This window comes from Nocardia vinacea (assembly GCF_035920345.1).
Classification (GTDB): Bacteria; Actinomycetota; Actinomycetes; order Mycobacteriales; family Mycobacteriaceae; genus Nocardia; species Nocardia vinacea_A.
On record NZ_CP109149.1, the window covers coordinates 6,939,804 to 7,055,146 of the forward strand.

Below are 115,343 nucleotides of genomic sequence, written 5' to 3' on the forward strand. Positions count from 1 at the left end.
TCGCTCGTCAGCCTGCTCGACGATGTTGGTGTATTCGACGCTCTTCCCGCCAAACTTCGCCGAGATTTCCTGCAGACGGACCGCCAGCACCTCAGCGGTAGCCGCCTTCACGCGGGTCTTGTACAGCTCGGCGGACTCGTCGAGCACCCGGTGGATTTGCCTGGTGACCTCAGCCAGTGCTTCCTGGCGCACGCTGTCAGTCGACAGTGAGAGCGCGAGAGAAGCAAGGCGTTTAACGGGTGACGTGCCGCGCTGGGGAATCGTCATTGACGGCAGGTTGTCCCATACATTCCAGACGATCTCTGGGATTACCTTGTTCGGCGTCATGACGCACTCTTCGAGGATCACCTTCCGAGTCGTCGGGTCGGGCACGCCGTCGATCTGGGCGGTCAGCAGCTTGACGACATCACCAGCGGTCTTGCGGTCGAAAAATGGCAGCAGGCAGTCGACCGAGTTGAGCTCGTCGTCACCCGGGACTCGCCGCGCAAGTGGCGTGCGCACCATTCGGCCGAGCAGTTGCTGGATGTGGTCGTGATCCTTCGCGGGCCGGAACGACACCAACACCTCGGCACGCGGGCAGTCCCATCCAGTCGAGATCGCGTCCTTGGCGATAATCACCCGAACGTGCGTGCGATCCTCGACCACTTGTGGCTCGATCCAGCCAACCTGGTGAGGCCCGAACGTCTGCATCGAGTGTTCGCCAAGTACGTGCCGGACGGAGTCAGACCCCAGCTCGGGCATCACCTCGAAGATGACGCCAAGCGCCTCGCCTAGCTTGTCGTGGTCTGGGGTGTTAGGTGCTTGCAGGATCAGCAGCGGCTTGACCACGTCTGGCAACCCCTGCGACTCGCAGTACGTCTGCCACCGCTCGGACGAGTGCTTCAACTTCTTGGCGGCCCGACGAACCAGGACCATATCGATCGCCTGCGCCTCGGCCGGGATGTCGACCTTCACGACGTCCTTGACTAGTCCCGACTCCTGCACCTGGAAGCCATCGACCTGGACAGGCGGCAGATAGCGCCGGTCACCCGACACGTGTGCGTCATCCATCGCTTCCTTGAAGTCGCCGATGGTCGCGGAGATGCCCCAAACGATCGGCACGGGCGGATAGCCGGCGTGTCCGTTGATGAGGCGCTGAACGATCGTCGACTTGTCGCGGGTCGTCTTCGTGCCGAACCCGCGGTGCGCCTCGTCGACGATCAAATAGAGCGTGAGATCAGGATCGCCGATCGTATTGGCGATCGTCTGCCAGATCGTGTATCCCTGCAGGTCGGGCTGGACGGAAGCGTGCATCCCGTCCAGAACTTCCTCCTCGGCAAAGACCTCGTGGCCACGCGTCAGCAACGACGACTTCGACAGTTTCTGCGTGTTGAGGAAGTACACCTTGCCTGGTTCAAGCTTCGGCTTCGAGAACGGCGGCTCGATCGTGACAAGGTCCGTCGACACGACCTTGTCGGACGCCTCCATGATGCGGAATCGCGTCTGCTCGTTCAGGTTCGGATCGTCGGAGAACCAGATGACTACGGCGCCGTCGTCCGGCTCGAAATCAAAGTCGTCATTGCCGTAGAACAGCGACTCGATCACGGCTGACGCGATGACAGTCTTGCCAGCGCCCGTGGTGGCGGACAACGAGACTGAAGTGGGGGTAGTCTCGCGCTCTTGGATCGTCTTGGCTCGGTCGAGCGTAGCAAGCATGTCCTCGAGCGCGGCGCGCTGGTACGGCTTGAGGGTGAACTTCATCGTGCGGCCCTCCCGGCCTCGATCTCGAAGTTGCGCAGGTAGGACGAGTACAGGCGAACCGGTTCGATGTGGTCGGGCAACTGCCGAACCATGGCCTCGAACAGGCGATCTTCGTCCGTGACGACGAACGCGTGGGTGAGACCGTCCTGAGCCTCGACCGCCTTAATGAATGCTTCGCTCAAGTCCAAATTCGCGATCACGCCGTACACCTCACCCACATCCCAACCGGACACGATGTCGTCGATACGTCGTCCCCTGGATCCTGCTCGAAGCCATAGGAACGGGGCGATCTTCGCGAACTCACGGTTGGACGACACACGCATCGCAGACTCGTAGGTGAGTGTAAAGAACTCGACGTTCTCGTTGAAACCGTCCGACATCGGGAACTCGTCGGTGAACTTGTAGTCGCCCATGATTGGGGTTCCGTCAGGTGTCGTGCCGCTGATCGCTGCGGTGATCCTGGGCTTGGTGATGTAGTCACAAATACCCTGCGTTTCCCAGCCCACATCGCCCGGCCGGAGACCACGCTTTCGGAGGGTCTTCTGCTCTTCGGCGCTAACCTCGTTGTTAGTGATCGAGATGGAACGACGATTGCCTCCGTCCTGCTTGTTCAATCGCACCACCGCATGCGCCGTGGTGCCGGAGCCAGCGAAGAAGTCCAGCACAACGGCATCAGGCTTTGATTTGAGCACGTGCGACAAAGAATCTTCTACCGCGAACAGCGATTTCGGGAATGGAAACCTCCGTCCGGGGATCAGCTCGCGGAGCACCTGCGTACCGCCACGCTGGGCATCGTGTGCAGCGTGGTTCCAATGAGTTGTCGGCATGACGACTCGTCCGGTGACGTACTCTGCAACGACCGAACCGTCTTCTGCTCGTGCGGTCACACGGGCCGCGCCAGTGCCAATGTCGGAGATGATGCCAGCAGTCAAGTACGAAATGACAAACTGCTGCGGCTCCGTGGGTTTCGGGCGACCGACCCGGATGTATCCTTCAGCAAGTCGCTTACGTGCGGCATCGGGAGTGAGACCCCAGTTCATCTCTGTACCGTCAGGCCGGATTGGGAAAACAGATACACAGCCAGGAACAAGGGGGGAAGTTTCCCGGTCCACTCCGTGAGCGAGCGGCTCTCCAATTTCCCGGATTCGACGGCTCTCCGTATCAACATAAATCGGGTAGAATTGTGCGGTTCCGCCTTTAGCGGTACCGCGTCGCGAAGCAAAGTCACTGCGGCGAAGTGTGTCCCAAACCACCCCCTTAGCCTCTTCTTCTCGTTGCTGCGGCAAGATTGCACACACGCCAAAGCGTGCATAGAAGATGTACTCGTCGGTTCGGCTGAACTCAGTTGATCGACCTGCGCCTGCGGGATTGATGACTGACGAAATCATCTGTATGGAGGCTTCCGGAAACGTCTGTTCCAGCAGCAGCCCCAGCCGCAGGTACTCCTTCTCATCAATGGTGACGATGAGCACCGAGTCGTCGGGGTTCAGCAACTCCTTCGCAAGCAACAGACGGCGCTCCATGAACGCTAGCCACTTCGAGTGGCGATAGTGGTCGTCGGACTCGACGTAGTCGTTGTTGTACTTCCAGTCCTTCGCCCCGGTGTTGTAGGGCGGGTCGATGTAGATGCAGTCGACTCTCCCACGATGGGTAAACAGCAGCGCTTGGAGCGCGTGGTAGTTCTCGGAGTTGATGACGGTGTGGAACGGCTTGTCACCCCCGCGTTCGACCCTGCCGGTGGAGACTAGGCCCGGGTAGATGGGATCACGGAACTCGGCGACGACGACGAGGTCGTTCGCGAGCACGGACGACACCTCGTCGGGGTCGTCCACCGCCACAACGTCAGCCCACCGCTCGCCGTCTTCGGTGTAGATCTTCGCGACCCGGTAGAGACGTTCGTTCTCCTTTTTCGGCATTTCGCCGCAGTCCGGGAGGATACGTACCTTGTCGTTCTTGCGTACGGGCCTACCCGGCAGCTCGACTGCCTCGGGGACGTGCCGCTCGAAGTTCAGTCCGAACGCGCGGCGGTCTGCGAGCGCGTTGGTTTCGCGCTGCAGATCTTTCGCCAACTGGGGGTCAGTGTTGGCGACTTGGCGGAGGAGGTCGTTGAGGCGTGACACGTGTCGATTCTTCCTTACGAATCCGGTGAGACTGTGACGGTCCCCCGCGCAAACGAGGCAAGGATGCGCTGGTGGGTCTGGCGTGGTAGATGGCGATTGCCCGGCTCGCCGAACGGGGTGCCCGGTCGAGCAGGAGCCTCCTGAAGCAGCTTGTCGAGGCCGGGGCGCGACACCATCAGCAACCCGTGGGTGGCGCGCGTGCACGTGACTGCGAGGCGGCCGAATGCCGAATTGAACTCATCCAGCTCGGACGCGCCGGTGAGTGGGTGGATGGCGATCGTGATGCCGTTCGTCTGCCCCTGCCATGAGTCGACCGTGGAGGCGATCAGGTCGGACGCGATCAGGTTATGTTTAGCGCTGAGGCGGGCGACGGCGTCGGCGGCGTCGTCAACCGCTTGGTTGCGGGTGGCGAGAATGGCGATGAGGGTGTTGGCTGGGGCAGAGCCAGGGCGGTCCACATTGGTCTTGCCGCTCGGTGTTCCGTCGTCGTTGTAGACCTGCTCGAAGAGGGCAAACCCGGCTGCGAACAGGCCGTCGAGAAGAGTCTCGACGAACTCGATGAGCGGCAGGTCGACATCGGCGGCTTCGGCGTCGGGCAGCCCGTCGACTTCAAGGAGCGTAGGGACTCCCGTGGCGACGGACTCCCACACGGCCTTCGCCGGGCCGGACAGGTGGCCCAGCTCGATTGCACGGTCGCCAGGTGCGGCAACGCAGTTGAGCGACTCGAACTCGGGGTAGAACGCGCGCCACAAGCCCAGTTGCTCGCCGGTCGGACGCCAGACCGCGGGCAGTTCGGTCGTCCACGTCTTGGTGTCGTCCCCGTCGTAGGAGGTCGGCCAGGCGCGGTAAGGGTTGAAGCCGGGGTCGCCACGCCACGGGTTTTCCGCGATCTCCAGTGGCGGCAGCTGGCCGACGTCGCCGACACCGACATGGATGGGTGCGGTGTAGGTGATCCTGTCGAACAGGTGATGCGGCAGTTGCCATGCCTCGTCGACGAACAGGACGTCGAAGCGGTGGTCGCCATGGAAGGCGGACCCGAAGTGGTTCGAAACGTACTGGCGAGTCATTCCGAACATGTGGGTCGTAGTCAGCACCACGGGCACGTCCTGGGGAATCGCCTTCACGGAGTCGACGACCATAGCCGACGCCTTGACCCAGTCCGGCACGTCATTGAGGACGCGCGTGGACGCCCAGAGCCACACGCGGTCCTTGCCGACTTCGTCCCCGAGGGACGCGGCGAGTGGCCAAAGCTGCCGGTTCTGGAAGGCAGTCACGGCGACGCGCAGGCACTGGGGCTGAGCGATAACATCGCGGACGAGACCGCGCAACAGGAACGACTTGCCCGCACCGGCGGCGGCTTTCAGCAGGATGCGCTGGACGTCGGAGCTGCCGTTAAGCGCGTCGAGGAGCTGTCCCTTGGCGAACTTGGCCGCGGCCTCGTTCTGGGCCGCGGCGCGCGAGTGGTGACAGGCGTCAGTAGCGACGAGCAACGGTGATTTGAACGTGACGGTCATTGGCTACTCCACGTCGTCCATCGTCAGGTCCTCGGGCGGTTGCTCGGCCGGCCGGTCGGCCGGGTTGGGCAGGCTCTCGTCAGCGGCGTTGACATCGAACGCGTCCGAGTCGATCACCGGCGGCCACACCTGCGGGTTGAGCTCACCGCGAGCGCGGCGGCCTGCAAGAATGTCAGACCACTCGGCCTCCGACGTCTCGTGAGGCTTGCAGCACCACTGGTGGTTTGCGGGGGCGTCGATAAACGAGTCGGGTGTGCATGTCTGCTTCGGCGCGGACGACGAGTCGACGCTCGGCTTCTCCACATTCAGCCACACGTCGCCCTTGTTGGTGGAGAACCACGAGAAGTCTGCGACGATCAACTCGTCGCCGACGGCGAACCCAGGGTCGTGGTGGGGTGCCCATGTGTAATGGCGAAGCGGTGCCCCGGTGGCCGCGAGCTCGCCGATGGGCATATGGGAGACCTTGAAGCTGCCCTTCTGGGCCTGGAGGGTCACGTCCTCGGCCTCTACTAGGGCGTAGCCGTTCAAGTGGAGCGCCACGATGCGCGACTCGTCGCCAATGCGACGGGAGTCGACTTCGAGGGTAAGCGGGTCGTCGATAACGACGCGAGCCAGTGCGAGTTGTCTGGTGCCCGCGTCCTGGGCAGCGTCGTAGGCGGCGAGCGGGTTCGTCAGGACGGTCACTTGTGCGTCGAACTTGTCGTCCGCTTCGAGCAGCGGCACCGCGTCGTTGCGCCACCAGCGGGTGGTGCGACCGAACCGGACGAGGTCGAACGCATGCAAGTTGAGGCGTCGACGCCAGACGCGCTGGGCGTCGGCCTCCACGATGCGCACAGCCGGCTGCATCTTCGACAGCTTGAACTCAGCCTGGAGGATCGAGAACGCCTTGTCGAACACGTCGATCTTGTAGGCGAGTTCGGCGCGGATCAGGTCATTGTAAACGCCCGGCTTCGCCGGCCGCGGAAGCCCGGGCTTGTCGCCTGTAAACGCCTCGTGAATCGCGTTGGACTGGAGGGGTGTCAGTTGCGCACCGACCGCGTGGTCCGACTTCTCGACCAACTCTTCGAGAGCGCGGTGGTCGATCAGAAGTTCGCTCGGGTCAGCCCACGGCGCGAGGTAGTCGAGACGAAGCGAGTTGACGGTCGGGCCGCCGGCCGTCACGAGCGACGCGAGCGCCGCCCGTAAGTCGACGATCGTTGAGCGAACCTTCATGGTCCGCGTTCGGTCCTGCTCCAACAGGAACGAGACGGCCACCCGGTCTTTCTCCGGAAGGCGGGATGGGACGACGGCCGGCTCGCCGTTGTAGGTAAGCGCTGGGCGACCCTGCTGCTTGTCGCGCTCCCAGCGCACCCGGGAGAGTTCTTTGCCAGCCACGCTGTCGGCGATCGACACTAGGATGTCGGCGGTCGTCGAGTCGGGGACGACGAGATGGATAGGAGCAGGATCCTCGGCGTTTGCCTTGAGTTGCTCCGTGATGGACTTGTTGAGCTCCCTGCCGAGGAGCTTCACGATCGATCGCCGGGTTGCATCGCCGTCTGGGTCATCGCAAACCTCTACGTGCCAGGGTTCGACAGCGTCCTTCGTGACGCGCTGGACGGCGATGCCGTAGACACCGAGGGCCGCGCCGTCCGACTTGGCCAGCACCACGTTGACCGTGCCGGGCTGCCCGATGGGGTCGAGGCGCCGCTGACCGGACAGCATGCCGGTTCCCGTGAGCGTCGCCTGGATCTGCTGGCGGACTGAGTTCGCGACCATGCCGACGGGCGTGACGCCGTCGACCAGACCGACGGCCTGTGCCCGGACTTCCGGCTTGACCCCGAGTTCAATCAGCAGGTCGGTCGGGTCGGTCGACTTCTGCAGCTCGGCACGGCAGTACATGAACATGTCGCAGCTAGGGCAATTGTCCGGGGAGTAAGTTGCCTGTAGGTGGGCCAGATGAGCTGGCAGGTTGGCGCCGATGTCCGTCGGGAACCTGGCCACTTCTGAAGCGCGTTCTTGGACGCGCATGCGGACCTCTTCGCGGTGGTCGGTCAAGTTCTCGATCACTGCCGTCGGAGACAGTGAGGCGTTGCGCGGCACGGCGAGCATGCCGAATCTATGAACATCCATTTTGGCGGGTATCCTCGTCCACGCTGCGGCGGACTCAGCACCAAGGGCGACCTGCAGGAAGCCTTTGAGGAGACGGCCGTCGTCGATCTCGGAGCGAACCCGCTGGTAGTCCTTGGCGTCGCCGACGATCAGCCAAGACCCGTCAACCTCGCCCCTCTTGTCCGGAACCTTGGGTGCGACCACCGCGAAGTCAGGGCGGGTGTCGGTGGCGTTCTCGCCTTCGAGCCCGAGGAACGGGACGGCCAACTGGTGGATCAGTGTGGCGTTTCCGTACGCGATGGCAGCGTTGTGCGCCTGTTCCAGGATGGATGCTGTCTTGGCTGCGTCGATGTGCGCGTCGGCCACGACGACCGCCTTCGGCCGTTTCAAGCCAAGGGCGCCGACGGAGACGGTGACCACCTCGGACGCAAATCGCTTGTCGCGGATGAGCCGCTCGAACGCCATCGCGCGCATCCAACGCAGCAACGGGATGGTGCTCTGAGGTCCTTTGGAGTGGCCGACCTGTTCGGCGAGTTTGCGTCGCGTGACGCCAGTGATCAGAGGGTCGGTGCCGCGGAACCGCGCGCACGCTGCGTGTGACGATGCGGCGACGGCGCTGCTTGCGCCGCCAGTTACTTTCGACGACAAGCGCCCCTCCTGATGCGACCCACGCAAACCGCTGCAGACGCCGCAGCCAACATCACGACGATGTCAGTGGTCGAACACACGGCTGCACTCCTCGGGTTCGCTACATGGGCCGCCATCGTGGAGCCCAACCATCTGACACACTATCGACGGCGTCCGACAGAATCCGGAGAACCTCGCGTGGTGTGATCGATTGGGTCACCATCAGTGGACCACAACCCCTGCACGGTTGCATTCGTCGACGCATACCGCCGCGCCGCGGAATATCCGTGGCCGCTGAGCTTTTCGATTTGACCGGATTGTCGGCCTATCGAGCCGATCTGATGGGGCGACTGGGTAGCAGGGGTGAACCGGCTGCGGGCCATGCTCGCGTCGATCTTCCCGACGCTGGAGGCAGCCGTTCAACTATTCGGCGCGGTCACCGCTGATTCTGATGTCGGGGTTGTGCACCCCCGCCGAGATCCGAGAAGCCGGAATCAATGGTGTGGCAGCGTTTCTCGCCGAGAACAAGGCGTGGACGAACGGGATCGAGAGGATCGCCGCAGCTGCGGTGTCTGCGGCCGGCGAGCAGAACGTCACGGTTCCCGCCGAAGCGGCGCCCGCGGCTTTGACCAAGCGGTCGGCAACCAAGCTTCTCGATCTCGATCGCGAGATCAAAGACCTCGACAAGCAGATCGCTGCTGTCTTCCGTCGTGCATCCGCACGCATCGATCATCGAGTCGATGCCGGGCATGCGCTCTCATCTGGGCTCGGAATTCCTGGTGGCCATAGGCGGTGACCTGGCAGCGTTCTCGACGTCGGGTCGCTCGGCGTCCTATGCCGCTCTGGTTCCGGTGCCTCGTGATTCCGGCCGTGTCTCCGGCAACCTGCACAGGCCCAAGCGGTTCAATCGGCGGCTACGACGGGTGTTCTATTTGACCGCCCTGTCCGCGATCCGCGCCGAAGACCCGTCGCGAACCTTCTACCAGCGCAAGCGAGCCGATCGACAAGTCCGCTGCGTGGGGCGATGCTGACTGGCCGTGCCGAGTGCCGGGTCGTCTGATGAGCGGGATTGGTTGGTAGAGCAACGTTTTCGTGCTGTGCTGGAGGTGTTGGATGGGTCCGCGGTCAGTGAGGTGGCCGTGCGGTACAGGGTGTCACGGCAGTCGGGTTACAACTGGAAAGGCCAAGTACCAGACGGGCAGGATCGAGGCGCTGCGCGAGGTGTCGAGCCGGCCGGACGAGTCCGACCCGGGTTTCGGCGGAGGTCGAAGCGCTGGTGTGTGAGATGCGGCGAGTGCATCCACGCTGGGTGCTCGCCGAATTGCGTTCGAGCTGGCGCGATCTGGGGTGGCTGGGGCGCCGTCGCGGGCGACGGTTCATCGTGTTCTGGTTCGCAATGGCCTGGTTCGCCGCCAGGAGCAGCAACATCGACGCAAGTACAAGCGGTGGCAGCGTGAGGCACCTATGCATTTGTGGCAGCTGGACCTGGTTGGCGGGCTGTTCCTCAAGGACGGTCGTGAGTGCAAGATGCTGACTGGGATCGATGATCATTCTCGGTTCGTTGTAGTTGCTGCGGTACTCGCGGTGCCGTCCGGGCAGGCGGTCGCCGAGGCGTTCCTGAAGGCGATGCGGATCTACGGGGTGCCCGCGGAAGTGCTGACCGACAACGGAAAACAATTCACCGGCCGCTTCCCCAAACCCCGTCCGGCCGAGGTGCTTTTCGAGCGGGTCTGCCGCGAGAACGGCATCACGGCGCGGCTGACCAACCCGTTCTCGCCGACAGCCACAGGCAAGATCGAGCGTTGGCATCAGACACTGCGCCGCGAGCTGCTCGACCCATCGGAGCCGTTCGCGGATCTGCCGACAGCGCAAGCGGCGATCAGCGCGTGGGTTCACAACCATTCGCGCCCGCACCAGCCACTAGACATGGCGACACCCGCCATCCTGTTCCGCCCCAACGCGCAACCCGAGCCACTCGCGGTCAGCGGCCGCATGGATCCGTTACCACACGAACATCGCGCCGAACCAACCTCATCTCACCGCGAATAGCCCTCCGCAGCAGAGGGATCCGGCTTGATCGTGCTGTCGTCGGCAGGAGCCGTCGAGTTCGACACCGTTATCGCGCCCAGCGGGCAGATCGCCGTGCTCTCTCCGATGCAGCGTGCAAAGGTCAGCGCGAGCCTCGCGGGCCGGATCGCACACGTGTGCGCCGACGAGCACAGCATCCACATCCTCATCGACGGCAAGCTGGTCAGAACCGTTCCGCCGAACCTCGGCGCCGAAGAGCTGCAGGAGCTTCGGATGCGCGGAGCCAGACCCGCAGGACCGCCATCAGCGGCGGCTTCGGCTGCACGAATCGAAACACTCCCCGGGTGCCGTGGTTGAGGTCGACCGAGTCGTCGACGAGAACGGCAGGGTCGGCCTGGTCAAATACGACCTGAAGGTCGGCGCCGAACTGTCCCGCAGGAAGATCACCGTGAGACTGAACGGGCACCTCGCCCACATCGTCAGCGACGGTATCCTCGCCAAAACTCTGCCCTCACCGATCCCTGCCGACGATCGCCGAAAGCTGTGTGGCGCCCCTCTGGCCACGGCTCCGATTCCGCCACCGGCCACCTGGACCGATCAGCGTCTAACGCAAAATCTCAACCGACGGGGTTGTCATGGTGGCCCGCCAGTCCCTGCGAATCGGACGCAGCCACGCGGGCCGGATCGTCACCATCCACGTCGAGGACACACACTTCCGGGTCACCTGCGACGGTGCCGAACTCGGCCTGCACCCACGCACCAGCGATCACCCAATCCGCCTATGGAAAGCCAAGATCCACGCCCCAAATCTGACCGCCACATTCAATACGTCCTGAGACCTTCAAGCAGGTCCTGAGCGTCTCGCATCAACCAGGTCCTGAGACCTCACCGATTTCGACATGCGCATCCGCGACACGTACAAGGTCTTGCTGACCCGAGGGATGCAAGGGGTGGTCCTCTACGCGGTCGACCCAGAAATCCAGGAGTTCACCTTCGGTCTGGCCGATTCCCTCGTATAACCGACCACCGCTCGAAGCCTGACCGCATCCACTGCTGGAGCAACCAGGCACTACCTCGAAACGAGCTCAATGTCCGACCGGTCACCCCGCCGGCGCCAGCAATCCACTCACCCACTGACCCGCACTGGTGTCCAACCCACCACCGATCTTCAGGGGGTTGTGGCGCGTCAGATTTGTGCTGACCCACCTGTCGGTACGTCAAACTGCCTGCTCGATATCGGGATTCAGCACTCGGATCACCGAGATTCTACTCGGCTCCATCATGGCTTTCGGCGAGCGCCACCAGCCACTTGGTACTCTCCGAGCATGGGCACGGTCGCCATTGAGGCCCTCCGAGCTGCACTGGAACAGTCGTGGTCAGTGGATACGAGTGCAGCCTCGGGCTGGACGGAAGCCAACCGCGCAAAGGGACAGTGCGCTGTCACTGCGTGTGTGGTCCAGGACTACCTCGGTGGCGAGATTCTCAATACGACTGCCACCCTGCCCAGCGGTGAAACAGTCTCGCATTATTTTAACCTCGTCGATGGCGGCATCGTCGACCTCACCCGGCAGCAGTTTCCGGATACAACACGGTTTTCTAAGCCAGAACCGAAAAGGAAAGGCTTCGCATCAACCCGCGAGTACTGCCTGTCGTACGAGAGCACGAGACAAAGATATGCACTGCTGACTAGACGAGTTGCCAGATATCTTCGCGAGAGAGATTAGCGGTATCAGCGGGCCGTCCACATACCAAGGAAGCCCCCAGCCTCAGGTACCGATGAATACGGTCGCAGATTATCAGCGATCTCGTGAAGTGTTCTTTGAAGGCGGGTCGACGCAACCTTAGCGATGTCCTCAAAGTTGTCGGTCAACACGACACATCCCTCGGCAACGTCCCCGGCCCGAATGAAGTTCTGCGCCAAACGGATCTGCCAAGCAGTACGTTCACGAGGATATACCGCCGTGCCGCCTATGGCCGCCTGCAGATAGGTCGTTGCTGACTGATGATTGCCGAGGCGCATGAAGGCCAGCCCGGTCAAACCACTGAGCTGCGCTTCAGGCAAATGCGCCAGATAGGCGGGATCCTGCCCCCTGGTCGAGTCGTACGCGCGGTGCGCCCGACTCACTGCTGCCTCCATAGCGGCACGATCGCCAATCGCGCTGTGCGCTTCGGCCTCGCGGATGGCTGCCAGCGCCCGCAGCTTCGGGCCACCCTGCCTCCTAGCCGCAAGCTGCGCGGCTTCAGCCAACTGGACCCCTTCTCTGGGCCGCGAACCCTCGCGATATGACAACAGGCAGGCATTGATCCACGCGTGAGCAGCAGCGGTACCTTCACCCGCAGCCGTAGCGGCCTGAACGGCATCGGCGTAATAGCGTCTCGCGTCGCCCCAGCGGCCGGCGTCGTAGTGGACCCATCCTGCAGCAGTCATCATCTCGGCACCGGTGCCGGTCAGGGCCTTACCGACCTCGTCGCTGTAGCTACCCAGATCCAGCAGCTGTTCGACATACCGCACTTCGTTGGCGGCGACCTCGCACAACCGATCACCACCAGCTATCAGCTGAAGCTCGTGGATCTGATTGACGCTCTTGGTGATTCGCTCGACGTCCGTTTGGCCAAGCCTGACTCCTGCGGAAACCGGCGGAGGGATCTGTCGTCTATCTGCCGCCATAGCAGTACCAACTCCGACCGCCCCTGATTTGAAAAATTGGCGTCGGTTCACCTCCGCCTCCTCATCCGACTCCACCACCAATATTGCGAGCGGCACCTGCAGAGCTTTCGCCACCCGGCGGAGAACGCGCACATCATAAACGGCCGGGCCATCATGCTCCAGCTGCGAGACAGCGGGCTGCGTGAAGTGCAGGAGTGCGCCGAGTTCCGCCTGTGTCATACCGATGGATTTGCGTATCCGTCGGATCGTCTCACCGGTCGTCATGTGCATCGTCGGGCTCCCCGCTACATCATGTTGCGTTCATGGTTATGGCGGATCGGCATTGACTATCAAGCGTTTTCACGCCCATACGGACTTTATACCGATTTCCGTATGTTTTAAAACGACTCCCCATTTGAGCGGGAAATAACCGGTTTTGCGGCCCTACGGTCAGCCCTGGTACCCGGCACCGGGCCGACGCCGTACCCCTTGTCCGGCGCACCGGCCCGCCAGAGTGGCAGGCCGGTGGCGAAAGCCCCCGGTGCCGGGCACCTCCGATCGAGCCCGCCGACCAGGAGATGCCAAAGACGATGGCCACCGCCAATTCCCTTGCCATGTACCAACTCATCGCGCTGTGCGACGCTGCGGCGCACGCCGCACCGATGGTGCCGTTCACTCCCGCCCAAGCCCACGAAGTCGTTCAGATCCATCTCGCCTGCCGGGCCAAGAACTGCCCGCGGAAAGCGTCCGCGCTCGACACGCTGGTCGAAGCCGGCCAGATGGTGCTGTCCACGAGTAAGCCGCGGTGATCGGCCGTGACCAGCATGCATGAGAACGACGCACGGCAGGAGTGTCCCCCGAACGCCACGGACGACACTCCAAGTGAGACGACCCCGACATGGGCACCAGTGACGGCATTGCCGTCGAGTGAGGTATTGCTGGCGGCCTTCGCCGGGCTACGGCCGCTGCAGGGCAGTGACATCGTCGACGCGGCAGTCGATCTGGTGGCCTGCCAGCGACAATATCGACACGCACTACTGTCTCTCGCAGACGAACAGACCGGCCATCGCAAACTTAAACAGGCTGCCTCGCAGCTGGTTTCGGCGCGCGAGGCTATCGAGACCCTGATCGCCGTCATCGACGATGCGGTCGACCACCGCCAAAAGCGACCGGTAATCGCACCACCCTCGCCCCCTCCACCAGTCCCGATCACCGGCGTGCCGGAAGGCACTCCGGTCATGGTCGTGCAGACCGAAAGCATCGGGGCGCTGGTTGCTCGGATGGCCGACCTCTGGGGGTTGGTACTCGCCGCCGTTGCGACCGACGAGGAGCCGCCCGAGGCAACCCGGTTGGCACAGTTGTGTCAGGGCTACGACTGCCTGGTGGCCGCGATCGAATCCGGCCAGCAACTCGTGCTCGGGCGGTGATCGGTGATGGCACGGCTTCGGCCCGTCCGAGCACCACGTCCACCGCGTCGCATCCCGCCACATTCACATCGAATCCGGTGCGCTGAAACTGGATTTCACTGCCTCGGCCGAGCAAGCCGCCGAACTGGCCCAAGGCTTTCCAGAGTTCACCGTCACGGTCGACAACCACGTAGCTGCCGACCTACCACCGCTGCCATGTGCAGCGCTGTGGGACTGACGTCCCTCACTCAGCGGGCGCAACCACCGCGCGGACCATCCACAGTCGAAATCTGAAGGGCCACTCCCTCATGCCACTGGACCGCCAGCCGACAGGCCACGTCGCGCTCGGCACCTCCCCGAGCACGCCAGCCTCCTTTTCACCGCCACCCGTCGAGACCCAACCCGATCAGCCGCTACCCGATGCCGGACCCTTCCTGCGGATCTTCGCCGGAACAGAAGAACCGACGACGGTGATGCTGCGCTGCGCCCAGCAGTACATCGGCATCCTGCGCATGATCTACGAACACCGCCGGGATATTCCCGATGTCGTCCACGAACAACTGTCCATCCTGACCTTCCTGATCGACCACGAAGCCGAAGGACACACGAAGAAGATCGCGGTCCAGCCCAGCGCTCCGCTCGCTCCCTCGTCGTACGCCGAAATGGTGCATTGGCTGGCCTGGAAATACCTGCTCTACACCCTGCGCCGAAACGATCCCGAGCACGGCGAACGTGATGCGTACATGCTGTCCTGCCACATCGAGGCATTCGACCAGCTGGTCACCGATGTCAGGGCTGGAGGAGTTCGTCTGCCAGACAAAGCCACCGATGATGCTCTGCCGCCCCGGACGGTGCGACCGGATGGCACCGAAGATGTGCACGGGCAACCCCCTACCGCGGCTAGCGGCAGTGACACCGCCGCCAGCTACACAGAGCAGTGACGATGCCAGATCCGCCCCAGCGCAAGGAGTTCGTCGCGGCGGACGGCACGTTGGCCGAGCGCTGGTGTCATGTCCATCTCATGGAGCTGACCGTCGCGCGGGCAGTGCAGCTGCAACGTATCCACGCAACGCACCGGCCCGACGACTGCTTCGTACACCTGCAGGTCGCGGTGTTCCTGATGAAAGCAAGCGACGCCTGATGTTCGCCCCGGAAATTGATTCCACGCCAACAACATTCGGGCATGGACTGCGTCAAGATATGTCCTGGACGGAGCAACGTATGACTTCCGACGACAGATTGTGGATCAAATATGCACAGCGCCAACGACTTACAGATTTGCGTCTCGGTTATCGCCCGCGTCTCCGGACTTGCCGGGCGAGGCGGTCATGAGGACGCCGCTGCCTTCCAAAGACATGGTTCTGCAAGCATGCGCCGGGACTGTAGCTATCGAGCATCCGGTCCTGCGCGCCGCCTACGAGCTGGCCAGCCTGCACGAAGCCCGGTCGGAAGGGAACGCTAATGTCGGCGCGATCGACGGCGAACGCGCTCGACTGGTGGGCCGGATCGATGATTGGGTGACATCGGCCAAGCGCCCGGTCTATGACGCCGCGTACCTGCACACCGAGACCGTCGGCATGGTGATCGATCGCCTCGCCGAGTTCTCGGTCGATGCCCGTGCCGCATCCGAGCCGAGTATTCCCTCGCTGCAGTTGCGTTATGCCCAGCGTCGCCTCACCGAGCTTTCCGTCGCCTACAGCGATTTGTGCTTCGAGATCTCGGCGGGAACCCGCCGACTGCCGAACTTCTCATTCCCTGCGACGGAAGGAGATTCGACTGAACCACCGGATGGGCGAGCTGACCTGTAATCATGTGATCGGGCGCGGTGCGGCGGCGCAGTTCAGGCGATGGTTGCCCCGCAGCGAGCGCTTCGCCGGGATCGCAGTGCATATCAAGCATCGGGTGCCACGCAGCTGTTACCCTCGCACAGCGAGGACAGGGACTTGGGGGTTGAGTGACCATGGTTGATGTCGACTACGGCCGAGCTGAGATAGCGGCATTCAACACCGCTGCGGGTGCCGGGGCTATCAGATTCGACCCAGCAGCTGTCGCTCAGGCTGTCGGCCTGTATGAGCAGATGATCAGCGGACTGTTCACCATTCGCGACCGACTACAAGGAGCAGCTCAGGCCAGCGGCTTCGGGGGCTTCGAGTCGGGGCGGCAGCTGCAGCGCGGCTTCTCGAACAAAGCTGCAGAGGGGATCAACGTAATCAATCAGTTGATCGAGGGTGCGATGAAGCTACAAGAGGCATATCTGCGAGCGGCCGGGCAGATCAGCGATGCCGACCAGCGAAACGCAGACACATTACGTTTCGCCGCGCAGAACGCAGGATTGGACGGTGCTGCATCGTGATCGCCTCTCGGGCAGCGCTACACTTGAGTGTTATCACGGTAATGGTATCCGCGTGCGGAAGCAATTCGCCAGACAACAATTCGGTCGATAATACGGCCACATCAACTCAACCAAGCCTTTCCATCTCGGTCTCGCCTGCGCCTAGCCAGGTAAACAAAGGACGTGGCACCGTCGAGTACGACCCCTGTCGACAGCTAGATGACAAGACCATTTCCAATATCGGATTTGATCCGAATACTCGACAGCGCGCCGATCAAATACATGACACATACTCATTTATTGGATGCAAGTTCGCGCACAAGGAGCAAGTCCGCGGACAGAACGTCACGACGAGCTTTCTCACGATATCGGCAACAAATCTGGCGTTGGACGAATTCAGAAGTCGCGAAGCCAGCAATGCGAAAGATATTAAGGTCAACGGGCGCGACGCAATTACATATAGCAAAACAAATGCTGAGGCATGCTATGTGACGATGACATCCTCGTGGGGCACGATCGATGTTGGTAAAACCGTCAACGGAGCCTCTACCAGCGAGCGCCCCTGTGATCGAATCAACGAGATCGCTGAGTCCATCGAGTCAGCGATCGGTGACCGCTGAGTCAGGCATCAGTCCATCGGCTTCGATGGGATCGTGTGTCCTTGACGATCAGCGTGTGGGGGTTGGTATCGGTGTGGTCGGATCCGGCATCTTCTGGACGAACGGGTCCGGCTTGAACGGCTCACACACCGACGATCTGACCTCGTTGGTCATCTTCAAATCAACTCCGTTGTTCACCCACAGCCACCGCGGACCGGCTGCGACTGATCCGTCGGCGGCAGCACGGTCTGTCCACTGCACCCGCGTGCGCCGAAGCACGTAAGGATACGGGGTGTCCATCGGTCCGCCGATGTGCCCATCTTTATACAGCGTGTATTGGCCGGGGCTGTTGTAGATGCATATCGACACCTCGACCGTTTGGTCAACCTGGTCCTGCGCACCGACGACTCGGAGTGTCTGCCCGCCCGTGTCGTTTACGAAGTCAGGCGACTGAAATGGTTCAAAGTATTCGTAGGCTTCGGGTGCTGCTTTGCTGAGAAAGGTTGGCCGGATGCTGTCGGCGACCCTGGGATCGAGTAAGCGGAGATCGTCGGCCTCCATCGTTAGCGCGAATTCGGCCGCAGAGTGCAGTGGTGCTTCCAATGGCACCGCTATCTCGGTGTAGAACTTCAGTGGAGGATACGGAAAAGGCAAAGCGGTGGTAGTTGGCGTAGTGGCGGGATCGTTGGACGCAGGATTTCCGCACGCCATGGCCACCACTGCTGTGAGAAGAACAATGGTGGTGGTCTTTACCGTCGAACGAGTCACGATCCCCCTTGTTGGCCGAGGTCGATCGCGTAGGACTGACCGTAGTCGGTGACGTACTGATGCAGCCCATGCGATGAAAGAAATTGAGTGAAGCTTCGGTTCAAGGTGCCGTCTCCGTGAACAGTGTCGATGTCAATCGGCCCGCCATTAGTCTGCAACTCTGGTGGCAGCTGCCCGGCCTCGTACGCGGCGTTCAGGATCGCCTGATGCGCACTATTGGTGGCCTCCGCTTTCAGGACCGCTTCGCTCGGACGTTCCATGTACTCGTACTCGGGCTTGCCGAGCCATTCCTGCACCTTGTCTTCGACCGTGTCGCCGACCTCGATTCCGGTAAGTCCGGCGGCGGTCTCGGCGCCGGGGATCTTGCCGACCCCTTCGTCGGCGAGTTGACCCGCGATCGACGCGCCCAACATTTTGGCCTTGTACAACGCGTCCTGTGGATTCTCCGCTTCGTCGCCCTTCTTTTGGTCTTGGTCGGTCAGGGCGTCCCACATCGCGTTGTCCACGCGTCCCGATAGCGTTCCAGCATCATTGCCAGCAAGCGCATTGGGCACATTGCCCGAATCGCCTCCCAGCGCCCGTGTGAGTTCCTCGATGCGATGCTGCTCGACCGCAGTGGTGAGGTTGACCCGACCTTCTTCGGAGTACGAACCCAACTGAAGCAGCCGATTGGCCTCCTCCGCATTCAAGGTCACTCGCCCGTCCAGGACCTCACTTTGGGTGAAACCGTTCGCCTGTCCGTACGTGCTCACCGCGTCGAGGTTCGCCCCCATCGCCTTGCTCACCGATGTCGCGAGTTCCGGGTTGTTGGCGAAGCTCTCCTTCGACTGGTCCCAAACCTTGTCGTCGTCCTCGGGAGCGAGCATCGTCCCCAGCTCGGCCAGCGACTGCCGCCCCCGGATACCGCGTAGATCATCGGCTGGAAGCTGCGATTCCTCAGTGATCCGGTCGATAAGAGTCGCCGCACCACGCCCGTTATCGGACTCGGACCAGTCGTAGCCGGTCAGCGAGCGCACCGTCTCCTTCGCGTCATAGCCCTCGTGCATGCCCTCACCGGACCAAATCTTGTAGGCGGCATCGTCATTGCGTCCGGCGAATTCGGCAAAGCCGGCCGCTGTCCCGTCGTATTGGCTCTCGCTGATGCTGGTGAGACCCCGGCCTCCGTCGGAGTACGACACCATGTCCGAGGCCTTCTCGTAGAGCTGAGTGCCCAGCTCGGTGCCAGGCTGATATCCGGGATTGGTTTCGCCGAAGAGGTCCGCCAATTGTGACGCCTGCTCGTGATGCCTCTGCTTTGCCCAGGCCGGGCCGTGTTCCTCCGTGCCTGGCCAGGTGTCATCCGATCGGCGGGCTTCGATGAGCTCGCGAATGTCGGCGGGCACCTGCTGATAGCTACCAGCGTCTGTGAGCTTGCCGTCCGCGTTGCGACCGGTGCCGATGTCCTCATTGCTGATGACCGCGAGCCCATTGGCCAACGAATCACGTTGCGCCGCAGCGACGGTGCTGCCTGCTTCTTCCTGCTCTTTGAGATGTTCGCTCAGTGCGAGGACGCCGTCTTTGCCTGCGGATTGGTAGAACTCGCGGTAATAGTTCTGCACTTCCTCTGGCAGCGAGTCGACCTCACCACCATTAGCAAGTGTCTGCAGTTCGGCTTCGGTGAGTGGCTGCGCCGGGAGCTTGCTCGCAATCTCGTCGAGGACAGCGGGATTGCGTTGGGACTCAGGGGTATTGGTCCAGTCGGCGAGGGCCTTGCCGTCCTGTTGCCCGAGTCTGCCGGTCTCGTCCTCGGCGGCGCTGACATCCAGACCCGAGCCAAGCAGATCACCCGCCGAACGAATGATGTCGGCCTGTTCGGTGATCTGACGGACCACCTCGGAAACCGCGTTGTCCAGCGCGAAATAGGCGGTGTTGATAAGGCCCTGATGGGAATTGACGTCTTCCTCAGAAGTACCGGAAACCCGCCAACTGTTGTCGACAGTCAAAGCGGCATGCTCCGCATCGGCCACCTTGCCGAGCAACGCATTGCGATAAGACTCGAGTGTGGTGACAGCTTGGGGCAACACCGTCGCCAGATCACCGACCTCGACGGTTAGTTTACGGCCCTGCTCGTGGTCCTCGAGAACCCTGTTGTAGGCAGCGTCATACGCCGCACCCGACCAGTCACCATGAACATCGGAGAAGTAAGTTTTGGTCTTGTCAAGGTAGGACAGGCAGTCGCTGTTCTTGGTGGTCAACAACATCGCCCAGGTACGGAGCGCGCCGAGGTTCCACTGCTTCACCTGATCGCGGGTGGGCATCAGCGCCTCCCCACGGACGTGACGTCAACCTCGTCCATCCGACGAGCGAACTCCGTGTCGGTCATGTTCAGGTTCTTGGCGCAATCCCTGGTGAGCACCGCGACCTGGCGCATACGTCCGGCCACACGAAGGTAGGCGCCCTCCACGAATTCAGCTGCCTGCGCACACGCCTGCGGAATCACGCACCCGGGTAGCGCATCGGCGAGATATCCAGCCGCCGTCCGCACTTCGAGGTTGTCTATATCATTCCCGACACCGTCGAGTACCGACGCGAGCGTATTCAACTGATCGATATCGGCCTTCAGCATTTGCCCCCCTACCTATTTCGTCGAAGTATCCACTGCGGCAAGGATCGTAACCCGCATCGCGATCCCGCGCTGTCGCCGGCAGCAGCACACTCCCGCAGCGGGATCACAGCCGAAAGTTGCAGTGGGACAACCGATGACCAGTCGAACAACGCCCGAAATGCTCGTCCACGTTGGTGCTCGAACTGCCCGCACGACAGCCGATCCGATAGGCCGTGACGTGCTAGTCTGCCGTGCGAAGGGACTATGTTTGCGATACAAGGGGGCGCGACGTGGGCGGGGAAAACGAACCAGCGGCGAACCCGATGCCCTTACCCGGGATAGTCGTACCCATCCAATTGCCGATCTCCGGCACCATCGACCCCGCGGCCCTGCAGCAAACCGTGAACGCACAACAGAAGGCGGGACAAGCCCAAACCCGAGTCGGCCAAGGCGACGCCGAACTCGATGACCTCGGCTTCGGCACCGACCCCGACTTCGTCAGCACGACAGAGCATTTCGAGGGCATGACCCACCAGGCCATGTACCAAGCCGTGCACGGGGCAGCGAACGGGCTGGGCGGTCTGGATGCGGCCGGCCTGCGCACTCTGCAACGAATCTGGTTCGACAACCACTCCGACCTGGTCAACCTGTCCACCTTCAATCTGATGGGCATGAACAGAATCTTCGGCAACGGCCTATGGCAGGGCGCCAGCGGCGAAGCGGCACAAGCAGCGTCGCAACGGTTCTCGCAAGCGGCCAACCAGATCGGCCGGGTCTTCGATTCGGTCAGCAGTCGCCTGGATTCGCTCGCATGGTCGGCCGAAGCCGTACGCACCGCAGTCCAGCCGCCACCGACATCGACGGCAGCCCCGAACCCCGACAACCCCGCCGAGTCGATCCTGCCCGGACTGATCAACCCCGAGTACGACGAACAAACCCGCACCGCTCAGGAACAGGCGCGCCAAGCGGCGATCCGCGCACTCAATACCGCCTACACGCCCACCTTTCCACCCGCGGGAACCGGGGTACCGGCATACACGACCGTGCCACAAATCGCAGGTGAAGACGGCCCGACCACCGGCACCGGACCCGCGAGCAGTGCCAGCGGGAACGCCCCGGACGATAACACTCAAACGCCGACACAAAGCCCCACCCAGACGGGCACAGGCAACGAATCCGAAACGTCAACCAACCCATCAGGCTTCGGACTGCCCGAAGGCCTGCTCCCGGACACCAACAACACGGCCACCACTCCGACCAGCACTACGCCCGCCGCAGTGAACCCCAACGCGGCCGCCACTACCGCAAGCCCGAGCACCGGACCCGGTCCGAACAGCCTGGGCTCCAATGGGCCGGGTGGCTCGAGTTCCGAGCCTGGTGGCCCTGGTTCTACTCGACCAGGCGTACCAGGAACGAGTCCTGTTGGGGCTGCGGCGTCGAGTTCGGGTGCACGTGGCGCAACCAGTGCCTCCGCAGGCCGGATGGGTCCAATGACACCGGGAGCAGGAGCCCGCAAGAAAGACGAAACCGAAGCCGAACACTATGCACCCGACTACCTACGGCGAGTGCACTCCGACTGGACGGAAGATCTCACCAGCCCGGTCGGTGACATCGGTGCCGACCTAGCCCCCGCGCACGATGCCGGTTTCGGTCAAGACTGGGGCTTTGACGACGCCCCGCGACCCAATCCGCCTGCCAGAGCGGACTACACAAGTCCCGAACCGGCCGTACCCGTGGAACCGGCACCGGCACCGCCAGTCACGTTCACGGGAGCCGGACCCATGGACAGCAGTCCTGCTCCCGTCGCCCCCGTGGAATCGGCACCAGCGCCGCCTGTCACCTTTACCGGAGTCGGGCCTATGGACAGCGGTCCCGACTCGGCCGCTCCAGTCGAACCAGCACCAGTCCCGCCAACCACGTTCACCGGAGTCGGACCCATGGACACCAGTCCCGAGCCGACCGCCCCGGTCGAATCGACACCAGCACAACCAGTCACCTTCACCGGAGTCGGACCCTTGGATAGCAACGCGGACGAACCCACCGGCGGCACTCGCAGGTGAATACCCGTACAGTCTGGGACTTCACGCCCGACGAATTCGCATGGGTGTGGGCCGAAACGGGACTCGACGAGTACCCGGATCCGATCAGCATCATCGAATCAGCCTCGACGACTGAGGAATACGCACAATTGGTCGGCGAAATCAGCGCACGCTACCCACACCACAACGATGCCGATCTCACCGGACCCCTTCGAGTACTCGCCAACCCCGACCTACGGATCGTGTGCACCGGCCGATCACTCACTTCCCACAAGCGAGTCAGATCAGTCGGTGCGGCCATCGCAGATCTCGGCGTGATCCTCTTCCAAAAGTCCGGTACGACAGCCGATTTCGGCGGCGACATCAAACTCGTCGTCACCCAACGACAAAACCTCGGCAAGCACCTGGCCGCCACCCTGCCGACAGCCCCTGCCGGAGCCGCAGGCCAGATGACCGGATACACCCGACGAGTACGCGGACAAGAACAACCGAGTTCCTACCGACGCTCCGACAACGGCCAGCTTCCCATCGAAGAACGCATCCGAACCCTGCTCCGCGCGCCACGCAACGCCGAAGGCAACCTACGCATCGACCGCTACCTACACGACCGGCGACCCCACCCCGCCAACTACCTGAGCTGGATCGACATCCGCAACGGACACCCCGCTGCCGGCCGATACCTCTTCGATGTCAACGACAACGACACCACCGTGACCCCAGCCACCGCCGACACCATCGCCAACGAGCTACACCGCAGAGCCGAACTCGACCACATATAAGGCCCCGAGATCGGTTGGCGCCCCCCACCAAACCAAGCCCCCTCGCAGCATACTCATGGCTCGCTGGCCGCCACCCGGTCCAGAAACGCTTGCAACCCCGGGATGGAACTACATGAGGATGCCGGTGCGTCACGCACCGAGTGCAAATGCAGCGCACCGAGGCGAGAGCCAGCAAACAACACCGACTCCCCCACCAAATCCAACGCATCATCCGCGCCACCACCAACACTGGGATGCAAGGACTCGTGGCCGAAGCCGTTGCCGCACTCGAACGGCTGCGAGGGCTTCTCGGCCAACGGACAGCTTGATCAAGACAGCGCACCAGCTATCGATAGTTTCACGGAATCATCCCACGTCATTCCGGTCAGTTGGTTCGCGCTCGGATTCACAAGTAACCCTTCAGCTTTCGGTCAACCAACCGCTTCTCGGGGACTAGCCTCGCGCTGTGGGCATTCGACAGGAGTTCGGCCAGCCCGGACTCGGCGAACATCTCGTTGTGGTCCTACCAGCAATACTCGGAAGCATACTTCTGGATTCCAAAGGGGGCAGCCGTGTCTGGCCGCCTCCGCTGCGTGAGACAGTACGGAAGTGTGATCGCTCGTACCTACGGCAGGTCTTGTCGAGTGCTTCTCGTGCCGTCTCGGTAGAGTAGATTCGTGCCGAGTACGTCGTTCCACGGAAGCTTCGAAACCGGTAATCCGGAAATTGTCGAGCAGATATTGAGATCGTGGCTTTCGACCGACGATCTACGTGTGCGGCCTCGCCGAGGATGGGAAACGCATTACGAAACAGCCGATTTCGAACTGCTCTGCTATGAGGCATCACCGCAGAATCCCCCGAATTATTTCCTCCTCGAAGGCCATATCGATGGCGCCGTCGAGGACGCCGTTGCCCGGTTACATGAACTTGCCGAACAGTGCCGAAGCGCGAAACTCGAATTCAGTATCGACTATGAGGAAGTCGATGCGGCCGGTAACCCGTTGAGCGAGGAACGCGCCATCAACTGATCCAGTGGCCTCGAGATAGATCCGTATGCGCTGGGGGCTATTGCTGCTGAAGCGCGTCTCTGCGCCAGCGCTAATGCATGGCCATGACCGTGACATCGATCGGGTTGGCGATGATCGGATCTCCGGTCTTCACTAGTGCCAGCTGCCCGATCCGGCGATATGAATAAGGTGAATCCATGGTGGTATGGCGTGCGCTGACCGATGACGAGATAGTCGAATTGGCTACCGGATTGCCGTCATTGGACTGGTCGTGGCAGCTGCAAGAGGTGCCCGCGATAGCCGCAAGGTTCGACTGGAAGGTATTGATGACCCGAAAGGATTGGGTCATGCTCGACTGCGGTTTCGGGCTGAGCAGCGGTGCGGTAACAGGCCGCGACGGGGTGGCCGAGTCCATCGAGTTGATGGTGACAGGCTCCGCGAGCGAGGACGCGACCGGCCGAGCAATGGTGCGTGACGCATTCGTCAGGATGTCCGGCGCTATAACCGGCGCTCTCGGCGAGCCAACCGCCCGCATGCCGGGGGAAGCCGCAGAAATCCGTTGGGCTTTTTCGGAAACAACACTGCGCCTGAAGAATCTGAGTCTCGCACATACTGTCCAGCTGACGTATCAAACGAACGCCTCGCTGGCCGCTCTCGATAGATCCATCGAATTCGAACAGCAGCAGGGCCTGACATGACGGAATGGGCGGAATTCGCCGAGCGACTGGCCGAGCAGTTAGCGGTACTGCCCGCAGGCGCGATTGTGAAGATCATCGAAGCGGGACTTCCCCCAGGCCACCAGCGGTTCGCGCAGTTCGCGCAGACCGACAGCGAGCTACTTGCCGAATTGGTGGGCGATGAGTTCCTCGAACCCACCGCACGGCCGGACAAAACGGGATACCGCCTGATCACCGAGTCAGGCTGGCAGGAACCCGATGACGACCATGGCCCCTACTGGTGGATCGAGCTGCCTTGGCCGGTCAATTCAGCCATATACCGCCAGTTGGCGGCAATGGTGGTGACCGGACTCCGTGACGCGTTCCGAATCAGCGACCCAGAGTCGTTGACCTACGCCGCGTGGAACAAGAACGCGGACGAACGCGACCTCAACCTGCCACTGCTCGGGCTGGCACGCCAGGATTGATCGGTTGTCATCCGAGCTTTGGGGACACGGAGACCATGCCACTCAACGGACCGGGTTCAGTTCGCCTCCCGTCTCGGCCCGGACACCGTCGACATCATCGGCTTCGACGGCGACGCGGTACGCATCGAAGTCACCGTCAGCACCCAGGCAGCTGATACACCCGACGGCCGCGATGACACAGTGGCGGCGCATGCCCGGATGGCGGACGTACTGACCAGATCCCTCGGCGAACCAACCGCTCGCCTCGACGACAGGGGTCCCGAAATCCGCTGGGCCGGTCCAGAAACAACCCTGCGGCTGATCGACTTCCACCACACCGTCCGGCTACAGCTGGTAACCAACGACTGGCTCAACGCCCTCGACCAAGAGGATTGACAACACCCGTCGACCAGCGAGCCGAAATTGACGGATCAGGCCAGGGCGCGTGAACGTGACAGTGTGGGCAGGCGCGGAATGGCCGTGTTCGAGAATAACGATAGAGCGGGGTTATGACGGGTTGGCGGACGCTGGACGACACCGAGATTATCGAGCTGGCGCTTCGATTGCGGTCGCTGGATTGGTCGTGGCGGTTGGCTGACGTGCCGGAACTGGCCGCGGAATTCGGTTGGCATGTCGAGCGGATCGGCCCACATTCGGTAAGCGTTGACGTTGGATTCGGGCTGGATAGCGGTGGAGTCGACGGCTGGGACGGGCAAGCCCACCACATCATGCAGTCGGTGACCGACATCGACTCCGATGAGGCCGACAACGTGTGGGACGCGTTCGTGCACATGACGCGTGCGCTTACTGAGGCGCTCGGTGCACCAACCATGCGGATCCCGGGTGAATACCCCCAGGTGCGGTGGGCCGGACCACAGCAGACTCTCGCGCTGAAAGCCTTTCCTAGCGTGGTGAACCTGGAGCTGGTGCCCAACGAGCAGTTGGCTCTCGACGACGAAGGCGACGCACTCGCCGAGGCAGAACGGTCATGACCAGCTGGGCCGAATTCACGGATCGATTGGCCGCCCAGTTGGGGTCGCTGCCTGCCGGCGCGGTTGTGTCTATCAGGGAGGCTGTACCGAACCTGGACCGACGCCGGTATGCGCAGTTCTATCAGACCGATACCGAGCTGTGCGCCGAACTACCTGGCCCCGGCATGCTGGACCCCGAGGTGCGAGCCGATGCCGCAGGCCTTCAGCACATCGCTGACCTGGGCTGGCAGCCGCCCGTCGGGCGCGACAGCTACAACTGGTCCTACAACGTGGCGTGGCCCGCGCTACGGGCCGAATACCGCAGGCTGGCCGCAATGATCACCTCCGGTTTACGGGACGCGTTCGGGATCGCTACCCCGGCGCAGTTGACGTATACGGCGTGGAACGAGAACAAGGGCAACACCGATCTCGCCCTTCCCCTGCTGGGGCTGGAACCAACCCCCAACGAGGCGGCATCGGCGACAGATCGGGAACACCCGGCCAGAGCGAAACGCCGGTTGCTGCTGATCCTTTCGGGGGAACTCGACCACAGTCGACTGGAACAGTTGCGTGACACACTCGGCCTGAGCCGCCGCGGCCGTCTCGATGACCCCGATGACATGCAATTCGGTGCACGTGAGCTCGGCGCCGGCGGGGATGCCTCGGTGCTGGCCAAGCTGTGGCGCGACGGTGAAAACCGGTGGTCCCTCAGCGTCGAAGTCATGCCCGATGCCCTGATAGACAGCACCGACGTAGACCAGTGGCAGGAAATGTTCGACACCGCCGCCCGGTCCGTCGGCTTCGACGTTGTCGAAGTCCGCGAATTTCCATGACCTTTTGCGCCTGCTGACGGTCACACCGTCGCACGGGCAAGGGCTGTCAGGGGTTTCGGGTGTGGCTGGGTGGAGTTTGTGCCGCCCGCATGCGCAATGATGGTGTCCCGTGGGTGATTACACGCTGGTCTTCGACCGAGTCCGAGGCTCACTGCTGGGCGGGGCGATTGGTGATGCGCTCGGGTGGCCTATCGAATTCTTGCAACTAGCGCAGATTCGCCAACGGTACGGAGCCGAGGGCGTGCAGGGCTTTCTGCCGCAGCACGACGCGGGTGCGCCGCAGCAGATTACCGATGACACCCAGATGACGCTGTTCACCGCGGAGGGCCTGTTGCGGTCCGTTCCGGGTGTCGACCCGGTGCCGGCGCTGCGGAAGGCGTATCTGCGCTGGTTGCAGACCCAGAGACAGGATGCTCCCGCACCAGACAGTGATGGCTGGCTGGCGAGTCAACCGTTTCTGTATGCAGCGCGGGCACCAGGCAATGCCTGCATGTCCGGGCTGAACAAGCAGGCACTGGGGTATCTCGCCCCAGGCATGCTCGACGAACCCGGTCCGGTGAATCCGGGCTCGAAAGGTTGCGGCACAGTAATGCGGTCGGCACCGTTCGGACTGGCCGGAGCGGGCGGTGATCTCGCATTCACCACGGCCGCTCGGAGCGCGCAACTGACCCACGGGCATCCCACGGGATACCTCGCCGCGGGCGCGTTCGCGGCACTAATCGATCGTGCTGTCAGCGGTATCGAACTGCCGATTGCCGTGCAGCAAACCATTACTCAACTCGCGGCATTCCGCGCAGGTGCGGAAACCATCGCGGCACTGACCCGAGCTGTCGAGCTGTCCGAGGGCGTGGCGACCGCGGAAAAGGTCGAGCAGGTCGGCGCGGGGTGGATCGCAGAAGAGTGCCTGGCCATCGCGGTGTACTGCGCCCTGTACGCGGTCCGGACCGGCGATGCGCGCGCAGCACTGCTGTTGTCGGTGAACCATTCCGGTGACTCCGATTCCACCGGTGCGGTCGCCGGCAACCTGATCGGCGCCACCCAGGGTGTGTCCGGACTGCCGATGGAGTGGGCATCCGCAGTCGAGGGTCGCGATGTGCTGGTCCAAGTCGCTGACGACCTCGTCCTGAACTACTTTGTCGGCGACCGATCCGCGTTACACGACCGGTACCCGTTCGACGAGGGACTGTAAGGGGTCAGTCGTTGGTTCGCGTGACTGGTCTGCTGGATCTCGGAGATCGCGGCGGCGGTCCAACGCGATCGGCCGCTGACCGTGGATGACAACATTGGGTAGAGCGGCACGAGTACGGCAAACTGGGTACCGCCCTGTTGCGGGAGTTGCGCGATACACGCGCGGCACAGCAGCTAAACAAACACTTGAACAGACTCCCTGCAGTCGGCCTATTCGAGGAGTTCCTGCGTTTCACGCAGGAGCCAGACGAATTCCGACTCGGACGGCAAGACGACCTGTTCGACGACAGGGGGTCGTCGCTGATGATCACCGCTTCGTCGATTGCCGTCTAGTGGTGAGAGGCGTTCGCTGAGCCTATGACCGCCGAGGTCGCCGTAGCCGCGACTTTGGCGTGCAGAGTGGACGACGACCAGATCTCTACACCGCGGTCGAGGAACTCTCGCAAGGCGTCGGGAAGAGGTGGTGCGCGCGGAGGGGTCGCCGGTCATGTCGACCAGGTTGTTGTCACCGGCATGAAAGAGATGCGTTCTGACTCCGCCCGCAGCGATTCGACGTGCGACCGCTCAGAATCAGTGCGCCGCTCCGTCTACAGTCACATGAAACTCACCGTGCAAACGTTCCTGACCCTCGACGGCGTGATGCAGGCCCCCGGCGGACCCGAGGAAGATCCCAGCGACGCCTTCACCCACGGCGGCTGGCAGGCCCCCTTCCCGGACCAAACCGTCGGCGAGTTCGTCACCGAACTCAACAGCCACGCCAGCGCGTTCCTATTCGGTCACAGAACATTCGACATCTTCCGCAGCTACTGGCCCGATCAAACCGACCCCGGCAACCCCATCGCCACCGCGATCAACTCACTACCCAAATACGTCGTATCCAACTCACTCAGCGAAGCCGATACCACCTGGCGCGGCGAACACCCCGACACCGCTCACCTCCTGACCGGCGACATCGTCGCAGCGGTACAGGCGCTCAAGAACGAACCCGGCGACGAACTGCAGATCTGGGGAAGCGGCAAACTGCTCCAGACACTGTTGCAGCACGAACTCGTCGACCGCTTCCGCCTGATGACGTTTCCGCTGGTACTCGGCTCCGGTCGCCGCTTGTTCAACAACGGCATCCTCCCGGCGACGATGCGCCCAGTCGAGCTCACCGTGACCGATCTCGGCATCGTCCTCGGCACCTACGAACCAGCAGGCCCGCGCAACACCGCTGGCCATCACCGTGGCGATCACGGCGACGCGCACCGGTCTGATGTCGTCCTGATTCCAACCTCGGTCAGCCGGTTCATCGACAACCCCGAGACCCCGTCCTCGATCGACACCATTCGCGCTGTATCCAAGCCTTGAAGCCCGATGTGCGCGATGTCGCGCACGGGTCCTGAATCGCGCTCGAACTCGACGAGGCGCACACCCCCGCCAACCGGAAGCAGCTCTCCTGGGCGCGAGCAACGCAAACACGTCACCGAACTCATCCGCGCACTTGCAGCGACGAACCGACATCCACAGCCGCCGTTGAAGATTCAGACACACATTCGCCATCCGCGTAGATCGTCTTCCCCTTGGCTATCATCGGACGCAATGCATGTCGAGTTGATGCTTGATTCTTTGGATGGACTGTCCGTGGGGGACGCTTTGGGGCAGCAGTTCCCGATCATGCGCCGATCCATCGCAGATCTTCGGGCAGGTAATCTTCCTGCCGGTCCGTGGGGGTGGACCGACGACACCGAGATGGCCTGCTCTGTGGTTACCGAGCTGTGCAGTCGCGGCGAGATCGACCAGGATCGGCTTGCTACCGCTTTCGCGCGACGCTTCGACCCGGCCCGTGACTACGGCTTCGCCACGGTCGGCACCTTGCGTCGAGTCCGCGATGGCGTGCATTGGCGCAAGGCGGCCGCAGCCGCATTCGGTGACGAAGGTTCCTGCGGCAACGGTGCGGCCATGCGGGTTGCCCCGTTGGGTGCCTTTTATGCTGGCGATCCGGAAAAGGTTGTCGCCGAAGCGGTCCGGTCGGCGCAGGTGACCCATCTACATCCCGAAGGCATCACCGGCGCCGTCGCGGTCGCACTCGCCGCAGCCCACGCCGCGCATGCCCGCCTGAACGGAACACGGCCCACACCAACCGAATTCATTACCGGCGTCCTGGACCGCCTCGACCACGGTGACACCACCCGGCTGATCCGCCGCGCCCGCACCCTGCTCGGAGCCCCCGCCGCCGAGGCAGCGAAAGAACTCGGCAACGGATCTCTGGTCACCGCGCAGAATACGGTGCCGTTCACGATGTGGGTCGCGGCCACATATCTGGACGACTACCCGGCCGCAGTCACCACATGTATTGCGGCAGACGGAGATATCGACACCACCAGCGCCATCGTCGGCGGAATCGTCGCCGCCTACACCGGCAACCGCACGGGTCCGATCGTTGGGATACCCCAGACATGGCTTGCCGCGCGAGAGGCGTTGCCCCGCTGGTGCAACCCGATCGATCGAACACGCGGGCGCAAGAATTCTGTATTCGACCGCGCTCGACGATGGCTGTCCGGCGCATCGTCGAGATGACCACGCGGCCGGCATCCGCCGGCCTGTCATCGCATTCGTGCCCAAGCGCCCCGGGATCGGACTCGGCATGCGCGGCCCAGAAACCCTTCAGCCAACGCTCTACTGTGACTGGTCTCCATGACAGTCTTTCGCGAACACTCCGCCAGTTCGCGCAAGTTGCTGGTTGCCCGGCAATCACGACACCAGGTGTCGAGCCGGTCGGTGAGGTGAGCCAGGGGCACCCCGTCTGCTGCCATGCGAGCTCCGCCTCCACCGCGGCGAACGCTTCGAGAAGGTGAGCCACCTCATCCGAAGCCGCCCAGTAGGGCACCGAAAGACCGCTGCGGCGCAACGTGTTATCCGTCGCCGACAGCCGTTCACCATACTCGAGAATTCGACCGAGCAGGGTCCGCGCCGCCCGATGCGCGGCGCCCCGATCGCGCAGTGTCGCGGTCTTCAGCACCGGCATCGGCCACGCGGCATCGAGCCGACCCAGTAGGCGGCGGCAGGTCTCAGTTTCCAGGAACACCAGATGCTCGACCCGGGTCGGTATCCGACCGTCTACCCGAACATGTTCGAACAGCGACTCTTGGCTAACATGCGGATAACCCATGTTAAGAGCCGATATGCGGACCCTTCCCTACGTTGCAGTATGAGACTTTTGCCTGCGCTTGAGCTGCGCTTCGGCTCCCTGCCGCACAATCTGACTGTCCGAATCGCCCAGCCGGACTGAGGCTGCTTCTGCTTCCAGCCCGGGTGTGCCACCAAGCGCCCAGATCGCTTTCGTTGCGAGGGCCCTGTTGTCGTCGTAGTCGAGATAATCTGGAATCCAGACCGCAGCTCGATACAACGCATCGACCGCGGTCGGTGTCCGTAGCTGCCCGAGCAGCGATACCACAGCTTCGTGCATGTAGTGCCAATCTGCTGAACTCAACTGCAACAGCGTGTCGAGATAATCCATTGTGAGCCCGAACTCGGAGCTCACAATCAGAGCTAGTTCGACACCGTCGGCATCACGACTTTCGATCGCTTCTTTCAGCAGTTTCAATCCGAGTTCCCGACCATCGCTTGCCCCGAAGTGCCGCAGCACTTCTTCGGGCGAACCGACCCGAGTCGGATTTGCTGGGCTGTATACCAACCCTAGTATGACCTTCTCATCCTCTGGAGTCATCGTACTATCTCCCTCCACTTGACTGTCGCATCGTTGAATATCTGCAATGCAGGAACTCGACCCAACCCAATATTGACGTGCCCCAGACCTTCACCCCCGAAGTGCGCCGCAAACTCCGGCCAACCCTTTGATACCACCGGCATATCCGGATACAGATCTTGGACGGCCTTCGCGTTGCTTCTGACACCGATTTCCGCTAGTTCGTCGATTGTTCTCGGACGGAGCTCGAATTCTAAAAGGTCGGCGGCATAGGAATCCGAAAATCCCTGAGTGGGCGAGATGAATGTTTCCCTCGTCAGGGCAATCGTGCGGTATTTGCAATGTTTTAAAGTCACACTCGCTCGCGCAAGGTCTGGACCGCGCCGAGCGGTCCGACATCCCCTCCAGCGCTGCTCACACATCGACGTGTCGCGCCGTCCGTCACTCGCAGTCCGCCGCCGAAAGTGCCGAGTGTTCAACCTTGCCGATTATCAGAAACGATATACTGCCATTTCGCTTCAAGTTGATCCATTGGAACGATCGGCGTGCAATACTGGTCCAGTAGCGCCGCCAGTTCCCCGGTTTCGGAAAGCGAGATCCCGCAAGCTTCTCTCAGTATGCTCATCAGTTCGATCTTGTGACCTCTAAAATACCCCGTCGATTTCAGATAAGACAGTAGATCGCTCAGGGAAGTTCCACTTTTCACCAGCCGACGCACCTCAGGATAGATCACGCTCCGCTTATGGTCAGCAGCTTTGAATTGCTCGGTGAATTTGTGGCTGATAACCCAGTAGTCATATTCCTCTCGAGAAGTGGCGCAGAGTTGCTTACCGTCGAGCGACATTGCGATGAACTCGGGAGAGTTCGTAATCGCAATAATTCGGGAGGGAAGCCTTTCCCCTACCGTGTCTTGGACACATAACCAGCCGGCATGACTACTGCCTGGTCCCGGAAGTATGAGCAGGAACTTACCTGCATTTGCGTAGAGGGACACGGCGTTGGCTTCGGCATGCCACAGCCTGTCCAGCTCGCCGAGCGCGTCGTCTGAGCGGTAGGGGACTGTGTATTTCGGCTCCACTTCGCCGCCGTTTACGGCCTGCATTGCTTGCGATGGCGAGGGAACGCCTTCTGTGCTGTCGGAGCAAATGGCGAGGCCGATCGATGTCAGTGACTGGCGCAGCTCTTCAGATAGGATCGCCGGAGTACTCATTCGCAGGCTCCTTCGTCTGGGCGGCTACTGATGCGGTCACTTCTTTCAGTAGAAGAAGTGGTGGTCGCCGTGCGGCCCATCAATGCTCCCGTATCGCTGGAATGTTTCATTGTATCGACTCCCTCCGGGAGGTCCTGGAGAGTTGTCCCATCCGAAGTTGACCCCAGTTTGCGTTGACTCACCTTTGGGCTGTCCGGCGTGAAAGTGCGTTCCGGCCGGATCATCGGTGTGTTCCACGATCACCCGTGACCCTTGCTCCATCTCGAATTGCCTGAAATTCCCCCAGTGCGTCGGATCGGGCGAGTAGAAATGGCCAGGAACATGGGCGTATCGGACGTCTCCCATTACTGTCCACTCGGCATCGGGAGTCCTTCCGTAGGGGACACCTGCTGCTTCGAAAGCTGCGCGCTCCGCATCGTCTCGTGTTTCGAACCTTTTGCCACATTCCTCGGGGATCAGGCCGAGTGGATCGCTCCAGCTGAGTGGGTTGTGTGGATAGGTGTTCGGGTTGGGCGCAGGCGCGAGACCGAGGGGGTCTTGGGTGAGGTAACGGCCCGTGGCTGGGTCGTACACGCGTTGGTAGTTGTAGTTGAGACCGGTTTCCGCGTCGTGAATTTGGCCAGGGAAGCGGAGGGGGCTGGCGGCGGTGCCGTGCCAGGTGGTCCGTCCCCAGAGGTCGGTCGTGGAGGTGGCGGTGCTGTGGCCGTTGCTGGGGTCGATGAGTTCGATAGGGGTACCGACGAGGTCGGTGACGATAGCGAAGAATTCTCGGTCGACCGCAGCCTGATCAGTCTCTTGTGTGATGGGTGTGTAGCTGCCGGGCTGGTATTGCCAGCGTGTAGTTGCACTGGGCGTGGATTGTTCGATGAGGTGGGTGGCGTCCCAGGTGTAGTCCGTTTGCTCGACGACAGTGCCGTCGGTGGTGAGTTGCTGTTTGGTGGTGCGGCGGCCGAGCGCGTCATAGGTGTATCGCCACCACTGATGATCGGGGGTCCATACGTCGGTGAGCTGGTCGAACCCGTTGTAGCGGTAGTGCCAAACGTCGGGTTTGTGAGACAGGCGAGTAGTGGTCTTGCGGATGAGTCGACCTGCCCGGTCGTAGTGGTAGCGGGTGCGTCCGTCGCGGATGAGGAGGTTGTTGCGGTATTCACGCAGGTTGTCGGCACCCGTGTCTTCGCCACGGGTGATACCCGATGCACCGGGCGGCCGAACGAGGTCGGAGTCGGGGTCGGCGGCAAGCAGTGTGCTTGTGACGTTGCCCAGGGCGTCGTAGCTGTACTGTTCGGCAAGCGCACCGTGTGAGGAGATACGGGTGACGCGGCCGACCGCATCCAGGACAAAATCACGCTGACCGGTCACCACACCATCGGAACCGGTAGCGATATGGCCGGTGAGGTATCCGTCGGGACGATAGATGTACTCGTCGGATCGCACCTGCCGCGGGCTGGGGCGCACGGAGGGCCCGAGATCAAGCGCCAGCGAAGTGCCCGGATAGGCAGTGACTTCTTGATGAGTGACGTAGCCAATGCTGGTCAGGATGCGGTCGATTGCAATTTCGTCCACACGCCAGCCGATGGGACGGCCGATCGAGTCATGGGTGAAGGTGATGTCGTGGTCGTTAGTTTTGAGGGCTCGGACGCGTCCGGTGAAGTCGTAATGCCAGTCAGTAGTGGCGCCGGAGGGAGTGGTTCGGCGCGTGCGGCGGCTCTGTCGGTCGTGTTCGAAGGTCGTGACGGAGTGACCGTCGAGCTTCTGAGAAGCGACGCGCCCCGTCACGGTGTAGATGAATTCGAGAGTGTGAGTGGGGGTTTCGCTAGTTCCGGTGTCGGCGGTTAGGACGCGACCGGCGGGGTCGCGAGTGTAGCGGATCCATTCGCCTGTGTCGGCGACGATCTGGGTGAGCCGGCCGAGGACATCGTGAGTGTGGTGGCGGCTGACTCCCGTTGCCGGGGTGACGGTGGCGATGCGTCCGGCCTGGTCGTGGGCGTAGCTGGTGGTGGCGCCGGTGTAGTCGATCTCGGAGATCAACCGGCCAGCGGGATCGTATGTGTAGCTCCAGGGTTGGCCGAGGGGGTTGGTGACCGCGGTGAGTCGGCGTTGGGTGTCCCAGGTGTAGCGAGTGGTCGAGCCGTCGGGCTCTGTGCGTGTTTGCAGCAGGTCGAAGGCGCCGTAGTCGAAGGTGGTGACAGTGTCGGCGCGGGTGGTGTGGGTTAGGACATTTCCTTCGCTGTCATATGTCCAGGATTCTGTGTAGCCGTCAGGGTCGGTGCGGCGCAGCAGTTTTCCATCGGGTCGCCATTCGTAGCGAGTCACGGCGCTGAGTGGGTCGATTACCTCGTAGGGGCGGCCGAAGCTATCACGTTCGATGGTGGTGACCGCCCCCAGCGGGTCGACCATTCGGACCGGGAGTCCGGCTGTGTTCACCTCGACGGCGGTGCGTGCACCGCCTGCGTCGGTCACCTCGGCAACGGCACCGTTGGGGTGATAGGAGTAGGTGGTCCTGGCTCCGGCAGCGTCCACGGTCGCAGCGAGGTCGCCGTTCTTGTTCCACTCCTGGTGCCGAACTGCGCCGTCAGCGTCGGTGAATCGCGTGGGACGGTTGCGCCACATGTACTCGATCTCGACGGAATTGCCGTCGGGGCGCAGGATTTCACTGACGTCACCGTCGCTCGTGTAACGGTATCGGGTCACCGTGCCGTCGGGTGCGATCACTTTCAGGGGTCGACGGTCGGCGTTGTAGTCGATGTGGGTGCGGCCACCGGAGGGATCGACCAGGTCGCGCAGCCGCAGATCTCGGTCGAAGCCGTGGGTGGTTGTCGCGCCAAGGGAGTCGGTGAGAGTAGTGAGACTGCCGGTGCCGTCGGGGAATTCGAGGTATTCATAGTCGGTGTCGAGGACTCCGGCGGTGCCGCGCTGGTAGATGACGCGCCCGGACTCATCGTAGGTGTTGACCATGCGGTTGCCGTTGGAGTCGGTCCAGGACGTCATCCGGTGTTCGACGTCGTAGGTGTAGCTGGTGGTAGCGCCGACGGCATTGATCACTGCCGACAGCTCGCCAGCGTCGTATGTGAATTGCCTTACCGGGGTGCTGGTTTCGGCGCCATGTCGGTCGGCACCCAGGACTGACAGGCTGGTCACCCGTCCTGCGGAGGTTTCGACGCGGACTCGATACCCACCGGAGTGTGAGATTTCCACCGGTGCGCCATCGGTGTTGTAGTGGAAGCGGATTCGGTTGCGGTGGCGGTCGGTGATCGCAGAGATTGCGTAGTTGCCCAGGCGGGAGTCGATACCGCCTAATGCGGATTCGGGAGCGAAGTGCCGGATTAGTTCGCGGTGTTGGTCCCATACTCGGTAGCCGCCGACCTCGGTGCGAGTCAATGTCCATCGCTGGCCGCCGGTGATCGGCTCTACGGCGACTCCGACCTCTGCGTGCGGGTAGGCCAGCATAATGCCGTCTTCGCCGATGAAGGTGACGCCCTCGTGCTCGACGACAAGGCGCATGTCCAGCGTCGCCGACCAGGAGGGACCGAACCAGCGGCCGAATCGGTAGTTCGAGCTGTGCGTGCGACGCAGTGTGAGCGCCAGTACGCCCGGTAGATCGAGATCGGTTTCGGGGAGAAGAAATTCGCCGGTCGCGATGTCGACAGGGTCGTCGGAGCAGGTCTTCTGGTTCGGGGTTTGGTCTTTCTCCGGGCCGGATTCCTCTGCCTTGCCGTGTGCGCCGCTATCGGCGTCGGCGCGGTCCTGCGGCGTGGGATTGTCCTGCGCACCATCGTGGTGTGTTGGCTGCTGTTCCGAGGCCGGTTTGTCGTGTGCGCCCGGTGTTGTGTCGTGACCGTCCGGGTGGGTCGGATTTCCGTCGTGAGCCTGCTGTGGACCGTTGCTGCCGTGGTCTGTTGGTGTGCTGGGTGAATCTGCGTGGGGAGTTGGGTTCGAGTCAGGACGTTGGTTCGGTGTTTCGGGCTCGGTGCGCATCAGCGCATCGGAATCCGGTCGCGTTGAGGGCGAATCGGGGTGCTGCTCATGGGGTGTGTCGCTCGGGTGCTCGCCGGTTGGATGTGGCTGCGATACAGGCTGTTCGGAATGCGTCTGCTGCGGTGAGTCCGGCTGAGTGTGTCCTGGTGTGGTGTTGTCGGATGCTGGTGTGCCGGAGTCCGGTGTGTGGGTGGGGGTTTCGGGTTGTGGTGTGGTTGTGCCCGGTTGCGTTGGCGATTCGGTTGTCGGGTGTGGTTGTGTGCCGGGCTCGCTGGTGCTTGGGTGGGTTCCGGTGGGTGTGCCCGGCTCGCTCGCGGTCGTGGTTGGTGACGGCGCTTCGGTTGTCGGGTGTGTGCTCGTTGGTGCGCCCGGTTCGTGCGGAGTCGACGATGGACTGTGGGGCGTGGAGCTCGGGGTATGTGGGGTGGTGTGCGGGGCGTGTTCTGCCGCGCTGGCCACGGTGTGGGTCGCTTTGCTGACCTTCGAGACGTCACCGATCTTGTCCAGCGCCGACAGGGCAGGTTTGGCCGCGCCCGCACCGCCGGTGCCGACGGTGGTGATCAGGTCACCGGTGAGAGACCCCAGAAACTCCGACGGGTTCTTGCGCGCACCGGACAGGATCGAGGACACCGTCGCTCCGGGATCGGCCGCCGCAACCACCAACCCGGTGCCCAGATCCGACATGCCCGAGAAGTATTCGGCCGGATGGGTCAGGTTGTAGGCGTCCATCGGGCTGACCTGCCGCACGAACTGCACGATCCCGGTGAAACTGGTCAGCAACCCGGAGGTGAAGTTCAGCTTCGCCTGATCCAACGCCCCCGACAGATCCGAGACATTGTCTGTCCAGCGTTCGGTGAACGGCGGCTCGGTCGGGGCGGCCTCGGTCGCCGCCGCCAACGCCGCCGCCGCCGAGGCCGCTGCGCTGTCCCGTTGGGTGCGTGCGCCGCGCAGGATCTCGCGGGCCTCGTTGTGGATCGAGGTCCACGTGTCGGTCAGTGGTGTCTTGCGTTTCTGCTCATCCGACAGGGCGTTCCACTGGTTCTTCTTGGTGGTTTCCTCGGTTTCGGCTGCTTCCCATTTCGCGATCGCGTCAGCGGCTTTGGTTTGCGCGGCGGTGACCTCGTGGTACCAGCCGTCGAGCACACCCGATGCCTTGTGCATCGCATCAGCGCCCTCCCACCACAGCTTCGGCTGTTTCGCGAACTCGGTATGGAACTCCTCCGCCGCCGACCCGGTCCAGTCCGCGGTGTTCACCGTGCGCAGCGCGTCACCGGTCTTGCCGATCGAATCGCCCATCTTCTGCAGCGCTTCGACGGCGTCGTGGATCGCTGAGGGCTCGCCCCGGATCAGTTCTTTCGGGTCGGTGGTCTGTCCGAGTTCGCGTTCCTTTATTTCACCGCCAGCCAGATCGGCGATCTTGTCCCCGAGATCGTCGAGGTTCTCCGCGACCCCGTCGGCACCGACCTTGCGCGCCAGCCCCGCCGCCGCGTCCAAACCGGCATCGGCGAGCTCACCGGCCTTCTGCGTGGCCGATTCGACGCCGTGCTCGACCGCGTCACCAACCTTGTTGACGAAATCACCGAGACCACTCACCTATTCGCCCCCACCTTGGCCATTCATGATCTCCGCCGCCCGCTCGGCAGCACCGGTATTCCAATGCCGCGGGATCCCCGGTATCGGACCGTTGTTACCCAACGCGTCCGGGCCCACCGCCTCGATCACCTTGACGTTCGTGCCGATATGAGTGAACGCGTTCTGGAACGATTCGGCGCTGTAATCGGTGTGGCGGATCTGGTTGAACTGGTTGTCGGCCAACGTGTCTCCCCACGACCGCGCATCTATCTCTTCCTTCGACAGATGCGGGTTGCCCGTCAGCTGCGTGAACATCTCCTTGAACGTGTTCGAGAACTTCTCATCCATGATGTGATAGCGCCCCGCCGCCAACCCCAACGTCTTCGCGATCTCGTTGCCCGCCTGCACCAGCGCCCGCACACCCCATGACCAGCGCTCGGTGAAGGTCTCGAAAGCGCTCTGCACCGACGCCTTACCCGCCTCCATCGGCGACAGGGTCAACAACGAGAACCCGCGCCCCATCGCCCCGGTCTCCCCGACACCCAGATCCGACAGCTCACTGATGACCCCGGTGATCCCTTCCGCCGCCTGCTGCAGTACTGCGGGATCCACATTCAACTGGTCCCCCACCGCTACCTCCCGTCCCCGACAGAATCCTCGGACACCTGCGGCGGAAACGCCATCGGCGCCGAACCGGTGATATCGACAGCCACACCGGTGGGCTCCGAACGCCCCGAGGCGTACTCGACCAGCCGCCACCCCAACAGCGACTGATACCGATACTCCTGATCACCAGCGACGCCCCGCGCAGCCATATAGCGGGCGTACTCCTCGACGCTGGTGAACGCGCAGATCCAATCGACACCCCCGAGCCGGGCCGTGTACAGGCGATCATCATCAACCAACGGCACCAATAAACCAGCCTGCCCGAACGCCGCCGCCAGCACCTCCGGCTGCCCGAAACCGGCATAGAAAGCAGCGATCTCCGCTCGCAACGCGGCACCACTGTCGAATTCAGCCAATCGCCTAGCCACCCCGCTCACGATCTATCGGCCACCCACCAAACCAGGCCCATCGCAGCATACCTATGGCTCGGTGGCCGCCATCCGATCCAGAAACGCTTGCCCCCGGGCTGGAACTACATCATCGTCAATCTCCGCTGGTGGCAGTCAGAATCGGCCGATTCGTCGTCGGGAAGAGACGCGAGACCGACCGCCACTCAACAATCTCGACTCGATCGTGGCTGGCCCCGCCTGGGACACCCTCGAGGGTTCCACTCGGATGAGCACTCGCGAACGCGTTCGGTGCTGTCGGGCTCTGGACCGGACACCACCTCACGCCCTTCAGCGATCAGAGCCACGGTCAGTCATCTGTTCTGTTTCTTCGACTTGATCGGCTTCTTCTTTGTCTTCGGCTTGTCGTGGTCTGGCTCCCACTCATAGCCCGCCAGGTTCTGCTCGCAGTGCCAGTTTTCGACCAAAACATCGCCTTGGTCTCGTTCGCACCAGCGTTCCGTCTTGCCACACGCAGTGAGGCCGAATCCAGCGGCTACCGCGATTGCTACGGTGATCACGGTGGCGCGGAATCGGGTGTTACGCATTGGGGTTTCTCCGATCTCGGTAGTTGAGTTCGGGCGCCAGTCCTCGTCGATGATCTCGGCGACCGACTGCACGTGCGTCGGTGAAGGAATCGTGGTCATCCTCACCCGATGACACAGCAACTTCGGCCAGGGTGGCCGGAACCCGAGCCTCCACCGAATCCATGAGCCACAGCAACGAAGGCGGCTGAGTCGAGTATCTGCTGGTCAGTATCAGAGTCGGAACGCATATGAAATCCATTGATAGATCGCCGGTTTGGGCACCATCATCGCCAGTGGGCCTTGCAGGAACCTTAACGATTGGTGAGTGAGTACCGGACGTCCGGTTCCGTGGGGATACCGAACCAACCGACGGCGCCCACATCCGCAGGGAGTACGCGTTCCGTTCAGCGGCCGCCATGCTGCCCATCACACCGTCGGCCGGTGCCTGGTAACCATCACGCTATCCAGTCGGTGAATATGCCCGGCGTTCAACTGGACGGTCAGCGTCAAAGCGGTTCAGGGCGCCTCCTGCTAATCCGCGGCCAGCATTCGCTCGAGCTCATCCCATCCTTCGGCGGTGGACTGGCGACGGACTTGCACAGCGCGCGTACTCGATAGCCAGGCAACCCATCCGCAGTGCCGATGGAATTCATGTGGCGCAACGCTGTCCAACGTTGTTCGTCGTCCAGCATGACGAACCGGGACAGCGTTTTGCCCGCCGCTGCCGCACCCGCCAATGCGTGCGCGGCGAGCTAACGCAGGTGGGCCAGCAGAGTCTTCATCTGGTGCTCGCATTGTTGCTTTACCTCGTCGCTGGTGAGGTGACCGGCGCGATCGCGCACAGTGAAGGTCGTAGTCGCGAACAGGTTTCCGTCAGCGACGGCGATCTCGATGCTGAATTTGTGAGACTCCGAATTCGAATCTCGATCCCGCAGCACGGCCAGGGCTTGCACTTCCGAACCCATATCGTCGAGGTTTTCGGTCCTCACTGCGGCACCGACCGCGGCGCGTTTGATTTTGTCGAACTCGGCGTTCCCACCGGCGGGGTCGAGCGTGTAATCGACCCACATCTGCAACGTAGCTGAGGCATCGACCCCGGCGAAATCGGCTCGACATTCCAGTCGGCTGTCCGCCACATCACCGGCGACGAGCTCTGCCCCCGTCGGGGGCTCCGTCTGCCGCATGCCCTGCTGGTCGATCGCGGACAGGTCCAACGCCGCACAGGCGTGTGAAACCTTGCCCGGCCGATATTTCACAGCTGCCGTCGGCTGTACCGGTACGACAGGGTTGGGTCGAAAGGGACCGCCGGGATGGTAGCCGGTAATGACAAATACGGCGGTCACCACAGACACGACGAAAACCGTGGCGGCTGCGCCGACCTTGTACCAGGGCTGTGCGCTTCGTGTGGGAACCGGCACGTCGCGTGAACCATCGGTAGTCATCGCAACCGCCCTGCGGCGGTTCGAAGCTGCTGCTCGCAGAGGTCGGCCAGATCGTAGGCACTGATCTCCGGCGATCTGAACAAGTCGAATCGGATCTCAACGGAAACGTTGCGCTGAATCAGCCCTGCATCGCATCCGTGCATCGCGATGCCCGAGTCTTCAACCGAAGCCGACAGATACGCGTCCTCACCGATACCGGGTACCGTTCGTGTGACGATATCGGTCCCGGAGCGCCCCAACACCAGAGTGCGTGCCCTGTCGTACTCCGGGCGCAGATCAGTCGTCTCGGTGCGCCGGTCGGATACCTCCACCTTCAGATTCACCATGGCGTGGTCCAACTCGACATTGTCACAGTAGAGCGCCACCGGGGGTGCGATATCGACCTTTCCGGACACGGGCGTCTGTTTCGCCGGGCCCGCGACCCGCTCGAAAAGGGACAGATCGATCATGGCGCAAGGGTTTCCAAGACCATCGACGGTGTACAGCGCGGGCTGATCGGCTGTCCTCACCCAGGCCGTTACCCCCGTGAAGACGAACACGACAACGCCAGCGATCATGAACCCCGCCGTGATCACCCTGAGCAGCCGATTGCCCGAATCGGTACGCCGCACTAGCGATTGCGGCGTCACCGGGTCGGGATCGGACGAGCTGTCGGATTCGGCGGATTCACCCGATAGAGCGGGCATCCCCACCGCCTACTGATCGCCGCGTCACGTGCCAGATCATCATGTTCCTCCCTGTCCCGGTAGCCTGGCTCGCCCAGCAGCACTTCGGGCGCCGAGCGGTCGACCCAACGATGAGAGTCGGACGTCCACGTCCGACGCCAAACCTTCACTGTCGCTTCGCTACTACCGCATCCGATTGTTCGCCGACGGTCTTAACCGGCACTTGTAATCTCCATAAAGCTCCCCGATCATCGGCTCCGGTCGGAAATACCACCGGCCACGACCTCCGCACCCCGATCTGCGAAGGATCCAGCGGGGTCCGGCGATACAAGGCCGGTACCGTCGACCGAACCGGTGAACCTGCCAGGACCGCCCGACGGCCGCGACGGCGAGAGGAGTGATCCCACCCCGATGAGGTACCCAACGCCTGGAATCCGGCAGGTGACGCTGGCCTATGTCGTCGCCGGCCTCATGGCCGTGACGGTCGGCATGACTGGCTGCAGCAGCGAAACACATAACGGCGACCGACGGCCGCAGCCGACCCAGGCCGCGAACGACACCAACATCGCCAGGGAGGCTTCCGAATTCGGCGGCATCGTCATCCCGGAGAATGTTTCCCTGCTCGGCGCCCGATCCGAGCACGGTATCGACACGCTCTACCAGCTCGCGCTATCGACCGATCCCCAGGGTCTTACCCTGCTGCTGACCACATCGAAATTCTCCGCGCCGCTGACCAAAGTCTTCGGCGTGGTGGCTCAGACCGCCATCGCGGGGCCTTCCCTGGAGACTTCACCGTCGATCCTGAAGGCCCAGGACCTCTACCGACGCCCTGATGGAAAGTCGGTCAACCGGATCGTCATCGTGGACGAGCGCGACGCGGCGAGCCGCTTCGTCCACATCCAGCTGTTCGACACATGATCCGCGTCCTCAGCCAGGGCGAGGATCAGGTAGCCCACCAACGCGGCGACGAACAGGAGCAGCAAGAGCACGGCCGCAGTGCGTTTCTGCCAGTTGACCATCTCCGGCATCACCCAGGTCGTGCTCGCCGTCGGCGCCGATGCCGGCCTGCGACCGCACACCCTGCGCCACACCTACGACACCCGGCCTGCGCCTCCATCGAAACCAGCGCCCGCTACTTCCGCGCCAGTACTGCCGAACAGGCCGCTGTCATCGAAACCGGCCTCGAGCAGCAGATCGGAAGAACCCATAAACGACTCCCCACACCGGAACCCCCGAGATCGACGCGGCCGACCTCGAACGTTGCGAGGGCTGGAGCCTCGCCGCAGTCGCCGCCACAGAAGGCACCGTCGCCGACGCCCGCCAAACGATCTCGCCGAACAACAAAGGTCCGAGGCGACCCACGCACCTGCTGCACGCGTTCACCAACCTCGACGTCGCCGATCGCACCGCTGCGGTGACAGTCGCGCTTGAACGGAGGCCGCTGCGGTTGAACGGTCCTCAGTCGGCGAGGTAGCGCAGCATCACCACAGTGTTGAAGTGCCTCGTCTCGGCCAATCGGAGCTGGCTGCGCTTGTCCAGTGACGGGAACATCGGTGTGCCGCCGCCGAGCACCACGGGCGAGACGAACAGCTGGTACTCGTCGATGAGCCCGTGCGGCATCAGCGAGGCCGCGAGGCTCGCGCCACCGACCTCCATGACGCCATCGCCTCCGGCCTTCAGCCTGCAGACCTCCTCGACCGCGTTCTCACTGACCAGGGTGCTGTTCCAATGGACCTCGGTGAGCGTCCGGGAGAAGACCACCTTGGGCTTCTCCATCCAGAGCCCGCCGAACTCACGCTCGATGCGCGACGCGTCCTCGGGCACGTGCGGCCAGTACTCGGCCATCAGCTCATACAGGCGACGACCGTGCAGCGAGACCTCGATATCGCGGTAGCGGTCGTTGTGGAACTGGTGCAGCTCCTCGTCCGGGACAGCCCAGTCGATGCTGCCGTCGCGGTCGTTGACGAAGCCGTCCAGGGACACACCGAACCCGTAGATCAGTTTCCTCATAACCGGGCAGACCTCCTACACGCTCGAAACTCATCGGACCTCACCAGGCGTTAAACCATATCCATTGGCTTCTCGGCGATCTCACCAGTCGGCGACCCCATGTCCGACAGCCGGGTACGACAGACTCCGGCGAGGTCGTCGGCCCCGGCGAAGCCCGTCCTGTGCCAGCTCGCAACAGTGCAGGACCCGCCGGAAGTCACCAAGGCGCGCGTGACACATGGCGGCGCCCAGCACCGCGTCACCCCATTCCGCTGCCACCTCACAGGATGCCGCAGCCCACGGCTCGCCCCGCGCACCAGACTCCGCACGGGCACGCAGTCTGCCCGCCACAGCGGGCCCATGCCCAAGAACCCACAACGCATATCCCAACTCCGCAACCTAGCCCCGCACACCGCAACCAATCCCTAAGCAGAACAAATATTGTCCGTTCCAGTTGCGGACCGCGACTAACTGACCTGCTCCCGAAAGGTTGCCGAACAGTTCGGCAGCGCGAGTGTTCCGATCTACTTTGCGGATCGGGGGACCTCCGCCGGTCAGACCGAGTGATCCGGGGACGCAGGCAACGGAAACGATCGGGTTCCCACTGGTCACCACCAGCACACCGAAACCTATGTCCACCGAACCCACCCACGAAAGCCAACCCGAACACCCAAATGCCGGCCCGAACAGGAGCGGACAGGTTTCCGGACGATGCGGGATTGCAGCGAAGCTAGTGGTGCGTCCGTGCGAAAACGCCGCTGACGCGACTCCTGTGCGGGGTGACAGGTGAGACTCATACTTCTCCGGCGCCCGGCGTACGATAGCGGTGGCTGATCCGGGGTCGGTGGCCCCGCCGGTCGGCGACCGAGGTGGATGCGAGGAAGTGGCTCACAAGGGAGCTGAGTATGCGCATCGTAGTGGATCTGAACAAGTGTCTGGGATACGCGCAGTGTGTCCCGCTGGCGCCGGATGTGCTGAAGCTGCTCGGTGACGAGGCGCTCGCCTACGATCCCAACCCTGATGAATCCCAACGCCAGCGGGTACTGAGGGCGGCGGCGGCCTGTCCGGTTCAGGCGATCATCGTGGAGACCTACACTCCCGCTGAGGATGACCCGATGTGAGCGCGGCATCACTGGTCGCCGAGCTGGTGGCAGCGTTTCGCGCGGAAGGCCGCATCGTGATCGTGGGCGCCTCGCTGGCCGGGTTGCGCGCCGCGGAAGCGTTGCGAGAGCGCGGTTTCCGCGGCAAGCTCACGGTGATCGGCGACGAGCCGCACGAGCCCTACGATCGTCCGCCGCTGTCGAAGCAGGTGCTCGAGGGATGGGTACACCCCGATCACACCAGGCTCCCGCGGCGGCGGGCCGTCGACGCCGACTGGCGGCTGGGGGTCGCCGCCACCGGCCTGGACCGGGTCAACCGCCAGGTGCTGCTGGCCAACGGGGACAAGGTCGACTACGACCGGCTGCTGATCGCCACCGGGGTGCGAGCGCGGCAGTGGATCAATCCTCGAGAAGCCGCGCTCGACGGCGTTTTCACAGTGCGAACCTGCGATGACGCCGCACGCCTGCAGGCCGCACTACACGCCGCCCCTCGACGGGTCCTCATCATCGGGTCAGGATTCATCGGATCGGAGATGGCCTCGGTGTGTCGCAAGCTGGGCCTGCCGGTGACCGTCACCGAACGCGCCGACGGGCCGCTGGTCGGCGCACTGGGCGGGGTGATCGGTGATATCGCCGCCAGGATGCACCGCGATGCGGGCGTCGACCTGCGCACCGGGGTCGCGGTCGAGGCGCTGGAGGCAGATGACGGCGGCCACGTGCGGCGGGCTCGGCTTTCCGACGGAGCCACCCTCGATGTCGACGTCGTGGTCGCGTCACTGGGCTCGATCCGCAACGTCGAGTGGCTCGAGGGCGCCGGGCTGGCCAGCGGCTTCTGGGGGGTGGGGTGCGACGCCGGCTGCCGCGCGTTCGACATCAACGGCGTAGTGACCGACAACATCTTCGTCGCCGGCGACATCGCCCGCGCCCCGCACGTGCTCTACGAATACCAGTTCATCTCCATGGAGCACTGGGACAACGCGGTGTCCGGAGCTCAGGTAGCTGCCAACAACATGATCAACCTGGAGACCGAGCGGTGCCCGCACCTTCCACTGCCGATGTTCTGGTCGGCCCAGTTCGGCGTCAACATCAAGGGTGTGGGGGTGTGCTCCTTCGGCGACGAGATCGTGTTCACCCAAGGTTCGCCTGACCAGCGCCGCTTCGCCGCCGCGTACGGCCGTCGGGGGCGCATCGTCGGCGCCGTCACGTTCGACCACGGCAAGTGGCTGGACTATTACGGCGCTCTCATCGAGCGGTCGGCGCCGTTCCCGCCGCCACTACCGGGCTACGACCGCCCCGGGGACATGACCCCGATCCCGGCGCGCTTCCCGGATCCGCGCGTGCCCACCGAGATTCCCACCGTCGTGCTCACCGGTCACGACCCGACCACGCGAGGTGCCGAGTTTCGTCGGCGGAGCTGACATCGCACGCCACTGCCCGCCGAATCAAGGAGGGATTATGACCGCAGAGACTGCCTGGGCGGAGGCGATGACCTACGACAACCGCGCCGATCCATACCCGTTCTTCGCCGAGCTTCGCAAAACTCCCGTCGTGCAGGTGGCCGACAACCTCTATGTCGTCACCGGCTACCGCGAACTGCTCGCGCTCGCGCACGACCCCCGGATCAGTTCCGACATCCGCCGCAGCCCACTGGCAGCCCACCTGGCCGGCGACGCCGAACCACCCGCGGGCGTCGAAGACTTGCAGGCGCACGGCGGCCGCAAACCGAGCATCATCGTGTCCGATCCGCCGGACCACGACCGGGCCCGCCGGCAGGTGATGCGCCACTTCGGGCCGCCACACTCGCCCGACCTAATCCCCAGCATGGAGCCCAGCATCGTCGGACTGTGCAACAAGCTGCTCGACGACATCAAAGCCCGAGAATCAACCAGGTTCGACGTGGTCGACGACTACGCCTATCCCGTACCAATGACAATGATCTGCAAAATCCTCGGGGTCCCCCGCGCCGACGAACCAACCTTTCACCTCTGGATTCGTGACCTGTTGACCGGCCTGGATCTGGGCCCGGATGCCACCACCGACGAAGGACAGGCCCGCGCAGCACAAGGCCGAGCCGCCGGTGCGGCACTGCGGCACTACCTCGCCGAGCTGATCGAGCAATACCGTCACCAGCCCGGAGATGGACTGCTGTCGGACCTGGTCAACGACACCGAAGGGCCCGACGGTCCGATGTCACCGCAAGAGGCGGTATCCAATGCGCAGTTGTTGCTCGTCGCCGGCCACGACTCCACGGTCAACACCATCGCCAACTGTGTGATGACCCTGCTACGCAACCCCGGCTCGTTCGAACTGCTGCGGCAGCGCCCGGAACTAATTCCACGCGCCATCGAAGAAGTCCAGCGACTGCAGTCGGCCGTGCAGTTCTTCCCCAGCCGCAGCGCCACCGACGACATCGAGATCGCCGACACCGTCATCCCGAAGGGCGCGGCGGTCCACCTGATGTACAGCGCCGCCAACCGCGACCCCACCCGCTTCGCCAACCCCGACCAGTACGACCCCGAACGCCCCGACAACGAGCACCTCGGCTGGGGCAGCGGAATCCACACCTGCATCGGCGGCCCGCTGGCGCGGCTCGAAGTCAACCTCACACTGGAAACCTTCCTGCGCCGCGTGCAGAGCCCCCGCCTGGTTGACGACCCACCGCCATATCGCCGAAGCCATATCTTCCGCGGACCCCTACACCTCATGATCGACGTCGACCACATCACCGAATGACGACACATCATCAAGTCGTCGCCCACCCCTTGCTCACCCGAATCGACGCCGACATAGGCGATCTCGAACTCACCGCCCTCCCTCTGCATCGCCCCCGCGCACCAGACTCAGGCTTCGCACGGGCACGCAGTCTGCCCGCAACAGCGCGCCTATGCCCCCAGAACCCACAACGCATACCCCAACTCCGCAACCCTCCCCGCAAACTACCCCCACACACCGCAACCAATCCCTAAACAGAACAAATATCCACACACCCTCAAATTCCCCTCCACACCCAATTACAACAGGCAGACCTTTTGCATCAAGGATAACAATTATATAACGACCAGGACTTTTGATGCGTTTGCCACTAAATAGGTGAACTGCGAGCCTAGATTTTATAGCAGATGTCGTGCTTCCTGGAGGTATGACCGCGACACTTCATAAGGTTGTCGCTGGAAACGGCTACCTCTACTACCTCCGCAATGTCGCCGCGAATGACGCATCGGCTCGCGGCCGGTCCAGCCTGGCCGACTACTACTCGACACGTGGTGAGTCACCGGGGCGCTGGCACGGTGCAGGCTTGGCCGCGTTGGGGATTCAGCCCGGCGACGAGGTAACCGAGGAGCAGATGAAGGCACTGTTCGGGTTGGGCCGTCACCCGAACGCCGACCAGATCGAAGACCGCGTGTTCAACGAGGAGATGGACAAAGGCGCCAAGCTCAAAGACGCCGAGCGGGCAGCCGATAATGCGTCACGGTTGGGGTATCCTTTCCGCGTCTATTCCGATGTCAATGAATTCCGGAAACGGTGCGCGCAAGCCTACGAAGAACACAATATTGCGAGCGGTTCGGACCCTAGTGAAGCTATTTCCGATGACCGGCGGGCGCAGATTCGCAGCACAATCGCGACGGAAATGTTCACAGAACACTACGGTCGCGCACCCATGGATGCACGTGAATTGTCGGGGTGGGTGGCACGCAACTCGCGACCACAGACGACCGCCGTGGCCGGTTTCGACATCACCTTCAGTCCGGTCAAGAGCGTCTCGGCGCTATGGGCGATCGCCCCGCGAGAGGTCGCGGAGAAGGTCGAAGCCGCCCACCATGCCGCAGTCGATGATGCGCTGCGCTGGTTGGAGCACAACGCAACGTACACGCGGCTGGGCCGCAACGGAGTCCGCCAGGTGGATGTCGAGGGCCTGGTGGCGGCCCGGTTCGCGCATCGGGAAAGCCGTGCCGGTGACCCTGACCTGCACACGCATGTGCTGATCGCCAACCGTGTCCGCACCACCGATGGGCGCTGGCGCACCCTGGACGGTGCGATGGTGTACCAGGCGATCGTCACCGTCTCCGAGATCTACAACACTCGTTTGGAGATGCATCTCGAAGAAATGGTCGGTGTCGAGTTCGCTGAACGTCCCGGTGTGGATCCGTCGAAACGTCCGATCCGTGAAATCGTCGGTGTCCCTGAACGGTTGAACCAGTTCTGGTCCCAGCGCGACGCGGAGATCACCCAGCGGCTCGGGCAACTCACCACAGCCTTCCAACGCAAGTGGGGACGCGAACCCATACCCACGGAATTGTTCGGATTGATGGACCGCGCAACGCTGGAAACACGCCCCGACAAGCAACAACTACGCACACTCTCCGAACAACGCGCCGACTGGCGAGCCCAGGCCGTCACCCTGGTGGGCAGCCAGGAAGCGTTGGCACGCATGGTCTCCGCAGTGCTGCACCCACCGCACCACGCGCGCCCTGTGGCCGATGCCGTATGGATCGCACGCACCGCCGACTACGTCCTCGAGACGATCTCAGCACAGCGGTCGACCTGGCAACGCCACCACATCCGCAGCGAAACCGAACGCCAACTCCGTGGCCAGATACGCCTCGAGGACTGCGAACGCGTCGCTGAAGCGGTAGTGGCGCAGGCATTGTCACCGACATCGGCCATCGCTCGCGGTGATCCCGACATCACCGATCAACCGCGACTGCGCGCGGTGCCGATGATGTTCGCCCGTCGCGACGGCTCCAGCGTGTACACCACCGCGGGCTCCCAGATCTACACCTCAGCGCAAGTATTGAGCGCCGAACAGCAGTTGATCGACCTGGCGGTGCAGCCCGGTGGCCGTCAATTGCCGAAACCTCTCGTCACGCAAGCGGTCCATGCCTATAACAGCGCGAACCCGGACAGGCCACTCAACGCAGGTCAGATCGCGGTCGTCGAGGGCTTCGCCACCTCAGATCTGCGCGTACGCACCGTCGACGCACCCGCCGGTTCCGGGAAGACCACAGCCATGCGCGTGCTCACCGAGGCATGGCACGCCAGCGGTGGCACCGTCCTCGGACTCGCTCCCACGGCCGCGGCCGCCTCGGTGCTGGGTGAGTCGATCGGCGCACGCGTCGAGACCATCGACAAGCTCCTCGACGTCCTCACACGCCACACCCCCGAAACCCGGGACAGCGAAGCGAACGGGTCACTGCCGCAATGGGTATTGCAGATCGACCAGAACACGTTGGTGATCGTCGACGAACACGTCAAAGTCGGGAACCTCAAACGCCTACGCCTGCTGCAGTTCCTAGCTGCTCGGGACGCGACAATCCGCTGCCTCGGTGACCCGAAGCAACTGCCCTCGATCGAAGCCGGCGGCGCCCACACCGACATGAACGACGCCGCCAACACCCCCAACCTCACCCTCGACCACGTCGTCCGCTTCACCTCCCCAGCCGAAGCATCCGCCAGTCTGCTTCTCCGCGAAGGCGATCCCGCCGCGCTCGGCTTCTATCTCGACCACCGTCGCATCCACTCCGGCAGCCATGCCGCCACCCACGACGACGCCTACATCGGATGGATCGCCGACCACTCGAGCGGCCGCGACACCATCATGCTCGCCCCCACCCACGACATCGTGCGCGAACTCAACCAACGCGCCCGCGCCGATCGAATCGCCCGCACCGGTACACCAGTCGGGTCGGAATGCGCACTGGCCGACGGTCTGTGCGCGTCGGTCGGTGACACGATCGCCACCCGCCGCAACGATCCACGACTGCGTCTTGCCGACGGTGATTGGGTTCGCAACGGATACCGGTGGATCGTTTCCCGCGTTCACGACGACGGAAGTCTGACCGTTACACGCCTGCGTTCGCGTCGCGAACTCGGCCATACAGTGACACTTCCGCCGCGCTATGTGACCGCACATGTGCGCCTCGGGTACGCGACAACGATCGATTCCGCGCAAGGCGTCACCGCCGATACGTGTCACGTCGCGCTCACCGGATACCAAAGCCGCGCGCAGTTCTACGTCGCGATGACTCGCGGCGCGCACGCAAACCACTGCTACCTACCAACAACATTGGACGCCAGCGAAGGTTCTTTCTTCACCGAACCAGCCGTATTTCCGCGCACCGCGGTGGAGGTACTGCTGCGCGTCCTCGGCCGCGACGACGCACAGAAATCCGCGCACACCGAACTACGGGACGCGCTCGATCCCTACCGCCGGATCGGCCGCGCGGTCGATATCTATCTCGACGCGATCGGCCTCGCCGCCGAACATGCCCTCGGCCCAGACGGACTCGCTCAGCTCGATACCGCCGCGGAAGCATTGCACACCGGGCTCACCGACACCCCCACCTACCCGATACTGCGCCAGCACCTGGCGACAGTCGCACTGACCGGTCGCGATCCGATCGCCGCGCTCCGCACCGCCGCCGCGAGCCGGGAACTCGATACCGCCGATGATGCTGCCGCGGTTCTGGATTGGCGACTGGATCCAACGGGCGCACATTCGTGTGGTGTCGGGCCGCTGCCGTGGACACGCGGACTACCTCACGCACTCTACGCCGGTCATCTGTCGGCCCGAGCGCGGATCGTGACCGACCTCGCCGAACAGATCCGAGCCGACACCGCTACCTGGTCCTCGACAACCGCGCCGCATTGGGCGCGGCCACTCATTGGTGGCGACCGCCAACTGCTCGCTGAACTCGCAGTCTGGCGGGCGTCCCTCCATATCGACGACCGCGACTTGCGCCCGACCGGACCACCCCGCTATCCCGTGCTCGAACGTGAACACCAGCAGCTGCTCGATGCCCGCGTCATCGACGCCATCGGCGACATCCATCTCCCCGTCAACCGGTGGTCACCACTGGCCAAACAACTCGACGAACGCATCACCAGCGACCCATACTGGCCGTCCCTCGCCGACAAAATCGACCACGCCGACCGCGCCGGAATCGACATCGAAACACTTCTCAGCGACGCCGCGTCCCTGCGACCTCTACCCGATGAAATGCCCGCCGCCGCACTCTGGTCACGCCTGGAACTCCAAACCCCCACACCCAACATCCGCGACCGCAATAGACCAACCCGGACCGCCGACGCGCACGCAGTTCTCGACGAACACACCACCGAACAGGCCATCACCGATCTGCCCCAGCCTCACATTGCCGCAGCCGTCGACCACACCCCCGACGTCGAACCGGCCACCGAACCCACACTCGACGAGCTGCGGATGCTCACCGATGCCGAACTCGAACAACACATCGACGAACTCCATCTACACATCGCCCTCGCCGAAACCGACGCAATCATCTACAGCCCATACACCCCAGCCCCCGACGACGTCGAACGCGCCGCCGAGGCGGCCGCGCGCCATCAGCAGGCAGCTAAACAAGCCATCCGCGACGCGCAGGCCAGCATCAACGAACTCCGTGCGGCCGAACAATCACTCCAGGCCATCACCACCGAACTCGACCACGCCCGAACCGCACTCAGCTCCACACCGGCCTATCGACGTGGTCAACGCCGCGCACTCCACACCCAGATCACAACCCTCCAAACCGCACAACAGCACCGCACCCACGCCCGAAATTCCGCGCACACCACCGCACGCAACGCCCAACGAGACGCGCTCCGACTCGCCGGCCCCGCCGAGGACTGGGAACACATCCTGACCCAACCCATCACCGAGCCGAGAACCCAGCCAACACCCACCACACCATCCGAGCCGACCTACGCCGACACACTGACGGCCGAATATCAGCAAGAACTCGACCAACTGCAATCCGAACAACACCGACGAACCCAACTCACCCCCACCCAAACCGCCGCCGAACAGCAACTACGCCAACAACACAACGCTCCCGAGGACGACTCCTGCGACTACTTCGACAGCCCTGTCGAACCTCACTATCCGCAGCCTGACCACGATCTCGGTCTGTAAAACAAGCCGCATCGACCACCTACTGCGCCTGCGCCCAAGCGAGATCGCCGCATCGAAAAGCCCCCGCGTCCAAAATATTTGGCGCAAAGCCCGTGATCGCAGTACGGCGACACAAATGACCAGCTCACAGCCTCCGGACTAGCGAAGTCGCAGCCGATCAGCTTTCATGGTCATAGGGAGAATCGCAGACAGGGCACAACCGAAGCGATAACTCCATGCATACAAGCGGTTTCCAGACGCACGGATCACCGATCCGCGTCCGCCCCAGCTTCCATCCCGTCACATCGAACGCAACGGTGCCTGCACCGGTCATCGGTATCCGCGCGCACCCGACGACACCCGTTCCATGCACCCTTCGTGTGGCGAATCAGGTTGCCGCAGATGAATAGCCATTCACGCGAGCAGTCGACCGACACCAGCGCCGAGGTGTCCCCGCCACACGAACCCACCTACCCAGTCGAGGTAGGCGCACAGGTTCTCGGTAAATCACGACGCTGGTACCTCACACAACTCAGAGCGGGCAACCTGCCCGGCCACAAGGCAGGCCGGACATGGTTCCTCACCGCCTCCGACATCGCCGCCGCGATCGAGCAAACCAGCAAACCAACCACGCCCATCCCCCGACCACCCCACAGACCGTCACCAGAAATAGCCACAGACCAACCACACCGCCCTATCCACCGGCGACGCCCTCGACGACGAATCCCGCCCCAGCAACACACCTGATGAGCCCCCTGCAGCGCCGAAACCGGCAGCGCCGCAGGGAAACGGCACGGCCTGGAGGGGACCGCCAGGTGTTGCCCTGCACCTGCCCCCAGGCCGTGCTCCACCACCCGAAACGCAGCCCAGGACCGCCGAGCTCCAACGTCCTACTTGCGACTGCGAATACTCGCACACGCCTCAACTCGACGAGACTGCCTCGGATTCAACGAGATCGGACAGCACCGAGCGAAAGGGTTTGTGAGCACCTGCGGCCGGACGCGCTGAAGAGCGTTACAGCCAGCGGAGCACGCTGCTTCTGGCACCGATGGAACGGTTGATCGGAAACTGCGGTGCTCACCGCTGCGAAGCGCATCGCGCACATCCAACCTGGCCGCTGCTTGTTCGCCTTCTGTACCGCCGCTCCGAACATCCAGACCACGGCGTGGTAGTCGCCGACGTCGACCTCCATTAGACCGCCGCTGGCAACAAAATGAACGCTGATGGCCCCTCGGACCGGGGAGTAGTCCGAAGGGCCATCAACCTGAAACCGGGCCGCGAGCCACCACTGGCATCGGGCGAATTCATCAACAGGCCAGACACTTTCATGTCTGTCTGGCATGCATGATCTTCGCTCCCTCAACGCCGTGACCAGCGGACCAGCTCACCGGACTGGCGAAGTCGCATCTGCAACGTGTTACTCACTTTGCAGACCGCCCTGCTCCTCGAACAGACCCTAACCCCACCTGGGGCGTCAGTTGTCAATGTGAGGGCTCAGGACATCCTTTACTGATTGTCGTCGAGAGATGCTTGACTGATTTGAGGTCGGGCTCCACCTCCTGTGACGTGGAATCTGGTGATGGGTGCGAGGTTTTCGCGCGGGCGCACGGCTATTTCCTCGTCACCATCAAGGATGCGGAAGAAGGTGTCCTCGACTACGACGGTGACGATCTTTCCCTTGTGGCGCCGCCCGAGCGTGATGCCTTGACCGGCGATGGTGATCTGCCCGTTGGTATGCACTTTGCGCAGTGCGCGTAGCGACCCGGCCGGTAGGGGTAGCGGGGGCAGTGGCGTGGTCGGTTGTTGTGCACCCCGGAGCTTGCCCAGGTCGCCTTGAGCGACGGGACATGGCCAGGTGCCCACCAGTGCGTTGTCGAGGATGGCGTGCATCAGGTGCCCGTCGAGTCGGAGTGTGATGTTGCGGCCCACGCAGGCTGTTCCTATGGGGAACCGCATCCCGGCAATGTGCGCGATGCCGTCGTTGCCGACGGCGCGCTGGATCTCGACGGCTTGTCCGGGGTTGATCGCCGCGCTGCCACCGAGGCCGCGTCGTAGTGCTGGTTTGGCAGGTTCCGGCCCGGCTGGACGTGCGCCGCGCATTGTGAGGTGTCGCAGGTCTTCTGGGTGCAGGCGCGAGGCAACGGTTCGCACGGGGTGCCCGTCGAGGGTCAGGTGGATGCTGCGCAGGTCGGCCCAGATGGTGAGAGTGCGGCCGGCCATGCTCTTTTGCATCGATACCAGTTGGCGCCCTGACAGGATGGTCACCTCACCGCTGGGCGGGACACGGACCTCGAATTCGACTGCCGCGCCATCGGTTCGGCGGTCCTCGGGTGCACGGATAACGTCGATGATGACTGGTGATCCCACCCCAGGTTCGCCGGTTCGTGCGTCCTCGGTTCCACGGGTGTCCAGGCGTGTCGGCCCGTTCGGTCGAAACAGCTCGGCTGGCGCGGCCATGTCGAGGGCTTGATGGGGACGGTTTGTGTTGTAGCTGGTGATCCAGCCGTCGACCGCTTCCTGAGCGGCGGCATGAGACTCGAATGGTGTTGCGAGATCAAGGAATTCCGTTCGAAGGGTCTTGTGGAAGCGCTCGATCTTTCCTGTGGTGGTGGGTGAGCGGGGCTTCGTCAGCCGTTGCTTGATGCCGTTGTCACGGCAGATCCTTTCGAACAGCACCTCCACCGGTGCCGGCTTGAGATACCGGCCGGTGAACTGGCCGCCGTTGTCGGTCAGCACCTCTGACGGGACTCCATAGCAGCGCATGGCGGCGGTGAACGCCGCAACGACCTCCCGGGCCGAGGGAGTGGACAGCACTGCGGCGATGACTACGAACCGTGAGTGGTCATCGATGCCGGTCAGCAGTTTGCATTGACGACCGTCGGCCAACGGCACACCACCCACGATGTCGATCTGCCACAAATGCATCGGCTCCTGCCGCTGCCACCGCTTGTACTTTCGTCGGTGATTCTGAGCCTGCGGATCGATCAGACCATTGCGAGTCAGCACCCGATGGACCGTGGCCCGGGAAGGTGCCCGATCGACTCCGCGACGACCGAGCTCGTGGCTGATCCGCCGCGCACCCCACCGCGGATGGTCTCGACGCAGCTGGCAGATTATCGCCTCGACCTCCGCGTCCAGCTTGGTCGGGCTCGTATGCGGACGGCGGGACCGATCAGCCAGTCCCGCCATGCCCTCCTGCTTGAAGCGCTTACGCCATGAGTCGACCGACTGCCGTGTCGTCCCGTATCGGGCCGCGACCTCTCCAATCGGTGAGCCACCCAACACCTCGCAGACCGCCCGATACCGGTACTCCGCCACCGCCTGCTGATCCAAGAATCGTCCGCCCTTCACCCAACAACAACGAGCGGAACAAGATCACGGACCAATACGAAACGTCAAGCGTCACTTGAGAACAAACAGTGAAGGATGTCCTGAGCCCCTACACCGACATCGTAACCAAAAGCCCTGGCGAAGTGGCGACTTCGGATTGCAATCCGGCAGAGCAAGACAGCTGGGTGCGCGAGCAGTTGCCCGAGTATTGCCCTGCTGGCAGTTCGAGCTTACCGGAGAAAATCCCAAACATGCTGCTGTAGCATTCACTTCGGGTTGCTTCTACTGTCGGAGTCGCGCCGGGACATCCTGGGCGGTCCGAGTGCCCGGGAAAGACCGGGTTGGGAGGGTGAACATGTACTACAAGGGATTCGTCGTCACGATCGTTGCCTTGTGCGCGACGATCGTCGCGCTGGGCGCCGGCATCCTGGTGCGATTGGACGGCGGGACATACGTAAAGTCTGTCCAGAACGGAGCGATGTCCTTTGCTGCGGCAATGACGCTCGGTCTGCTGGTGGCGGGCGCGCTGGGGGCGTTGTGAAGCGGCACCCACAGCCAAACTCAAGCCTGCGTAATCGAGACGCGACGGAACAGATGCGGCAACAGGAGCAACTGTGGAGCAGCCTCGACAGATTGTCAGCTCATGCCGGAGCATCTGCGGCCTATCGGTTCGTCCTGAGGTTGCTAGTTCTTCGCAGCCTCACGAATGACGATGAATCGCACTGGGCTAGATTCAAGGATCTGACGCTGGAGCCTCGCATCGTGGATGAGTCGATCGACGGCCAACTGGACAGCGCACTCGCAGCCGCGGCGGGTGAACGCGAGGCAGGTGGAGGAGCCTGGACTACTCAGGACCAAATCGCGCACCCAAGCCCGCAAACCTGGGCCGCGCTTCGGGCACTGATCGATGTGGTGGATGCCATTTCAGGCGACTTGGTCAGAGTGTTCGACCTTGTTCTGGAACGCTACTCATGGACGCAAGGTGTTGGAGGTCAGTACTTTACGCCGCGGTCCATCATTCGTCTGACGGTCGGTGTGGCCGATCCGAGGCCGGATGGAACGATCTTCGATCCGGCCTGTGGCTCGGGGGGCTTTCTGTTGGGCTGCGCCCAACACCTGATGGCTACAGCACCAGAAAGCAATCCGCCAACGTTGGCTGGCCGTGAGCTGAATCCGGGGATCTTGCAGATTGCGCATCTGAATCTTCTCGCGCACGGATTACAGGCGGACTTGGGAGAACGACCGACCAACAGCCTTCTCGACCTCAACGACAGCGCCGCACACGACATTGTCCTGCTCAATCCTCCCTTCAACCAGAAGAATTGGGCTACTGACCGCGAGATCGAATCGAAAGTCTGGGTGTTCGGCCCTCCACCGAGGGCTAACGCCAACTTCGCCTGGTTGCAGCGCGCAGTGTCCCTGCTGTCGCCTGCTGGTAGAGGCGTTGTGCTCATGCCGTCCGAAAGCCTCCGAGATAGCCGCAGCAAACCGCGGGAAGTGTTGCAGCGGCTTGTGACTGAGGACTTGGTCGAGGCCGTGGTGTCTCTACCGGACGGACTGTTTCCACATGTGCGGGTGTCCGCCTGCCTGTGGGTGCTGAACAAGGACAAGGGGGCGACATCCACCGGCAACGGCCGAAATCGTAGTGGCCAGACCCTGTTTGTCGATGCACGAGACATGGGCGAGCAGGTCACCCGCGGCAAGTGGCAATTGCCGGATGCGGTTGTAGACAGCGTAGTTCGGGCGATAAAAGCATGGCGGAGCTCCGAATGGGAGATGTTCCGTCCCGAAGAGGTATGGCCAGGGCGCGATTGGTGCGGCACCGCCGACATATCCGAGATCAAACAGCGCGATTGGGACCTAACCCCATCCAGACACATCTCGTCGACACCACACGGCGAACAGGGGAAGGAATTCGACGAGCTCGTACAACGCCTGGCGCTCCGAATGGAGCGAGTCCGCGATCTCGATCGCATACTCCTGCAGAAGTTGAGGGAACAATGACCGCGACACCGACAACACCCCCTCCACCACAGCCCACCGACGGACTGCGGCGAGTTCGGTTGCAAGACATCCCAGGTATCGAAATCACCTATGGCGTTGTCCAAGCCGGACCATTCGATGAACAGGGTGTCCCGATACTGCTTGTGGAGCAGATCGCTGAAAACCGTTTGCGCCCCGGTGTACGGATGCGTATCAGCAAGGACGTCCACAACTCGCATCGGCGCTCTGAGCTGCAGGACGGCGATCTAGTCCTAGTCTTGGTAGGCCGCGTGGGAGACTCGGCACGGATCACAGCCGAGCATGCCGGATGGAACATCCCACGCGCCATCGGAGTCATCCGATGTGTCGATTCATCGACGAAGTCAACGTCAGTGATCGATTGGCTCCAGTACTGGTTGGCATCGCCATCCATGCGTAAGTGGTTTACTCAAAAGGCATCTCAGTCCGTCAAACCAACCCTGAGCGTCCAGTCTTTGAAGAATCTGGAAGTGCCACTTCCTGCCCCCACCGACCGCAGTCGTCAAATCGAGTTGTTCAAGGACATGGAAAAACGCGCATCCGACAGTCTCGAGGTGGCCGAGACAGCGCTAGCGATAGCTGATGAGGTCTTCGAACGCACGAAAAAGACCGCAAAGACCGAACCCAGGATACTCGGGCAAGTGTGCCAAGCTCGAACAGGCGACCATCGCCGTCAGATTATTTCGGACCCCAACACGGACGTGGACGGATCCGACTTCGTCGTGCCTACCGCCCGCGTTCTCAAGGCAAAGCTACCGTGCGAGCGCCTGGGCGAAACAGCACAGAAGCGTCGTGAATGGCAGCCAACAGGACAGCTGCTCATTGCCACAAAAGCAGGGACCGCGCAGATACTTATCGATCCATCGGGCCACGCGACTGCCGCTCGTGGAACCTTGTCAGTGCACGCGCTGGACGAATATGACCAGTGGTGGCTACTGCATGAGCTGCGCTCCCGCCGTGAGGAGCTGATCGATGTGGCTCAGCAGGGCAACTCGCGGGAACTCAGTGCGCGCGCATTCAGCAAGCTGCATGTCGACTGGCCCACCCGCGAGGTCCGACAGCAGTTTGCAGAGGTTGCAGCGGCACTGCACGAACGAGCCATCCTTGCCATGGACGACCACGAAGACATGCACGCAATGGTCGGTCTGTTGATCGAGAAAATGGTGAATCGATAGCAAACGACAAGCGCCCGGAATGCTGAACCTACTGGAAATGGTTGTTCAGCAATCGATTCTGGCCCACAAGAGTGTTGTGCAGCCACGGGTAACGGTGGTCGCGCAAGCCGGGAGCCCGACGCCGACCTTCACAGCGGTGCCAACTGTGCCCAGCGCCGAGATTCAACTTGGAACCGTGCGCCATTCGATGGCCATGGGGCAAACAGTAATGACGCGGTGGCAAGCCGGAGATCGTACGGTGTCGCTGTGTGACAGGTGGGTAGGACCGTTCGTCGGCGCGTGCGGCGGAGACAGTGTTCGTCGGTTCGATCAACCCTGCGTTTCCGCAGTGGGTGGGAACCCCGTCGCTGCTCCAAGAAATGTAGACAGCCCGGGATGGGGGGTGGACCGTCCCTCTGTGGGAACCAAGTGGACTTGGATGTGCATACCAGCTTCCCGGCAGATGTCTAGTGCTCGGACATCTGCGTTGCTCCAGCTCCCGTCGGTGAACAGATGGAGATCGACCCGTTGCCGCACCGGGTAGTGGGATTCGATCTGTTCGATCCATGCGTTGGCGGCAGCGGCCACTGCCTCGGTGGGCATGGATGGCTGCAGGTCCACTCCCGTGTCTGTAATGGCGCTGGATGTGAGTGCCGCCAGCGGAACCAGCCTCGGGCTGTGCGAACCGAAGGTCGTCAAGAGCAGCTGATCGAAGTCAGTGATGAGATCGAGTCCCTCGATACCGGACGCCTTGCCGATCATGTCGATTCTCTGCGCCGCGGCGCCCGGTTTCATGCTTCCGCTGATATCCACGGCTACTATGCCGATGCGCTGCGCGACAAGATCGCGCCAACAGGCTTTCAACCAGCCCGCAGTCTTCGACGCGGATTGGGAGCCGGGTCGCAAACGCTCAGCGAGAGCTATCTCGCAACCGTTCATCGTCTGGGTGTGCAGGTTGTCTGTATCCGATGTGAGCGAGAAGTACGACGCGCCAAGGACGCGGTGTGGCTGCCATTCGATCAAAGCGATGGTAGAGCTTTTCATGTCCTGCAGGCCGTATCTGAGTCTGGCCTTCGCCTCGACAGCAATCAGGACCTTCTCCTCCTTCGCCCCAGGTTCCGCACCCTGTGCGGGGTCCTCGGCGATGGTCACCAGGATCTCTGGGCGGTCGCCCACTCCAGCGACCAACGACGCCGGTGGGGTCGATTGATGCTGGTAGTAAAACCGCAGTTCTCGACCATCGCCCAACAACGAAGTCGCTATCGCAAGAGGATTGACCGAACCAGCCTTGAGATCCCAATCAGTGCCTGTGAGCCGGGGGGACCACCGTCGGGTTCCGTAACTGTCCATAACGATGCGTACGACCCAGATCTCGTAGATCTGCCATCGTTTCTTCCAGTAGGGAAGGTCGAAGAACTTACGAAGCTGCTGCACGGAGACGATTTCGAAACATGCCTCAAGATCGGTGAGCCCGTCTCGAATGTAATGGGCGACAAAATCATTCGAGTAGCTGCATCCGTCGCGTTTCCCTGTGCGCTGTCTGACTTCAGGAAGGATGTCCGGTAAGCGCCTGAGGAACCATTCGGCATCGGTCGACCGGCGAGGGCTGCGGCGCGGCCCCTCAGCCGAGGGGCTAGGAGTCGCGGTCATGACGCGGGCCACGATATCGAGGCCGCGCTCGAGGCGCTCGAATTTCTCCGCCACCCCCGCTTCGCAGGATCGACACCGCTTAGTTTCAGCACTCGGATCGTCGTTTCTTCCGAAACATGTTGGCGGGAAGTGAGCGTCATGGCAGTTTACAAGTGGGGTGCGTGGTGGCAGTCGCGAGGGAATGAATTCAGCTTCCAGCACGTCCTCGATGATCGCGCGTTCGTAAGCGGCGTACTGCTCCAGATCGAGCTTCATCTCGTTCATCTGATCATCGCTGACAGACACCGAAAGGTTGGCAGTTGACTTGGTTCCTGCCAGTTGGCCCAGCCATTCGTACAGCTCACGGATCATGGTTGCGACCGGGGCAGCCGCAGTCGCCACGGCGGCGAGCACCAGTGCGGGCGCAGTATCAGCGAGTGCCTGCCGCAAATCTTGGTCATCGGCGATCCCGAAGGCGGCGCGTAGTTCGCCTTCTAGTTCCTTTTCCCCCGCAGCGCCCCCTAGCTCGAGGGCCTCAAGGATGTCATCGATGGACGCTGGATCTGGCATGTCATCCCTCCCGACTGCCACGACGTCGCTACGCACGGCATGCCGTCTATCTGCAGCACCTTCTCGGAGAATTCTACAACCGCGACGCCATCAAGGTGCTTACCCGAACTCGCCATCAAACGTTGTGCGACAAGATCTCTAAGAGCGCATCTGAGAAGTCAGGTGGCGGGTGAGTGTGTGAATGGCGGCGATGTAGACCACGGCTTCGTGGTGGTCGGGGCCGGTCTTATAGTCGCGAACGCATCGCCGGTATTTGACCAGCCAGCCGAAGGTGCGTTCGGCGGGGCCGCCCCTCGAACCCGGTCATGGTGTCACTGCGTTTGACGATGTGAACCGTAAGTGCCAGAACGGAATTCGCCCAGCACACCAGCCGTCCCGCATAGCCGCCGTCGGCCCAGACCAAGGTGAGGGTGGAGAACCTGGCAGCCACCACGACCGCCAGCAACAGCCCGCCGGTGTCGGTGGAGAGCGGATCCTGCTGATCCGCGTCGGTGCGGGCGAACCGATTCGGCGATAGCCATCAATCGTTTCGCAATGCCCGAGACTACCTCTAGCTCGATGTCACACATTCTGCCAACACCATCATCGGTCCTGGAAGACGGCCTGGGCCCGCTCGGGCCTGCCGAAGTCCCTAGTGTCAGACCAACCGCGCCGGATCGCCAACACTCTGCAAAAGCCGGATGCCTGAGCGCTCTTAATCCCGACGCCGTTCGTCAACGAGACAACGACCAACTGCGCACAGGCCTTCAGCTATTCGATCGAGTTCGGTCCTTGTTCCGGCTCGATTGGCAGGTCCAAGTCAGTACGGATGCGAGTCAGTATGATTCCGGCTTTGCGCAGAACTTCGCTGCGCATCGCACTACTCATAGGAGGATTCATGGTGAATGACGCTTCCATACCACCACAAAAGTCCGCATTCTCACCAAGCGTCTTCGCGGCCTCCTGCTGGATAGCACGATCGACAACGTTGATACTGTGATTTTCCGGTGTAACTTCGACTTTGATGATTCCGGATTTCGAGCGCCTACCCATTTGACCTCCTCCCACTAAGCGATAGAAGCCATTCAGGAATCCAGTGAAGATGCCGTCTTCGTGCGGTATTATCCCAGAACTCGCCATTTTAGTCAACCCTAACGTGAAATTTTACGTTTTATGGTTCCGGTACTCCGACGTCGATAACGACGTACACGTAATGTCAGAAGCAAGAGAGTCATTACCGCGCACCCGGACGTGCTGATCATCAAAATCGCCCAAAGCGGTTGGTTCGTTCCTAGCAGCAGGACGGGACCTTCAGTCGACATCCGCCGTGCCAGCTTGAGTGCCGATAAGATCATTGCGAACACAGAGTTAACAACGAACCATGACGCTACAGCGAGAGTGGAAACCGAGATCCGACTGACCGCCTCCGAGGTGAACCTGGACACCAGCCAGCCTGAAATTAGTGCTGGCACCCCGAACAGAATTGTCGCCCAATACGACTGAGTAGTTGGCGACGAGTCACATTTCGCACCATAGGGGAAATCCATACAGAATCGCGACGAGGGCTCGAATCCAAATATCATGTCGTGCCAATGCCCCACCCCAATGCTCAACGCCATCAGATATAGCGACAACAAGACAAGTACGAACATCAGCCCAGGCGGCTTCTCTCGAAGTTCGATAGTCATGGACGGTATATGTGGACGCGGATCGACATCCACTGGATTACGACGCCTGCTTTCCGTAACCGAGGCTGCTGGAGTATTTTTATCGAGCAAATGAGGAGCGACTCCCAGAACATCCAGGTCTCGCCCGTACGCGTGAACGTAAGTCAATCCTCTGGTGTCTTCGCAGTCCCATCTCGGATCTATAGGCCGATGCGTATAACTACTGGATGATATATGCACCGAGTCGGTGTCTGTTATTTCCGCCATACCAAGGCCGAGGTCATATATGTACATGCCTTCGGGAGCTTCGGTGCGTAAGTGGTAACTTTGCGTCCTAGTTGCTCGAGTGAGTCGGATCATATGCGACCGACGCACCAATCCGAAGCATGATCGGATATAAGAGTAAACCCACTCCCAGAAGCTAATCGGGCCGCCGCCGCTCTCCCTGCCGCCTACGCGCGTGCGATCCTCGGTAAAACCTACCTTAAGCTTGATCTCTTTCGCTGCAGGCACTACGGCAATAATAGGAAAGGTGGCCTGAATGTCCGAAATAAAGTTGTGGAGAAAATTTCGCAGGACACGGGCGTCGGCGCTCGTCAAGCCCTCCGTAATTCCGTGAATTCTCTTTGACATCGCCTGCATTTCACTGCTGTGAGCGACTCTTTCCCGCAAAATATCCTCGGTCATCTCCTTCCACAAATCTTTCGGCACCGTACCCAATACCAAATCGACCATTATTTCACCCATTGTGAGAACAGCGCCCAATGTCTCACGATACGAAAGTGTCCTCACCGCTACATCACTGTCACAAGAAATTCTGAGATTGTCCACCAACGCACCTTTGGGAGGCGTCAGGACGGGAACTAGCACTCGTTCTGCGCCGGTAGCGTTTGCATCAACAAGAGTTTGTGTGGTTTTAAAAACATAAGCTTCGTCACCGAGTTCGATTTGCTCGGAAATGCGCATAATGTACGCGCTTGGCTCGATTATGAACTCCAGCAACATCAACACCTCAGCCTCAGTGAACTTAGTGTTGAATTCGCGCTTTGCCGCAGCAGCAAGACGCTGATTTTCATTCCGGGCGTGGGACAGATCGATACGGGTTATGTCGCGCCCGGCCGTATTACGCGTGGAGGCCAGTCGCGCAATCAGGGCGACGACCAAAATTACTCCGATTACCAATAGCTCTGCCCGGCTCGGATTTTTCCGGATGGCGCCGAAGGGCCCTATTAGAAACAATAGGAGACCAGCCGCGATAGCAATCACCAGTGACAGAGTACGACGCAGCATACGAATCGATCTTGCAGCTTTAGTCGATGGGGGCAATGTCGACCTCGCCGGCCTACTGCGCCGCAGCATTGGCACCACCGCCCAATTTTCCATGTCCGCTACGGACGTAGCTGCGATTGCCATCCCAACTGCTCGGTATTTTGTTCCTGACGGTAAATGAATTAGGACTCATTGTGCTCATTCACACGGGTAGATCCTTTGGATAGGTTGAAGCAACCACTCGATCATCCCCCTGACGCAATGGTGATCGACTGGTAGCCGATACCGCTCGTTGCCTTGTTAGAATCATCGCTCGACACCTGGTTCAATGTTTCATAATTCGTGAATGAACCTGATTTGCCCGGAATGAGCAAGTTGGGCTCCGACAAATCGCGCACTACACGCGTGCACACAGGAAATATTTCAGAATTGGATAGCTAGCCCTAAGCTCATACCAATCGCGACCGGCGACCGCGGCGCCGCGTGCGGGAGACGATTGCAGTCGCTGCTGCCAACGGCACGCGAGTTTTGGATCTATCCCACTTTCCGTGATCGACCCATCGCTTGAACTGCGAACGGGGACTTGGTGATTGATGATGTTGACGGTGTTCAGATCTCGGACCGGTAGCGGTCCTGCTTGCCCATCTGGACGGCCTGCGGATCGAGGGAGCATGCAGCCGAGCTCGTTGTGCGGATCGAGGCCAGCACCCACGACGAGCCAGTAGCGTGCCCGGGATGCGCTGTGCCCGGCCGCAGTCGAAGCGATGGCCGAACTCGGCACCGACATGTCCGAACAGTCGCCGAAGATCCTCACCTCCGTGCAGTCGAATCTTCCGACGTCATCACCAGGGGAGTGGTTTTCCGCGCCTTACGTTGGTAGCGATGAGGTGTGGCGCCGTTGGCGTGCTGGTGAGTCAATCTCCGGGATCGCCCGAGCTGTCGAGACGCCGCCGCAGCATGTGCAACGCTTTTTCGCCCAGACCGGAGGTGTTCGCCCGCCGTCACGGCAGCGGCGTGTGCAGCATTTAACGATCGCCGAGCGTGAGGCCGCGTGGCCTATTGAGCTGCCGCGGCCGATCAGCACGCATATCAGCGTGCGCGACGACCGAAACCAGCGAAGCTGGCCATGTATCCGCTGTTGCAGGCCTGGTCGAGGAAAAGCTCACCGCGTGCTGGTCACCGCAACAGATCGCGGGCTGGTTGCGCCGAATGTTCCCTGCTGATCCGGCGATGCGGATCTCTCACGAGGCGATCTATCTGACGCTGTTCGATCCTCGCCGTAAGAAGGCGATCGACCGGACCTTGGGACGCAAACTCCGTACCGGCCGGCGGATGCGTCATCCGAAGCGAGCACGTCGCCCGGACGGACGCGGGGTGATCAGCGATCTGGTATCCATCAGCGAACGCCCAGCGGAGGTCGAGAACCGGCAGGTCGCCGGGCATTGGGAAGGTGATCTCGTGATGGGGTCGCGGCCCTCGGCCGTCGCGACGCTGGTCGAGCGAACCACCGTTTCACCGCGCTGGTGGCGCTGCCTGATGGCCTCAAAGCCGACCAGGTCACCCCTCATTTGACCAGGTGCCTGCTTGGCCTTCCTGCGTCGATGCGCCGCACGCTGACTTGGGACCAGGGCCGTGAGATCGCCGGCCACAAGGCGATCACCTCCGCCACCAGCATGCCGGTCTATCTCTGCAATCGCCGCAGCCCTTGGCAGCGCGGCACCAACGAGAACACCAATCGCCTCCTGCGCCAATACCTTCCGAAAAACGCCAACCTGCGCCGCTTCACCCAAGAAGACCTCGACGCCATCGCTCATGAACTCAATCACCGGCCCCGCAAGATCCACGGCTACCGCAGCCCCGCAGAGTTCTACACTGAACATCTGAAAAGCGGTGATGCACTGACCATTGAGCCACCATCGCTTGCGCCCGGTAGGGATCTGACTGGTAGTGGTTGATAGTCGAGTGGCATGAATGTCTCGAATCGTTCGCGGTGCCAACAGCGGCATCGGTCGGCGCGGGCACAGAGGTCGCCAGTGGTGCATCGGAGAATGCGCACGGTGACTTGAGCTGGAAAGCTTGCTGTTCATGTCCAAGCTCCGCGTCGGTGTCCTCGTCTCGCACAACGGCTCCAACCTTCGGGCTCTGCACCGTGCGGCGGCCGAACCCGCGGCGCGGTTCGAGGTAGTGGCCGTGATCAGCAACAACAGTGGATCGCCTGGATTGGCGTATGCGCGGGAGAACCAGATCGCGACCCGTCATTTGTCGGGCAAGACCCATCCTGGTCCCGATCAACTCGACGACGCCATCCGGGCCATGTTCGTCGAGCATTCGGTCGAGTTAATCGTCACGGCCGGCTATATGAAGAAGCTCGGCCCGCGGACCCGCAAGGAATTCGCGCCCGAAATCCTTAACATCCACCCCGCACTCTTGCCGCGCTTCGGCGGGCACGGGATGCATGGAAACCACGTTCACCAGGCAGTTCTCGACTCCGGCGACACCGTCAGCGGCCCGTCGGTCCACATCGTCGACGACGAATACGACACTGGCGAAGTGATCGCCCAGCTCGAGGTCCCGGTGCTCGCCGACGACACCGTCGACACACTCGCTGCGCGTGTGCTGACCGCCGAGCACATTCTCCTGCCCCTGGTCGTGCAGCAGATCGCCACCGGACAACGCCTCTACCTCAACAATCGGCCTTGACCACGCCGCGGTAGCCATTGCGTGGCACCCAGGCGCTTCACCCAAGAAGAGCTCGACGCCGTGTGGCCAACCGCAGCACCGCAGAGGACTACGCTGAGCACCTGAACAGGCGTGACGCACTGACCATTTGAGCCCACCAACGTTTTCCGACATAGGTTCAAGTTCCAGAACGCTGACCAACCTACGGAGTGTTCACGGGTGAGGGCATTTGGCTGGGGAACGCTTCTCCGCTGGGACTGGTTTGCTGGGACGGGCGACACCGTCGTGGTGCCCTCGACCGTCGCGCCCGCGCAGTCGACTGCCCCGCCGAAGTCGTGCTTCCCGTTCAACTGCTGACAGCGATCACGCCGTGGCAGAGTCGGTAATCGACCTGTATGTATAGAACGACCGAGGGGCCTGGGCTGCTACAGACAGCCCAGGCCCCTCGGTTCATCTGTGTGGTTGCTACCGATCCCCGTGGCCACGGGGCTGGTCGGATGCCGGGTCGTCGAGGTATCGCCATCGAATTCGGGTGATCGTGCTGCTCGGTGCGCAGCCCTTGTGGCTGCCGCAGAAGAAGGGGTTCCGGTAGTAATCGCGGAAAAAACAACGGATATGGCGGTTTGGCCTGGTCGTGAGCACGGCCAGCGGATGTATCACCAACCCCCGAGTGCTTGACGTTGCTGCGTACACGGCACGCGTTACAGGTTCGACCTCCGGAAACCCCGCTGCTCCGAAGCTGTCTCACGAACGAAGGTCTGCGGACACGACACCCCGCGAGTTCGCATTGGATGCGACTCTCTCGCACCTGATGCGAGCGGCCAGAGCAGACCTTCTATCTGGCCTGATCAGCGGCTACGCCGAACATCGTTGGATTTCGGCGGAACTACTGGGGACCCCGAAGGGGATGGCGTGTTGAGCGCCTGGTCGTGGACCGGGTCAGGCGGGGACGCCGGTGTACAGGTTGTAGGTGCCGTTGGCCTGCAGCTCGCAGACGTAGTGGGTGCCTCCGGTGCTGGGTGCCCGGCCGTCGGCCTCGCAGGCGGACAGGGTGGCGTAGTTGCCGATGTAGGTGCCGCCGGGGTTGGCCGCGGCGATGCCGGTGACGAGGGCGGCGGTGGCGCCGACCGCGAGGAGACAGGTGGCGAGGGTGGTGGCGATCTTGTTCATGGCTGTCCTTCGGTCATTGTGTCGAGCATCAGATACGGAACAGTCTGTTTGTGGAGATTCGGAGCCGCTAGGGTAGTGATCTACTCGATCGTGGAGCCAGCGCGATGACGGTCGCGCGATGTCGGAGCCCACCGGGAAGGCTCGGGTCGATCTCGACTGATCGAGCTGTGGTGTTGCAGGTTCGAGCCGTCGACCTCGTCGAACTCGATGATGTAGAGGGTGTCGACGCAGCTGCCAGAGGTTGTCGGCGTAGGGCGGAGATTGTTGATGCGGTAATGAACGGCCACCGAGAAATAGGCGCACAGGCGCTGTGACACGAACGAAAACGGCCACGCCGTGATGGCGCCGCCCAGTTGGCGATTTACGCCCAATACGTAACTACGCAGCGCGCCCGACCGCAGTCTGACCACCGATAACCACTTATCGGCGGTCAGAACCTTGCAAGGATGGATATGCCCCGGACGAAGCCGCGCGGATACCACCATGCCGTGGCGTCGTAATTCACGGCGTGAAGGCGAAACGCCGCGCTCGGTCCATCTTCAGTCCTCGGCAGAAGGCGGGATGTGCCGACTGTCAGATGAACTATCTGACAGTCGGCTGATGTTGTGGGACGACAGAGTCGGCAGCGACCGTGCACTGTTCGACCTGACGATCGGTGTGCATCGGACTGAGCTGCCCGCGGTATGTCCGCAGGATCTCGCTGACTTGGTCGCGGTGTTCGCGGGCGGCGCGGTCGGCCATGGCGTGGGCGGCGGTAATCGCCCGGGAGTACTCCACATCGCGTTGCTCGAGCTGATGGTGGTGTTCGTTGGCCTGGTCGTCGAGCCGCTGTCGCAGGGTCGCGTTCTCCTCAGCTGAAGTCTTGGCGTTGGTGACCGCGGCATCTCGTTCGCCTTCGGCATGGGCCTGTGCTGCGCGGGCAGCGTCGAGGTGTCTACGCATTTCCTTCAAGACCGCTTCGGCCTCCTCGTAGACGCGGTCGCGATCAGCTTCTACCTCGGCGATGCGCTCTTGTGCGTCGGTGGCGGCTTGTGCTGCAAGGTCTTTGGCCTCCTGAGTCTCCTCGGCGGCTTCGTCGGCGGCGGCCAGGGCAAGCTCCTCGAGCTCGACCGCACGTTCCAGCCGACGCGCCATGACCGTGGCCGCCTTCTCCGCATCGTCGCGAGCCTGTTCGGCGGCGGCGATGCGGACAGTCGCGTCCCGTCGAATCTCGGCGATCTCGCGGTCGATGACCGCAGGGTCGGTGACCTCGGCGATCAGTTCGCCGGCGTCGACCAGCATGGCCGCCAGCTCCACGCGCGTCAGCTCGATGCGGTCGACGAGATCGGCGAGGGCATTCATGCCGTCGGTGACCGGACGCGACGGGCGCTGCTCTGTGCGTTTGCCGGTCTTGTCGTCGGCTTTACGCTTGCGGCGCAGCGCTTTCTGGGCGGTGTGGTCGGGGTTGTCGCAGTATTTGCGCGGTGCGCCCGGCTTGCCGCTGCTCATGACTTCGGCTTCGCATGTACCGCCGTTGTCCAAGGGGAACTGGCATCCCGTCGGGGTGTCGGTGGTTGTGGCGCGTGGCGTGACGGCTTTCAGCATCATGGAATTCCGTTTCATTCCATTTCATTTCATTCCGACGCTGCGGTGATGAAATGAATCCTGGTGGGCAGGTGGAGTGCTCGGGGACACTGGTTCAGGCGACGGTGCGCAGCATCGCGGCGCGGGCGCGTGGGAGCCGGTGGGCGATGATTTGGGCGGCGGCGGCGCTGGCGCGGCGGTCGTTGTGGCCGTAGCGGGCGTCGGTGGTGTTGACCGATTTGTGCCCGGCGTCGCGGGACACGACGAACAGGGGGACGCCGTCCTGGAGCTTCCAGGAGATGCCGGTGTGGCGCAGCGTGTAGGGCGTCAGTCGCTTGCCGCGCATCGAGGCGATCGCGTCGGCGAAGCGCTCCAGCAGATACTCCGGATCCGCGCCTTTCCATTGGGCGTTGGGGCCGAACGGTTCGAGGTTGCCGTCGGCGAGGGCACGCAGGCGGCGTATGGCGGGCACCCAGGCTTTGGCGTAGAAGTAGCCCGCGCTGATCGGGGTGTCGTTGCTGGTGTGGACCAGTAACTCGTCACCTGGGCGATCCAGGTCGAAGCGTTCCAGGGTTTCCAGCGGAACGGTGACGGTGCGAATACCGCGCGAGGACTTCGGCTTTCCCAGCTTCATCTCACCGCCGACGTGCTTCCACGCCTTGTTGATGCGCACATCGCCGGTCCGTTTGTCGATGTCGCGGATCTGGATGGCGGTGACCTCGCTGGGCCGGGCCATCGAGACGAGGTTGAACTCGGCGTGCGGACGCCACCGCGGCGGCATCAACTGTTCGAAGAGCTCCCATTCGTCGTTGTCGAAGATGTCGAGCTCCGGCGCGTCGTGGCGCGGCAGTCGAATCCCCAGGCACGGGTTGTAGGGGATCAACGGCGACGGTCGTTCGGCCACGGCCGCGTTCAAACCGGCGGAGAGGAATCCGTGTTTGTTGTGAATGGTTTTCGCGCCGTTGCCCTTGTCCTGCTCGAGGTGCACGATCCAGGCGGCGTCCAGATCCTGGTTGAACGCGGTGATCGGCAGCGAGGAGCCCATGAACGGTTCGATGTCGCGGTCGATGTAGCGGAGGTAGCCGGCGCGGGTGCGTTCCTCGATACCGGTCAGCCGCGCGGTGTACTTGCGCAACCACTCGACCAGCGTCATGGAGCCGACCGCAGTGCCGAGCTGGATCTCGCGGATCCGGCGCGCCTCGGCGACCCCGACTACCTCGGCCAGCTCACACCAGCGCACCGCGGCCTCGAAGTCGTCGAAGGTCTCCGACGTCGACCGTCGACGCCCGGTCTCGTCGTAGAAGTGGAACGGAACCTGCCAGGCGATCGACCCGTTGCTACGGGGTCGCGGGCGTGGTGTGAGCATGAAGCCTCCAGAGCCGGTAGTTGCCCTGAGAAGCCGTTGAGACCGCAAATGGTGACGTGGTGACACAAGTGGTGACATACACGTCTACACCAGGGTAGCTCACGCTACTGACCTGGCGTTCTTGTGGAGCGGATGACGGGATTCGAACCCGCGACCCTCACCTTGGCAAGGTGATGCGCTACCAGCTGCGCTACATCCGCATGCGCTTCGTTGGGGTCCGGGAGGGCCGCAACGGCGTGCGCCCAAAACTGTAGTCCGTCATCACGTCCAAATGAAAATCGGACATTCGACGTGGCGCATCAGGGAGCGCTGTGGTCTGCGAGAGCTGTAAAGAAGGAGGCGTGGTCGCCGGCCCATTCGGCGTAGCTGCGGGGTGCGCGGCCCAGGACTTGGTGGACGTCGTCGGTGAGCGTCGCGTTGCCGCCTGCGCGGACGTAGGCCTGGCCGGCCAGTGCTCCGTCGGCGAATTCCGGGGACATGCCTGACGAGATCATGTGTTCGCGCGCAACGTCTTCCGGCACGTCGACCACATCGAGCGGCTGACCGAGGAGCGCTGCCAGTGTGGTGACCTGGTCGGCACAGGTGAGCAGCGCAGGACCGGTGGGGGTGTAGATGTGTCCGGAATGGCCGGGGGTCAGCAAAGCCTCGGCGGCGACTGCGGCGACGTCACGTGGATCGATGACGCCCTGGCGGCCGGTCCCGGTGAGATTCGGCACGGGCCGGCCGGATCGGATGGCATCGGCCCAGCTCAACGTGTTGGAGGCGAAGCTGGTGGGACGCAGGATCGTCCATTCGAGACCGCTTTCGCGGGTCGCCTGCTCGCCGGGCATATGCCAGGTGCCGACGCGGCCGAGTTCCGGATCACCGGTGCCGATGGCGGAAAGTTTGACGATCCGCCGCACCCCGGCGTCGCGAGCCGTGCGGACCAGCGCGCGATCGGTTTCGGCGTCATCGGGGCCGAGGACACCGACGAGGAAGGCCGCGTTCGCGCCGGTCATCGCGGCGGCCATCGAGTCGGGGTCGTGGTAATCGCCCCGGACCACCTCGACCCCGGCGGGCACCCGCTCCGGATTCCGCGTCACTGCGCGGACCCGCACCCCACGGGCGGCCAGCTGACGGACGATTTCACTGCCGATGGTGCCCGTGGCACCGGTGATGACGATCATGAGGAGAGCGTGCCGCCGGTGCCGCCCGGTTCAATAGGAAATTTCGGCACGGCTTCGGGCGCTGTATCCGGCTGTGAGCTGCATACAGTGGGTCGGGTGACCATGCAGGTAGACCTGATCGAAGCCACGGTGCCCGCGCCGGAATCGCTGCGTCCGTGGATCACCGAGCTGGGACGCTTTCCCACCGCCACTGATGCATCCCTGCCGTTCACACATGTGCCGCATGCCGGGACGACGATCGTGCTGCGTACTGCCGACCGCCCAGACGCACTGGTCCTCGGCCCGCAGACCCGCGCCTCGTACTCCACAGCCGATAAACCCGCTGGCTGCGCCCGCCTGCGCCTGGCCCCCGGCGCCACCCGCCAACTGCTCGGCATCCCCGCCGCTGAGCTCGCCGATCGTGTCGTCCGTCTCGCCGACCTCCCCGGTGTCGCCGCCGAATTGGCGAACGAACTCGCCACGCTGCCAACGGAAGAGGTCCTGCCGTTCCTGGAAGAGGTTCTTCCACAACGCATCTCCGAAGATTCGACGCAACGCATCCACCGCGAACTTCTCCGCGATGCGGTAGCCGCTATATCCGCAACGCCAACAGTCCACGACCTGGCCGCCGACCTCGCAGTAAGCGAACGCCAACTGCGCAACCTGTTCACCAACGGAATCGGCATCTCCCCGAAGCATTTCGCGAGGATCGGCCGCGTCCGCCAGCTCCTCGCCGATGCGAGCGACACGGAGGTTTCATTGGCCGACGTCGCAGCCGTCCACGGCTACTACGACCAATCCCACATGTCGGCGGACTTCAAAGCGCTGATGGGTGTGCCACCAGCCAAGTTCTTCCAGGGACAGGTTCCCGCACCAACCCCGTGCCGGTCGGCCTGAAGAACTCAGCGCTGCTGCGCCGCGCGACGTCGGGCCATCTCTTCCCGCTCGAGCACCGCGGCCTCGGCAAGGGTGGGCGCACTGCCGCCGAGTCTGACCGGAACCCAAGGCGCACCCTCGGGCATCGGGTAGCCCGTTTGTGCCTGTTCGAGCAATTCGCCCATCCGCGTACGGATTTCGGCTGTCAGGTCGTCGGTCGGCTCGGCGGGCGGGATCGGATCGCCGATGCGGATATTGATCGGAAAACGATGGCGGCCGAGTTGTTTCGGGAAACCCTTGGTCCAGATGCGGTGCGCGCCCCAGATGACGATGGGAATGACCGGCACGTCCGCGTCGATCGCCATACGCGCCGCACCGGATTTGAATTCCTTTAGTTCGAAACTGCGGCTGATCGTCGCTTCCGGATAGACCACGACCAGTTCGCCTTCCCGCAACGCCTCGACGGCGCGTCGGAATGACGCCGCTCCGGCCGCGCGATCGACGCCGATTGCCTTGCAGTGCTTCATGAGAAAGCCGACGATGCCGTGTTCGAGTTCGGCCTTCATCATGTAGCGCACATTGCGCCGTGATATGCGCCCGACCAGCCCGACCTCCATGAAGTCCAGGTAGGCGGTGTGATTCACGGCGAGTACGGCACCGCCGATGCGCGGGATCCGGTCTTGGCCGGTGATGTCGATGCGCAGACCCTGCACCGCGAACATCGTGCGAACCAAACCGGTGAGAATGTCATAGACCGGTTCCCGCGACATAGCTTCCCCTACAAAGAATCCTCGGCTGCCCGACGCGCCGCCTTCTCCTCGGCTTCAGCGGCATCCATGGCATCAGCTTCTTCGAGGGTAGGCGCACTGCCGCCCAAACGTGCTGGTACCCAGTACGCGCCGGGTTCGTGCAGGTAGTCCTTCTGCAGATCCAACAGCATGGCCTGCATGGTGCTGCGGAGTTGGGCCGTGAGTTCGGCGGCGGGCTCATAGGGCTGGATCGGTGCGCCTACGGCAATGGAGATCGGAGTATTGGTGCGGCCCAGACGCTTCGGAAAGCCCTTGGTCCACACGCGCTGGGCGCCCCAGATGACGATCGGGATGATCGGCACGTCCGACTCGATCGCCATGCGCGCGGCACCGGATTTGAAGGCCTTGATCTCGAAGCTGCGGCTGATGGTCGCCTCCGGGTAGACGCCGACCAACTCGCCCTTGCGGAGGTATTCGAGTGCCGCCTGGTACGAGTCGGCCCCCGCGGACCGATCGACGGGAATGTGCTTGAGCGCCCGCATGATCGGGCCGGAGATGCTGTTGTCGAACACCTCCTTCTTGGCCATGAAGCGGATGTACCGCTTGGGGGTGCGCACCGGCAGACCCGCGTAGGTGAAGTCCATGTAGCCGGTGTGGTTCACCGCGAGGACGGCACCACCGCGCGCCGGAATATGTTCAGCGCCCTTGACGCTGAACTTCAAACCTTCGACAAAGAAGACGGTACGGGCAAGCCCGATTATCGTCCGGTAGACGGGTTCCACAATTCCGCTAGCGTAGTCGCTGACTGTCCCATCCGGCAGAGCCGCCGCGACTGCGCGCGTCTGACCCGTCGCTCAACGTCTAAGAAAGAGGACCCTCGAAGTGGAACGCGCCCGCCCGATACCGCGTGAACGCGACTGGAAGGACCCGCGCGAACGCGACCGGAGAGGGCTGGTGGCCATCATGGGTGGTCTGGTGCTGACCGGCGCCGTCCTGCTCACCGGCTGCGATTCCGTATCCGGCATTCCCGGCGATGAACCGAAGCAAACGTCGGCGCCGACTACCACCGCAATGTCCGCCGCGATTCCGACCACAACTACGAAGGTCTTGGCGCAGGCGTTCGCGGTGCCGGTCGGTGAGGTTCCCGGCCTGGCCGGCGCGGCGGATGTCGCGGCCCGCTTCGGCGCCGTCTTGGCGGGCTCGACGCCCGCCGAATTGCGGTCCAAGTGCTGGATGATGGCGCCGGGCAATGTGGCCGATATGGCCACCGAGCAGAAGGCCGTCCTCAGCGCCCTCGCACAACCCGCCACCACCACGCAGAACACCGTCACCTGGCAGAACGCGGGCACGACCGTCGCCTTCGATCGGAACGAAGTCGTGGCGGCCACGAAGAATTCGTCCCAGATCGTCTGTCCATGGGTCGCGCAGGACGGCGCCGAGGCCGGACCCAATGAGGCCGACGCCAGGCATACCGTGCGGCGCTATCTGTCCCGCTTCGTCGGCACCCCGCTCGATCCCGCCGATAAAGAGGGAACCTACCCACTGGTCTGCAAGGCGAGCCCGGCGAACTGGGATCCCAGCGGAACCGGAAGTCCGACAGCCCCGCCGCTGGCCAACAACCCGGGCAGGCTCACCGGAACCACGAAATTCACCGATCAGGAGATCCGCTCGGAGCGGCTACGCGCGGGCTACGTGACCGTCGAAGTTCCGGTAACGAACTCCTCGGGTGTGACGCAGACCCGAACCTTCACCCTGACCGCGGGCAACGCGGGCTACTGCATCGGCGACGTTTCTGCCTAACCACTACCCTGGATGGCTGGTAACGGTCAGGAGGAGCAGCTCGTGCAGATCACCAGCGTCGGACACGCCGGATTCCACATCCGCACCGCGGCCGGGTCGATCCTTTGCGATCCCTGGGTCAATCCCGCGTACTTCGGTTCGTGGTTCCCGTTTCCGGACAACACCCAGCTGGACTGGGACGAGCTGGGCAATTGCGATTTCCTGTACGTCTCGCATCTGCACCGCGACCACTTCGACGCGGCGCACCTGGCCAAGCACGTCAACAAGGACGCGACCGTGCTGCTGCCGGACTATCCGGTGCCGGATCTGAAGCGGGAACTGGAGAAGCTCGGCTTCCACAAGTTCTTCGAGACCGAGGATTCGGTGAAGCACCGGGTGGCCGGACCGGGCGGCGAGATCGACATCATGATCATCGCGCTGCGCGCACCTGCCGACGGACCGATCGGCGACTCCGGGCTGGTCGTCGCCGACGGCGAGACCACCTGTTTCAACATGAACGATGCCCGTCCGGTGGATATGGATGTGCTGCACGACGCATTCGGGCATATCGATATCCACCTGCTGCAGTACTCGGGCGCGATCTGGTATCCGATGGTCTACGACATTCCTTCGCGGACCAAGTCGAATTTCGGTAAGCAGAAGCGTCAGCGCGGAATGGACCGGGCGCGCAGCTATATCGAGCAGGTCGACGCCACCTGGGTGGTGCCCTCGGCCGGGCCACCGGTATTCCTCGACGACGAGTTGCGCTACCTCAATGACGATCGCGGCGACGAGGGCAATATCTTCCCGGACCAGATGGTGTTCCTGGAACAGATGAAGATCCACGGCAACGAGGGCGGGATCCTGATGATTCCGGGTTCGGTCGCCGATGTGCGCGGTGCGGAACTCTCGCTGACCCATCCGTTCGAGCCGGGCCTGATCTATGACAACAAGGCCGATTACATCGAGCTGATGGCACAGCGTCTCGCGCCCGTGCTGGCGGCCGAAAAGGCAGCGTGGGCAACGGGTGACGAGCCGCTGCTGGAACCGCTGCGGGCGCTGTTCGAGCCGATCATGAAGCAGAGCGATCTGATCTGCGACGGGATCGGCTATCCGGTCGGGCTGGTCATCGGTGACGAAACCGTGGTGCTGGACTTCCCCAAGCGGGTGGTGCGTGAGCCGATCGAAGGTGAAGGCAAGTACCGCTACGGTTTCCGGATCCCGCCGGAGCTGGTGCGTACCGTGCTGCGCGAAAATGAGCCGGACTGGGTGAACACCATTTTCCTGTCCACCCGATTCCAGGCCTGGCGCATCGGCGGCTACAACGAATTCCTGTACACCTTCTTCAAATGCCTCACCGACGAGCGGATCGCCTACGCGGACGGCTGGTTCGCCGAGGCGCACGACGATTCCGCCTCAACGGAATTGGCCGGCTGGGAAGTCCAGCGCCGCTGCCCACATCTGAAGGCGGATCTGTCGAAATTCGGCGTTGTCGAAGGAAATAACCTCACCTGCAATTTGCACGGGTGGCAGTGGGATCTGGAATCGGGGCGGTGCAAAACCTCCAAAGGGCATGAGCTGCGCTCGCGCAAGCTCGCCTGAATCCTGGTTCCCCCGGGTGCCTTTTTCCGACTGTCGGTCGGTTCTGAAATTCGGTGCTATTCGGCCGCTCACGTGCTGGTGGCGACTACCGTGCGCTCCTACAATCAGGAGCGTCGGGGAATATCAACGAACTCGACGAACGGCGAGTCAGGTCTGCGCGACGAACTCGCCGGAAGAAGGCACAATGATGACCAACAAGACGCGCGACAGCAGCATGCGCCGACTATTTGCAGAGGTCGCGCTCATTGGAGCGGCGATGGCGGTTCCGATGACGGCAGTGGCGGTTCGCGCCATGGCGATGCCGACACCTGAACCAGGTGTAGTGCAGACAGAGAATCCACACTGTCCGGGCTATGGCCCCGGGTGCAAAGGCGACGGCTGGGGCGGCAACGGCGGCTGGGGCGGCGGCGGCTGGGGCAACGGCGGTTGGGGCGGCAACGGCGGCTGGGGCGGCGGCGGCTGGGGCAACGGCGGTTGGGGCGGCAACGGTGGTTGGGGCGGCGGCGGTTGGGGCGGCAACGGCGGCGGTTCGAGCCAGTGGTTGTTCCCCCCGGGCTTGTTCGGCAGCAGCTAACCGAACGAATCCGAGCGTCGCAAGATAGATCTTTCGGCGATGTCGACCATTTCGGTGACATTGCTGCTTGCCCGTGTCCGGGCGCAGGTAAGGGCGCACCCACCGCGAACCCACAAGTGCGACAACCGAACTGACCGTCGTGCCGGGAGCTGGCGCCGAATACAGGAGGCCGGCGCAATACCGGGATCGACCTCGCAAGCGCTTGGCATGGCTCGCGTATCACTACGTCGACGACCCGGGCATGTCGGAGCTGGATCGCAGAACACTCGAGTCAGCCTCGCGAACACTGGCGGCCCGCGTTAAGGGCGCGTCGATACCCCTGCTGTGGGACAGCCCGTCGGAACTGGAGCGCGGGACACTCGAGTCGACCTCGCAAACACCAGCGGCCCGCTTAAAGGCGCATCGATACCCCTGCTGTGGGACAGCCCGTCGGAACTGGAACGCGGATCTGGCCCTGCGGGCACTTGGCCGAGGTCCGTGCATCGGCATAACGACGACCCGGGACTGAAGTGTCGTTGGGTCAGGCTCGTGAGCGGGTGGCGACAACGACGGCGACGAAGGTCAGGGCGCAGCCGATTACGGCGGTCGAGGAGAGTCCGGCGCCGGTTGGGGTGAGGAGGTCGAGGGTGATCGAGGCTAGGAGCTGGCCTGCTACCGAGGTCAGTCCGAGGAGCAGAACGCCGATCCAGCGGACGGTGATGGCGGCCAGGGCAATGAAGGCGACGCCGATGAGTCCGCCTAGATAGAGCCATGGCTCGCTGGGGAATTCGGTCGGCCAGCCGGTACCGACCAGGACGCCGGCCTCGATCGCGAACAGGGCCGCGGTGCCGATGCCGAAGTTCACCAGGGTGGCGGAGAACGGGCCGCCGACCGCGCCGACGCGACCGTTGACCGCTTGCTGCCAGGCCAGCCCGATTCCGGCCAGCGCGGGCAAAAGGATCAGCACAGCGGTCGGGCCGGTGCGCAACCACTCGGGCACCGCCGCCGAACCTACCGGCGCGCCGGACCGTCCAGCCGCGGCGAGGCCCACCGCGACCATGGCCAGCGCCGCGCCACCCACGCGCGAAACCGTGACCGGCGTACGGCCGTTCGGCGCCAGCCCGAGCCGGTCCACCACCAGACTGCTCAGCAGTTGGCCGCCGACCGTGGCGACGGTGAAGGCCGTAACGCCGATCGCCGCGACGGTTAGTCCTTGGCAGGCAACCAAGAACGCACCACAGAGCCCCCCGAACAACTGCACCGGTCGCAGTTCACCACAGGCCACCGCCTGCCGCACCCGCACCAGCCCGTCCCGCAGCCGCCGACTGATCGCAAACGCGATCACCAACACCACCAGTCCGAGCCCGAAACTGATACAGGCTGCCGCGATCCCATCCTCCAACCGCACCCCCAACGCCCCATTGATCCGCCCCTGCACCGCCACCCCGGCCCCGATGCAGAACCCGAAGGCCAACCCAACCTCCGCCCGCGCCACCATCCCCGCACCGTACCGCCACCCCCACATCCTCCGACCGCGCCACAACGCACCCCGCGCCCGAGCGCACCTCACACCAGACGGAACAGACACCCTTCGCTGGAGATTCGCGGCGCCGAATGCGAGCCCGGAATCCCCGTGGTTGTGCGCGTCCACCATGCCGCGGCAACAGGCCAGGCCTCAATGCCTGCGGCAGATCGAGTGCGGGTCGGGCCATTGCCTCGGCCTGCGGCGCAAGGCAGGAACAGCAACCAGGCGTAGCTCCGAGCCCGACAAGTTCGAGTGGGTTTGCGACCGGACTGTCGCAAACCCAGTCACTACCTCGCATAGGCCGCAAACTATGTGCGATCACCCGATATGCGAGACCACCATTCGGGCATCGTGTCTCGGGAGCGGTGGCAGCGCGCTGTGCGGGGCTACCGCGCTCGTCTTTTCAGCGACTCGTGGCGCGGAACTGGCAGCAGACAATCGACCGAACCCCCAGTGCGAGAGCTCGCAGTGATGCGATGGCGGCATGGTCAGGACGGGCCCCGCCGTCCATCGACTACCCGGCGCGCAGGGTGGTGCGGGCGGCGTAGGTGTCGTGACGAGCGTAGGTGCGGTCGCCGCCGTTGCGGGCGATGGAGCCGCGGACCAGGCGGGCGCGGATTCGGGCACCGAGTCGTTCTTGGAAGTGGGTGGCGCCGGGGATGAGTTGGCGGGGTACTTCCAATGCGCCGTTGACGACGGCAGTGGCCATGACGGCGCTCTGGAAGAATTTGCTGTTCTCCAGGCCGAGGAAATCGGAGTTGGTCGGGCCGAGGACGATCCGGCTGTAGGCGACCATATAACTGGTGATCACCCGACGGATCAGGCGCTGAGCTGCGGTGTCGGTGCCGATGAACAGGCCGCCCGCGGCCGGGACCAGGGCCTGGGCCAGGCGGCGGGAGTCCTCGTCCGGGATGAATTCGGTATCGGCGAGGATCCAGAAGGCGCGCCAGGTATCAGTTTCATTGGTCGGCAGGATTTCGGCGTCGATGCCGAGCAGGAATCCGACGTAGCGCCAGAGCTGGAATACGGCATCCTTCTCCTGCGCCGAGAAGCGCAGGCCGAGCGCCTGTGCGCCAACCAGATTCGCCATCGAGAACAGCCCGAGCGTGCCGACGGTGAGCACCTGGTTCACCGGATGGTCCCAGGCTTCGTAATTCCAATCGGGACGTCGATTCATACCCGCCCGGACCAGCGCGTGCATCAGCCGCACCCGCAGCACACTCTTGTAGCCGACCTGATTGCGTTGCAGCCCACCGGGAGTCGTGACGTCCAGCCACCACTGGGTGGTTTCGGCCAGGCGGCGCGGCGCCATGGCGTCGAGGTCGCCGGTGCCGACCAGGGTCTTATCCGCGCGGGAGGCCAGATAGCCGCCCATCAGCGCGAACATGCCCATCGCGATGCCACCCCAGACGCTGGTGCGTTCCACGACCCGGGCACCACGGTCGATCTTGGTGCGGTCCAGCCAGTACGGGTCCGTCTCGACCTGACCGAAGAATGCCGTCAACTCGGCGGGCGCATTCGGCACCGTATCGATACCGCGTTCCACGGCGATCTCGAACATCCGCCGACCCTCGCCGACCGGCAGCCGCTTGAACATCGCGACCACATCGTCTGCGAGCGGATCACCGACCTGTGTGAACCGGCGGAACGAATCCCGCTGCGCCGCGGTGCAGCGCAGATCGCCGGGCGCCAGCACCGGCACCGCATACCGGAACGGGAACTCCGTGAACAGCGGCGGAGTGGGCAGGAGCTGGTTGTCATGCGTCATTGCATTTCCCCCATCGGAAGAGAGGTTCGCGCCCAGGCCGAGCACATTCTGACAAGACCGTCCCACAAATTCGAATATCTGGCAAGGATCTATGCCAGAATGGACCGCGATGGCTACTACCTCACGGTCCTACGGCGGCATACCGATCGAACAGCGCCGCGCCCGTCGCCGCGCCGCACTGCTGGATGCCGCGCTGGACATCATCGGGACCTCAGGATTCGCCAAGCTCACCGTCTCCGGACTATGCACCCAGGCCAAACTCTCCGAGCGCTATTACTACGAGAGCTTCAGCGACCTCGACACCGTATTCAGTGAGTTGTTCGAGCGCATCGTCGACGAAATCGGCCAGACCGTGGTCGCCGCATTCATGGGGACCGACGCCGACATCCGCGCCAAGACCCGAGCAGCCATCGCCGCGGCCGTCGACCTGATCGCCGACGATCCACGCAAGGCCCGCATCGTCACCGTCGAGGCGCAACTGAATCCGCCGCTGCTCATGCGCCGGGCCGAGGTGATGCGCTCATTCGCGGGCATCATGACGGCGGTCTGCGCCGAGGAGATCGGTGCCGATGTGGTCGAAAGTGCCGGTGACCAAGCCGAATTCGCCGCCACCCACCTGCTCGGCGGGCTATGGGAGACCACCAACAGCTGGCTGGCCGGCACCCTCTCGATATCCCGCGACACGCTGATCGACCGCTCCACCGATCAATTCCTCCTGACCGCAACCCATCTCATCGAAGCGCCGCACGGCTGACAGCCCATTGCCTCACCGATCGGACCTGCGGCGCGGTAACGAGGACGGAATCAGCAGGGCGATAGCGAGCATGGCAGCGCCCAGCAGCGCGACCGTTGTCGACATCGACAACCACAAGGTGGCGATGGCGGCGAACCCGAAGACCGCCAGTGCGACAACCTCCGCAGCGAGTCCGGACACCGAGGTGACCGTCGCCCGCGCCGGACCTTCGATCGCGTCCTGCAACCGAGCCCCCGCCACAACACTGGCGTTGTAGACGATGCCGTAGGAAACACCGATCGCCGTAAAACCCACGCCCGCAAGCACATACACCGCACCCGGCCAGCGGACGGCAAGACCTGCGACCACCGCACCGCCGACGAACAGCAGACCACCCAGCCCCACCGCGATCGCCATGGCGCGCGCCGACATGCCCTCGGTGCGCCCGGCCAACACCGAACCCACCAGCGAACCGACAACCGTGATACCGACCAGCACCGGCACCACCGCCGTCTGCACCCCGACCTCCTGGGCGAGCAATGCGAAGTACTCGTCGAAGGCGGTAACCCCGAACAGCAGCGCCCCCAGTGCCACGCCATTACGCACGGCACGCACCCGAATCGCCTCCCCCACACCGGTTCGCAGCATGTTCAGATACGTCGCGAACGGCCGCGATTCCGTCGATATCGACACGGAGATGTCGGCGTTGTCCGTCGCCGGGCACAAGACGCCGCCTGCCACAGCCACTCGACCATCCGGCTCGGTGCCGAACCCGTCTGCCGCGACAGCGCACTCGCCTGCACCAGCATCACCACTAGCCGACGACAGGGCAGCCCGCGCGCCCGCCCCAGCAGCACACTCACCCGCGCCAACTGTCGCCGCGTGTCCACTGTCCACCGCGCGGCGCGCATTCGGTTCCAGCTCACCGTCGCACCCGGCGTCCAATTGCCCAGCAGAGGCGACAAACCGGGATGTGCTCGGCTCCTGCGCCACCGCACCGACCGACATTCGAGCCAGCTCGGATGAACCGGCTGAATTGTCCGCGTCTTCGAGGTCCTCGACCGCCGCGGCCGACACAGCCTTCGGCACGCTCGGCAACGACAGCCCGACCAGAGTGTGCACCGCCGCGAACGCCACACTGCACCAGCCGAGCAACGGATAGCCACCCCAGATATACAACGGTGTGGCGGAGAGGATGGCGATCACGATCGCGGCTTCCGATGCCGCCCTGGCATATCCGATGATGCGCGGATACGCCCGCTGCTCATTCCGGGCGACAAGTTCGTCGTAGAGCAATGCCTCGAACGTCCCGGACACCAGCGCGCCCGAGGTGCCCCACAACACGAAGCCAGCCGCGAAACCCAGGTAAGTCGGCAGCACAGTCCAGCACGCGAAACCGGCGGTCAGCAGCACACCGCTCGTTACGAGCAGCCCGCGCCGTGACACCGTATCGGCCCAGGCGCCCGATGGCACCTCGAGGAGGAACGCGGTCGCCGACCACATAGCCAACAGCGACGAGATCTGCCCGGTGCTCAACCCATGATCGGCGAACAGCACCGCATACAGCGCATAGAGCGGAATCAGATCACCGATGCCCTTGAAGAGCACCGCCCGCACGGTAAGCGCGCGCAGACCGATCCCGCCGGTCCGCGACCTATCGGCTCAATAGCCATAAAAAAGCAAACGCATACCGTCAGCCTGGCGACCTGCCCCCGAGCCCGTCAAGCGGTTTTCGGACGCCACCGCACGAACAGCCCGCCCTCGGCCGGAATCCACACCTCTTGTCGACGCACCCAACGAGCGCGAATCCGAAAAAGCCGCCGCGCTTCGGTGGTGCTCAACCGAGCGGCAACCACCCGTTGGCGGTATGCCGGTCCCCATCGCCGAGTTCCCGATCATCGAACCCTGGGCCGACCCGCCCCTGATTCTCGTTCAGATCGGTGATCAGTTCCGAGACCGGATGCGAATCGCTGTAGTGATAGCCCTGGGCCAATGCGAAACCGAGTTCGGTCAGCACCGCGGCCTGGTATTCGGTCTCCACGCCCTCGGCGATCACCTGTAGGTCCAGTGCACTGCTCAGTGCGGCGATCACGCCGAGCAGCGGCGGCGCGGGCGAATCCGAACGGATCGCGGCGACGAAAGACTGGTCGACCTTGAGGATGTCGCTGGGCAGGGTGGCCAGGCGGCTCAACGAGGAGTAGCCCGTACCGAAGTCGTCGATCGCGATGCGCACCCCACGCTCGCGCAGGATGTGCAGATTGCCGATGGCCGTTTGGGATTCGGCCGCCAGCTCGCTCTCGGTCACCTCGAGCACCAGTTGATCGGCGGGCCAGCCGGTGCTGGCCAGGATATTGGCGACGCGGTCCGCATAACCGGTCTCGGCCAGTTCCAGACCGCTGACATTGACGTTCAGCGTCAGATCCAGTTGTGCGAAGGTCTCCTGCAAGCGAGCCGCGTCCGCACAGGCCCGACGCAATACCAACTCGTCCAGATCGGAGATGAGGTCGTATTCCTCGGCTACCCGGATCAGTCCCTCGGTGGTCACATCCGGCTGCGCACTCGACGACCAGCGCAGCAGCGCCTCGACACCGACCGCCTTACCGCCGCCCTCGGTCAGGCTGACGATCGGCTGGTAGTGCACATCGAGCGCGCCACGGTCGATCGCCTCGCGCAACTCGACCGCCAGCGGCAACTGCCGCGACGACTCCAGCACCGTCCGGTTGCGGCCCGCCTGCTTGGCGCGGTACAGACCGACATCCGCCCGACTCACCAGCAGCGAACCCGACTCCCCCGGCTGCCACGAGGTGACACCGGCCGAACAGCCGGTGGTCACCGATGCCCGCAACTGCTCGGTCAGCAGAATCGCGGCCTGCTCGGTGGTATTCGGCAACAGCAGTGCGAAGGCGTCACCACCGTAGCGAGCGAGTCGCTGATCGGGCGCGAGCAATTTCGACCAGGTATCGGCTACCCGCTGCAGCACCGCATCGCCCGCGCGATGGCCGAGGTGGTCGTTGATCTTCTGGAAGCGGTCGAGGTCGACGAGCACCAGCGCCAGCCCCTGACCGGTGCGGGTGGCGGTTTCGATCGCGCCGTTCAGCGCCCGGTCGAAACCGCGCCGGTTGAGCAGTCCGGTGAGCACATCGATATCGGCCTCGGACGCCATCCGGGTCAGGATGCCGACCACCACGCCGACTCCGAACGTCACACCGGCCGGAATCAACCCGGACCACCACGGCAATGTGGGATGCACCGGCCGCGTCGGCATCACCCACAGACACATGGCCATAGCGAACGTGATGTGCGCGAATGCCTGGGGCCATGCGAAGAACAATGCGGCATCACACGCCACGAATACATAGAAGGAGGCCAGACTGATCGCGCCGACGGTATTCGGGAACGCGTATACGGCGATTGTCACCAATACCGTCGCAATCGCGACATAACCATGGTGAATCCCATGCGGCAACCGCGGACCCCAGCCGAGCAGGCTGAGTCCGAGCAGCAGCGCCACCGCGGCGGCGGTACCCACCAGTGCTCGATTGCCTTCGCTGCCCGGGGCGATTCCCGTGATCAGCAGGCCGAGCGCGCCCCCCATGACGTAGAAGGCACCAGTGGTCCGGGACATGACCATTGCCGTCGCCAACGCAGAAGCGGCCCGCACCCGGGTTCGGGTATCGCCGCGAGACCCGATTCCTCGCACGGGGAATAGCCTAGACATAGAAATTACCGACAGTTGCCACATCCTGTGAATCCGGCATGGCGAACCCCTAGCTATTTACCTGTAGGCAATGTGGGACGGGCTATTTCGACGTGATTTATCGCGGTGGTGTCAGCACCTCGGTACCGACGAACGGTACCAGCGCGGCGGGCACCCGGACAGAACCATCGGCCTGCTGATTGTTCTCCAGGATCGCCACAATCCAGCGGGTGGTCGCGAGCGTACCGTTCAAAGTGGCTGCGATCTGCGGCTTTCCGTTCTCGTCGCGATAGCGCACGGCGAGGCGGCGGGCCTGGAAGGTGGTGCAGTTCGAGGTCGAGGTGAGCTCGCGGTAGGTCTGCTGGGTGGGCACCCAGGCCTCGCAGTCGAATTTGCGCGCGGCCGAACTGCCCAGATCGCCCGCGGCGACATCGATAATTCGATAAGGCACCTCGACGGCCGCGAGCATGTCCTGCTCCCAGGCGAGGAGGCGTTTGTGTTCGGCCGCGGCCTCCCCGGGCGTGGTGAACACGAACATTTCGATCTTGTCGAATTGGTGCACCCGGATGATGCCGCGGGTGTCCTTGCCGTAGCTGCCCGCCTCGCGCCGGAAACACGACGACCAGCCCGCATAGCGCTTCGGGCCGGCGCTCAGATCCAGGATTTCGTCCGAGTGGTAGCCCGCCAGCGGCACCTCCGAGGTGCCGACCAAGTACAGCTCGTCCTCCTCGAGGTGGTAGACCTCGGCGCTGTGCTGGCCGAGGAATCCGGTACCGGCCATGATCTCCGGGCGCACCAGCACCGGCGGAATCATCATGGTGAACCCGTTGGCCACCGCCTTCTGCGCGGCGAGTTGCAACAGACCAAGCTGCAGCAGCGCTCCGTAACCGGTCATGAAGTAGAAGCGCGCGCCCGAAACCTTCGCGCCGCGTTCCATATCGAACAGACCGAGCGATTCGCCGAGCTCCACATGGTCCTTGGGCTCGAAGTCGAATTCCCTTGGCGTGCCGATGGTCTCGAGCACGATGTAATCGTCCTCGCCGCCCGCCGGTGCGCCTTCCTGGACCACGTTCGAGATAGCACGGTGCGCGGCGTCCATATCGGCGTCGGCGGCGTGCTGCGCGGCCTCGGCCTCCTTGACCTTCGCCGACATCTCCTGCGCCTGTTCCAGCAGGACGGACCGTTCGTCCGGCTTCGCCTTGCCGATCAGCTTGCCCATCGCCTTGTGCTCGGCGCGCAGGTTATCGGCGTTGGCCACCGCCGCACGGCGCGCCGCGTCCGCCTCGAGCAGGGCGTCGACGAGGGCGGGGTCTTCGCCGCGGGCGCGCTGCGAGGCGCGGACCGCGTCGGGGTTGTCCCGCAGGAATCGGAGGTCGATCATGGGTGACCAGCCTAATGGTCGCGATATTGCTGTTCCACGCCGATATCCCCGGATGCGGGCCGTGCCGCGATATACGCGCGCATAGTTGGCTTGTGGGCACAACTTTCGACGAAACCGCTATTGACAACGCAGTTGCCGATCTGGTCGCGGGTGAGAACGTGGGCACACACCCCGCTGCGGCGGCGGCGCCGCCGTGGTTCGTCGACAATGCGACCGCGGCTGCGACGGGACGCAAGCTGACCGAGTTCTACGCGACCGCCAATCCGGCGCGGTTGCCGGGATTGTTCCTGTCCGCGTTCCGCGGATGACGCACCTCGCATAGGTACGACCGGGGCGCTTCGGATCGATTCGACCAGGTCGTGGCACCAGTGAACAGACGCTGACATGATGGACCGCGATGTCTGCTGATGATGTGACCAAGGACGCGTACGAATCCGACCTGCCCTCGGGCGAGTCGTCGCGCGCGGAATCGTTCCCGCAGTCGGTGATCATCGACCGCGACGCCGTCGCCGACGGCAAGCTGCATCTGTCCGCACCGAAGCTGCGTTGGGTATTGCTCACCGCAGCGGCGGGCGCCGTCATCATCTCGTTGGTCGGTCTGTTCATCACCGGCTACGACAACGACAAGGGTCTGGAGGCGCACAATCCGGGTTCGCCCGGCCAGACCGCCTTGGATAAGGAGTTCGGTACCGCGGCCAGGGGCGATTGCCTCAGCTGGAGCAAACAGGACCGCGGCGATCTGGTGAAGGTCGCTTGCTCCAACAAGCATTTGTTCGAGGTCGCGGCCGATGTTGATATGGCCAAGTATCCCGGCGTGGAATTCGGCCCCGGCTCACGCTTTCCGGACTCGCTGCGACTGACCGAACTCAAGGAAGAGCACTGCAACCCGGCCGTCGAGCAGTATCTGAACGGCAAGTTCGATCCGCGCGGCCGCTATGTCGTCGGCCTGATGTACCCGAGTCCGGACGGGTGGAAGCACGGCGATCGAATACTGCGCTGCGGACTCCAGTTCTCCGGTAGCACCGGCACTCCGCTGCCGACCTCCGGCGCCGCTACCGAGCACGATCAGTCGAAGGTCTTCGAGCCCGGCACCTGCCTGGGTATCAATCAGAACCTGCCCACCGATCCGGTGGACTGCGCACAGGCGCATGCCGTCGAGATCGTGTCCACCGTCGATCTCGGCCAGCACTTTTCCGGCGGCCCGCCCGCCAAGGATGACCAGGACAAGTTCATGGAGGACGAGTGCGCCAGGGCGGCCGACGACTACCTCGGCTCACCCGACGCGGTGCGCAATAAGACGCTGACGCTGTTCTTCGACTACCTCGACGCGCGCAGCTGGCTGGCGGGCAGCCGCAAATTGGACTGCATGCTCGGAAAGGGCACCGACCGTGAGGGTTTCGCACCGATCACCGGATCGGCGAAGGGCGAAATCCTGATCAACGGCCAGGCTCCGGTGCCGCCGCCGAATTCCGGACGCTCTACGCCCGCCCCGCTGCCCGGCGCCGCACCGCTGCCACCACAGCCGCAACCGCGCTGATGGTGGTGACCATGTCCGCGGACCGGTTCGAGGAGCTGGTCGGCGATGCGCTCGATCTCATTCCACCGGAGTTGGCCCGCGCCATCGACAATGTGGTCGTGCTGATCGAATCGCGCAATCCGGAGGATCCACATCTGCTCGGGCTGTATCACGGAATCGCGTTGACCGAACGCGACAGTCACTACGGCGGCTCGCTACCCGACACCGTAACCATCTATCGCGAGGCGATTCTCGACGTCTGCGGCGATGACCGCGAGGTCGTCGAGGAGGTCGCGATCACTGTGATCCATGAGATTGCACACTATTTCGGCATTGACGAAGACCGGTTGCATGAGCTGGGATGGGGCTAGTCTTATCCAAGCTGTATTTCGGGCTCGGCTCGACGAGCGCGAAACCAGCACGGATGACCGGAAGAAACTTGGGGATTCGATGGAACCGATCGCGTTGCTGTCGCGTCCTATCACTCGAAGGGGGAATTCTCGTGGTTCCGCCCCACAGCCACTAGAAGGAGTCGAGTCATGGTTGGACATGTACTGATCTCGCCGGAGGCCATTCTCGCCGCCGCGGCCGAACTCGATCTGGTCGCCGAGCGGCTTTCCGCAGCGTCCATGATCACCGCGCCGGGGACGCACGTGATTCCGTCCGGTGCCGAAGAAGTGTCGATCGTATCCGCCAGCCACTTCAACCAGGGCGCGATGACCCACGATCATTCCATCGCCCAGGGCATTCTCGAACTGCACCATGCTGCCCAGACACTGCGTTTGCAGCTGGCCCAGCACATCGCCGGCGACGTCGTGCGCGCCGCCGGAGTCAACGCTATTCAGGTCTAGTCCGCACGGTTATCCTCAACCACCATTCAGACATTCAGGGGAGTTAAATCATGGTTGCAGGAGTCACCGGGGTCCTGTGGGTCGCCCGGCCATCCGAAGTCAACTCGGCCACCCTTCACGCGGGCGCACACGCGATCCCGATTTCGGCCGCCGCTACCGCGTGGGGCGCACTCACCGCCGCCTGGGTCGACGCAACGACCACCGTTGCCCGCGTCATGGCCGAGCTCGGCGTCGGCATGCAGGGCATCAACGGCATCGCCGCACTCGGCAAGCTGACCGGATTCCTCGGCTGGTCCGAGCAGCAGGGCGTGCAGGCCGCGGCGATGGGCGGTAAGGCCGCGGCGAACGTCATCGCTTACGGCGTTGCCGCGCTCGCGATGCCGAGCCCGCCCGAAATCGCGGCCGTCAATGCCGCGTTGGTCGCCTCGACGAACCCGGCCGGCGCCGTCACCGGCGCCTATGAGGCCGCCGAAATCGCTAGGCACGCCATGGATCTGCGCGCGGCGCTGGTAATGGAGACCTATGAGGCGGCGACCTCGGCGATGGTGGCCACACCCGCCGAGTTCATGATGCCGCCGCCGATCGCGGCGGGCGCGGGCCAGGCCGAGCCGAGCGGGAACGCCGATGCCGCGTTCGGAGCGCCCACCGACCCGATCTCGACGGCGGTCGCCGCCGTGCAGGCGTTCGTATCCAACCCGGGTGTGGCCAGTGCCGCCACGCAGGCCGCGCAGGCAGTCGGTTCGGTGGTCAGCACCGGTGCGTCGACGGTCGGCAGTGTGGCGACCAATGCGGTCACCGCCGCGGCAAGCACGCCGATGACCACCATGGCCCCGATGGCGATGGGTGGCGCGATGGCCGCGGCGGGCAGTGCGACCGCGACCCGTGCGGTCTCGTTCTCCGGAACCTCCGCCGGTGCGGGCGGCACCCAGCTCAAACTGCCGGAAGGCTGGGGTACGGGCAGCGTCATCGGTGGCAACACCGCGACAGCGGCACCCGAGACGGTCGCATCTGTCGAAGCCACACCGGCCCGGTCGAGCAACAGCAGCGCGGGCAACCCGCTGCTGGGGAACCAGGCCCGCGACGGCGAGGACGACGAATCCGAGCAGGACAGCAAGGTCGACCTGCGGTCCGATCACTTCACCGACGGCCGCTTCGCCGCCGACGGGGTGATCGGCGCCAACGCCGGGACGGTTGGGTGACCGTCCTCGGTACCAGTGGTGGGCCGTCCGCACTCGAGGCGGTTGTGCTGTCACCCGACGAGATCCAGTTTCTCCGCAAGAAGCTGGGTCTCGATGACCTTCCGGTCGTGCTGAACGCATACGCCCGCTTCGACAGTGTGCCCGCGCATCAGGCGGCAATGGCCAGCGCGGCCGAGTCGCTCGAACAACGGGACCTGCTGATCGACAACGGCGTTCAGCCCGACTTGGAGGACCGACTGCGGGTGCTGAACCGCCCGCAGTGGATTGTCACCATGCGGCTGATCGTCGAGGGGTACGTGAGTCGTTTCTGTCTCGCGAAGAGCGACGACCTTTCCGTCGTCGCCCTTCGCGGACAGGACTCGTATGTGATCGACGAAGTGGGAATCGACCTGGCCGGCACCGTGATAGCGGCGCTCGGCACGGCCCCGCCACTCGAGCTCTACGGCATGAACGCACCGACCGAAGAGCTTGCCACGATCTTCGAGGACGTCGGTGATGCCGCTGCCACCGCCGAACGTCTGGCAAAGGTCGGCAATCCCGCGCAGGACGCGCAAACCCTCGCCTCAGCCGTGGTCGAAATCCATTCGCATGCGCAGATCAGCGCCGTGCTGTACGGGGACGGCACCCGCGACATCGTCGACAAGCACATCGCCGTATTCAACACCCGCAACGGGCGATTCATCTCGACCGCGAGCGTCGCCGATGACGGCACCAAGTGGTCGTCACTGGCCAGCGGCACTCCCGCCCGCCTGCGCGCCGCGGTGGAGGATCTGATTCATTCCTTGCCGGAGCGGGAAGAGTTTCCGAGGAATCCGAGGTTGGAATGAGGGCGCATCCGCTGGGAAGTAATGCCCGCTATGCCGCTTCCTGATCTCGAGCCGATTGCGCCCGCTGCGCCAGATCGGCACCGATCCGGTATGCCTGGTCGATCAACTGTTCGTGAACTCGCGGGTCGTCGGTCTCGGTGCCGTAGAGAAACTTGATGGATGACTCGGCTATCCCACAGTATCCGGCAACGCCGTGCACCATCTGGGTCGTCATCGCCTCCTTGTATCGGCGCCGGTCGTAAGTGCCTTCATCGAGACCGGCAACTGCGATGAAATGCAAAGCTCTTACTGCACTCTGACCGCTTTCCGAGCTGGTGTCGTAGGCCCAGCCTCTGGCGAATACGCGGTCTATCCATCCTTTGGCCAAGGCTGGCATCGACCACCAGTGCACCGGGAAGAGGAGAGCGATTGCATCGGCCGAGTCGAGCAATTCCTGCTCACGCCTGACATCGGCGGGAACCTCGCCCCGTAGCCGGTGCACCGCCAGATCCTGCTTGCCGAAGATGGGATCGAATCCCGACTTTGTCAGATCATGTGTTGTGGCAGTGGTGTTTCCGTCCGCCTGGATGCCTTGTTCAACTTCTCTGGCAATGGCCCAGGTAGCGGAGTCGTGATCCGGGTGCGCAACCACTAGTACGACGCTCGGCCGACCGTCTTCGTTCGTCATATGGCCAAGCTAAAGTATGACACTAACGTCAATGTCAAGGAGTTGGCCGGGTGCGGATCAGCGATCTGAGTCGAATCACCGGCGCGAGCCCTCGGATGCTCCGTCATTACGAGGCCGCCGGTGTCCTCTCGCCTCGGCGGGATCCCAACGGCTATCGGCATTACCGCCCCGAGGATGTCAAGACCGTGAAGGATATTCGCTGCTTGCTGGCATCGGGACTGTCGCTGACCGAGTCCTACACGATGTTGCACATTGCGTGCACCGCCCCGTCCAGTGCATCCGAGGACGATCGTGAAGCCGTGCTGCAGCAAATCGATGAGCGCACACGCCAATTGGATACCGCCATCGAACGACTCGTCGCCGAGAAGGCGAATCTGCTCGAGCTCCGCTCGGATATCGAGGCTGGCCGATAACACGAAGGCGAGCGGGGAGCATTGTGCCCCAAGGGGATTCAGCCCATCGGGTCATCGGCGGTAGGGGAAACTTCGTAGGCGAAGGGTGGCGTGAAGCGGCCCCAACGGATACATTCCCAGCCGCCCACGGGGCGGGGGACGAGTTCGATGGTTTCGGTGTTGTCGAGGTGGTTGTTGGTGGTGAAAGGCGGTGCCACACCACTGAGGTTCCGGGAGACCAAGCGCATGGCGGCGCCGTGGCTGACCACCAGGATGTCGCCGTCGCTGCCGTCGGCCAGGTATTTGGTGCGCAGGTCCTCGATGACCGGTAGGAAGCGGGCCAGGACGTCATATCCGGATTCGCCGCCGGGGACGCGTTCGGCGAGATCGCCTTCGTGCCAGGCGCGGTAGATCCGCTGGAAGGACGAGTGGGCTTCCTCGGTGTTCAGACCCTCCATCTCGCCGACCTGAACTTCGTAAATGTCATCGAGCACCTCGACCGGTACGCCGGTTGCAGCCTCGATGTATCCGGCGGTCTGTCTGGCGCGCAGCGCGGCCGAGCAGAACAGCGCCTTCGGCGATCTCAACAGACTCGAGCCGAATGTTTTCGCTTGAGCCGCACCGCGTTCGGTGAGCGGTAGGCCGGGGATACGAGTGTCCAAGATTTTGGCTACGTTGCCTTCGGTCTCGCCGTGGCGAACGAGTATCAGTCTGCCGGTCATAGGTCGGCCACCCCCTTACGCAATTGGGTCAGCCACTCGGCGGCCGGTTCATCCGAGGGCGGTGGGGTTCCGGTCGCCGAGGTCGCGGGCCAGGAACCGAGGAAACGGATCCGCGCCGTGCGGTGCAATGCCTTGAGTGCCTCGGCGACCGCGGTGTCGTCGATATGCCCGACGCAGTCGAGGTAGAAGCGATAGGTGCCCATACCTGTCCGGGTGGGCCGGGATTCGATTCTGGTGAGATCGATACCGCGGGTGGCGAATTCGGCGAACGCCCGCATCAGCGAGCCCGGTTTGTTGGGTAGCTCGAGCACGATCGAGGTGCGGTCCGCACCGGTTGCGGACGGTGCGACTCGTGGACGGGTCACCAACACGAAGCGGGTGATCGCCTGGTCGTGGTCGGCGACACCCGACGCCAGGGCCGTCAGACCGAGGCGTTCTCCGGCCAGCGCGGTGGAGACCGCGGCGTCGGCACGACCGGCCGCGACGTCCTCGGCCGCAGCCGCATTCGAGGCCGAGGTGTACATCTCGACATTCGGCAGCGTGCGCGATATCCACAGCCGCACCTGTGCCCCGGCGACCGGATAGGCGGCCAGGGTACGAACATTCGCCATCTCCGTCCCCGGCCTGGCCAGGATCGCAAAGCTCACCTCGAGCTCGGTTTCGGCGACGATCTGCAGCCGCGGACCGATGGCCAGCGAATCCAGGGTCGACGAGATGGAGCCCTCGACCGAACTCTCGATCGGCACGACGGCACCCTCGACATCACCGGACCGGATCAGGTCGAGCGCCGCGCCTTGGCTGGGCGCGGCAATCCGCTCGACCGGTCCGTCGAAGGCTTGCGAGGACTCGAGCTTGGCGAGGGCCATCTCGGTAAAGGTTCCGGACGGCCCGAAGTACGCGATTCGCGGCACGGTTACGACATTACTTGCGTGCGCGGAGGATGCTCAGAGTTCCAGCTAGATCGTCGGGCGCATTGGATTCGATCGCCAGCAACACGCTGCGCGCAGCCTCGACCGCAGGTGGCTTCAACGAGGTCAGAAAGGCGATATCGGGCCGAGCCAACGCGGCTCGAATATCCTCACCGCACAGCGCCGCAACCGTTCCCGCGACGATAGCCAGCGCCCGCTGCCCATCGGATGTGCGCGCAATGAAACCGCCATCCGAGTGCGCGACCTCGACCAGAAAACCGGCGATCTCCGCATCGCTCACGTCCGTGTCGAGAACACGAACGCCGGTCGCTCCGGTCCCCACCGCCCGCACCAGCCCCTCATCCAAACTCCGCCGCGCCGCCGACGGCGCCGCCAACGAAAGCAACACCGGCTCCCCCGCCACCCCGTGCGCCGCCTGCACTCCATCCGCCATACGTCCACCGTAACCACGCCCGCTCACCGCCCTACCAGCCCGGGCTCGCGGGGCCACCCTGCCCAATCCCCGCCCGCTCACAGCGGTCGGCGACCCGACGCACGTCTACCTGCCCACAACGATCGGCCACCCGACACACGCCCACCTGCCCACAACGGTCAGCCACCCGACACACGCCCACCTGCCCACAACGGTCAGCCACCCGACACACGCCCACCTGCCCACAACGGTCAGCCACCCGACACACGTCTACCTGCCCACAACGGTCAGCCACCCGACACACGTCGCCCGCTCGCACCGGGCGCCCGACACAGGCCGGTCCGCAGGCCCACACTCATCCGCCTGCGCACACCGGTCTGCTCGCAGCGGTGGCCTGCGGCTGGTTCGATGAGCACCGAGCCTGATCAACATGACACCGAGCAGTGCCCCGAGCGCCACCTCCGCCCGCTGCGCGCGTGACACGCACGGCCCGCCTGCGCGATGACGCTCGGCGCGCTGGTGGCCGCGGTTGCCGGAAAAGCGTTCCTGGGCAATCGAGTCGGCTTTATCGGCGACCTCGCCGGCCCGTCCGCGATCGCGCTAGGCGGGCCGCGCGTGACCCGCCTGCTCGCGCAGGATGGCCGCGAGCGCTGGGCCGCACGCCACCGGTGCTGCCGCAGTGTCGAGGTCGGGGCGAAAGAGCGGGGAATTGTCGGGATTTGGGTGAGGGGAACGGTTGCGGAAAGCGGGAGCGTGACTTAGCTTAGGGTAACCTAATTGCAATTGCACCGCGTGACTCGTATGGAGGTCTGCATGCTGAAGCCGACTGTTGCACCGTCAACCGCTGAGCGGGTTCGGAGTGCGTGCGCACACGCGGAGCAGGCGGTGTTGGCAATGCCGGGTATTGATCCGACGCCGATTTCGGTGCATCACCTGCGACAGTGCGGGGATGCGGTGATCGCGGTGCCGACCGCGTCCATGGCGGCGGAATTGGCCGGTAATTCGAGTGAGAGCGGTGCACCGGCGGTGTTGGAGCTCACCGATCATGCGCCGCTGCCGCTGCGGGAGCCGGTGCGGGCGCTGGTATGGCTGCGCGGGTGGGTGCGGGCGGTGCCGACGCAGGCGCTGCGGGCGCTGGCCACCGAGGTCGCCAAGGATCATCCGCATCCCGACCTGCTCGATGTCGGCCACAGCGCGACCCTGTTGCGCGTGGTGATCAACTCCGCGGTGGTGGCCGACTCGACCGGCGCCGAATCCGTCTGCGTCGACGAACTCCGACTGGCCCAACCGGATCCGTTCTGCGCACTGGAATCCGCCTGGCTGCAGCATATGGATGCCGACCACGCCGACATCATCGCCCAACTCGCCCGCCACCTCCCGCCGCGCCTGCAGACCGGCGCGGTGCACCCACTGGCCATCGACCGCTACGGCGTGACCCTGCGCATCGAAGGCCACGACGGCGACCACGACTTCCGTCTCTCCTTCAACTCCCCCGCCGACGACATCGAATCCCTCAGCCGCGCAGTCCGCACCCTCGCGGGCTGCCCCTTCCTGAACGGCCTCCGCCACATCTGATGCGGACCGTGGACCTGCGGCAGGTACCGAACCCGGTGCAGCGCAACCCGCCCCGCCCGGTGCTCCGCAGCAAAGATCACTTGCCTCGACCGTCAGCAGCGACGCACCTCGCCGAGTCAACGCGAACCAACCCAGCGGCCGCGCCGGACGGGGCCACCATCCGGTGCGGCCACAGCGTCGTACCTCGCCCGTGAGGCGACAACGGCAAGCCACCCGGCGGCAAGAGCAACCGATCTTGAACCGCCAACGATGCAGATGGCAATCCGGATTCGCTGCGGCACCTCGAACCGCTGATCGAACGGGACCACCATTCCGGGCGGCCGCAATGTCGCCGCCGCAGCCTGCGACAACAAGTGCCGAGATCGCGATGGCTGAATCCGAACAGCCAGCAATGAGTCCGCAGCGACCGACAGGGCCATACAGCCGGTCACCCCGGCGGCGAACAGCCCAATCGACGGCGATGTAGTCGGCACCTCGAACCGCTGATCAACGCGACGCGACATGCACAGCACCCGCCGGAACGGCGCGGGCAATAGATTCGGACGCATGCGTGCTGAGACCGGTTCCGGGTGGGACGAGCCCGAGCTGACTGATCGGGAGCGGCTGGGGATTCGGCTCGAAATCCTGGTCGTGCTGGTGGTGACGTTCGGGCTGAGTGGGTTGAATGCGGCGTTGTCGTTGCTCGAGAGCGCGCTGTCCCCGGGCGGGGTGGGCGGGCAGACCGTCGCGCTGAATCCGACGCGGGCGGCGCAATCGACCATCGATCTGCTCTTCCAACTGCTCAGTGCGTTGCGGCTGGCCGGGTGGGGGGCGCTCGGGCTGTATCTGTTGTGGCGCAGCGGAATAGGGCCGCGGATGATCGGATTGGCGAGGGTCCGTTGGCGTTCCGATGTGCTGCCTGGACTGATCCTCGCGGCGGTCATCGGGCTGCCGGGGCTCGGGCTCTACTTGACCGCGCATGCACTGGGGTTCAGCGTGACGATCGTGCCGAGTTCGCTCGGTGACCACTGGTGGCGGTTGCCCGCACTCATCGTGTCCGCCTGTGCGAATGCGGCGGCCGAGGAAATCGTGGTTGTGGCCTATCTCATCACCCGACTGCGCAGGCTCGGCTGGTCAGAGAACCGGTCGCTACTGGCCTCGGCACTGCTGCGCGGGAGCTATCACCTGTATCAGGGCTTGGGCGGTGGGCTCGGTAATCTGGTCATGGGTGTGATTTTCGGCCGATTCTGGCAGCGCACCAACCGGCTGTGGCCGCTGGTGCTGGCGCACGCGACGATCGATGCCGTCGCCTATATCGGCTATACATTGCTACGCGGTCACGTTTCCTGGTTGCCGTAACACCCGCCGGTCCGCCCGGCGATTTTATCGACGAGCGCTCACTCGAGCGCACCAACTTCCGGCCGCTCGTCAAGCCCCCCGACGGCCCTCGAACAGTAGAGTCTGTGTGATGAACGGCGACGACCCCCAGCGCTACGACCGGACGCGCCGGGAGCCGCAACCCTTCGGAAATCCCGGTGCGCCGTCCACGCCGCCGCAGCGGCGCGAACCGCATCCGCCGGGTCGTCGCGGACCCGGTCCGGACCCGAGACATATCGACCCCACCAAGGTCATCCGGCACGACGGGTCGAATTACGCGCCGCCGCTGGCATATTCACAGGTACCACCCGAAACGCGAATGCCGCCACGCAATTCCCAGCCACCGCATGCACCGACGCAGCGGCCGCAGCCGTATCACGAACCCCAGCCTCGCGGCGTCCACGGCTATGCGCCGCCCCAGCAGCCGGTTCCCTACCAGGATCCGCAGAACCTGCGCCCGCGCCGCCAGGGGCCCCCGCCGCCGCCATCACTGCCGCCGTCGCGCCGCGATCGCGCACCCCGCCCGCCGCGCCGCCGTCGCAAACTGCATCTGTTCCGCTGGTTCCTGGTGCTGTTGGTGGTGCTGGTCCTCGCGGTGGTCGGCGCCGTCATCAAACTCGACGGTTCGCTCAACCGGATCGACGCGCTCGCCAACTACTCCGACCGCGTCGGCGATACCCCGGGCACGAATTGGCTGCTCGTCGGCTCGGATGGCCGGGCCGGACTCACGGCCGATCAGGAACAGGAACTCGCCACCGGCGGTGAGGTCGGCCCCGAGCGCACCGACACGATCATGCTGGTGCACATTCCGAAATCGGGTGCGACCACGCTGGTCAGCCTGCCGCGCGACTCGTATGTGAGCATTCCGGGCCACGGCAAGGACAAGCTCAACGCCGCCTTCGCCTTCGGCGGCGCACCGCTGCTGGTGCAAACCGTCGAAACCGCGACCGGCGTGCACATCGACCACTACGCGCAGATCGGATTCGGCGGCTTCGCCGGCATCGTCGATACCCTCGGCGGCATCGATGTCTGCGTACCCAAGGCCATCGACGATCCGCTCGCGGGCATCAATCTGGCTGCCGGCTGCCAGACCCTGGACGGTCCGCAGGCATTGGGTTTCGTCCGCAGCCGGGCGACCGCCCTCGCGGATATCGACCGGATGAACAACCAGCGCCTGTTCATGGCCGCCCTGCTGAAGAAGGCGACCAGCGCGGGCACGCTGGCCAATCCCTTCACGTTGTGGCCGCTAGCCCGCGATACCGCAAAATCGCTGAAGGTCGATAAGGGCGATCACATCTGGAATCTCGGCCAGCTCGGCTGGGCGATGCGCGGCGATACCGTGGCGACCACCGTCCCGGTCGGCGGCTTCACCGATACCGATAGCGGAAATGTATTGCTGTGGGATAAGCAACGTGCGGGTCAATTCTTCGACGACCTCGCGAAGGACCAACCGATCCCGGACGATCTGCTGACGAGGTAGCGTCGGGCCTATGCCCGATACCGATGCCGACGAGCCGTTCCCGGACCTGCTGCGCGACCAGATCCGTCGTGGCTTCACCGCCTCACAGCAGTATCTGGCGGCGGCGGTCTACTTCGATTCGAATCGCCTGCCGCAGTTGGCAAGGCACAGCTACGGCAAATCCGCCGAGCACCGCTCGCACGCCCTGCGCATGGTGCAGTACCTGCTGGACCGCAATCTACAAGTGCAGGTCGGCGGCCTCGACGACGTGCAATCCACCTTCGAATCTCCGCGCGGCGCCGTCGTTTTCCTGCTGGAATCCGAGCGCGCCCGCAATGCGCAGATCACCGAATTGGCCGGCACCGCGCGGGCCTCCGGCGACTACCTCGGCGAGCAATTCATCCAGTGGTTCCTCAAGGAGCAGGTGGAGGATGTCGCCGGGATGACCACCCTGCTGACCGTCATCGACCGTGCCGCGGGCGATCTGTTCGATGTCGAGGACTTCATCTCGCGCGAGCTGCGCACCACACCGCGCGCCGATATTTCCGCCCCGAGAATGGCCGGTGCTGCCAAGAATTAATTAGGCAATACTAGCCTCAATAAGGCTGTACTTGGATGACACGCGCCATGACCAGCGCTAATGTCGCAACTATGTCCAGCCATCCGGAGTCCCCACGCAGCAAATTTCACGGCCTGCTCCACGATCAGATCCGGCACGAATTCAATGCCGAACATCAATACATCGCGATCGCGGTGTGGTTCGACAATGCGGATCTGCCGCAGCTGGCCAAGCGTTTCTATGCGCAGGCGGTCGAAGAGCGCAATCACGCGATGATGATCGTGCAGTACTTCCTGGACCGGGATATCAGCGTCGAGCTTTCCGGGATCGACGCCGCGAAATCGCAATTCGAGAATGCACGCGAACCGATCGCGCTGGCCCTCGCGCAGGAAAAGAACGTCACCGACCAGATCATCCAGTTGGCGAGCACCGCCCGCGAAGAAGGCGATTACCTGGGTGAACAGTTCATGCAGTGGTTCCTGAAGGAGCAGGTGGAGGAGGTCGCGAATATGACGACCCTGCTCACCATCGCCGATCGTGCCGGGTCGAACCTGTTCGACCTGGAGGATTTCGTCGCTCGTGAAATGAGTGGTCCGAGCGATGCTTCCGGCGCTCCGTCCACTGCGGGCGGCACCATCTGATTCACGATTCCTATAACGGAATCAGGGCCGGCTCGTCGCGACGAGCCGGCCCTGTCGACTTTATGCAGCGCTCAAGGAGCTGAGCAGCGTCTTGAGCAGCGCCAGAATGGCTTCCATGATGGTCCTACTTTCCTCATCTTTCGGTGAGACTTCGCTCACCACCACCAGCTTTCGGTGATGCAGAGAACCTAACCGAGGGTTGATTAGAAAGGAGGGTGTTTCACAAAATTCTCCGTGATATTTTTGAAATCACCGCAACGTGACCTGACGCGACCGCAGCCCATCCCGGGAACGGCGCTCGTCCGCCGAGAGCGCAGAGTCGTCGGCCAGCGCCGCCGCCAGGCGTTCCCCGAATTCGATCGCCGGTTTGTTCCACTCGCTGGCATGCAGTTCCGGATCCAGGTCGAACACCGGCACCAGCAGACCGTGTGTGCGGAACGAGCCCGCGAAACGCGAGCCATCGCCGAGATGCAGTCCGCCCGACGCATGCAGCCGAGCGAGCGCCAGCATCAGATCGTCCTCGTTCTCCGGGCGCACCCAGCGCAGATGCGCCTTATCACCGGCATCGACCCACCAGCCCGCGCCGATCGCATCGGGCCCGAGATCCAGTCGCGCGGACGGCATTATCGCCTGCTTGGCCTGTTCGATGGTCGCGGCGACCTGCGGATCGGGCTGCACGCCCTCGGGTACCCACCAGTCGAAGTCCTGGTGCACGGTCAGTTCAAGCTGTGCGTCCGCATCGATCACATCGGCCAATCTCGGTCCGCCCTCAGCACTCTCGGCCGCGGTCAGCGATTCCCCGGGTTCGGCGGACTGTGTCCACAGAATCGCCGCCGCGATATCGGCGGCCGGATCCGGACCCTGGAATTGCACCTGCGTGGCGACATATCCGGTCGCCGGCTCGCCCGCCCGCACCAATCCGGCGACCGCGCCCGGCAATACCGTGGCCAGCACGACGGAACGCTCCGCGGCGATATCGGACGACAGCGGCAGCGTCGCGGTCGCCGACGGCACGAATTCGCGCAGCGCGACCAGATCGCACTCCGCGGCCAGCCCTTCGAACGGACGCGCACCGGACTGCGCTGCCTGCAGTTCCAGGGCCGACCGCCGCTCGGCGAGACGCTGGGCCCGGTTCCCTCCGGGCTTCGGACTATTGCGCTTGCTTTTACCCACGGCAGGTCAAACTACAGTGGCTGTGTTTGATTTGCCGCGCCTGGCGGCGCGGCGTGTTCGCGGCCCCCTGGTGTCTCGCGTCCGAGCCGTCGAGACTCGCGCCTGCGGCGCATGCGCTTCGACGACTCGGACGCGAGACGGGCCGCGAACGGTCGCTCGTAAGACTCACTCCGTCGTGGTCGCTGATGGCGGATCGTTCACAGCACCTGATGCCCTCACGCCGGCAGTAGAGTCCCGCGCCTGCGGCGCATGCGCTTCGACGACTCGGACGCGAGACGGGCCGCGAACGGTCGCTCGTAAGACTCGCTCCGTCGTGGTCGCCCGTGCAGGTCGTCAGCCTCTGATATCCGCTCGCCCAGCGGTGGAAACCGATTCGACTCAGGCGGCCGCGAGCAGTGCCTTCGTACGGGCCGGGTGGTTGGTGGCCACCCAGCTGACGCCCAGGTCGGCGCACAAGCGCACATCGTCTGGATCGTCCACCGTCCAGCAGTAAGTGGCGCGGCCCGCGGCGGCGGCCTTGTCGACGAGGTCCGGATGTTCGCGCAGGGTTTTCACCGAGGGACCGACGGCGGTCGCGCCGACCGTGGTCGCGGCGCTGCCGCCCAGGTAGCGCGATGATTCACCGAGCAGGACAGTCGGCAGCAGCGGTGCGGAACGGCGGATCCGCCAGACCGCGGTGGCCGCGAAAGACATGACAACCGCACGGGAGTGATCGGCGGAGGCGGGGGTGGCGATGCCGAAGCGCTGGAGTTCGGCGAGCAGCTTGTTCTCCACCAGCGCGCCGTAGCGCACCGGATGTTTGGTCTCGATGAACAGCTTCGTCGGCCTACTGCGCCAATCGAGTACCAGCTCGATCAGTTCGCTGAGGGTGAGAACCGATGCGGGAGCGCCGTCGGCCCCGAAGTCGAGTCCCGCGAGTTCGTCCAGGGTCATTTCGCTGACCAGTCCGGTGCCCGACGAGGTCCGGTCGACGGTGCGGTCGTGCACGCAGACCAGATGCCCGTCCCTGGTCAGCCGGACATCACACTCCACGCCATCGGCGCCCTCTTGCAGCGCTAGTTCATACGCGGCGAGCGTATGTTCCGGGCGCGCCGCCGACGATCCCCGGTGCGCGACGACGAACGGTGCGCGACTGCCCTGGCTCACTTGGCCAAAACCTCCTCGTGCTCACGGTGCGGTGTACTTGCTTCGAGCGCGACGGGCTCGGGCTGCTTCGCCCCGCCGCCACCCGGCTGCACCGGTTCGATAACGGGTACCGCCGGATCGACGGCGATCACCCACCGGCGCGCAGTCCTGCTGCGGCCGAACAGATCCCGGCCCGCCATCGACCGCTGCACCCAGAGGGTCAGCACCGCGACCCCGGCCGCGACCAGATCGGTGAACGCGGTGAACAGCACACCATCCGCCTTGGCCTGCAGGGTATCCGCGGTTCGCCATAGCAGTGCCGCCACCGTGCAGCCCGCGCCGAGCACCCAGCCCACCCACCAGATGTGCACGGCCCGCAGCGTCCGCGGATCCGGACGCACGGCGACCGTCTCGGTGAGAAATACACCGGGCCACAACAGATTCACCACCGGTATCAGACAGCCGAGTGCGAGCGTCCGGACCAAGCGCGGGTCACGGCGGCCGGCCGCGGCGAAGGCGGCCCGACGCGTTTCGATCAACCAGCCGAGCATCGCGATCGCGGTGATCAACCCGAGCGCGAGGCCGACCAATGCGGAGAGCCACACCATGGCATCGGAGATGTGCAGCAACCACGACGGAATCAGCCGAGTGCGGTTGCGCAGCAGGATCAAATAGCGCCCGAGTTCGGCGCAGGCGGCGATCGCGAAAACAGCCGCGGTCGCCATGAGTAGCGCACCGGCCCTATTGGTCAGCCGGTCCAGCGGCCGTTGTGGCGCAGACGCGGACTCGACCGGCGGATCCAATAGCCCCCAGCGCGGAATCTGCTGGTAGCGCGGCGTTTCCACTGGCGGCCGCGGCCGACCGGAGCTCAACTTTCGGGAGCGCTGATCGGGACGGCGGGCGACCCAGCGGTAGTTTCGCCGCTCGGCGGGGGCGTCGATGGGCGCCGGTGACAACAGCACGCCACGGCAGCGCGGGCACCAGTGCATCGGCGTCGTCTGCACGGCCCAGCGCGCGCCGCAGCGCGCACAAGGTTGTACCACCGTACTCACGGTGTCTCCCTTGCGGCATGTCCGGGCCCTTCGTGGTTACGCAGGCTGCCGCCTGCGGGCCTGACGTTCATGCTGTCTCCCTCGCGGCATGCCCGGGCCCTCCGTGGTTACGCAGGCTGCCGCCTCCGGGCCTGACGTTCATGCTGTCTCCCTCGCGGCATGCCCGGGCCCTCCGTGGTTACGCAGGCTGCCGCCTCCGGGCCTGACGTTCATGCCGGGTGCCCCTCTCTCTTGCCTCAGTAGATCTTCGCCTGGTGATCGCCGTCCGCAACCAATGGTCGACCCACCCGCTGCCATGCCACCATGCCACCGCTGACATTGACCGCGTCGTATCCGATGTGCGCCAGGTACTTGACCACCTCGATGGAGCGGCCGCCCTGGCGGCAGATCACATACAGCTGGGCGTCGTAATCCAGCTCGTCGACGCGGGCGGGCACATCGGCCATCGGAATATGGATCGCCCCCGGCGCATGTCCGAGCTGCCATTCGTCGTCCTCGCGCACGTCGAGCAGAATCGCCGCCGGGGCGTCCGCCGCGACACGCTCGGTCTTGTCGAATTCGTCCGGTACGGCTTCCACCGGCACCGACGACACTTCGGGGCTCGTCACGCTTCGATCCTGCCATGGGTGGCGCACCACGGGGGAGTTCCGGCCCCGCTATGCCGGTGACCCGCAGGCACTTCACGGCCTCGACATCGGCACGTTACCTCGGGTATGTTCTGTGCTTCTGGATCCGGTCCGATGCCCCGCTCCGGGGCCGCTTGTGCATATCTCGGTCGAAGTTATCCACATAATCCACAGCTTGATCCACAGGCACAGCTATCGAACAGCACACCACTCGCAGGCTTCAGCTATCGATCTACAAGGACTGATGCACCGAAACCTGGATCGCTGGCGATACCGAGAGATTGCTGAAGCAAGGCCGCGGTACGAACGACCGATCCGAGACTCCCCTCCTTGCCATCTCGGAGCGGTCATTCGCCGCTGCTTCGGGATCTGAGGCTGTGCAGGTCCCGATATCTACTTGGACGCCGCTGATCGCCGATCGGTTCCCCAAAAAGACCAGAACACTTGCGAATAACTGAAATACCGGGTTCCCGCAGGTGCTGTCGGTAGCCTGGATGCATGAACGTGAGCAGGGGGCTACTCGACGGAATGGAAACGACAGCACTCAACACAGCACTCTCCGAGGCCACATGCCTAGGCCTGGGGGTCGATACCGCAAACGCACAACTGAGCCTCGACCTGGAGGTATTGACGCTTCCGGCCGAGGGCCCCGCGCCCGAGGACCATCGCGTGAAGTTGACATTCACCGGTGTCAGTCGAGTCGCGGCCTCACTGCGCATTCAGGAGTGGGACGACGTGGCGGCCAGGGTGCTGCCGCTACAGCTGGACAAACTGGACGCGGCCATCCGCAGCTTCGGCGGCGGCCGACTGCACGGCTGGGAATTCATCGATGTGGACGACAGTGGCTGGGTGCACTGGAGTGAACTGCTCAGCTTCGACACCCAGATCGACTCGCACGCCGCCACCCACGTCATCGAGTTCTCCCAGGAGGAGGGCATCGACCCGCGCGAACTCGATGTGCGGGTGTGGTTCGACGACATGACGATTCACGACGCCAAGGGCGCCGCAATCCCGCTGAAGGAATTCATCGCGGGCGGGGTGCGCTGGTGGAAGGCGCATGACGCGGGCGATCCGCGGACCATGCGCGCCGGAATCGTGCCGCAGCTGTAGCGCACCTCGAACCGCACACCCGGCCACCGGGTGTGCGGTTGTGTTTCAGGCACCCGAACCGACCGGACAGCTGACGCCGGTGGCGTGCACCGGACAGTAGCCGCCGGGATTCTTGGCCAGATACTGCTGGTGGTAACCCTCGGCGTAGAAGAACTCGGGCAGCGCCCGCAGCGGATCCGTGCCGCCCTGTCCGGGCAGTTCGGTGATCTCCGTGGTGATCTCGCCGTAGCCCGCGGTAGCAAGTCGCTCACCGAAGGTCTGCGCGGTGCTGTGCGCGAGCCGCGCCTGCGCCGCGTCGACGGTGAAGAGCGCCGAGCGATACTGGGTGCCGCGATCGTTGCCCTGCCGCATGCCCTGGGTCGGATCATGGTTCTCCCAGAACCGGCGCAGCACATCGGCGTATTCGATGACGTTCGGATCGAAGACGATCAGCACCGCCTCGGTATGGCCGGTGCGCCCACTGCAGACTTCTTCGTAGGTCGGGTTCCGGGTATAGCCCCCGACGTACCCGACCGCGGTCGTGAAGACACCGTCGAGTAGCCAGAACTCCTGTTCCGCACCCCAGAAACAACCCATGGCCACCACCGCGACCTGCAGACCTTCCGGAAACGGCGGATAGATCGGCCGACCGTTCACATAATGGGTATCCGAGACCAGTATCGGGTCGGGACGACCGGGCAGCGCTTGCTCCGGCGTCACCATCGCTGGCTCGGGAAGACGGACCCGTCCGACTAGTTCGTCGTACCAGGACATGGTGCTCATCCGCCTCTCCGCGTATTCAGGCCATACGAGTCGAGTGCCACGTGGCCTGATCTCAGGTCCTGCGTGCGGTGCCCAGTTGACTTTTGGGCGTACCCGGCGAGTTACCCATGTACTTATGAAATCAGTCGTTCCGTCAAGCGTCCAGCGCGGACCGGGAAAATTAGGCGCCGGAATGAGGGGGCAAGGAGCGCGGTTGCAAACGAGCGGGTGTACGAATGATGGTTGAGTGTGCTCGAGACGAGGGCACACACGGCCCAGACATTAGGAAGGGACATCGTGGCTGAGTACACGTTGCCAGATCTGGATTACGACTACAGCGCCCTGGAGCCCCACATCTCCGGGCAGATCAACGAGATTCATCATTCCAAGCACCACGCTGCCTATGTCGCCGGCGTCAACACCGCGCTGGAGAAGCTCGAGGCCGCACGCGAGGCGGGCGACCACGGCGCGATCTTCCTGAACGAAAAGAACCTGGCCTTCCACCTGGGCGGCCACGTCAACCACTCGATCTGGTGGAAGAACCTCTCCCCCAACGGTGGTGACAAGCCGGTCGGCGAGCTGGCCGCCGCGATCGACGACCAGTTCGGCTCGTTCGACAAGTTCCGCGCGCAGTTCACCGCCGCGGCCAACGGCCTGCAGGGCTCCGGCTGGGCGGTGCTCGGCTATGACACCCTCGGCCAGAAGCTGCTGACCTTCCAGCTCTACGACCAGCAGGCCAACGTGCCGCTGGGCATCATCCCGCTGCTGCAGGTCGACATGTGGGAGCACGCCTTCTACCTGCAGTACAAGAACGTCAAGGCGGACTACGTGACCGCGTTCTGGAACGTCGTCAACTGGGAAGACGTGCAGGAGCGCTTCGCGCGCGCCGTCGGCCAGGCCAAGGGCCTCATCTTCGGCTGAGCCGAGCCCAATTGCAGCGCCTCCGGCGCTGCGTGTTCGCGGCCCCCTTGTGGCTTGCGGCCGAGCCGTCGAGACTCGCGACTGCGTCGCATGCGCTTCGACGACTCGGTCGCAAGCCGGGCCGCGAACGGTGCATGCTCGATCTCGCTTCGCTCGAAACACGGTGTGACGCCGATGCCGTCGCCCGCGGCATGCTTCGTTTGTCCGATTAGCACTCTTTGGTACTTGTGTGCCAACTGAGTTTTGGCGCATCCTCGAGAATCCACAGTTCGAGGACGGGCAAAGCCGCCCCCGGTTCGATCACGGGAGGCATCATGCATACGAACGGACCCATCGGCATCACGCCGTTCCAGGCCCGCGGATCGCTGCGGGGGTTCGTCATCTCCGGACGTTGGCCCGACACCACCAAGGAATGGGCGCAGGTACTCGTGCTCGCCGTGCGGGTGGCCTCATATCCGGGCTTGCTGACCACCTCGACGGTCTTCGGTGTGCGCGAGGAGCTACCGGATGATCCGGCACCTGGCACCGTCGGGCTCGTCCTCGCCGAGGGACCGGTGCTCGGCGACCAGGCGCTGGAACCCGGCCGGTTCGCCGATCATGTGCCGCCGGCGCTGTTGATGTTGCATCCGCCCTCGGAGACCCGGCCATCGCTGCCGGAATGCGTCGGCGTGGCATCGGGTTGTGTGCTCCTGCCCGGCGTTCCGCATCTGGGGTTGGAGCATCGGGCAGCGTGGGCGGAGGCCGAATCCGACGGCACCGTCACCTCTTTGGTGAGCCGGGTCGGACTGGATCCGATCAGCGACCCCGATACCGCGGTTCTGGCCATGCTCCTGGCCGCCTGAACCACTCTTCGCCTAGCCAGTGCCCACCTCGCACCTTGTGCGAGGTGATCCGGCTGCGCAGTGCGTGCCGCTGCAATCGGACGGCATCTTCGGCGGAGTGTCCGGTACCGAGCAAGCCCGAGTAGTAGGTTGCCGACCGGTATACGCTGACACGGAGCTGATTGCCAAGGGCTAGCTCATTTTTGGATGAGCGCGTGCTGCCGGATCTGTCAGGACACCCGAAAATCGACGATTGGATCACCAAACTTATTGTGCGCATTGCGATTTCGATTACAACGGCTTGGCGTGAGTATGGCTGCGGGGGTACAGTCGATGACAGCGAAGGGGAGTAGCCCGCAATCGCGCTGTCGACATACTGGTCCGCCGCCTCACGAGGGCGCGGACCCGGCAGCGTGAACCGGCGTAGATCCGGTGGGCGAGACCTTCGGCCGAGACAACCATTTCGTTGTCGGCCGGAGGCGTAACCCGATCTTCCGGCCGGCAGGCCGGAGCCCGGGAGTGCAGACCATATGATCGCGACGATATTGCTCAGCGTCGGAATCGTCTTTCTCGCCGAGTTGGGTGACAAGTCCCAGCTGATGGCGTTGACGTTCGCGCTGCGCTACCGCTGGTGGGTGGTGCTCGGCGGCATTGCGACCGCGAGTGCGGCGGTGCATCTGATCTCGGTCGGTGTCGGCTACTTCCTCGGTGCCGCGCTGCCCACCCGGGCCATCGCACTGGTCGCCGCGCTCACCTTCCTGGCCGTCGGCCTGTGGACCCTGCACGAACATTTCGGCGACGATGATGCCGAGGCCGAACCCAAGCCGCCGCGTTCCACGACCGCGCCGTTCTTCGTGGTCCTCTCGGCCTTCCTGCTCGCCGAACTCGGCGACCGGACCATGTTCGCCACCGCAGCCCTGGCCACCGACAACAGCTGGATCGGCGTGTGGATCGGCTCCACCATCGGCATGGTCGCCGCCGACGCCCTCGCCATCGCCGCGGGCATCCTGGTCGGCAAGCATCTCCCAGAACATGTCATCGGTATCTGCTCCGGCCTGCTGTTCCTCTACTTCGGCACCGCGAGCCTGCTCACCGCCGCCCGCCCCGACCTCGGCATACTCACCGGCGGCGCACTCGCCACCCTCGCCCCGGCCACAGCAGGCATTGCCCTGCTGATTCGATCGCGCCGCGCACGCCGAAATTCGGAACGCATCCCCAACGATCCGGCACCTGAAGCCGACAGGGTGCGCTGACCGGTCACGCTCCCAGCCCGTCCTCCGGGACGTATCTCCCGGCTTGCCGTTGGACATCATCGGCACGGGCTGCACGCCGCCGAGCGCAGCAAGTAGCCCACGCGCGGACGGTCCGACCGCGGGCGCTCAGGCCCGCACTTCGGACTGACGCAGTATCGCCTCGCCGTAGAGATCACCGCTGCGGCGCACCAGGTCCAGTAGGGGTTCGCGGAGGGCTCGGAGGCTGGGGAGGTCGTCGACGGCTATGCGGGCGGTGACCATGGCGCTGACGGCGGCGGCGAGAGTTTGGCAGGCGAAGCGCTGTTGGTCGGTGCGGGCGTCGAGGACGTCGGCGATCATGGTGACGAATGATTCCTGCAATTGGGCGCGGCGGGCGACCGCCTTCGAACCCACCGCGTAGACCTCGACGAGGTAGAGGCGGGCGTATGCGGGTTCGGCGATCAGTCCGTCGAAGTACGCCTCGAGGATGCGGCCCATCCGATCCGGATCGGCCGGGTTCGCGGCATCCCGCGCATCGCCGCTGATCGCATTCGCGATATTCGCGATCAGCAGTTCGACGGCCCGCTCGTAGGCGGCCTCGAAACAATCCTCTTTGGAACGGAATTGCTCGTAGAAGGTCTCCCGCGAAACCCCGGCCCGCTTCAGGATGACAGCGACCGAGGTCCCGACGTATCCGTTCTCGACCATGGCCTCGGCCATCGCACTCAGGATCCGCTCGCGCTGCGAGGCAATCACCTCCTCCCTCGGCAGGCCGTGTCGCCCCCGCGGGAGTTGGCGTGCGCTGCTTGCGGATTCGGTCATTCAGTGGCTCCGAGGGGTCGGGTGGGCGATATCCGGCCACGCCGGTCGCTCCATCTTGCGGGGTCGGTCCGGTTGGTCGGTGGTGAACGGTGCCTCTTCGGTCCGCGCGATCTCCAACGCCCGCGCCACCCCGCGCCGCAGCGCCATATCGATCACCCGCTGGGCGATCGGCCGGAACGGCAGCGCCACCGCCACCCACCACGGCGATACCACCTGACGTTTGCGCCGGGCGATGGCACGCTCGACCGCATCGATCGCGGGACCGAGCGGTGCGACTCCCGACACCGTGGACCGGCCGAGAATGGCCCGCGCTGCGGCGGTGCCGAAGCCGCGCGCGGTCATATCGGTATCGAGTTCGGCGAAATACGCGACCCCGACCTTCGCGCCGGTGTGCCTGACCTCGTGCCGCAACGTATTACCGAGCGCCTCCACCCCGGCCTTCGATGCGCTGTATGCCCCGACCAACGGCAGATTTACAGCGGCCGCCAGCGACGAGATGACCAGCGCATACCCGTCCGGATGACAGATGTGCGGTCCGGCGGCGCGCAACGTGTAGTAGACGCCGAGCACATTGACCGCCAGCGTCTCCTCCATGACCGCCGGATCCCCGCCGAGCAGCGCCAATTGTTTGGCGATCCCGGCATTGGCCACCACCACATCCAGCCCGCCGAGTTCGGTGACCAGCGTGCTCACCACCCGCTCCACCTGCCGGTGATCGGCGATATCGCAATAGCGCCACGGCGCGTCCCCGCATTCGTGCGCAACCTCCGCGAGCAGATCCGCCTCCAGCCCGAGCAGCGCTACTTTCGCCCCTTTCGCGTGCAACTGCCGCGCCAGTGCGGCGCCGATACCGCGCGCCGCGCCGGTGATCAGAATCCGGCGCCCGGCGACGGACGCGGTGGAAAACAGGTGCGCACCCGTCACCCGGCCGCCTCTCATCGAATCGCTTCGCGATGCTGCATAGCTGCGACGATACCAGCCGCGAACACATATGTTCGCAAATAATTTTCTGTTTATCCGACAGTGCTATGGAGGGCTGGCATCGGGTGCAAGGGAGCCGTGATCGGCCTCTCATACTGCACCGGTTAGGGTGCAATTGACGAAGGGCCAACTGGCTGTCACGAACGAGAGGACCATCGTGGAGATTTCGGGTTCCGCCGCCATCATCACCGGAGGCGCATCCGGCCTCGGCGCCGCCACTGCCAAGCGTTTCGCCGACCTGGGCGCAACCGTCTTCGGACTCGACGTACCCCAATCCATCGAGCGCGCCGGGGATAACGTGCCCGACGGTGTCACCCTCATCCCCGCCGACGTCACCAGCAACGACGAGGTTGCCGCCGCCGTCGCGCAGATCGTCGAATCCGGTGCGCCGCTGCGCATCGTGGTGAACTGCGCCGGTGTCGGCTGGGCCGGACGCATCCTGTCCAAGAACGGCCCGCACGATCTGGAGCTGTTCCGCACCGTCATCACCGTCAACCTGCTCGGCACCTTCAATGTGATGCGCCTGGCCGCCGACGCGATCGCCAAGACCGACACCGTCGACGAATACGGCCAGCGCGGCGTGATCATCAACACCGCCTCGGTCGCCGCATTCGAGGGCCAGATCGGCCAGATCGCGTACTCGGCCTCCAAGGGTGGCGTGCACGGCATGACCGTCCCGGCCGCGCGTGACCTGGCCCAGTTCGGCATCCGCGTGAACACCATCGCCCCCGGCATCATCGACACCCCGATGCTCGCCGGTGTCACCGAGGAGTACCGCAAGGGCCTCGAGGCCGGTGTGCCGTTCCCGTCGCGCCTGGGCCGCCCGGACGAGTACGCGCAGCTGTCGCAGTACATCGTCGAGCACGACTACCTCAACGGCGAGACCATCCGCATGGACGGCGCCCTGCGCATGGCTCCCCGCTAAGAGCCCGACCTCAGCCGAGATCGGTTATGGCCTCGAACCGCGGGCTCCAAAGGAGCCCAGCGCAACAACTGATTTCGTAAGTACATCGGTACCTCATCGGGTACGCCCAAAAGCCGAATGGGTGCCACGACCGCCGGCCCTACGACCGACGATCGTGGCACCCAACTGCTATGGCCTGAATATCCGGGGAGGCGGACTAGCTCGGTTTGTGGCCGATGCCGAGGAATGCCGTGGTGGACAGGGGCTTGTTCGGGCGGTAGTTGACGGCGAGGTAGGCGCGCATCAGTGCGACGCGTTCGGCCCAGACCTGCTCGCCGACGGTGCGACGCATCAGCAGCAGCGGGGCGCTGCTGCGCACCATGGTTTCCCACATCTCGTCGGAGTCGGCGAAACCGAGCGTGCTGGTGTGGCGTTGGATGCTCACCCCGGCGAAGCCCGCGGTGCGCATCTCGGTCGCGAAGACCTCCGGATTTTCCAGGTTGAGGAAGTTGGGCAGGGGTTCGGAGATGGTCGGATCGGCGGCGGCGAAGGCGCCGAACATCATTCGCATGAGCGTCGATTCGGCCACCGGTGCCCAACTCGACACCACGGCGGTGGCACCGGGACGCAGTACCCGGAACAATTCTGCGAAGCCCTTGGCCCGATCCGGGAAGAACATCAGCCCGAACATCGAAAAACCGGCATCGAAGCTGTCGTCGTCGAACGGCAGCGCCTGCCCGTCCCCCACCCGTGTTTCGATATTGGTCAGCCCAGCTGTGCGGGCGTCCTCGGTGAGTCGCTGGATCATCGGCTCGGAGAAGTCGATAGCCGATACCTGTGCCACCCGCTCGGCGGCGGGCAGACTCAGCGTGCCGGGCCCCGCCGCGACATCGACAATCTGTGATTGCGCCGAAAGGCTGGCCAGTTCTAGTGCGCGAGCGGAGAAGGGCGCCATGATCGCGGGTCCGAATTCGGCATATCCGTCGGCAACGAGATCCCACGGCTCGGCGGCGGCAAGCGGGTTACCAGACATCAGCTGACGATCCTTTCGACCGTCCAAGGCTAACCGGGCAGTACCCCCGGAACCTACCAACTCCGGCCGATCTCGCTGTGCGCCAAGCAGATCAGATCTTGCGTTCGAAGGTGATCAGGTGATGACCCGGTCCGTTGTAATCACGCACCGGTCCGGCGACGGTGAAGCCCAGATGCCGGTGGAAGCCGATCGACGCGTCATTGCCGGGCGCGGTGATCGCCTTCACGATGTGCCGGTCATTCGCCCTGGCGATCGCGAAGAACCGCTCGTACAGCTCGCGCGCGAGGCCGCTCTTGCGGGACTGCGGATCGACGCCGACGAAGTGGATGTAGGCCTCATCGGATTCCGACGGCGAGAGGAAGCCGATCAGGAATCCGGCCAGCCATTCGGTCGGTTCCCGCCATCCAGCGCCGGGCACCTCGGCGACCAGGCTGGTTCGGTAGAAATGATCGAGGAACAACCTGGGCAGGTGCGGTAACACCGAGCGTCCCCACCAGTCATCGATGACGGTGGCGATGGCGTCGTAGTCATCGGCACGTGCGGCCCGGATGACCGGCCCGTTCGCATTCGGCACGTCAGCTAGCCCGCCTCCCGCATATTCAAGCCAGATCAAGTGCCACGATAGTCGCGTTGGCGCCCAGCGGTGAATCGGTGCAGGGCTTAGCCTGTCCCCGATGAGTTACCCATGTGCCACGGAAATCAGTTGTCTTGTCCGACAACCTTGCGGGTCGTCGCAGACCTGGTGAGCGGCTCACACAGGTTGGAGAACCTACGTGAGCCGCTCACTGGTTATGTGTCCCCGATTCTTCGCAGGTCGACCTTCAGAGCGTGCGGGTCAGGCGCTCGGTGAGGATCTGAGCGAAGCGGGCCGGATCCTTGAGTTCGCCGCCCTCGGCGAGAACCGCTGTGCCGTAGAGCAATTCGGCGGTCTCGGTGAGTTCGGGAACCTTGCCCGCGTCGGCGTCGTCCCGGCGGGTGTCGTAGGCGTCGCGCAGACCGGTGACCAGCGGGTGGGTCGGGTTGAGCTCGAGGATCCGCTTGGACTCGGGCACCAGCTGACCGGAGGCGCGGTACATGCGCTCCAGCATCGGGGTGAAGTCGAAAACATCACCGACGAGGCAGGCCGGCGAGGTGGTGAGCCGGTTGGTCAGGCGCACCTCCTTGACATTGTCCAGGGTCTTGCCGAGCCAGCCGAGCACTTCGGCGAAGTCCTTGTCCTGCTGTTCACGCAGCGATTCGGTGGCCTTCTTCTCCTCCTCGGTCTCCAGATCGACCTCGCCCTTGGCGATGGACTGCAACGGCTTACCGTCGAATTCGGTTACCGAACCGACCCACATCTCGTCGACCGGATCGATCAGGATCAGCACCTCGCGGCCCTTGGCCTTGAAGGCCTCCATATGCGGGGAGCTTTCGACCTGCTGACGGGTCTCGCCGGTCATGTAGTAAATGGCGTCCTGGCCGTCCTGCATCCGCTCGACGTAGGCGGCGAGGGAGGTCAGCTCTTCCTCGGAGTTGGTCGAGGCGAATGAGGAGACCTGCAGCAGCGTCTCGCGGTTGTCGAAGTCCGACAGCAGGCCCTCCTTGAGGACGCGCCCGAACTCCTTCCAGAACGTCTGGTATTTCTCCTGATCCTCCGCGCCCTGCAGTTCCTTGACCGTCGAGAGCACCTTCTTCACCAGGCGCTTGCGGATCATCTGGATCTGCCGGTCCTGCTGCAGGATCTCGCGGGAGACATTCAGCGACAGGTCCTGCGCGTCCACCACACCCTTGACGAAGCGCAGGTATTCCGGCATGAGCTCTTCGCAGTTGTCCATGATGAACACCCGCTTGACGTAGAGCTGCACACCGCGCTTGTGCTCGCGGGTGAACAGGTCGAAGGGTGCGTGCGACGGAACGAACAGCAGTGCTTGGTACTCGAAGGTGCCCTCGGCCTTCATCGGGATGATCTCCAGCGGATCGTCCCAGCCGTGGCTGACGTGCTTGTAGAACT

At 63.7% G+C, this 115,343-nt stretch carries 99 protein-coding genes, 1 tRNA gene and 5 pseudogenes (2 of these 105 cut by a window edge); 57 read left to right on the forward strand and 48 right to left on the reverse strand.

Annotated elements, in window-relative coordinates:
• The 4 genes in view from OIE68_RS31665 to OIE68_RS31680 are tightly spaced (at most 14 nt apart) and all read right to left on the reverse strand, a layout consistent with a single transcriptional unit that may run on beyond the window.
• A protein-coding gene (locus tag OIE68_RS31665) for a DEAD/DEAH box helicase (RefSeq protein WP_327094650.1) crosses the window boundary here: on the reverse strand, positions 1-1,740 show its 5' portion. It extends 861 nt beyond the left edge of the window; 1,740 of the gene's 2,601 nt are visible here — the first part of the coding sequence; its start codon is at positions 1,738-1,740; its stop codon lies beyond the left edge, outside the window.
• On the reverse strand, positions 1,737-3,860 hold the full coding sequence (locus tag OIE68_RS31670) for a site-specific DNA-methyltransferase (RefSeq protein WP_327094651.1): 2,124 nt from the start codon (positions 3,858-3,860) through the stop codon (positions 1,737-1,739). Before OIE68_RS31670 ends, OIE68_RS31665 begins: the two co-directional genes overlap by 4 nt.
• A 14-nt stretch (positions 3,861-3,874) precedes the next feature.
• Positions 3,875-5,374: a hypothetical protein gene (locus OIE68_RS31675; protein WP_327094652.1), complete on the reverse strand. Its 1,500-nt coding sequence runs from the start codon at positions 5,372-5,374 to the stop codon at positions 3,875-3,877.
• 3 nt (positions 5,375-5,377) lie between these two features.
• On the reverse strand, positions 5,378-8,110 hold the full coding sequence (locus OIE68_RS31680) for a hypothetical protein (RefSeq protein WP_327094653.1): 2,733 nt from the start codon (positions 8,108-8,110) through the stop codon (positions 5,378-5,380).
• Between the two features lie 284 nt (positions 8,111-8,394).
• Here OIE68_RS31680 and OIE68_RS31685 point away from each other — a divergent pair.
• The 4 genes and pseudogenes from OIE68_RS31685 to OIE68_RS31700 all read left to right on the forward strand — a co-directional run.
• A pseudogene (locus OIE68_RS31685) lies at positions 8,395-9,099 on the forward strand (transposase); the annotation flags it as partial.
• 27 nt (positions 9,100-9,126) lie between these two features.
• Positions 9,127-10,953, forward strand: a pseudogene (locus OIE68_RS31690) (IS481 family transposase).
• Between the two features lie 63 nt (positions 10,954-11,016).
• Entirely contained in the window at positions 11,017-11,136 is a 120-nt protein-coding gene (locus tag OIE68_RS31695) for a DNA/RNA helicase domain-containing protein (protein ID WP_327094654.1), read from the forward strand.
• A 306-nt stretch (positions 11,137-11,442) separates the two neighbouring features.
• Positions 11,443-11,841, forward strand: a complete 399-nt coding sequence (locus tag OIE68_RS31700) for a YunG family protein (protein WP_327094655.1) — start codon at positions 11,443-11,445, stop codon at positions 11,839-11,841.
• 5 nt (positions 11,842-11,846) lie between these two features.
• On the opposite strand, the gene OIE68_RS31705 is transcribed toward OIE68_RS31700, so the two are convergent.
• Positions 11,847-13,055, reverse strand: a complete 1,209-nt coding sequence (locus OIE68_RS31705) for a helix-turn-helix transcriptional regulator (RefSeq protein ID WP_327094656.1) — start codon at positions 13,053-13,055, stop codon at positions 11,847-11,849.
• 299 nt (positions 13,056-13,354) lie between these two features.
• Between OIE68_RS31705 and OIE68_RS31710 the strand changes: the two genes are divergently transcribed.
• The 7 genes from OIE68_RS31710 (at position 13,355) to OIE68_RS31740 (ending at position 17,122) form a co-directional block, all read left to right on the forward strand.
• Positions 13,355-13,573, forward strand: a complete 219-nt coding sequence (locus tag OIE68_RS31710; RefSeq protein ID WP_327094657.1) for a hypothetical protein — start codon at positions 13,355-13,357, stop codon at positions 13,571-13,573.
• A 6-nt stretch (positions 13,574-13,579) separates the two neighbouring features.
• Positions 13,580-14,191 (forward strand): hypothetical protein, encoded by a 612-nt coding sequence (locus OIE68_RS31715; RefSeq protein WP_327094658.1) that lies wholly within the window; start codon positions 13,580-13,582, stop codon positions 14,189-14,191.
• A 287-nt stretch (positions 14,192-14,478) separates the two neighbouring features.
• Positions 14,479-15,111 carry a hypothetical protein gene (locus OIE68_RS31720; protein WP_327094659.1) on the forward strand — a complete coding sequence of 211 codons (633 nt, stop codon included), beginning with the start codon at positions 14,479-14,481 and terminating at the stop codon, positions 15,109-15,111.
• A gap of 2 nt (positions 15,112-15,113) precedes the next feature.
• Entirely contained in the window at positions 15,114-15,311 is a 198-nt protein-coding gene (locus OIE68_RS31725) for a hypothetical protein (protein ID WP_327094660.1), read from the forward strand.
• Between the two features lie 214 nt (positions 15,312-15,525).
• The gene (locus OIE68_RS31730) at positions 15,526-15,978 is read left to right on the forward strand and encodes a DUF4254 domain-containing protein (protein WP_327094661.1); all 453 of its coding nucleotides are present in this window, start codon (positions 15,526-15,528) and stop codon (positions 15,976-15,978) included.
• A gap of 152 nt (positions 15,979-16,130) precedes the next feature.
• A complete protein-coding gene (locus OIE68_RS31735) occupies positions 16,131-16,523 on the forward strand; it encodes a hypothetical protein (protein ID WP_327094662.1) in 393 nt (130 codons plus the stop codon).
• Positions 16,524-16,546: 23 nt separating this feature from the next.
• Positions 16,547-17,122, forward strand: a complete 576-nt coding sequence (locus tag OIE68_RS31740; protein ID WP_327094663.1) for a DUF3558 domain-containing protein — start codon at positions 16,547-16,549, stop codon at positions 17,120-17,122.
• Positions 17,123-17,170: 48 nt separating this feature from the next.
• Here the strand turns inward: OIE68_RS31740 and OIE68_RS31745 are convergent, their stop codons facing one another.
• Genes OIE68_RS31745 through OIE68_RS31755 form a run of 3 tightly spaced genes read right to left on the reverse strand, consistent with a single transcriptional unit; the run spans position 17,171 to position 20,474 of the window.
• Positions 17,171-17,869: a hypothetical protein gene (locus OIE68_RS31745; protein WP_327094664.1), complete on the reverse strand. Its 699-nt coding sequence runs from the start codon at positions 17,867-17,869 to the stop codon at positions 17,171-17,173.
• Complete coding sequence (locus OIE68_RS31750; protein WP_327094665.1) at positions 17,866-20,166, reverse strand: hypothetical protein; 2,301 nt, start codon at positions 20,164-20,166, stop codon at positions 17,866-17,868. The genes OIE68_RS31745 and OIE68_RS31750 overlap by 4 nt, the downstream gene beginning before the upstream one ends.
• Positions 20,166-20,474 (reverse strand): hypothetical protein, encoded by a 309-nt coding sequence (locus OIE68_RS31755; protein WP_327094666.1) that lies wholly within the window; start codon positions 20,472-20,474, stop codon positions 20,166-20,168. The genes OIE68_RS31750 and OIE68_RS31755 overlap by 1 nt, the downstream gene beginning before the upstream one ends.
• 302 nt (positions 20,475-20,776) lie before the next feature.
• Here OIE68_RS31755 and OIE68_RS31760 point away from each other — a divergent pair, with 302 nt between their 5' ends.
• From OIE68_RS31760 to OIE68_RS31800, 9 genes are all read left to right on the forward strand, one after another.
• On the forward strand, positions 20,777-22,513 hold the full coding sequence (locus OIE68_RS31760; protein WP_327094667.1) for a hypothetical protein: 1,737 nt from the start codon (positions 20,777-20,779) through the stop codon (positions 22,511-22,513).
• Positions 22,510-23,271 carry an ESX secretion-associated protein EspG gene (locus tag OIE68_RS31765; RefSeq protein ID WP_327094668.1) on the forward strand — a complete coding sequence of 254 codons (762 nt, stop codon included), beginning with the start codon at positions 22,510-22,512 and terminating at the stop codon, positions 23,269-23,271. Before OIE68_RS31760 ends, OIE68_RS31765 begins: the two co-directional genes overlap by 4 nt.
• Positions 23,272-23,927: 656 nt before the next feature.
• Complete coding sequence (locus tag OIE68_RS31770; RefSeq protein WP_327094669.1) at positions 23,928-24,278, forward strand: hypothetical protein; 351 nt, start codon at positions 23,928-23,930, stop codon at positions 24,276-24,278.
• A gap of 176 nt (positions 24,279-24,454) precedes the next feature.
• Positions 24,455-24,955 (forward strand): DUF6301 family protein, encoded by a 501-nt coding sequence (locus tag OIE68_RS31775; RefSeq protein ID WP_327094670.1) that lies wholly within the window; start codon positions 24,455-24,457, stop codon positions 24,953-24,955.
• Positions 24,952-25,401 (forward strand): TY-Chap domain-containing protein, encoded by a 450-nt coding sequence (locus OIE68_RS31780; protein ID WP_327094671.1) that lies wholly within the window; start codon positions 24,952-24,954, stop codon positions 25,399-25,401. Before OIE68_RS31775 ends, OIE68_RS31780 begins: the two co-directional genes overlap by 4 nt.
• 18 nt (positions 25,402-25,419) lie before the next feature.
• Positions 25,420-25,776, forward strand: a complete 357-nt coding sequence (locus OIE68_RS31785; protein WP_327094672.1) for a DUF6301 family protein — start codon at positions 25,420-25,422, stop codon at positions 25,774-25,776.
• A 113-nt stretch (positions 25,777-25,889) separates the two neighbouring features.
• The gene (locus tag OIE68_RS31790; RefSeq protein ID WP_327094673.1) at positions 25,890-26,372 is read left to right on the forward strand and encodes a DUF6301 family protein; all 483 of its coding nucleotides are present in this window, start codon (positions 25,890-25,892) and stop codon (positions 26,370-26,372) included.
• Positions 26,369-27,184, forward strand: coding sequence for a TY-Chap domain-containing protein (locus OIE68_RS31795; protein ID WP_327094674.1), 816 nt, complete (start codon positions 26,369-26,371; stop codon positions 27,182-27,184). The genes OIE68_RS31790 and OIE68_RS31795 overlap by 4 nt, the downstream gene beginning before the upstream one ends.
• 109 nt (positions 27,185-27,293) lie before the next feature.
• Positions 27,294-28,373, forward strand: a complete 1,080-nt coding sequence (locus tag OIE68_RS31800) for an ADP-ribosylglycohydrolase family protein (RefSeq protein WP_327094675.1) — start codon at positions 27,294-27,296, stop codon at positions 28,371-28,373.
• A 331-nt stretch (positions 28,374-28,704) separates the two neighbouring features.
• On the opposite strand, the pseudogene OIE68_RS47210 reads toward OIE68_RS31800, so the two are convergent.
• Positions 28,705-28,827 (reverse strand): annotated as a pseudogene (locus tag OIE68_RS47210) (phosphatidylserine/phosphatidylglycerophosphate/cardiolipin synthase family protein); the annotation flags it as partial.
• 142 nt (positions 28,828-28,969) lie between these two features.
• On the opposite strand from OIE68_RS47210, the gene OIE68_RS31805 reads away from it, so the two are divergent.
• Together OIE68_RS31805 and OIE68_RS31810 are read left to right on the forward strand one after the other, a co-directional pair.
• Positions 28,970-29,722, forward strand: a complete 753-nt coding sequence (locus OIE68_RS31805) for a dihydrofolate reductase family protein (protein WP_327094676.1) — start codon at positions 28,970-28,972, stop codon at positions 29,720-29,722.
• Between the two features lie 273 nt (positions 29,723-29,995).
• Positions 29,996-30,931 carry an ADP-ribosylglycohydrolase family protein gene (locus OIE68_RS31810; protein WP_327094677.1) on the forward strand — a complete coding sequence of 312 codons (936 nt, stop codon included), beginning with the start codon at positions 29,996-29,998 and terminating at the stop codon, positions 30,929-30,931.
• A 619-nt stretch (positions 30,932-31,550) separates the two neighbouring features.
• Here OIE68_RS31810 and OIE68_RS31815 read toward each other — a convergent pair.
• The 6 genes from OIE68_RS31815 to OIE68_RS31840 form a co-directional block, all read right to left on the reverse strand.
• Entirely contained in the window at positions 31,551-32,081 is a 531-nt protein-coding gene (locus OIE68_RS31815; protein ID WP_327094678.1) for a hypothetical protein, read from the reverse strand.
• A 454-nt stretch (positions 32,082-32,535) separates the two neighbouring features.
• Complete coding sequence (locus tag OIE68_RS31820) at positions 32,536-33,270, reverse strand: hypothetical protein (RefSeq protein ID WP_327094679.1); 735 nt, start codon at positions 33,268-33,270, stop codon at positions 32,536-32,538.
• A 45-nt stretch (positions 33,271-33,315) separates the two neighbouring features.
• Complete coding sequence (locus OIE68_RS31825) at positions 33,316-38,838, reverse strand: putative T7SS-secreted protein (protein ID WP_327094680.1); 5,523 nt, start codon at positions 38,836-38,838, stop codon at positions 33,316-33,318.
• Positions 38,839-39,447, reverse strand: coding sequence for a type VII secretion target (locus tag OIE68_RS31830; protein ID WP_327094681.1), 609 nt, complete (start codon positions 39,445-39,447; stop codon positions 38,839-38,841).
• 2 nt (positions 39,448-39,449) lie between these two features.
• Positions 39,450-39,851, reverse strand: coding sequence for a hypothetical protein (locus tag OIE68_RS31835; protein WP_327094682.1), 402 nt, complete (start codon positions 39,849-39,851; stop codon positions 39,450-39,452).
• A 332-nt stretch (positions 39,852-40,183) separates the two neighbouring features.
• The gene (locus OIE68_RS31840; RefSeq protein WP_327094683.1) at positions 40,184-40,489 is read right to left on the reverse strand and encodes a hypothetical protein; all 306 of its coding nucleotides are present in this window, start codon (positions 40,487-40,489) and stop codon (positions 40,184-40,186) included.
• Between the two features lie 581 nt (positions 40,490-41,070).
• On the opposite strand from OIE68_RS31840, the gene OIE68_RS31845 reads away from it, so the two are divergent.
• Positions 41,071-41,481 carry a hypothetical protein gene (locus OIE68_RS31845; RefSeq protein WP_327094684.1) on the forward strand — a complete coding sequence of 137 codons (411 nt, stop codon included), beginning with the start codon at positions 41,071-41,073 and terminating at the stop codon, positions 41,479-41,481.
• 353 nt (positions 41,482-41,834) lie between these two features.
• Here OIE68_RS31845 and OIE68_RS31850 read toward each other — a convergent pair whose 3' ends face one another.
• Entirely contained in the window at positions 41,835-42,524 is a 690-nt protein-coding gene (locus OIE68_RS31850) for a hypothetical protein (protein WP_327094685.1), read from the reverse strand.
• Between the two features lie 420 nt (positions 42,525-42,944).
• On the opposite strand from OIE68_RS31850, the gene OIE68_RS31855 reads away from it, so the two are divergent.
• Entirely contained in the window at positions 42,945-43,421 is a 477-nt protein-coding gene (locus OIE68_RS31855) for a hypothetical protein (RefSeq protein ID WP_327094686.1), read from the forward strand.
• Between the two features lie 540 nt (positions 43,422-43,961).
• Here the strand turns inward: OIE68_RS31855 and OIE68_RS31860 are convergent.
• Positions 43,962-44,513, reverse strand: a complete 552-nt coding sequence (locus OIE68_RS31860; protein WP_327094687.1) for a dihydrofolate reductase family protein — start codon at positions 44,511-44,513, stop codon at positions 43,962-43,964.
• Positions 44,514-45,397: 884 nt separating this feature from the next.
• On the opposite strand from OIE68_RS31860, the gene OIE68_RS31865 reads away from it, so the two are divergent.
• The 4 genes from OIE68_RS31865 to mobF all read left to right on the forward strand — a co-directional run bounded on the left by OIE68_RS31865 (position 45,398) and on the right by mobF (position 53,522).
• A complete protein-coding gene (locus OIE68_RS31865; RefSeq protein WP_327094688.1) occupies positions 45,398-45,613 on the forward strand; it encodes a ferredoxin in 216 nt (71 codons plus the stop codon).
• Positions 45,610-47,010: an NAD(P)/FAD-dependent oxidoreductase gene (locus tag OIE68_RS31870; protein WP_327094689.1), complete on the forward strand. Its 1,401-nt coding sequence runs from the start codon at positions 45,610-45,612 to the stop codon at positions 47,008-47,010. The genes OIE68_RS31865 and OIE68_RS31870 overlap by 4 nt, the downstream gene beginning before the upstream one ends.
• 37 nt (positions 47,011-47,047) lie before the next feature.
• Positions 47,048-48,325 carry a cytochrome P450 gene (locus tag OIE68_RS31875; RefSeq protein WP_327094690.1) on the forward strand — a complete coding sequence of 426 codons (1,278 nt, stop codon included), beginning with the start codon at positions 47,048-47,050 and terminating at the stop codon, positions 48,323-48,325.
• Positions 48,326-48,731: 406 nt separating this feature from the next.
• Positions 48,732-53,522, forward strand: a complete 4,791-nt coding sequence (gene mobF / locus OIE68_RS31880) for a MobF family relaxase (RefSeq protein ID WP_327094691.1) — start codon at positions 48,732-48,734, stop codon at positions 53,520-53,522.
• A 1,485-nt stretch (positions 53,523-55,007) separates the two neighbouring features.
• Here mobF and OIE68_RS31885 read toward each other — a convergent pair.
• Positions 55,008-56,834: an IS481 family transposase gene (locus tag OIE68_RS31885; RefSeq protein WP_327094692.1), complete on the reverse strand. Its 1,827-nt coding sequence runs from the start codon at positions 56,832-56,834 to the stop codon at positions 55,008-55,010.
• A gap of 352 nt (positions 56,835-57,186) precedes the next feature.
• Here OIE68_RS31885 and OIE68_RS31890 point away from each other — a divergent pair, with 352 nt between their 5' ends.
• The 3 genes from OIE68_RS31890 (at position 57,187) to OIE68_RS31900 (ending at position 60,028) form a co-directional block, all read left to right on the forward strand.
• A complete protein-coding gene (locus OIE68_RS31890) occupies positions 57,187-57,372 on the forward strand; it encodes a hypothetical protein (RefSeq protein ID WP_327094693.1) in 186 nt (61 codons plus the stop codon).
• A gap of 221 nt (positions 57,373-57,593) precedes the next feature.
• Positions 57,594-58,835, forward strand: a complete 1,242-nt coding sequence (locus OIE68_RS31895; RefSeq protein ID WP_327094694.1) for an N-6 DNA methylase — start codon at positions 57,594-57,596, stop codon at positions 58,833-58,835.
• Positions 58,832-60,028, forward strand: coding sequence for a hypothetical protein (locus OIE68_RS31900; protein WP_327094695.1), 1,197 nt, complete (start codon positions 58,832-58,834; stop codon positions 60,026-60,028). The genes OIE68_RS31895 and OIE68_RS31900 overlap by 4 nt, the downstream gene beginning before the upstream one ends.
• Before the next feature lie 309 nt (positions 60,029-60,337).
• Here OIE68_RS31900 and OIE68_RS31905 read toward each other — a convergent pair whose 3' ends face one another.
• The 3 genes from OIE68_RS31905 to OIE68_RS31915 form a co-directional block, all read right to left on the reverse strand.
• Positions 60,338-62,206 (reverse strand): hypothetical protein, encoded by a 1,869-nt coding sequence (locus OIE68_RS31905; RefSeq protein ID WP_327094696.1) that lies wholly within the window; start codon positions 62,204-62,206, stop codon positions 60,338-60,340.
• A gap of 750 nt (positions 62,207-62,956) precedes the next feature.
• Positions 62,957-63,325, reverse strand: coding sequence for a hypothetical protein (locus OIE68_RS31910; RefSeq protein ID WP_327094697.1), 369 nt, complete (start codon positions 63,323-63,325; stop codon positions 62,957-62,959).
• An 11-nt stretch (positions 63,326-63,336) separates the two neighbouring features.
• On the reverse strand, positions 63,337-65,118 hold the full coding sequence (locus OIE68_RS31915; protein ID WP_327094698.1) for a hypothetical protein: 1,782 nt from the start codon (positions 65,116-65,118) through the stop codon (positions 63,337-63,339).
• A 737-nt stretch (positions 65,119-65,855) separates the two neighbouring features.
• On the opposite strand from OIE68_RS31915, the pseudogene OIE68_RS47215 reads away from it, so the two are divergent.
• The 3 genes and pseudogenes from OIE68_RS47215 to purN form a co-directional block, all read left to right on the forward strand.
• Positions 65,856-65,965: pseudogene (locus tag OIE68_RS47215) on the forward strand (heat-shock protein HtpX); the annotation flags it as partial.
• 197 nt (positions 65,966-66,162) lie between these two features.
• A pseudogene (locus OIE68_RS31925) lies at positions 66,163-67,076 on the forward strand (IS30 family transposase).
• Between the two features lie 130 nt (positions 67,077-67,206).
• Positions 67,207-67,821, forward strand: coding sequence for a phosphoribosylglycinamide formyltransferase (gene purN / locus OIE68_RS31930; RefSeq protein ID WP_327094699.1), 615 nt, complete (start codon positions 67,207-67,209; stop codon positions 67,819-67,821).
• Between the two features lie 918 nt (positions 67,822-68,739).
• Here purN and OIE68_RS31935 read toward each other — a convergent pair.
• From OIE68_RS31935 to OIE68_RS31960, 6 genes are all read right to left on the reverse strand, one after another.
• The gene (locus OIE68_RS31935; protein WP_327094700.1) at positions 68,740-68,970 is read right to left on the reverse strand and encodes a hypothetical protein; all 231 of its coding nucleotides are present in this window, start codon (positions 68,968-68,970) and stop codon (positions 68,740-68,742) included.
• A gap of 80 nt (positions 68,971-69,050) precedes the next feature.
• On the reverse strand, positions 69,051-69,455 hold the full coding sequence (locus OIE68_RS31940) for a hypothetical protein (RefSeq protein ID WP_327094701.1): 405 nt from the start codon (positions 69,453-69,455) through the stop codon (positions 69,051-69,053).
• A 97-nt stretch (positions 69,456-69,552) separates the two neighbouring features.
• Positions 69,553-70,572, reverse strand: coding sequence for a hypothetical protein (locus tag OIE68_RS31945; RefSeq protein ID WP_327094702.1), 1,020 nt, complete (start codon positions 70,570-70,572; stop codon positions 69,553-69,555).
• Between the two features lie 76 nt (positions 70,573-70,648).
• Positions 70,649-71,899: a tyrosine-type recombinase/integrase gene (locus tag OIE68_RS31950; RefSeq protein WP_327094703.1), complete on the reverse strand. Its 1,251-nt coding sequence runs from the start codon at positions 71,897-71,899 to the stop codon at positions 70,649-70,651.
• A 124-nt stretch (positions 71,900-72,023) separates the two neighbouring features.
• A tRNA-Gly gene (locus OIE68_RS31955) sits at positions 72,024-72,099 on the reverse strand.
• A gap of 99 nt (positions 72,100-72,198) precedes the next feature.
• Positions 72,199-73,065, reverse strand: coding sequence for an NAD(P)H-binding protein (locus tag OIE68_RS31960; RefSeq protein WP_327094704.1), 867 nt, complete (start codon positions 73,063-73,065; stop codon positions 72,199-72,201).
• Between the two features lie 102 nt (positions 73,066-73,167).
• Between OIE68_RS31960 and OIE68_RS31965 the strand changes: the two genes are divergently transcribed.
• Positions 73,168-73,941: a helix-turn-helix domain-containing protein gene (locus OIE68_RS31965; RefSeq protein ID WP_327101889.1), complete on the forward strand. Its 774-nt coding sequence runs from the start codon at positions 73,168-73,170 to the stop codon at positions 73,939-73,941.
• 5 nt (positions 73,942-73,946) lie between these two features.
• Here the strand turns inward: OIE68_RS31965 and OIE68_RS31970 are convergent, their stop codons facing one another.
• The gene (locus OIE68_RS31970) at positions 73,947-74,690 is read right to left on the reverse strand and encodes a lysophospholipid acyltransferase family protein (RefSeq protein WP_327094705.1); all 744 of its coding nucleotides are present in this window, start codon (positions 74,688-74,690) and stop codon (positions 73,947-73,949) included.
• Between the two features lie 8 nt (positions 74,691-74,698).
• The gene (locus OIE68_RS31975) at positions 74,699-75,451 is read right to left on the reverse strand and encodes a lysophospholipid acyltransferase family protein (protein ID WP_327094706.1); all 753 of its coding nucleotides are present in this window, start codon (positions 75,449-75,451) and stop codon (positions 74,699-74,701) included.
• A 100-nt stretch (positions 75,452-75,551) separates the two neighbouring features.
• On the opposite strand from OIE68_RS31975, the gene OIE68_RS31980 reads away from it, so the two are divergent.
• The 3 genes from OIE68_RS31980 (at position 75,552) to OIE68_RS31990 (ending at position 78,624) form a co-directional block, all read left to right on the forward strand.
• Positions 75,552-76,469, forward strand: a complete 918-nt coding sequence (locus OIE68_RS31980; RefSeq protein WP_327094707.1) for a hypothetical protein — start codon at positions 75,552-75,554, stop codon at positions 76,467-76,469.
• Between the two features lie 42 nt (positions 76,470-76,511).
• Positions 76,512-78,050 (forward strand): Rieske 2Fe-2S domain-containing protein, encoded by a 1,539-nt coding sequence (locus tag OIE68_RS31985; protein WP_327094708.1) that lies wholly within the window; start codon positions 76,512-76,514, stop codon positions 78,048-78,050.
• A gap of 187 nt (positions 78,051-78,237) precedes the next feature.
• On the forward strand, positions 78,238-78,624 hold the full coding sequence (locus OIE68_RS31990; protein ID WP_327094709.1) for a hypothetical protein: 387 nt from the start codon (positions 78,238-78,240) through the stop codon (positions 78,622-78,624).
• A gap of 520 nt (positions 78,625-79,144) precedes the next feature.
• On the opposite strand, the gene OIE68_RS31995 is transcribed toward OIE68_RS31990, so the two are convergent.
• On the reverse strand, positions 79,145-80,101 hold the full coding sequence (locus tag OIE68_RS31995) for a DMT family transporter (RefSeq protein WP_327094710.1): 957 nt from the start codon (positions 80,099-80,101) through the stop codon (positions 79,145-79,147).
• Positions 80,102-80,642: 541 nt separating this feature from the next.
• Positions 80,643-81,896: an oxygenase MpaB family protein gene (locus tag OIE68_RS32000; protein ID WP_327094711.1), complete on the reverse strand. Its 1,254-nt coding sequence runs from the start codon at positions 81,894-81,896 to the stop codon at positions 80,643-80,645.
• 109 nt (positions 81,897-82,005) lie between these two features.
• Here OIE68_RS32000 and OIE68_RS32005 point away from each other — a divergent pair, with 109 nt between their 5' ends.
• A complete protein-coding gene (locus tag OIE68_RS32005; RefSeq protein WP_327094712.1) occupies positions 82,006-82,650 on the forward strand; it encodes a TetR/AcrR family transcriptional regulator in 645 nt (214 codons plus the stop codon).
• A gap of 12 nt (positions 82,651-82,662) precedes the next feature.
• Here the strand turns inward: OIE68_RS32005 and OIE68_RS32010 are convergent, their stop codons facing one another.
• The 3 genes from OIE68_RS32010 to serS form a co-directional block, all read right to left on the reverse strand.
• Positions 82,663-84,237 (reverse strand): MFS transporter, encoded by a 1,575-nt coding sequence (locus OIE68_RS32010; RefSeq protein ID WP_327094713.1) that lies wholly within the window; start codon positions 84,235-84,237, stop codon positions 82,663-82,665.
• Between the two features lie 229 nt (positions 84,238-84,466).
• Complete coding sequence (locus tag OIE68_RS32015; RefSeq protein ID WP_327094714.1) at positions 84,467-86,254, reverse strand: bifunctional diguanylate cyclase/phosphodiesterase; 1,788 nt, start codon at positions 86,252-86,254, stop codon at positions 84,467-84,469.
• Between the two features lie 190 nt (positions 86,255-86,444).
• Positions 86,445-87,707, reverse strand: coding sequence for a serine--tRNA ligase (gene serS, locus OIE68_RS32020; protein ID WP_327094715.1), 1,263 nt, complete (start codon positions 87,705-87,707; stop codon positions 86,445-86,447).
• Positions 87,708-87,799: 92 nt separating this feature from the next.
• Between serS and OIE68_RS32025 the strand changes: the two genes are divergently transcribed.
• From OIE68_RS32025 to OIE68_RS32050, 6 genes are all read left to right on the forward strand, one after another.
• The gene (locus OIE68_RS32025; RefSeq protein ID WP_327094716.1) at positions 87,800-88,015 is read left to right on the forward strand and encodes a hypothetical protein; all 216 of its coding nucleotides are present in this window, start codon (positions 87,800-87,802) and stop codon (positions 88,013-88,015) included.
• Between the two features lie 131 nt (positions 88,016-88,146).
• Positions 88,147-89,244, forward strand: a complete 1,098-nt coding sequence (locus OIE68_RS32030; RefSeq protein WP_419150823.1) for a septum formation family protein — start codon at positions 88,147-88,149, stop codon at positions 89,242-89,244.
• Positions 89,244-89,594, forward strand: a complete 351-nt coding sequence (locus OIE68_RS32035; RefSeq protein ID WP_327094718.1) for a metallopeptidase family protein — start codon at positions 89,244-89,246, stop codon at positions 89,592-89,594. Before OIE68_RS32030 ends, OIE68_RS32035 begins: the two co-directional genes overlap by 1 nt.
• 168 nt (positions 89,595-89,762) lie before the next feature.
• Positions 89,763-90,074 carry a PE domain-containing protein gene (locus OIE68_RS32040; protein ID WP_327094719.1) on the forward strand — a complete coding sequence of 104 codons (312 nt, stop codon included), beginning with the start codon at positions 89,763-89,765 and terminating at the stop codon, positions 90,072-90,074.
• 50 nt (positions 90,075-90,124) lie between these two features.
• Positions 90,125-91,273 carry a PPE family protein gene (locus tag OIE68_RS32045; protein WP_327094720.1) on the forward strand — a complete coding sequence of 383 codons (1,149 nt, stop codon included), beginning with the start codon at positions 90,125-90,127 and terminating at the stop codon, positions 91,271-91,273.
• On the forward strand, positions 91,270-92,100 hold the full coding sequence (locus OIE68_RS32050) for an ESX secretion-associated protein EspG (protein WP_327094721.1): 831 nt from the start codon (positions 91,270-91,272) through the stop codon (positions 92,098-92,100). Before OIE68_RS32045 ends, OIE68_RS32050 begins: the two co-directional genes overlap by 4 nt.
• Positions 92,101-92,128: 28 nt before the next feature.
• On the opposite strand, the gene OIE68_RS32055 is transcribed toward OIE68_RS32050, so the two are convergent.
• Positions 92,129-92,731, reverse strand: a complete 603-nt coding sequence (locus tag OIE68_RS32055) for an NAD(P)H-dependent oxidoreductase (protein WP_327094722.1) — start codon at positions 92,729-92,731, stop codon at positions 92,129-92,131.
• An 86-nt stretch (positions 92,732-92,817) separates the two neighbouring features.
• Here OIE68_RS32055 and OIE68_RS32060 point away from each other — a divergent pair, with 86 nt between their 5' ends.
• Positions 92,818-93,180, forward strand: coding sequence for a MerR family transcriptional regulator (locus OIE68_RS32060; protein WP_327094723.1), 363 nt, complete (start codon positions 92,818-92,820; stop codon positions 93,178-93,180).
• Positions 93,181-93,218: 38 nt separating this feature from the next.
• Here the strand turns inward: OIE68_RS32060 and OIE68_RS32065 are convergent, their stop codons facing one another.
• The 3 genes from OIE68_RS32065 to OIE68_RS32075 are packed head-to-tail and all read right to left on the reverse strand — an operon-like array spanning position 93,219 to position 95,243.
• The gene (locus tag OIE68_RS32065; protein ID WP_327094724.1) at positions 93,219-93,881 is read right to left on the reverse strand and encodes a histidine phosphatase family protein; all 663 of its coding nucleotides are present in this window, start codon (positions 93,879-93,881) and stop codon (positions 93,219-93,221) included.
• Positions 93,878-94,792, reverse strand: a complete 915-nt coding sequence (pheA, locus tag OIE68_RS32070; RefSeq protein WP_327094725.1) for a prephenate dehydratase — start codon at positions 94,790-94,792, stop codon at positions 93,878-93,880. The genes OIE68_RS32065 and pheA overlap by 4 nt, the downstream gene beginning before the upstream one ends.
• Before the next feature lie 10 nt (positions 94,793-94,802).
• Positions 94,803-95,243, reverse strand: coding sequence for a hypothetical protein (locus OIE68_RS32075; RefSeq protein ID WP_327094726.1), 441 nt, complete (start codon positions 95,241-95,243; stop codon positions 94,803-94,805).
• Between the two features lie 480 nt (positions 95,244-95,723).
• Here OIE68_RS32075 and OIE68_RS32080 point away from each other — a divergent pair, with 480 nt between their 5' ends.
• From OIE68_RS32080 to OIE68_RS32105, 6 genes are all read left to right on the forward strand, one after another.
• Positions 95,724-95,984, forward strand: a complete 261-nt coding sequence (locus OIE68_RS32080) for a hypothetical protein (protein WP_327094727.1) — start codon at positions 95,724-95,726, stop codon at positions 95,982-95,984.
• Positions 95,985-96,035: 51 nt separating this feature from the next.
• Positions 96,036-96,797, forward strand: a complete 762-nt coding sequence (locus OIE68_RS32085) for a DUF2470 domain-containing protein (RefSeq protein ID WP_327094728.1) — start codon at positions 96,036-96,038, stop codon at positions 96,795-96,797.
• A gap of 546 nt (positions 96,798-97,343) precedes the next feature.
• The gene (locus OIE68_RS32090; protein ID WP_327094729.1) at positions 97,344-98,135 is read left to right on the forward strand and encodes a CPBP family intramembrane glutamic endopeptidase; all 792 of its coding nucleotides are present in this window, start codon (positions 97,344-97,346) and stop codon (positions 98,133-98,135) included.
• Positions 98,136-98,244: 109 nt separating this feature from the next.
• On the forward strand, positions 98,245-99,633 hold the full coding sequence (locus OIE68_RS32095) for an LCP family protein (RefSeq protein WP_327094730.1): 1,389 nt from the start codon (positions 98,245-98,247) through the stop codon (positions 99,631-99,633).
• Between the two features lie 10 nt (positions 99,634-99,643).
• Positions 99,644-100,192 (forward strand): ferritin, encoded by a 549-nt coding sequence (locus OIE68_RS32100; RefSeq protein ID WP_327094731.1) that lies wholly within the window; start codon positions 99,644-99,646, stop codon positions 100,190-100,192.
• Between the two features lie 71 nt (positions 100,193-100,263).
• A complete protein-coding gene (locus OIE68_RS32105) occupies positions 100,264-100,812 on the forward strand; it encodes a ferritin (RefSeq protein ID WP_327094732.1) in 549 nt (182 codons plus the stop codon).
• A gap of 249 nt (positions 100,813-101,061) precedes the next feature.
• Here OIE68_RS32105 and OIE68_RS32110 read toward each other — a convergent pair whose 3' ends face one another.
• The 4 genes from OIE68_RS32110 to OIE68_RS32125 all read right to left on the reverse strand — a co-directional run bounded on the left by OIE68_RS32110 (position 101,062) and on the right by OIE68_RS32125 (position 104,770).
• Positions 101,062-101,985, reverse strand: coding sequence for a DUF5926 family protein (locus OIE68_RS32110; protein WP_327094733.1), 924 nt, complete (start codon positions 101,983-101,985; stop codon positions 101,062-101,064).
• 378 nt (positions 101,986-102,363) lie between these two features.
• A complete protein-coding gene (locus tag OIE68_RS32115) occupies positions 102,364-103,131 on the reverse strand; it encodes a glycerophosphodiester phosphodiesterase (RefSeq protein WP_040685723.1) in 768 nt (255 codons plus the stop codon).
• Entirely contained in the window at positions 103,128-104,162 is a 1,035-nt protein-coding gene (locus tag OIE68_RS32120; protein ID WP_327094734.1) for a DUF4328 domain-containing protein, read from the reverse strand. The genes OIE68_RS32115 and OIE68_RS32120 overlap by 4 nt, the downstream gene beginning before the upstream one ends.
• Before the next feature lie 236 nt (positions 104,163-104,398).
• Entirely contained in the window at positions 104,399-104,770 is a 372-nt protein-coding gene (locus OIE68_RS32125; protein WP_040685721.1) for a rhodanese-like domain-containing protein, read from the reverse strand.
• A 516-nt stretch (positions 104,771-105,286) separates the two neighbouring features.
• Between OIE68_RS32125 and OIE68_RS32130 the strand changes: the two genes are divergently transcribed.
• Positions 105,287-105,898, forward strand: a complete 612-nt coding sequence (locus OIE68_RS32130; protein WP_327094735.1) for a hypothetical protein — start codon at positions 105,287-105,289, stop codon at positions 105,896-105,898.
• Between the two features lie 45 nt (positions 105,899-105,943).
• Here the strand turns inward: OIE68_RS32130 and msrA are convergent, their stop codons facing one another.
• A complete protein-coding gene (msrA, locus tag OIE68_RS32135) occupies positions 105,944-106,651 on the reverse strand; it encodes a peptide-methionine (S)-S-oxide reductase MsrA (RefSeq protein ID WP_327101890.1) in 708 nt (235 codons plus the stop codon).
• A gap of 285 nt (positions 106,652-106,936) precedes the next feature.
• On the opposite strand from msrA, the gene OIE68_RS32140 reads away from it, so the two are divergent.
• The 3 genes from OIE68_RS32140 (at position 106,937) to OIE68_RS32150 (ending at position 109,634) form a co-directional block, all read left to right on the forward strand.
• Positions 106,937-107,560 carry a superoxide dismutase gene (locus OIE68_RS32140; protein ID WP_040685719.1) on the forward strand — a complete coding sequence of 208 codons (624 nt, stop codon included), beginning with the start codon at positions 106,937-106,939 and terminating at the stop codon, positions 107,558-107,560.
• Positions 107,561-107,874: 314 nt separating this feature from the next.
• Positions 107,875-108,402, forward strand: coding sequence for a hypothetical protein (locus OIE68_RS32145; protein WP_040685718.1), 528 nt, complete (start codon positions 107,875-107,877; stop codon positions 108,400-108,402).
• A 509-nt stretch (positions 108,403-108,911) separates the two neighbouring features.
• The gene (locus OIE68_RS32150) at positions 108,912-109,634 is read left to right on the forward strand and encodes a TMEM165/GDT1 family protein (RefSeq protein WP_327094736.1); all 723 of its coding nucleotides are present in this window, start codon (positions 108,912-108,914) and stop codon (positions 109,632-109,634) included.
• A gap of 126 nt (positions 109,635-109,760) precedes the next feature.
• On the opposite strand, the gene OIE68_RS32155 is transcribed toward OIE68_RS32150, so the two are convergent.
• A complete protein-coding gene (locus OIE68_RS32155) occupies positions 109,761-110,435 on the reverse strand; it encodes a TetR/AcrR family transcriptional regulator (protein ID WP_327094737.1) in 675 nt (224 codons plus the stop codon).
• Complete coding sequence (locus OIE68_RS32160) at positions 110,436-111,359, reverse strand: SDR family NAD(P)-dependent oxidoreductase (RefSeq protein ID WP_327094738.1); 924 nt, start codon at positions 111,357-111,359, stop codon at positions 110,436-110,438.
• A gap of 214 nt (positions 111,360-111,573) precedes the next feature.
• Here OIE68_RS32160 and OIE68_RS32165 point away from each other — a divergent pair, with 214 nt between their 5' ends.
• Positions 111,574-112,341: an SDR family NAD(P)-dependent oxidoreductase gene (locus OIE68_RS32165; protein ID WP_327094739.1), complete on the forward strand. Its 768-nt coding sequence runs from the start codon at positions 111,574-111,576 to the stop codon at positions 112,339-112,341.
• A gap of 196 nt (positions 112,342-112,537) precedes the next feature.
• Here the strand turns inward: OIE68_RS32165 and OIE68_RS32170 are convergent, their stop codons facing one another.
• From OIE68_RS32170 to htpG, 3 genes are all read right to left on the reverse strand, one after another.
• Positions 112,538-113,353, reverse strand: coding sequence for a class I SAM-dependent methyltransferase (locus OIE68_RS32170; protein ID WP_327094740.1), 816 nt, complete (start codon positions 113,351-113,353; stop codon positions 112,538-112,540).
• 91 nt (positions 113,354-113,444) lie between these two features.
• Positions 113,445-113,927, reverse strand: a complete 483-nt coding sequence (locus tag OIE68_RS32175) for a GNAT family N-acetyltransferase (protein WP_327094741.1) — start codon at positions 113,925-113,927, stop codon at positions 113,445-113,447.
• Between the two features lie 247 nt (positions 113,928-114,174).
• On the reverse strand, positions 114,175-115,343 hold the 3' portion of the coding sequence (htpG, locus tag OIE68_RS32180; RefSeq protein ID WP_327094742.1) for a molecular chaperone HtpG. Its footprint extends 787 nt past the window's final position; 1,169 of the gene's 1,956 nt are visible here — the last part of the coding sequence; its start codon lies beyond the right edge, outside the window — the gene reads right to left on this strand; it ends in the stop codon at positions 114,175-114,177.

Bases quoted from the DNA above. Each gene is read 5' to 3' on its own strand.
- OIE68_RS31675 (WP_327094652.1), bottom strand. From the start codon at position 5,374: ATGACCGTCACGTTCAAATCACCGTTGCTCGTCGCTACTGACGCCTGT.
- OIE68_RS31695 (WP_327094654.1), top strand. From the start codon at position 11,017: ATGCGCATCCGCGACACGTACAAGGTCTTGCTGACCCGAGGGATGCAA.
- OIE68_RS31700 (WP_327094655.1), top strand. From the start codon at position 11,443: ATGGGCACGGTCGCCATTGAGGCCCTCCGAGCTGCACTGGAACAGTCG.
- OIE68_RS31705 (WP_327094656.1), bottom strand. From the start codon at position 13,055: ATGCACATGACGACCGGTGAGACGATCCGACGGATACGCAAATCCATC.
- OIE68_RS31710 (WP_327094657.1), top strand. From the start codon at position 13,355: ATGGCCACCGCCAATTCCCTTGCCATGTACCAACTCATCGCGCTGTGC.
- OIE68_RS31720 (WP_327094659.1), top strand. From the start codon at position 14,479: ATGCCACTGGACCGCCAGCCGACAGGCCACGTCGCGCTCGGCACCTCC.
- OIE68_RS31725 (WP_327094660.1), top strand. From the start codon at position 15,114: ATGCCAGATCCGCCCCAGCGCAAGGAGTTCGTCGCGGCGGACGGCACG.
- OIE68_RS31730 (WP_327094661.1), top strand. From the start codon at position 15,526: ATGGTTCTGCAAGCATGCGCCGGGACTGTAGCTATCGAGCATCCGGTC.
- OIE68_RS31735 (WP_327094662.1), top strand. From the start codon at position 16,131: ATGGTTGATGTCGACTACGGCCGAGCTGAGATAGCGGCATTCAACACC.
- OIE68_RS31750 (WP_327094665.1), bottom strand. From the start codon at position 20,166: ATGCCCACCCGCGATCAGGTGAAGCAGTGGAACCTCGGCGCGCTCCGT.
- OIE68_RS31755 (WP_327094666.1), bottom strand. From the start codon at position 20,474: ATGCTGAAGGCCGATATCGATCAGTTGAATACGCTCGCGTCGGTACTC.
- OIE68_RS31760 (WP_327094667.1), top strand. From the start codon at position 20,777: ATGCCCTTACCCGGGATAGTCGTACCCATCCAATTGCCGATCTCCGGC.
- OIE68_RS31775 (WP_327094670.1), top strand. From the start codon at position 24,455: ATGGTGGTATGGCGTGCGCTGACCGATGACGAGATAGTCGAATTGGCT.
- OIE68_RS31780 (WP_327094671.1), top strand. From the start codon at position 24,952: ATGACGGAATGGGCGGAATTCGCCGAGCGACTGGCCGAGCAGTTAGCG.
- OIE68_RS31790 (WP_327094673.1), top strand. From the start codon at position 25,890: ATGACGGGTTGGCGGACGCTGGACGACACCGAGATTATCGAGCTGGCG.
- OIE68_RS31795 (WP_327094674.1), top strand. From the start codon at position 26,369: ATGACCAGCTGGGCCGAATTCACGGATCGATTGGCCGCCCAGTTGGGG.
- OIE68_RS31805 (WP_327094676.1), top strand. From the start codon at position 28,970: ATGAAACTCACCGTGCAAACGTTCCTGACCCTCGACGGCGTGATGCAG.
- OIE68_RS31815 (WP_327094678.1), bottom strand. From the start codon at position 32,081: ATGACTCCAGAGGATGAGAAGGTCATACTAGGGTTGGTATACAGCCCA.
- OIE68_RS31820 (WP_327094679.1), bottom strand. From the start codon at position 33,270: ATGAGTACTCCGGCGATCCTATCTGAAGAGCTGCGCCAGTCACTGACA.
- OIE68_RS31850 (WP_327094685.1), bottom strand. From the start codon at position 42,524: ATGCCCGCTCTATCGGGTGAATCCGCCGAATCCGACAGCTCGTCCGAT.
- OIE68_RS31860 (WP_327094687.1), bottom strand. From the start codon at position 44,513: ATGAGGAAACTGATCTACGGGTTCGGTGTGTCCCTGGACGGCTTCGTC.
- OIE68_RS31865 (WP_327094688.1), top strand. From the start codon at position 45,398: ATGCGCATCGTAGTGGATCTGAACAAGTGTCTGGGATACGCGCAGTGT.
- OIE68_RS31875 (WP_327094690.1), top strand. From the start codon at position 47,048: ATGACCGCAGAGACTGCCTGGGCGGAGGCGATGACCTACGACAACCGC.
- mobF (WP_327094691.1), top strand. From the start codon at position 48,732: ATGACCGCGACACTTCATAAGGTTGTCGCTGGAAACGGCTACCTCTAC.
- OIE68_RS31890 (WP_327094693.1), top strand. From the start codon at position 57,187: ATGTACTACAAGGGATTCGTCGTCACGATCGTTGCCTTGTGCGCGACG.
- OIE68_RS31900 (WP_327094695.1), top strand. From the start codon at position 58,832: ATGACCGCGACACCGACAACACCCCCTCCACCACAGCCCACCGACGGA.
- OIE68_RS31905 (WP_327094696.1), bottom strand. From the start codon at position 62,206: ATGCCAGATCCAGCGTCCATCGATGACATCCTTGAGGCCCTCGAGCTA.
- OIE68_RS31910 (WP_327094697.1), bottom strand. From the start codon at position 63,325: ATGGCGAGTTCTGGGATAATACCGCACGAAGACGGCATCTTCACTGGA.
- purN (WP_327094699.1), top strand. From the start codon at position 67,207: ATGTCCAAGCTCCGCGTCGGTGTCCTCGTCTCGCACAACGGCTCCAAC.
- OIE68_RS31935 (WP_327094700.1), bottom strand. From the start codon at position 68,970: ATGAACAAGATCGCCACCACCCTCGCCACCTGTCTCCTCGCGGTCGGC.
- OIE68_RS31940 (WP_327094701.1), bottom strand. From the start codon at position 69,455: ATGGTGGTATCCGCGCGGCTTCGTCCGGGGCATATCCATCCTTGCAAG.
- OIE68_RS31945 (WP_327094702.1), bottom strand. From the start codon at position 70,572: ATGAAACGGAATTCCATGATGCTGAAAGCCGTCACGCCACGCGCCACA.
- OIE68_RS31950 (WP_327094703.1), bottom strand. From the start codon at position 71,899: ATGCTCACACCACGCCCGCGACCCCGTAGCAACGGGTCGATCGCCTGG.
- OIE68_RS31960 (WP_327094704.1), bottom strand. From the start codon at position 73,065: ATGATCGTCATCACCGGTGCCACGGGCACCATCGGCAGTGAAATCGTC.
- OIE68_RS31965 (WP_327101889.1), top strand. From the start codon at position 73,168: ATGCAGGTAGACCTGATCGAAGCCACGGTGCCCGCGCCGGAATCGCTG.
- OIE68_RS31970 (WP_327094705.1), bottom strand. From the start codon at position 74,690: ATGTCGCGGGAACCGGTCTATGACATTCTCACCGGTTTGGTTCGCACG.
- OIE68_RS31990 (WP_327094709.1), top strand. From the start codon at position 78,238: ATGACCAACAAGACGCGCGACAGCAGCATGCGCCGACTATTTGCAGAG.
- OIE68_RS31995 (WP_327094710.1), bottom strand. From the start codon at position 80,101: ATGGTGGCGCGGGCGGAGGTTGGGTTGGCCTTCGGGTTCTGCATCGGG.
- OIE68_RS32000 (WP_327094711.1), bottom strand. From the start codon at position 81,896: ATGACGCATGACAACCAGCTCCTGCCCACTCCGCCGCTGTTCACGGAG.
- OIE68_RS32005 (WP_327094712.1), top strand. From the start codon at position 82,006: ATGGCTACTACCTCACGGTCCTACGGCGGCATACCGATCGAACAGCGC.
- OIE68_RS32015 (WP_327094714.1), bottom strand. From the start codon at position 86,254: ATGTCCCGGACCACTGGTGCCTTCTACGTCATGGGGGGCGCGCTCGGC.
- serS (WP_327094715.1), bottom strand. From the start codon at position 87,707: ATGATCGACCTCCGATTCCTGCGGGACAACCCCGACGCGGTCCGCGCC.
- OIE68_RS32035 (WP_327094718.1), top strand. From the start codon at position 89,244: ATGGTGGTGACCATGTCCGCGGACCGGTTCGAGGAGCTGGTCGGCGAT.
- OIE68_RS32040 (WP_327094719.1), top strand. From the start codon at position 89,763: ATGGTTGGACATGTACTGATCTCGCCGGAGGCCATTCTCGCCGCCGCG.
- OIE68_RS32045 (WP_327094720.1), top strand. From the start codon at position 90,125: ATGGTTGCAGGAGTCACCGGGGTCCTGTGGGTCGCCCGGCCATCCGAA.
- OIE68_RS32065 (WP_327094724.1), bottom strand. From the start codon at position 93,881: ATGACCGGCAGACTGATACTCGTTCGCCACGGCGAGACCGAAGGCAAC.
- OIE68_RS32075 (WP_327094726.1), bottom strand. From the start codon at position 95,243: ATGGCGGATGGAGTGCAGGCGGCGCACGGGGTGGCGGGGGAGCCGGTG.
- OIE68_RS32080 (WP_327094727.1), top strand. From the start codon at position 95,724: ATGACGCTCGGCGCGCTGGTGGCCGCGGTTGCCGGAAAAGCGTTCCTG.
- OIE68_RS32085 (WP_327094728.1), top strand. From the start codon at position 96,036: ATGCTGAAGCCGACTGTTGCACCGTCAACCGCTGAGCGGGTTCGGAGT.
- OIE68_RS32090 (WP_327094729.1), top strand. From the start codon at position 97,344: ATGCGTGCTGAGACCGGTTCCGGGTGGGACGAGCCCGAGCTGACTGAT.
- OIE68_RS32095 (WP_327094730.1), top strand. From the start codon at position 98,245: ATGAACGGCGACGACCCCCAGCGCTACGACCGGACGCGCCGGGAGCCG.
- OIE68_RS32100 (WP_327094731.1), top strand. From the start codon at position 99,644: ATGCCCGATACCGATGCCGACGAGCCGTTCCCGGACCTGCTGCGCGAC.
- OIE68_RS32105 (WP_327094732.1), top strand. From the start codon at position 100,264: ATGTCCAGCCATCCGGAGTCCCCACGCAGCAAATTTCACGGCCTGCTC.
- OIE68_RS32130 (WP_327094735.1), top strand. From the start codon at position 105,287: ATGAACGTGAGCAGGGGGCTACTCGACGGAATGGAAACGACAGCACTC.
- msrA (WP_327101890.1), bottom strand. From the start codon at position 106,651: ATGTCCTGGTACGACGAACTAGTCGGACGGGTCCGTCTTCCCGAGCCA.
- OIE68_RS32145 (WP_040685718.1), top strand. From the start codon at position 107,875: ATGCATACGAACGGACCCATCGGCATCACGCCGTTCCAGGCCCGCGGA.
- OIE68_RS32150 (WP_327094736.1), top strand. From the start codon at position 108,912: ATGATCGCGACGATATTGCTCAGCGTCGGAATCGTCTTTCTCGCCGAG.
- OIE68_RS32155 (WP_327094737.1), bottom strand. From the start codon at position 110,435: ATGACCGAATCCGCAAGCAGCGCACGCCAACTCCCGCGGGGGCGACAC.
- OIE68_RS32170 (WP_327094740.1), bottom strand. From the start codon at position 113,353: ATGTCTGGTAACCCGCTTGCCGCCGCCGAGCCGTGGGATCTCGTTGCC.